The sequence below is a fragment of the Sphingomonas sp. 28-62-20 genome (assembly GCF_002281505.1).
Genome location: NZ_NCGH01000001.1, coordinates 1 through 114,205 on the forward strand (window position 1 = coordinate 1; position 114,205 = coordinate 114,205).

General features: G+C 68.2%; 98 protein-coding genes, 3 tRNA genes and 1 other annotated feature (1 of these 102 cut by a window edge). Of the genes, 57 read left to right on the forward strand and 44 right to left on the reverse strand.

The window, feature by feature from the left end; genetic code table 11:
- On the reverse strand, positions 1–924 hold a 924-nt coding region (locus B7Y43_RS00005), incomplete at its 3' end, for a SulP family inorganic anion transporter (protein ID WP_374129559.1).
- Between the two features lie 37 nt (positions 925–961).
- Positions 962–1,014, reverse strand: a sequence feature (sul1 is cis-regulatory element that is thought to sense ions involved in sulfur or methionine metabolism; They are found in Alphaproteobacteria).
- 137 nt (positions 1,015–1,151) lie between these two features.
- Here B7Y43_RS00005 and B7Y43_RS00010 point away from each other — a divergent pair.
- A complete protein-coding gene (locus B7Y43_RS00010; protein WP_374129560.1) occupies positions 1,152–2,396 on the forward strand; it encodes a dipeptidase in 1,245 nt (414 codons plus the stop codon).
- A gap of 50 nt (positions 2,397–2,446) precedes the next feature.
- Here the strand turns inward: B7Y43_RS00010 and B7Y43_RS00015 are convergent, their stop codons facing one another.
- The 3 genes from B7Y43_RS00015 to B7Y43_RS00025 all read right to left on the reverse strand — a co-directional run bounded on the left by B7Y43_RS00015 (position 2,447) and on the right by B7Y43_RS00025 (position 6,455).
- The gene (locus tag B7Y43_RS00015) at positions 2,447–3,457 is read right to left on the reverse strand and encodes a histone deacetylase family protein (RefSeq protein WP_374129561.1); all 1,011 of its coding nucleotides are present in this window, start codon (positions 3,455–3,457) and stop codon (positions 2,447–2,449) included.
- A complete protein-coding gene (gene nhaA, locus B7Y43_RS00020) occupies positions 3,458–4,714 on the reverse strand; it encodes a Na+/H+ antiporter NhaA (protein WP_374129562.1) in 1,257 nt (418 codons plus the stop codon). It abuts the gene before it with no gap.
- A gap of 166 nt (positions 4,715–4,880) precedes the next feature.
- The gene (locus B7Y43_RS00025; RefSeq protein WP_374129563.1) at positions 4,881–6,455 is read right to left on the reverse strand and encodes a lysine--tRNA ligase; all 1,575 of its coding nucleotides are present in this window, start codon (positions 6,453–6,455) and stop codon (positions 4,881–4,883) included.
- Positions 6,456–6,493: 38 nt separating this feature from the next.
- Between B7Y43_RS00025 and B7Y43_RS00030 the strand changes: the two genes are divergently transcribed.
- Both B7Y43_RS00030 and B7Y43_RS00035 read left to right on the forward strand, forming a co-directional pair.
- Positions 6,494–9,202, forward strand: coding sequence for an ATP-dependent DNA helicase (locus B7Y43_RS00030; protein WP_374129564.1), 2,709 nt, complete (start codon positions 6,494–6,496; stop codon positions 9,200–9,202).
- A 12-nt stretch (positions 9,203–9,214) separates the two neighbouring features.
- A complete protein-coding gene (locus B7Y43_RS00035) occupies positions 9,215–9,754 on the forward strand; it encodes a histidine phosphatase family protein (protein WP_374129565.1) in 540 nt (179 codons plus the stop codon).
- 6 nt (positions 9,755–9,760) lie between these two features.
- On the opposite strand, the gene B7Y43_RS00040 is transcribed toward B7Y43_RS00035, so the two are convergent.
- Complete coding sequence (locus B7Y43_RS00040; protein ID WP_374129566.1) at positions 9,761–10,288, reverse strand: DUF177 domain-containing protein; 528 nt, start codon at positions 10,286–10,288, stop codon at positions 9,761–9,763.
- Positions 10,285–10,797, reverse strand: coding sequence for a ubiquinol-cytochrome C chaperone family protein (locus B7Y43_RS00045; protein WP_374129567.1), 513 nt, complete (start codon positions 10,795–10,797; stop codon positions 10,285–10,287). The genes B7Y43_RS00040 and B7Y43_RS00045 overlap by 4 nt, the downstream gene beginning before the upstream one ends.
- A gap of 121 nt (positions 10,798–10,918) precedes the next feature.
- Here B7Y43_RS00045 and B7Y43_RS00050 point away from each other — a divergent pair, with 121 nt between their 5' ends.
- Positions 10,919–11,407: an outer membrane protein assembly factor BamE gene (locus B7Y43_RS00050; RefSeq protein WP_374129568.1), complete on the forward strand. Its 489-nt coding sequence runs from the start codon at positions 10,919–10,921 to the stop codon at positions 11,405–11,407.
- 138 nt (positions 11,408–11,545) lie between these two features.
- Positions 11,546–12,052 (forward strand): RcnB family protein, encoded by a 507-nt coding sequence (locus tag B7Y43_RS00055; protein ID WP_374129569.1) that lies wholly within the window; start codon positions 11,546–11,548, stop codon positions 12,050–12,052.
- A 74-nt stretch (positions 12,053–12,126) separates the two neighbouring features.
- Here B7Y43_RS00055 and pbpC read toward each other — a convergent pair whose 3' ends face one another.
- Complete coding sequence (gene pbpC / locus B7Y43_RS00060; protein ID WP_374129570.1) at positions 12,127–14,328, reverse strand: penicillin-binding protein 1C; 2,202 nt, start codon at positions 14,326–14,328, stop codon at positions 12,127–12,129.
- Positions 14,329–14,343: 15 nt separating this feature from the next.
- On the reverse strand, positions 14,344–20,106 hold the full coding sequence (locus B7Y43_RS00065; RefSeq protein WP_374129571.1) for an alpha-2-macroglobulin: 5,763 nt from the start codon (positions 20,104–20,106) through the stop codon (positions 14,344–14,346).
- Between the two features lie 138 nt (positions 20,107–20,244).
- On the opposite strand from B7Y43_RS00065, the gene B7Y43_RS00070 reads away from it, so the two are divergent.
- The 5 genes from B7Y43_RS00070 to B7Y43_RS00090 all read left to right on the forward strand — a co-directional run bounded on the left by B7Y43_RS00070 (position 20,245) and on the right by B7Y43_RS00090 (position 26,192).
- Positions 20,245–21,693 carry a glycosyl transferase family protein gene (locus B7Y43_RS00070; protein ID WP_374129572.1) on the forward strand — a complete coding sequence of 483 codons (1,449 nt, stop codon included), beginning with the start codon at positions 20,245–20,247 and terminating at the stop codon, positions 21,691–21,693.
- Positions 21,690–22,709 carry a hypothetical protein gene (locus tag B7Y43_RS00075; RefSeq protein ID WP_374129573.1) on the forward strand — a complete coding sequence of 340 codons (1,020 nt, stop codon included), beginning with the start codon at positions 21,690–21,692 and terminating at the stop codon, positions 22,707–22,709. Before B7Y43_RS00070 ends, B7Y43_RS00075 begins: the two co-directional genes overlap by 4 nt.
- A gap of 58 nt (positions 22,710–22,767) precedes the next feature.
- On the forward strand, positions 22,768–23,682 hold the full coding sequence (locus tag B7Y43_RS00080; RefSeq protein ID WP_374129574.1) for a sulfite exporter TauE/SafE family protein: 915 nt from the start codon (positions 22,768–22,770) through the stop codon (positions 23,680–23,682).
- Positions 23,679–24,440: a TIGR02186 family protein gene (locus tag B7Y43_RS00085; RefSeq protein ID WP_374129575.1), complete on the forward strand. Its 762-nt coding sequence runs from the start codon at positions 23,679–23,681 to the stop codon at positions 24,438–24,440. The genes B7Y43_RS00080 and B7Y43_RS00085 overlap by 4 nt, the downstream gene beginning before the upstream one ends.
- Positions 24,441–24,509: 69 nt before the next feature.
- The gene (locus B7Y43_RS00090) at positions 24,510–26,192 is read left to right on the forward strand and encodes an ATP-binding protein (protein WP_374129576.1); all 1,683 of its coding nucleotides are present in this window, start codon (positions 24,510–24,512) and stop codon (positions 26,190–26,192) included.
- Between the two features lie 48 nt (positions 26,193–26,240).
- Here B7Y43_RS00090 and B7Y43_RS00095 read toward each other — a convergent pair whose 3' ends face one another.
- Complete coding sequence (locus B7Y43_RS00095; RefSeq protein WP_374129577.1) at positions 26,241–27,719, reverse strand: M23 family metallopeptidase; 1,479 nt, start codon at positions 27,717–27,719, stop codon at positions 26,241–26,243.
- A 51-nt stretch (positions 27,720–27,770) separates the two neighbouring features.
- Positions 27,771–27,962: a hypothetical protein gene (locus B7Y43_RS00100; RefSeq protein WP_374129578.1), complete on the reverse strand. Its 192-nt coding sequence runs from the start codon at positions 27,960–27,962 to the stop codon at positions 27,771–27,773.
- Here B7Y43_RS00100 and B7Y43_RS00105 point away from each other — a divergent pair.
- The 6 genes from B7Y43_RS00105 (at position 27,961) to B7Y43_RS00130 (ending at position 33,530) form a co-directional block, all read left to right on the forward strand.
- Entirely contained in the window at positions 27,961–30,471 is a 2,511-nt protein-coding gene (locus B7Y43_RS00105; RefSeq protein WP_374129579.1) for a helicase-related protein, read from the forward strand. The genes B7Y43_RS00100 and B7Y43_RS00105 overlap by 2 nt on opposite strands.
- A gap of 13 nt (positions 30,472–30,484) precedes the next feature.
- Positions 30,485–30,745: a S4 domain-containing protein gene (locus B7Y43_RS00110; protein ID WP_374129580.1), complete on the forward strand. Its 261-nt coding sequence runs from the start codon at positions 30,485–30,487 to the stop codon at positions 30,743–30,745.
- A gap of 57 nt (positions 30,746–30,802) precedes the next feature.
- The gene (gene fdxA / locus B7Y43_RS00115; protein WP_374129581.1) at positions 30,803–31,141 is read left to right on the forward strand and encodes a ferredoxin family protein; all 339 of its coding nucleotides are present in this window, start codon (positions 30,803–30,805) and stop codon (positions 31,139–31,141) included.
- A gap of 258 nt (positions 31,142–31,399) precedes the next feature.
- Positions 31,400–31,933, forward strand: coding sequence for a CarD family transcriptional regulator (locus B7Y43_RS00120; protein WP_374127233.1), 534 nt, complete (start codon positions 31,400–31,402; stop codon positions 31,931–31,933).
- A 111-nt stretch (positions 31,934–32,044) separates the two neighbouring features.
- A complete protein-coding gene (locus B7Y43_RS00125) occupies positions 32,045–32,764 on the forward strand; it encodes a head GIN domain-containing protein (protein ID WP_374129582.1) in 720 nt (239 codons plus the stop codon).
- 40 nt (positions 32,765–32,804) lie between these two features.
- Positions 32,805–33,530 (forward strand): GIN domain-containing protein, encoded by a 726-nt coding sequence (locus tag B7Y43_RS00130; protein WP_374129583.1) that lies wholly within the window; start codon positions 32,805–32,807, stop codon positions 33,528–33,530.
- Between the two features lie 28 nt (positions 33,531–33,558).
- Here the strand turns inward: B7Y43_RS00130 and B7Y43_RS00135 are convergent, their stop codons facing one another.
- Both B7Y43_RS00135 and mgtE read right to left on the reverse strand, forming a co-directional pair.
- Positions 33,559–33,960 carry a DUF1489 family protein gene (locus B7Y43_RS00135; RefSeq protein WP_374129584.1) on the reverse strand — a complete coding sequence of 134 codons (402 nt, stop codon included), beginning with the start codon at positions 33,958–33,960 and terminating at the stop codon, positions 33,559–33,561.
- Positions 33,961–33,999: 39 nt separating this feature from the next.
- Complete coding sequence (gene mgtE, locus B7Y43_RS00140; protein ID WP_374129585.1) at positions 34,000–35,400, reverse strand: magnesium transporter; 1,401 nt, start codon at positions 35,398–35,400, stop codon at positions 34,000–34,002.
- A gap of 152 nt (positions 35,401–35,552) precedes the next feature.
- Between mgtE and B7Y43_RS00145 the strand changes: the two genes are divergently transcribed.
- Positions 35,553–36,008, forward strand: coding sequence for a peptidylprolyl isomerase (locus tag B7Y43_RS00145; RefSeq protein WP_374129586.1), 456 nt, complete (start codon positions 35,553–35,555; stop codon positions 36,006–36,008).
- A gap of 20 nt (positions 36,009–36,028) precedes the next feature.
- On the opposite strand, the gene B7Y43_RS00150 is transcribed toward B7Y43_RS00145, so the two are convergent.
- Positions 36,029–36,919, reverse strand: a complete 891-nt coding sequence (locus tag B7Y43_RS00150) for a LysR substrate-binding domain-containing protein (RefSeq protein ID WP_374129587.1) — start codon at positions 36,917–36,919, stop codon at positions 36,029–36,031.
- 305 nt (positions 36,920–37,224) lie between these two features.
- On the opposite strand from B7Y43_RS00150, the gene B7Y43_RS00155 reads away from it, so the two are divergent.
- Complete coding sequence (locus B7Y43_RS00155) at positions 37,225–39,516, forward strand: CDC48 family AAA ATPase (protein ID WP_374129588.1); 2,292 nt, start codon at positions 37,225–37,227, stop codon at positions 39,514–39,516.
- Here B7Y43_RS00155 and B7Y43_RS00160 read toward each other — a convergent pair.
- The 4 genes from B7Y43_RS00160 to B7Y43_RS00175 form a co-directional block, all read right to left on the reverse strand.
- On the reverse strand, positions 39,470–40,795 hold the full coding sequence (locus B7Y43_RS00160; protein ID WP_374129589.1) for an MFS transporter: 1,326 nt from the start codon (positions 40,793–40,795) through the stop codon (positions 39,470–39,472). The genes B7Y43_RS00155 and B7Y43_RS00160 overlap by 47 nt on opposite strands.
- The gene (locus B7Y43_RS00165; RefSeq protein WP_374129590.1) at positions 40,792–41,112 is read right to left on the reverse strand and encodes an antibiotic biosynthesis monooxygenase; all 321 of its coding nucleotides are present in this window, start codon (positions 41,110–41,112) and stop codon (positions 40,792–40,794) included. The genes B7Y43_RS00160 and B7Y43_RS00165 overlap by 4 nt, the downstream gene beginning before the upstream one ends.
- A gap of 48 nt (positions 41,113–41,160) precedes the next feature.
- Positions 41,161–41,562, reverse strand: coding sequence for a limonene-1,2-epoxide hydrolase family protein (locus tag B7Y43_RS00170; RefSeq protein ID WP_374129591.1), 402 nt, complete (start codon positions 41,560–41,562; stop codon positions 41,161–41,163).
- A 68-nt stretch (positions 41,563–41,630) separates the two neighbouring features.
- Entirely contained in the window at positions 41,631–42,800 is a 1,170-nt protein-coding gene (locus B7Y43_RS00175) for a phosphatidylserine/phosphatidylglycerophosphate/cardiolipin synthase family protein (protein ID WP_374129592.1), read from the reverse strand.
- 115 nt (positions 42,801–42,915) lie between these two features.
- Here B7Y43_RS00175 and rpoZ point away from each other — a divergent pair, with 115 nt between their 5' ends.
- The gene (rpoZ, locus tag B7Y43_RS00180; RefSeq protein WP_374129593.1) at positions 42,916–43,260 is read left to right on the forward strand and encodes a DNA-directed RNA polymerase subunit omega; all 345 of its coding nucleotides are present in this window, start codon (positions 42,916–42,918) and stop codon (positions 43,258–43,260) included.
- A gap of 73 nt (positions 43,261–43,333) precedes the next feature.
- Here rpoZ and B7Y43_RS00185 read toward each other — a convergent pair whose 3' ends face one another.
- The 5 genes from B7Y43_RS00185 to B7Y43_RS00205 form a co-directional block, all read right to left on the reverse strand.
- Positions 43,334–44,854: a lipopolysaccharide biosynthesis protein gene (locus tag B7Y43_RS00185; RefSeq protein ID WP_374129594.1), complete on the reverse strand. Its 1,521-nt coding sequence runs from the start codon at positions 44,852–44,854 to the stop codon at positions 43,334–43,336.
- A complete protein-coding gene (polA, locus tag B7Y43_RS00190; RefSeq protein ID WP_374129788.1) occupies positions 44,851–47,604 on the reverse strand; it encodes a DNA polymerase I in 2,754 nt (917 codons plus the stop codon). The genes B7Y43_RS00185 and polA overlap by 4 nt, the downstream gene beginning before the upstream one ends.
- Positions 47,605–47,683: 79 nt before the next feature.
- A complete protein-coding gene (locus B7Y43_RS00195) occupies positions 47,684–48,535 on the reverse strand; it encodes a putative PEP-binding protein (RefSeq protein WP_374129595.1) in 852 nt (283 codons plus the stop codon).
- 39 nt (positions 48,536–48,574) lie between these two features.
- Positions 48,575–49,408, reverse strand: a complete 834-nt coding sequence (locus B7Y43_RS00200) for a hypothetical protein (RefSeq protein WP_374129596.1) — start codon at positions 49,406–49,408, stop codon at positions 48,575–48,577.
- Positions 49,409–49,413: 5 nt separating this feature from the next.
- The gene (locus tag B7Y43_RS00205; RefSeq protein WP_374129597.1) at positions 49,414–50,199 is read right to left on the reverse strand and encodes a hypothetical protein; all 786 of its coding nucleotides are present in this window, start codon (positions 50,197–50,199) and stop codon (positions 49,414–49,416) included.
- Between the two features lie 197 nt (positions 50,200–50,396).
- On the opposite strand from B7Y43_RS00205, the gene B7Y43_RS00210 reads away from it, so the two are divergent.
- The 10 genes from B7Y43_RS00210 (at position 50,397) to B7Y43_RS00255 (ending at position 59,773) form a co-directional block, all read left to right on the forward strand.
- Positions 50,397–51,281, forward strand: a complete 885-nt coding sequence (locus tag B7Y43_RS00210; protein ID WP_374129598.1) for a hypothetical protein — start codon at positions 50,397–50,399, stop codon at positions 51,279–51,281.
- A 16-nt stretch (positions 51,282–51,297) separates the two neighbouring features.
- On the forward strand, positions 51,298–52,185 hold the full coding sequence (locus tag B7Y43_RS00215) for a putative PEP-binding protein (protein WP_374129599.1): 888 nt from the start codon (positions 51,298–51,300) through the stop codon (positions 52,183–52,185).
- On the forward strand, positions 52,182–53,552 hold the full coding sequence (locus B7Y43_RS00220; RefSeq protein WP_374129600.1) for a PLP-dependent transferase: 1,371 nt from the start codon (positions 52,182–52,184) through the stop codon (positions 53,550–53,552). The genes B7Y43_RS00215 and B7Y43_RS00220 overlap by 4 nt, the downstream gene beginning before the upstream one ends.
- Entirely contained in the window at positions 53,549–54,787 is a 1,239-nt protein-coding gene (locus B7Y43_RS00225) for a hypothetical protein (protein ID WP_374129601.1), read from the forward strand. Before B7Y43_RS00220 ends, B7Y43_RS00225 begins: the two co-directional genes overlap by 4 nt.
- Positions 54,784–55,758 (forward strand): PLP-dependent cysteine synthase family protein, encoded by a 975-nt coding sequence (locus B7Y43_RS00230; RefSeq protein WP_374129602.1) that lies wholly within the window; start codon positions 54,784–54,786, stop codon positions 55,756–55,758. Before B7Y43_RS00225 ends, B7Y43_RS00230 begins: the two co-directional genes overlap by 4 nt.
- 16 nt (positions 55,759–55,774) lie before the next feature.
- On the forward strand, positions 55,775–56,614 hold the full coding sequence (locus B7Y43_RS00235; RefSeq protein ID WP_374129603.1) for a hypothetical protein: 840 nt from the start codon (positions 55,775–55,777) through the stop codon (positions 56,612–56,614).
- 1 nt (position 56,615) lies between these two features.
- Positions 56,616–57,323, forward strand: coding sequence for a GNAT family N-acetyltransferase (locus B7Y43_RS00240; RefSeq protein WP_374129604.1), 708 nt, complete (start codon positions 56,616–56,618; stop codon positions 57,321–57,323).
- A complete protein-coding gene (locus B7Y43_RS00245) occupies positions 57,320–58,105 on the forward strand; it encodes a bifunctional 2-polyprenyl-6-hydroxyphenol methylase/3-demethylubiquinol 3-O-methyltransferase UbiG (RefSeq protein WP_374129605.1) in 786 nt (261 codons plus the stop codon). The genes B7Y43_RS00240 and B7Y43_RS00245 overlap by 4 nt, the downstream gene beginning before the upstream one ends.
- Positions 58,102–59,496, forward strand: coding sequence for an MBL fold metallo-hydrolase (locus B7Y43_RS00250; RefSeq protein WP_374129606.1), 1,395 nt, complete (start codon positions 58,102–58,104; stop codon positions 59,494–59,496). Before B7Y43_RS00245 ends, B7Y43_RS00250 begins: the two co-directional genes overlap by 4 nt.
- Positions 59,497–59,557: 61 nt before the next feature.
- Complete coding sequence (locus B7Y43_RS00255) at positions 59,558–59,773, forward strand: hypothetical protein (RefSeq protein WP_374129607.1); 216 nt, start codon at positions 59,558–59,560, stop codon at positions 59,771–59,773.
- A 266-nt stretch (positions 59,774–60,039) separates the two neighbouring features.
- Here the strand turns inward: B7Y43_RS00255 and B7Y43_RS00260 are convergent.
- Positions 60,040–60,126 (reverse strand) — tRNA-Leu (locus B7Y43_RS00260).
- Between the two features lie 159 nt (positions 60,127–60,285).
- Between B7Y43_RS00260 and B7Y43_RS00265 the strand changes: the two genes are divergently transcribed.
- The 7 genes from B7Y43_RS00265 (at position 60,286) to B7Y43_RS00295 (ending at position 69,949) form a co-directional block, all read left to right on the forward strand.
- Entirely contained in the window at positions 60,286–61,218 is a 933-nt protein-coding gene (locus tag B7Y43_RS00265; protein WP_374129608.1) for a complex I NDUFA9 subunit family protein, read from the forward strand.
- 62 nt (positions 61,219–61,280) lie between these two features.
- Positions 61,281–62,090, forward strand: coding sequence for an undecaprenyl-diphosphate phosphatase (locus B7Y43_RS00270; protein ID WP_374129609.1), 810 nt, complete (start codon positions 61,281–61,283; stop codon positions 62,088–62,090).
- Between the two features lie 154 nt (positions 62,091–62,244).
- Positions 62,245–63,693 (forward strand): NAD(P)-dependent oxidoreductase, encoded by a 1,449-nt coding sequence (locus tag B7Y43_RS00275; protein WP_374129610.1) that lies wholly within the window; start codon positions 62,245–62,247, stop codon positions 63,691–63,693.
- Positions 63,694–63,800: 107 nt separating this feature from the next.
- The gene (locus tag B7Y43_RS00280) at positions 63,801–64,256 is read left to right on the forward strand and encodes a DUF2059 domain-containing protein (RefSeq protein ID WP_374129611.1); all 456 of its coding nucleotides are present in this window, start codon (positions 63,801–63,803) and stop codon (positions 64,254–64,256) included.
- Positions 64,253–68,782 carry a glutamate synthase large subunit gene (gltB, locus tag B7Y43_RS00285; protein WP_374129612.1) on the forward strand — a complete coding sequence of 1,510 codons (4,530 nt, stop codon included), beginning with the start codon at positions 64,253–64,255 and terminating at the stop codon, positions 68,780–68,782. Before B7Y43_RS00280 ends, gltB begins: the two co-directional genes overlap by 4 nt.
- Before the next feature lie 118 nt (positions 68,783–68,900).
- Positions 68,901–69,578 (forward strand): glutathione S-transferase family protein, encoded by a 678-nt coding sequence (locus B7Y43_RS00290; protein WP_374129613.1) that lies wholly within the window; start codon positions 68,901–68,903, stop codon positions 69,576–69,578.
- A complete protein-coding gene (locus B7Y43_RS00295; protein ID WP_374129614.1) occupies positions 69,578–69,949 on the forward strand; it encodes a tRNA-binding protein in 372 nt (123 codons plus the stop codon). The genes B7Y43_RS00290 and B7Y43_RS00295 overlap by 1 nt, the downstream gene beginning before the upstream one ends.
- Here B7Y43_RS00295 and pepN read toward each other — a convergent pair whose 3' ends face one another.
- Positions 69,950–72,550 (reverse strand): M1 family metallopeptidase, encoded by a 2,601-nt coding sequence (gene pepN, locus B7Y43_RS00300; RefSeq protein ID WP_374129789.1) that lies wholly within the window; start codon positions 72,548–72,550, stop codon positions 69,950–69,952.
- A 105-nt stretch (positions 72,551–72,655) separates the two neighbouring features.
- Between pepN and B7Y43_RS00305 the strand changes: the two genes are divergently transcribed.
- Positions 72,656–73,501, forward strand: coding sequence for an NAD(P)-dependent oxidoreductase (locus B7Y43_RS00305; protein ID WP_374129615.1), 846 nt, complete (start codon positions 72,656–72,658; stop codon positions 73,499–73,501).
- Here B7Y43_RS00305 and B7Y43_RS00310 read toward each other — a convergent pair.
- Genes B7Y43_RS00310 through B7Y43_RS00320 form a run of 3 tightly spaced genes read right to left on the reverse strand, consistent with a single transcriptional unit; the run spans position 73,411 to position 77,640 of the window.
- Entirely contained in the window at positions 73,411–74,328 is a 918-nt protein-coding gene (locus B7Y43_RS00310) for a DMT family transporter (RefSeq protein ID WP_374129616.1), read from the reverse strand. The two genes, B7Y43_RS00305 and B7Y43_RS00310, sit on opposite strands and share 91 nt — an antisense overlap.
- Before the next feature lie 24 nt (positions 74,329–74,352).
- Positions 74,353–75,363 carry a low specificity L-threonine aldolase gene (locus tag B7Y43_RS00315; protein ID WP_374129617.1) on the reverse strand — a complete coding sequence of 337 codons (1,011 nt, stop codon included), beginning with the start codon at positions 75,361–75,363 and terminating at the stop codon, positions 74,353–74,355.
- Positions 75,364–75,414: 51 nt separating this feature from the next.
- Complete coding sequence (locus tag B7Y43_RS00320) at positions 75,415–77,640, reverse strand: transglycosylase domain-containing protein (RefSeq protein ID WP_374129618.1); 2,226 nt, start codon at positions 77,638–77,640, stop codon at positions 75,415–75,417.
- Positions 77,641–77,792: 152 nt separating this feature from the next.
- Here B7Y43_RS00320 and B7Y43_RS00325 point away from each other — a divergent pair, with 152 nt between their 5' ends.
- On the forward strand, positions 77,793–78,797 hold the full coding sequence (locus B7Y43_RS00325) for a LacI family DNA-binding transcriptional regulator (RefSeq protein WP_374129619.1): 1,005 nt from the start codon (positions 77,793–77,795) through the stop codon (positions 78,795–78,797).
- A 133-nt stretch (positions 78,798–78,930) separates the two neighbouring features.
- On the opposite strand, the gene B7Y43_RS00330 is transcribed toward B7Y43_RS00325, so the two are convergent.
- Together B7Y43_RS00330 and B7Y43_RS00335 are read right to left on the reverse strand one after the other, a co-directional pair.
- Entirely contained in the window at positions 78,931–80,499 is a 1,569-nt protein-coding gene (locus tag B7Y43_RS00330) for a cryptochrome/photolyase family protein (protein ID WP_374129620.1), read from the reverse strand.
- 109 nt (positions 80,500–80,608) lie between these two features.
- Positions 80,609–81,667, reverse strand: coding sequence for a YeiH family protein (locus B7Y43_RS00335; RefSeq protein WP_374129621.1), 1,059 nt, complete (start codon positions 81,665–81,667; stop codon positions 80,609–80,611).
- A 91-nt stretch (positions 81,668–81,758) separates the two neighbouring features.
- Between B7Y43_RS00335 and B7Y43_RS00340 the strand changes: the two genes are divergently transcribed.
- Positions 81,759–83,012, forward strand: a complete 1,254-nt coding sequence (locus B7Y43_RS00340; RefSeq protein ID WP_374129790.1) for an MFS transporter — start codon at positions 81,759–81,761, stop codon at positions 83,010–83,012.
- A 70-nt stretch (positions 83,013–83,082) separates the two neighbouring features.
- Here the strand turns inward: B7Y43_RS00340 and B7Y43_RS00345 are convergent, their stop codons facing one another.
- Positions 83,083–85,482: a TonB-dependent receptor gene (locus tag B7Y43_RS00345; protein WP_374129622.1), complete on the reverse strand. Its 2,400-nt coding sequence runs from the start codon at positions 85,480–85,482 to the stop codon at positions 83,083–83,085.
- Positions 85,483–85,579: 97 nt separating this feature from the next.
- Complete coding sequence (locus B7Y43_RS00350) at positions 85,580–86,668, reverse strand: Gfo/Idh/MocA family protein (protein ID WP_374129623.1); 1,089 nt, start codon at positions 86,666–86,668, stop codon at positions 85,580–85,582.
- Positions 86,669–86,694: 26 nt separating this feature from the next.
- On the opposite strand from B7Y43_RS00350, the gene B7Y43_RS00355 reads away from it, so the two are divergent.
- From B7Y43_RS00355 to B7Y43_RS00375, 5 genes are read left to right on the forward strand one after another with little or no spacing between them, the layout of a single operon-like run.
- Positions 86,695–87,603 carry an aldo/keto reductase family oxidoreductase gene (locus tag B7Y43_RS00355; protein WP_374129624.1) on the forward strand — a complete coding sequence of 303 codons (909 nt, stop codon included), beginning with the start codon at positions 86,695–86,697 and terminating at the stop codon, positions 87,601–87,603.
- Positions 87,600–88,685 (forward strand): LLM class flavin-dependent oxidoreductase, encoded by a 1,086-nt coding sequence (locus B7Y43_RS00360; RefSeq protein ID WP_374129625.1) that lies wholly within the window; start codon positions 87,600–87,602, stop codon positions 88,683–88,685. Before B7Y43_RS00355 ends, B7Y43_RS00360 begins: the two co-directional genes overlap by 4 nt.
- Before the next feature lie 8 nt (positions 88,686–88,693).
- Positions 88,694–89,302, forward strand: coding sequence for an NADPH-dependent FMN reductase (locus tag B7Y43_RS00365; RefSeq protein WP_374129626.1), 609 nt, complete (start codon positions 88,694–88,696; stop codon positions 89,300–89,302).
- Positions 89,295–90,509: a molybdopterin-dependent oxidoreductase gene (locus B7Y43_RS00370; protein ID WP_374129627.1), complete on the forward strand. Its 1,215-nt coding sequence runs from the start codon at positions 89,295–89,297 to the stop codon at positions 90,507–90,509. The genes B7Y43_RS00365 and B7Y43_RS00370 overlap by 8 nt, the downstream gene beginning before the upstream one ends.
- Positions 90,506–90,907, forward strand: coding sequence for a cytochrome C nitrite reductase (locus B7Y43_RS00375; RefSeq protein ID WP_374129628.1), 402 nt, complete (start codon positions 90,506–90,508; stop codon positions 90,905–90,907). The genes B7Y43_RS00370 and B7Y43_RS00375 overlap by 4 nt, the downstream gene beginning before the upstream one ends.
- Here the strand turns inward: B7Y43_RS00375 and B7Y43_RS00380 are convergent.
- Together B7Y43_RS00380 and B7Y43_RS00385 are read right to left on the reverse strand one after the other, a co-directional pair.
- Entirely contained in the window at positions 90,842–91,477 is a 636-nt protein-coding gene (locus B7Y43_RS00380; RefSeq protein ID WP_374129629.1) for a YoaK family protein, read from the reverse strand. The two genes, B7Y43_RS00375 and B7Y43_RS00380, sit on opposite strands and share 66 nt — an antisense overlap.
- A 33-nt stretch (positions 91,478–91,510) precedes the next feature.
- Positions 91,511–91,584: transfer RNA gene (locus tag B7Y43_RS00385), tRNA-Gln, on the reverse strand.
- Between the two features lie 140 nt (positions 91,585–91,724).
- On the opposite strand from B7Y43_RS00385, the gene B7Y43_RS00390 reads away from it, so the two are divergent.
- Both B7Y43_RS00390 and B7Y43_RS00395 read left to right on the forward strand, forming a co-directional pair.
- Positions 91,725–92,783, forward strand: coding sequence for a Ppx/GppA phosphatase family protein (locus tag B7Y43_RS00390; protein ID WP_374129630.1), 1,059 nt, complete (start codon positions 91,725–91,727; stop codon positions 92,781–92,783).
- Positions 92,780–93,466, forward strand: coding sequence for an RlmE family RNA methyltransferase (locus B7Y43_RS00395; RefSeq protein WP_374129631.1), 687 nt, complete (start codon positions 92,780–92,782; stop codon positions 93,464–93,466). Before B7Y43_RS00390 ends, B7Y43_RS00395 begins: the two co-directional genes overlap by 4 nt.
- A 6-nt stretch (positions 93,467–93,472) precedes the next feature.
- On the opposite strand, the gene purH is transcribed toward B7Y43_RS00395, so the two are convergent.
- The 4 genes from purH to B7Y43_RS00415 all read right to left on the reverse strand — a co-directional run bounded on the left by purH (position 93,473) and on the right by B7Y43_RS00415 (position 98,865).
- Complete coding sequence (purH, locus tag B7Y43_RS00400) at positions 93,473–95,044, reverse strand: bifunctional phosphoribosylaminoimidazolecarboxamide formyltransferase/inosine monophosphate cyclohydrolase (RefSeq protein WP_374129632.1); 1,572 nt, start codon at positions 95,042–95,044, stop codon at positions 93,473–93,475.
- A gap of 39 nt (positions 95,045–95,083) precedes the next feature.
- Positions 95,084–96,820 carry a heparinase II/III family protein gene (locus B7Y43_RS00405; protein ID WP_374129633.1) on the reverse strand — a complete coding sequence of 579 codons (1,737 nt, stop codon included), beginning with the start codon at positions 96,818–96,820 and terminating at the stop codon, positions 95,084–95,086.
- Positions 96,817–97,479, reverse strand: a complete 663-nt coding sequence (rpe, locus tag B7Y43_RS00410) for a ribulose-phosphate 3-epimerase (RefSeq protein ID WP_374129634.1) — start codon at positions 97,477–97,479, stop codon at positions 96,817–96,819. The genes B7Y43_RS00405 and rpe overlap by 4 nt, the downstream gene beginning before the upstream one ends.
- A 72-nt stretch (positions 97,480–97,551) precedes the next feature.
- Complete coding sequence (locus B7Y43_RS00415) at positions 97,552–98,865, reverse strand: RsmB/NOP family class I SAM-dependent RNA methyltransferase (RefSeq protein ID WP_374129635.1); 1,314 nt, start codon at positions 98,863–98,865, stop codon at positions 97,552–97,554.
- 48 nt (positions 98,866–98,913) lie between these two features.
- Here B7Y43_RS00415 and B7Y43_RS00420 point away from each other — a divergent pair, with 48 nt between their 5' ends.
- Positions 98,914–99,081, forward strand: a complete 168-nt coding sequence (locus tag B7Y43_RS00420) for a DUF1674 domain-containing protein (protein ID WP_374129636.1) — start codon at positions 98,914–98,916, stop codon at positions 99,079–99,081.
- A 50-nt stretch (positions 99,082–99,131) separates the two neighbouring features.
- Here the strand turns inward: B7Y43_RS00420 and B7Y43_RS00425 are convergent, their stop codons facing one another.
- Together B7Y43_RS00425 and tsaD are read right to left on the reverse strand one after the other, a co-directional pair.
- Complete coding sequence (locus tag B7Y43_RS00425) at positions 99,132–100,112, reverse strand: NAD(P)H-dependent glycerol-3-phosphate dehydrogenase (RefSeq protein WP_374129637.1); 981 nt, start codon at positions 100,110–100,112, stop codon at positions 99,132–99,134.
- 10 nt (positions 100,113–100,122) lie between these two features.
- On the reverse strand, positions 100,123–101,157 hold the full coding sequence (tsaD, locus tag B7Y43_RS00430) for a tRNA (adenosine(37)-N6)-threonylcarbamoyltransferase complex transferase subunit TsaD (protein ID WP_374129638.1): 1,035 nt from the start codon (positions 101,155–101,157) through the stop codon (positions 100,123–100,125).
- A gap of 40 nt (positions 101,158–101,197) precedes the next feature.
- On the opposite strand from tsaD, the gene hemC reads away from it, so the two are divergent.
- The 3 genes from hemC to B7Y43_RS00445 are packed head-to-tail and all read left to right on the forward strand — an operon-like array spanning position 101,198 to position 103,671.
- A complete protein-coding gene (hemC, locus tag B7Y43_RS00435; RefSeq protein ID WP_374129639.1) occupies positions 101,198–102,112 on the forward strand; it encodes a hydroxymethylbilane synthase in 915 nt (304 codons plus the stop codon).
- On the forward strand, positions 102,109–102,783 hold the full coding sequence (locus B7Y43_RS00440) for a uroporphyrinogen-III synthase (protein WP_374129640.1): 675 nt from the start codon (positions 102,109–102,111) through the stop codon (positions 102,781–102,783). Before hemC ends, B7Y43_RS00440 begins: the two co-directional genes overlap by 4 nt.
- Positions 102,784–102,813: 30 nt before the next feature.
- The gene (locus B7Y43_RS00445; protein ID WP_374129641.1) at positions 102,814–103,671 is read left to right on the forward strand and encodes a hypothetical protein; all 858 of its coding nucleotides are present in this window, start codon (positions 102,814–102,816) and stop codon (positions 103,669–103,671) included.
- Positions 103,672–103,678: 7 nt separating this feature from the next.
- On the opposite strand, the gene B7Y43_RS00450 is transcribed toward B7Y43_RS00445, so the two are convergent.
- Positions 103,679–104,479, reverse strand: coding sequence for a DUF72 domain-containing protein (locus tag B7Y43_RS00450; protein ID WP_374129642.1), 801 nt, complete (start codon positions 104,477–104,479; stop codon positions 103,679–103,681).
- Between the two features lie 187 nt (positions 104,480–104,666).
- A tRNA-Gly gene (locus tag B7Y43_RS00455) sits at positions 104,667–104,741 on the reverse strand.
- A gap of 197 nt (positions 104,742–104,938) precedes the next feature.
- Between B7Y43_RS00455 and B7Y43_RS00460 the strand changes: the two genes are divergently transcribed.
- Genes B7Y43_RS00460 through B7Y43_RS00470 form a run of 3 tightly spaced genes read left to right on the forward strand, consistent with a single transcriptional unit; the run spans position 104,939 to position 106,673 of the window.
- Positions 104,939–105,841 (forward strand): tetratricopeptide repeat protein, encoded by a 903-nt coding sequence (locus tag B7Y43_RS00460; protein WP_374129791.1) that lies wholly within the window; start codon positions 104,939–104,941, stop codon positions 105,839–105,841.
- Complete coding sequence (locus B7Y43_RS00465) at positions 105,838–106,461, forward strand: LON peptidase substrate-binding domain-containing protein (protein WP_374129643.1); 624 nt, start codon at positions 105,838–105,840, stop codon at positions 106,459–106,461. The genes B7Y43_RS00460 and B7Y43_RS00465 overlap by 4 nt, the downstream gene beginning before the upstream one ends.
- The gene (locus B7Y43_RS00470) at positions 106,458–106,673 is read left to right on the forward strand and encodes a Trm112 family protein (RefSeq protein ID WP_374129644.1); all 216 of its coding nucleotides are present in this window, start codon (positions 106,458–106,460) and stop codon (positions 106,671–106,673) included. The genes B7Y43_RS00465 and B7Y43_RS00470 overlap by 4 nt, the downstream gene beginning before the upstream one ends.
- Here the strand turns inward: B7Y43_RS00470 and B7Y43_RS00475 are convergent.
- Positions 106,670–107,902 carry a UbiH/UbiF/VisC/COQ6 family ubiquinone biosynthesis hydroxylase gene (locus B7Y43_RS00475; protein WP_374129645.1) on the reverse strand — a complete coding sequence of 411 codons (1,233 nt, stop codon included), beginning with the start codon at positions 107,900–107,902 and terminating at the stop codon, positions 106,670–106,672. The two genes, B7Y43_RS00470 and B7Y43_RS00475, sit on opposite strands and share 4 nt — an antisense overlap.
- A 114-nt stretch (positions 107,903–108,016) precedes the next feature.
- Between B7Y43_RS00475 and B7Y43_RS00480 the strand changes: the two genes are divergently transcribed.
- The 4 genes from B7Y43_RS00480 to ribA all read left to right on the forward strand — a co-directional run bounded on the left by B7Y43_RS00480 (position 108,017) and on the right by ribA (position 113,094).
- Positions 108,017–110,311: a DNA translocase FtsK gene (locus tag B7Y43_RS00480; protein WP_374129646.1), complete on the forward strand. Its 2,295-nt coding sequence runs from the start codon at positions 108,017–108,019 to the stop codon at positions 110,309–110,311.
- 98 nt (positions 110,312–110,409) lie between these two features.
- Entirely contained in the window at positions 110,410–111,024 is a 615-nt protein-coding gene (locus B7Y43_RS00485) for an outer membrane lipoprotein carrier protein LolA (protein WP_374129647.1), read from the forward strand.
- 206 nt (positions 111,025–111,230) lie between these two features.
- A complete protein-coding gene (locus B7Y43_RS00490) occupies positions 111,231–112,025 on the forward strand; it encodes an exodeoxyribonuclease III (protein WP_374129648.1) in 795 nt (264 codons plus the stop codon).
- Positions 112,026–112,035: 10 nt separating this feature from the next.
- Positions 112,036–113,094, forward strand: coding sequence for a GTP cyclohydrolase II (gene ribA / locus B7Y43_RS00495; protein WP_374129649.1), 1,059 nt, complete (start codon positions 112,036–112,038; stop codon positions 113,092–113,094).
- 7 nt (positions 113,095–113,101) lie between these two features.
- On the opposite strand, the gene B7Y43_RS00500 is transcribed toward ribA, so the two are convergent.
- Together B7Y43_RS00500 and B7Y43_RS00505 are read right to left on the reverse strand one after the other, a co-directional pair.
- Positions 113,102–113,764 (reverse strand): HAD family phosphatase, encoded by a 663-nt coding sequence (locus B7Y43_RS00500; RefSeq protein ID WP_374129650.1) that lies wholly within the window; start codon positions 113,762–113,764, stop codon positions 113,102–113,104.
- Positions 113,761–114,205 carry the 3' portion of a YggS family pyridoxal phosphate enzyme gene (locus B7Y43_RS00505; RefSeq protein WP_374129651.1) on the reverse strand. 224 nt of this gene lie beyond the right edge of the window, so only the last 445 of its 669 coding nucleotides appear in the window; its start codon lies beyond the right edge, outside the window — the gene reads right to left on this strand; the stop codon is at positions 113,761–113,763. Before B7Y43_RS00505 ends, B7Y43_RS00500 begins: the two co-directional genes overlap by 4 nt.

Sequence of the window (114,205 nt, forward strand, 5' to 3'; positions counted from 1 at the left end):
GGTCAGCAGGAACAGCAGGAATGCGCCAGCGGTGAAGGTCGACAAGCGCCCGCGCCCGCCCGAGCTGATGTTGATCACCGACTGGCCGATCATCGCGCAACCGCCCATCCCGCCAAACAGCGCCGCGACGATGTTGGCGCTACCCTGCCCCGCGCATTCGCGGCGCTTGTCGCTGTCGGTGTGGGTCATGTCGTCGACGATCTGCGCGGTCAGCAGCGATTCGAGCAGCCCGACCGCAGCCATCGTCAGCGCATAAGGCAGGATGATCCGCAGCGTTTCCAGCGTCAGCGGCACATTGGGGAGCGCGAAATCGGGCAGGCCGTCCGGCAGCTTGCCCATGTCGCCGACGGTGTTGACGTGGATGCCGAAGCCGATGCTGATCGCCGTAAGCACCAGGATCGCGACGAGCGGCGACGGCACCGTCCTGGTCAGGCGCGGCAGGAGATAGATCATCGCCAGCCCGCCCGCGACCATCGTATAGGTCGGCCAGCCAACCCCGGTCAGCTGCGGGAGCTGGGCCATGAAGATCAGGATCGCGAGCGCGTTGACGAACCCGGTGATCACCGAGCGCGACACGAACTGCATCAGCAGATCGAGCCTCAGCAGCCCGGCAACCGCCTGGATCGCGCCCATCAGGATCGTCGCGGCGAACAGATAGTCGACGCCGTGATCGCGCACCAGCGGCACCACCAGCACCGCGACCGCGGCGGTCGCCGCCGAAATCATCCCGGTCCGCCCGCCGGTGACCGATATCACGATCGCGATCGCGACCGAGGCATAGAGCCCGACACGCGGATCGACCCCGGCGATGATCGAAAAGCCGATCGCCTCGGGAATCAGCGCCAGCGCGACGACGATCCCGGCAAGGATATCGGCGCGCGGATTGCCCAGCCAGTCGCGGCGCAGCGTCGCGGAAATCTGCATGAATAAACCTGATCGTCGGCGCCACCAGCGGCGGTCGCAGTATCCCGGGGATAGGCGCCGGGCCGAGCCACCCGGCGCGCCGGGTCCATCGAGGCGCCTGTCTGGCAAATGCTGCACTGCAATGCAAGCTTGGGCGCTGGTGCCTGACCGGCGAGGTCATGCGCAGCCGCTTGCCGCCGTGCGCTGCCCGGCCTAGCCTTTCGGCCTGATCGTTAGGGGACGATGCCATGCTGACAACGCTGCTCATATTCTTGGCGCAAGCCGCCACGCTACCGCCCCCCACCGATCCGGCGACCGCCCGGCGGATCGACGCCTTGCTCAAAGCCAACCCGGTGATCGACGGCCACAATGACCTGCCCTGGGAAATCCGGAAGAATCACGAGGCCAGGGTGGAGGCGCTCGACCTGACCAAGGATACGTCGAAGCTCCCGCTGCCGCTGCAGACCGATATTCCCCGCCTGAAAAAGGGCCATGTCGGTGCGCAATTCTGGTCGGTGTGGATTCCGGGGGACACGCTCGGCCCGCGCGCGGTGGAAATGACGCTCGAGGAGATCGACATCGTCAAGCGCTTCGTCGCCGCCAATCCGGGCGCGTTTGAGATGGCCGGGAGCGCCGCCGATATCCGCCGCATCGACAAGAGCGGCAAGATCGCGTCGCTAATCGGGGTCGAGGGCGGGCATCAGATCGACGGACGGCTGTCGGTGCTCAGGCGCTATTACGATCTCGGCGCGCGCTACATGACGCTGACGCATGGCAGCAGCCTGGCCTGGGCCGATTCCTCGACCGACGCGCCGCGCGCCAACGGGCTGACCCCGTTCGGCAGGCAGGTGGTGGCCGAAATGAACCGGATCGGCATGATCGTCGACATCAGCCACGTCTCCGACGCGACGATGGCGGCGGTGCTAGGCGTCACCAAGGCGCCGGTGATGGCCTCGCACTCCTCGGCGCGCGCGCTCGACGATGCGCCGCGCGACATCCCCGACGATCTGCTGGCGAAGATCGGCGCCAATGGCGGCGTGGTGATGATCAATTTCTATCCCAGCTTCGTCTCGCAGGCCTGGCGCGACTGGGACAAGGCGCGGACCGAGTATGCCAAGTCGGTCGGCGCCTCGGCGGAGGTCTATGGCGCCAGCGGTGCCGCGCCAGTGATGGCATGGGAAGCGAGCCATCCCCAACCGCTGGTGACATCGGCGACGGTCGCCGACCATGTCGAGCATGTCGCCAGGGTCGCGGGCAAGGACCATGTCGGCATCGGCAGCGATTTCGACGGCATCGGCGGCACCGCGCCCAGCGACATGACCGGGGTGGACGGCTATCCCGCTTTGTTCGCCGAGCTGGCCCGGCGCGGGTGGAGCGATGCCGATCTGGCCGGGCTCGCGCGGGGCAATATCCTGCGCGTGATGGAGAAAGTGGAGGCGGCGGCGCAGGCGATGGCGGGCATGCCGCCGGTCGATGCGACCGACCGGCCATAGCCTCGCCCATGCCATCCATCGCTCCCGCCCGTTCGTGTCTAGCTTGGGCATCAGGCCCGAAAGCCCGATAAAAAGCCGGCGACATTGTTCCCCAGCGCATCCACCGCATAGCCGCCCTCCATCAGGATGACCGTCGGCCAGCCGCGCGCGGCGATGTCGGCGGCGAGAAGAGGATAGTCGGCGGTGGCGAGGTTCAGCTGGCTGATCGGGTCGCCTTCCCACGTGTCCGCGCCGAAGGAGACGACGAGCAGCTCGGGCCTGAACGCGGCGATGGCATCGAGCGCGGTGGCCTGGGCGGGGCGAAACCCGGCAATCGCCGTCCCCTGCGGCAGCGGCAGGTTGAGATTGGCCCCCAGCCCCGCCCCCGCGCCGCGTTCATCGGCATGGCCCCAATAAAAGGGATAGTCGGTCGCCGGATCGGCGTGGAGCGAGGCGTAGAAGACATCGCCGCGATCGTAGAAGATGTCCTGCGTGCCGTTGCCGTGGTGATAATCCACGTCGAGGATCGCCACGCGGCCGACGCCCGCGTCGATCGCCGTTTGGGCGGTGATCGCGGCGGTGTTGAGATAGCAATAGCCGCCGAGATAATCCGCGCCGGCATGGTGCCCGGGCGGTCGGCACAGCGCGAACGCGGCCCGGTCACCGCCCTGCACCGCTGCCAGCGCGGACAGCGCGCTTTGCGCGCTCCAATAAGCGGCGTCATAGGTGTCTGCGGTCAGCGGCGTCGAGGCGTCGAAGCTGTGCTGCCCGACCAGCGCATCGATCCGGCGGAGCGTGAGCGGCCGCCTGCCCACGATCGGCCAGACATAGCCCATCACGTCGCCGGGCCGCCCCGCCTCGGCCCAATTCGCGGGCGCGGTCTTCAGGAAGTCGAGATAGGCCGGCGTATGGACGGCCCGGATCGCCGCATCGCCATGATCGGTCGGCGCTTCGAGCTCGCCGAGCGCCGCCGCCATCGCCTGCGCACGCGACGGGCGCTCGGCATAGTCAGCGAAGCCGCCATTGTGCAGTTCCTTCAGCGGGGCGTGCGCCAATTGCCTGGCATCGAAAAAGCGCCGCATTTACGCGCTGGCCAGCTTCCGGCGCGGGGCGAAGCGAAGCACCAGGAACCCCGCCGCGCCGGACAGGATCGACCCCGCCAGCACGCCCAGCTTCACCTCGTCGACCAGCAGTTCGTTGCCCGGAAAGGCAAGGCCGCCGATGAACAGGCTCATCGTGAAGCCGATCCCTGCCAGCAGCGCGACACCATAGAGCTGGAGCCAGCTTGCCCCGCCCGGTCGCGTCGCAATGCCGAGCCGTTCGGCGATCGCGATGCTGCCGAGAATGCCGATCTGCTTGCCGAGGAACAGCCCGAGCGTAATGCCCAGCACCAGCGGCTCGAGCAGCGAGGCCAGGCTCATGCCCTTGAGCGACACCCCGGCATTGGCGAAACCGAACAACGGCACGATCGCATAGGCGACATAGGGGTGGAGCCCGTGTTCGAGCCGATGGAGCGGCGATTCGGCACTGTCGGGCGCGCCTGGCGAGCGGGTGACGGGGATCAGCATCGCCGTCACGACGCCCGCAATCGTGGCGTGTACGCCCGACAGCAGCACCAGCAGCCAGAGCAGCACGAAGCCAAGGAGATAGGGCCACAGCCTGCGGACATTGCTGCGGTTGAGCGCATACAGCCCGCCGCCCACCAATGCCGCCCCGGCCAGCGCGAGCGAGTTGAGATGGTCGGTATAGGCGACCGCGATGATCGCGACCGCGCCCATGTCATCGACGATCGCGACCGTCGTCAGGAACAGCTTCAGCGCGGGCGGTGCGCGCGAGCCGAGCAGCGCGAGCACCCCGATCGCAAAGGCGATATCGGTCGCCGCCGGGATCGCCCAGCCGCGCTGGACGCTCAAATCGCCGCCCGTGACCACCAGATAGACCAGCGCGGGGACAATCATCCCGGCTGCGGCCGCGATGAAGGGCAGCCGTCGACGCTCCCAGGTCGCCAGCCGCCCATCGACGAACTCGCGCTTGATCTCCAGCCCGACCAACAGGAAGAAGATCGCCATCAACCCGTCGTTGATCCACAGATGCACCGTCATCGGCCCTAGCTTGTCGGTCAGCACCGGCCCGGTTTCGAGATGGAGCAGATGGAAATACCCCTCGGCCAGTGGCGAATTGGCCGCAACCATCGCCAGCACCGCCGCCGCGATCAGCACGATCCCGCCCGCCGCCTCGCCCACCAGAAACGCGCGAAGCGCCGACCGCGTCTTGCGGGCGATCTGTTGCGGTACGTCGATCAGCGTGTCGAGCGGGGTTGGGGGAGGTGTTTCTGCCATTATGTCCTGGTCATCTGGAGATGAAGGTCGTCACTTTTCGCACCGTCATGCTGCACTTGTTTCAGCATCCACCGAACCACATGCGCGACATGATTTGCGGCACGAGGGATCCTGAAACAAGTTCAGGGTGACGGCATTTGATGCAGGCCATGGCGATTTCTCCAGACTAACGCTCCAGCGCTTCGGCGATCAGCGTGCGGGTGTTCCCGATACCATAAAGCGCGATGAAGCTTCCCATCCGCGGCCCCTGCGACGAGCCGAGCAAGGTTTCGTACAGCGCCCCGAACCAGTCGCGCAGATTGTCGAACCCGCCTTCGTTGCCGATCGCATAGACGATGTTCTGCAAATCGACCGCCGATGTGTCGGCGGGGAGCGGTGCCAATTCGCGGTCGAGCCGTTCGAGCGCGGCGACCTCGACGCCTTGGGGCTTGCGGCGGACCAGCGTCGGCGCCACGAAATCGCGGTTATAGGCGAGCGCATGGCCGATCAGCGCATCGAGCTCGGGCGTGATTTCCCCCTCTACATAGTTGCTCAGATACCCGCGCACCTGCTCCACCGTCGCGCTCGCGCCCAGCACGCCGACGAGATTGAGCAGCAAGCCGAAGGTCACCGGCGGATTGGTGTCGGGCACGTCCCCGTCATGGATATGATGCGCCGGATTGCCGAGCTTCTGCTCGACGGGCTGGCTCGCATAATTGCCGCGAAACTGGAAATACTCGTCGACCGCGCGCGGGATGACGCCGATGTGGAGCTGCTTGGCCTTTTTTGGCTCGCGATAGGCGAAAAAGGCCAGGCTCTCCTGCGTGCCGTAATCGAGCCATTGCTCGAGCGTCAGGCCATTGCCCTTCGACTTGGAGATCTTCTCCCCCTTTTCGTCGAGGAACATCTCGTAGATCAGCCCTTCGGGCGGGCGACCGCCGAGCACACGGGCGATCTTGCCCGACTGGATGCCGCTGTCGATCAGGTCCTTGCCGTACATCTCGTAATCGACGCCGAGCGCGACCCAGCGCATCGCCCAATCGACCTTCCATTGCAGCTTGGCCTGGCCGCCGAGCACGCTTTGCGTCAGCACTTCGCCGTCGGCATCGGTGAAGCGGATCGTGCCCGCTTCGGCATCGACCACCTCGACCGGCACCTGCAACACCACGCCCGTCTTCGGGCTGATCGGCAGCACCGGCGAATAGGTCGCCGCGCGCTCCTTGCGCAGCGTCGGCAGCATCACCCCCATGATCGCGTCGTACTGGCGCAGCACGCCCTTCAGGGCGTCGTCAAACACGCCCGCTTCATATTGCGAGGCCGACGAGATGAACTCATACTCAAAGCCGAAGCGGTCGAGGAATTCGCGCAGCATCGCATTGTTATGCGCGGCGAAGCTCTCGAACTTGTCGAACGGATCGGGGATACGGCTCAGCGGCTTGCCAAGGTTGGCGGTCAGCATCGCGGGGTTGGGAACGTTGTCCGGCACCTTGCGCAAACCGTCCATGTCGTCCGAAAAAGCGATCAGGCGCGTCGGCGCGTCCGACATCGCCTGGAACGCATGGCGGACCATCGTCGTGCGCAGTACTTCGTTGAAGGTGCCGATATGCGGCAGGCCCGAGGGGCCATAGCCGGTTTCGAAGATGATCGGGGCGGGCTGGCCGTTCCTGGCTGGCTTCCCGTCGGGATAGCGTTTCAGCAGCTTGCGCGCCTCTTCATAAGGCCAGGCCTTTGAAGCCAGTGCAGCGACGCGCAATTCAGTCACAAGTTGCCCTTTCGTTCCCATATCGGCAAAGTATCGGGATGCCTGTCTCTTTGCCTTATCCTGCCCTTCACGCAAGCCATGGCGGCATCTGGATCGCGGATGAAGGCGAAACGCGGCAGGTTGGGCGCGGGGAGGCGATCAGGCGCGCCGCCGATACGCCGATGATCATGCTCAATGCCGCGCTGGTCGGGCAGCGGCTGGGCTATGCCGACCTGTCGGGGCTCGATCTGCTCGAATTGTTCGCGTTTCTGCGCCCGGCTCAGTTCATGGTGCCGACCCCGCGCGGGCTCGCGCGCGCGACGGGGCTCGAGCAACCCATCCGCGATGACCGGATCGCCCCCTTCCTGCGCGCCGCCGCCGCTGCATTGCTCGCGCAGACCCAAGGCGACTGGCCCGAGCGCGAAGGGGCTTGGACGTCGCTGCAGGCGCTGGCCCGGCTGCGCTGGCCATGGGTGCCCGCCTTGGTCGATCGCATCGCCAAGCCCGAGACGGCCGAGCGCTGGCTGTTTTCCAAGCTGCCCGAATGGAGCGAGGGGGCGCCGCGCCCTGCGCCGCGCACCGTGACGCTCGATCCGGGCGAGACCCAGGCACGGCTCGCCACGCTGACCGGGAGTGCTGCCGAACAGCGCCCCGGCCAGCGCGCCTTCGCCGAAGCCGCCAGCGCCGCCTTCGCGCCGCGGATGATGCGCGATTCGCCCAATCTGGTGTTGGCCGAAGCGGGGACGGGGATCGGCAAGACGCTCGGCTATCTCGCCCCCGCGTCGCTCTGGGCCGAACAGGCGGGCGGTGCGGTATGGGTGTCGACCTTCACCAAGACGCTGCAGCGCCAATTGGGCCATGAAAGCGCGCGGCTCTACCCCGATGCAGGCGTGCGCAAGGCCAAGGTGGTGACCCGCAAGGGGCGCGAGAATTATGCCTGCCTGCTCAATCTGGAGGATGCGCTGCAGGGCGGGTTTCAGGGGCGGGCGGCGGTGCTGGCGCAGCTGGTCGCGCGCTGGGCGGCGTATAGCGCCGATGGCGACATGGTCGGCGGCGATCTGCCCGGCTGGCTGCCGACTTTGTTCCGCCGCAACGGCCCGACCGCGTTGACCGACCGGCGCGGCGAGTGCGTCTATGCCGGCTGCCCGCATTACCGCAAATGCTTCATCGAACGCGCCGCGCGGGCGAGCGCCGACGCCGATATCGTCATCGCCAACCATGCGCTGGTGATGGTCAACGCCGCGCGCGGACGCGAAACCGCGACGCGGCCGAGCCGCTATGTCTTCGACGAAGGCCATCACCTGTTCGACGCCGCCGATTCGATGTTCGCGACCGCGCTGACCGGGCAGGAGACGATCGAACTGCGCCGCTGGGTGACCGGACCCGAATCGGGCGGACGCGGGCGGCGACGCGGGCTGGCGGCAAGGCTCTCCGATGTCGCGAGCTATGATGAGGCCGGCGCGCGCGCGATCGCCGAGGCGGCCGACGCGGTGCGGGCGCTGCCGTCGGACGGCTGGTTGGCAAGGCTTGGCGAAGGGCAGCCGTTCGGCGCGATCGAGGCGCTGCTCGCAGCGGTGCGCGGGCTCGTCTATGCGCGCGACGACACCAAGGAGGATGCCGGTTACGGATTGGAAACCGAACTCGCCGAACCCGACGCCGCACTGATCGAGGCGGCGGGGCAAGCCGGGCAGGCGCTCGATTCGCTCTATCGCCCGCTGGTCGCGCTCGGACGACGGCTCGAGGCGGTGATGACCGAAGGCCCCGACTGGCTGGACGGCCCCGCCCGCGCGCGGATCGAAGGCGCGATCGCCTCGCTCGCCTGGCGCGCCGACACCGTTGCGGCGTGGCTGGCGCTGCTCGCGCGCGTGGGCGGCCCGGCCGATCCCGATTTCGTCGACTGGCTGGCGGTCGAGCGCGTCGAGGGGCGCGAATATGATATCGGCATCCACCGCCGCTGGCTCGACCCCACCCGCCCCTTTGCCGAGGTCGTGCTCAAGCCCGCGCAGGGCGCGCTGATCACCTCGGCGACGCTCAAAGGCGGCGGCGACTGGTCGGTGGCGGAGGCCCGCACCGGCGCGCAGCATCTGGCGCATGCGGCTGCCCATTTCGATGCGCCGAGCCCGTTCGATTATGCCAACGCCGCCGAGGTCTTGATCGTGACGGACGTCAAGCGCGGCGACACCGGCGCGCTCGCCAATGCCTATGCGCGGCTGATCGTCGCCGCCGGCGGCGGGACGCTGGGGCTGTTCACCGCGATCCGGCGATTGCGCGCGGTTCATGCCCGGATCGCCGACCGCCTCGCGCGCGAGGGGCTTGCCCTGCACGCCCAGCATGTCGACCCGATCGACACCGGCACCCTCGTCGATATCTTTCGCGACGACATGCGCGCCTCGCTGCTCGGCACCGATGCGCTCCGCGATGGGGTCGATGTCCCCGGTCGGTCGCTCAGGCTGGTGGTGATGGAGGGCGTGCCCTGGGCCAAGCCGACCGTGCTCCACGCCGCGCGGCGGCTGGCGGGCGGGGGGGCTGCCTATGACGATCGCTTCGTCCGGGCGCGGCTCGCGCAGGCGTTCGGGCGGCTGATCCGGCGCGCCGACGATCGTGGTGCCTTCGTCTTGCTCTCGGCCGCGATGCCCTCGCGCCTGCTCAGCGCCTTTCCGCCCGGGGTGCCGATCATTCGCGTCACGCTCGACGAAGCGGTGAATCGTGTCACCCGGCGTCTTTCATCCGTCACGCCGCTGATGCATGAGACGATCGACAACGCCTGAGACGGAGAAGGCATGAAGACGCTGACCTTGCTCAGGCATGCCAAATCGGGCTGGGACGACCCCGTCGCGCGCGATTTCGATCGCGTGCTCAATGAACGCGGTCAGCGGGCCGCCGCGCTGATCGGGCGGCATATGCGCGCGCTCGGGCTGCGCTACGACAGCGTCCTTGCGTCCCCCGCCATCCGCGTGGTCCAGACGCTCGACCATCTCGTGCCGGCCTACGGTTCGATGGCCGAGCCGATCTGGGAGCGCCGAATCTATCTCGCCTCCTCGGCCACCTTGCTCGATCTCGTCCACGCGCTGGCCGCCGATGAGGACAGGGTCTTGCTCGTCGGTCACAATCCCGGCCTCGAGGACCTGGTATTGACGCTCGCCGCCGACGACGGCAGCGTCGCGCGCAGCGCGGTCGAGATCAAGTTTCCGACCGCGAGCCTCGCCGAGATCGCGTTCGATGTTGCAGACTGGCGCGACATCGACGCCGGGAGCGGCACCTTGACCCGCTTCGTGCGGCCTCGCGACCTCGATCCGACGCTTGGCCCCGACATCGACTAGCGACGCTCAGCCCTGATCGGCGAGCTTCTGCCTGAGCCCCGCCAGCGCCCCGAATGGCCCCGCCTCTTCCTCGCGCAGCACCCCCGCCTCGCGCAGCGCGGCCTCGGCGCGCGGACCGCGCGGGAAAGGATCGAGCGCCAGCGCCATCGTTTCGGCGGCGGCCTCGCCCAGATCGATCGTCTTGCCCGAATACAGGACGCTGTCGCAGGCGTCGGCCGACAGTTCGATCTCGTCGCCATCGACCACCTCCGCCTCGATGAAGCGCAGGGCGACGGGTTCGTCGATCGTCACCGACAGCGGATCGCCGGTGACGCTGCACGCTTGGACCAGCGACGCATTCACCCGGCCGGTCGCGACGATGCCGGCCGCGTCGCGGCGAATCGCGAAGGTCGCCGTGAGCGAGTCGATCGCGACGAGGCCGAAACGCTGCGCGAGCGCGGCGCGCTCGCCGCCATCGGCGGCAATCGACAGCGTTCGCGGCAGCTCGCCGATCGTCTCGATCTGTTGGGGCCGGGCAAACTCGGGCGCCGTCACGGCAGATCGCCGGCCAGCAGCGCGGCGACCGGGGTCGCGGCCAGCGCGCGGCGAAAATCCATCAGCCGGCCCGCGACATGATCGAGCTGTGCCGGATCGGGGCTGCCGCCACGATACAGGTTGCGGCGCAGCGCAGTGGACAGATCGCCTTCGGCGAGCCCCGCCCGATAGGCGCCCAGCCTGCCGCCCAGCATGCTGACCATATGGCCGACGCGCTTGCCGATGCCGACATCGCCGACGCCTTCCTCGCGAAGCTGCGAATCCATGTCCTCGATGAAGCGTTCGGTGAGTTCGACGCTCGGCATCGCGGCGGCGGGCTCTTCCTCCATCCGGAGCAGCACGAACGAAAGGATGGCGGCGATCATGTCGAAACGCCCGTCGATCGTATCGGCGACGCCGCCCGCCAGATACCAGTCCGGCGCGCGCCCGCGCGCGACGATCGCGGTATAGAGCGGGGCGCTCGCCGCGCCGGCGCCGCTGCGGCCAAACAGCCTGTCGATCAGTCCCATGTCACTCCCCGAACGGTAGATGCCCGCGCCACCTTGTTTGCACGCGCCGCTCGGCATATTGAGGCTCGATCGGCGGGATGCAATGCGTGCACCGTCGGCGATGCCCGTTTGGGAGAGTTGAATGCGCTTTTTGTCCACCCGTACCGGCATCTTGTTTGCGATCGCGCTGGCGACGGCCAGCGCCGGGTGCGCGCCGCTGCGCGGTCATCAGGGCTATGTGATCGACGCCGATCTGGTCAATTCGGTCCAGCCGGGCGTCGATACGCGGACGTCGGTGGTGAAGGTGCTCGGCAAGCCGAGCTTTACCGGCCAGTTCGACGATGGCGAATGGTATTATGTGTCCCGCGACACGCGCTATTACGCCTATAACAAGCCCAAACCCAAAGATCAGACGGTGCTGCGCATCGCTTTCGACGACAAGGGTGTGGTGACCAAGGTGACGCGGACCGGGCTCGAGCAGGTCGCGTCGATCCGCCCCGTCCGCGATACGACGCCGACCCTCGGACGGCATCGCAGCTTCTTCCAGGATCTGTTCGGTAATATCGGCCAGGTCGGCGCGGGGGCTGCCGGGCCGAGCGGGGGCAATGGCGGCGGTCGCGACCAGCCCTGATTTCGCGTGCGTGCGCGGCTGAAGCTTTCGGTTCGCTGACCAACGGGTTCGCGGCGCGTTCAGGCCGACTCGGCAATACCGGTTTTCAGGCAATGCCCCGCAACGGGATGGCCACCAAAATGGAAACGGAGATTGACCATGCGCAAACTGATCATCATCGGACTGATGGCAGCGACGATGCTGCCGGTTACCGCCCAGGCCCAGTCGCAGCGCGAGGTGCGCCGCGACCGCCAGGAGTTGCGCCAGGAACGGCACGAGCTGAACCGGGCCTATCGGCGCGGCGATCCGCGCGACATCCGCGAGGAGCGCCGCGACGTCCGCGAGGCGCGGCAGGAACTGCGCGAGGATCGCTACGATCGCAACCGCCGCTGGGGCCGCAACGACTGGCGCGGCTATCGCAACAGCAACCGGGCGCTCTATGCTCGCGGCAGCTGGCGCGCGCCGTTCCGCTATACCAGCTTCCGCACCGGCGTGCGGATCGCCCCGGCCTATTGGGGGCCGCGCTACGTGATCGCCGATCCGTGGCGCTATCGGCTGCCGCCCGCCCGCGCCTGGCAGCGCTGGGTGCGGCATTATGACGATGTGCTGCTGGTCGATACCCGGCGCGGGACCGTCGTCGACGTCTATCGCGGCTTCTTTTTCTAATCCTTTTTCAGCAACGTCGTCGGCCGGCCCGGGCAACGCCCCGGGCCGGCCTCTGGCGGTTCGGGCGGTGCCGATTATCGGATCGTGAAAACCACCTGATCGACGACGCGACCGCCCAGATCGACGAGGCGGAGCTGGTGGCGGCCCGGCCCGGCGAGCACCAGCGGATGACTGTCCGCCGCGCCGATATCGCGCCGGTCGATCACGATCCGGTGCGCGGTCACCGCCCCCGAAACGCCGATCGCCAGCCGCTGGCGATCGATCGGGATATCGGGATCGAGCGCATAGACGCTGCCCGAAACCGGATTGGTGATGCGCGGGCGCCGTGCCGTCTCGGGCGCGGCGGCGATCCGGGTCTGGGCGGTGCCATGGACGAAATATTCGCGACGCGGCTGCTCGATCCCGGCGGCAAACCGGATCGTCCGCATATCGACGCCCGCCGGGCGCGGTGGGGCACCGCCGCTGCCCCGACCATTGCCGTTGATCGCCAGCATCACGTCGCGCCACACGGGGGCCGCGCCGCTCGTCCCCGATACCGCGCGCATCGGATCGCCCTCGAGATTGCCGACCCAGACGCCGACGGTGAAGCGATCCGAAAAGCCGATGCACCAATTGTCGCGCATCGCCTTCGACGTGCCCGTCTTGACCGCCGCCCAGAAGGGCAGCCGCAGCGCGCTATCGAGCCCGAAGGTCGCCGCGCGCGCATTGGGATCGGCGAGCATATCGGCGACGATCCAGGCAGCGGCGGGCGTCGTCACCGCGCGGGGCGCTATCGACGGCGCGGCTGGCGTCAGCCGAAGCGGTGACCAGCGCCCGCCCTGTTCGAGCGCGCGATAGGCGGCGACCTGTTCGAGCAAGGTGACCTCGGCCGAGCCGAGCGCGAGCGAGAAGCCGTAATATTGGCCGTCCTCGGTCAGCCCGCGATAGCCGCTGTCCCACAGCCGGTCGCGAAAGGGCTCGACACCGACCAGCAGCAGCGTGCGCACCGCCGGCACGTTGAGCGATCCCGCCAGCGCGGTCCGCGCCGACACCGGCCCCTTGAAGTCGCGATCGTAATTCTGCGGCACGTAAAGCCCCGAGGCGGTGTCGAGCTGAACCGGCGAATCATCGAGGATCGAGGCGGGGGTCAGATAGCCCTTCTCGATCGCCTGCGCGTAGAGGAACGGCTTGAGCGTCGATCCCGCCTGGCGATAGCTGTCGGCACCATCGACCGCCGCCGCCGTCGAGGCGCCGCCGACCCCGCCGACATAGGCAAGCACGTCGCCGCTAGCATTGTCGACGACGATCACCGCACCGTCGCGCGCGCGCGCGCCGCCGAGCCCCTTGAGCTGGCGGCTAAGCGCGGAGATCGCGATCCGCTGGAACCGGGCATCGAGCGTCGTCGTCACCTTGAGCCCCGGCCTCGTGAGCAGGCGCGCGGCGAGATGCGGCGCCAGCCCGGGATCGAGCGCGAGGCTGCGCGCCGGGCCGAGCATCGACCAGGCGCCGCTCTCGAAGCGGGTGCAATCGCGGTCATGCGCGAGCGCACAGGCGCGCCGGGCGACCCGACCCGCGCTCGCCTGCGGTTCGGGGAGCAACGCCGCGAGCAGGATCGCATCGTCGCGCGAGAGCGCATCGGGGGTCTTGCCGAACAGCCCGAGCGCGGCCGCGCCGATCCCCTGCGCCTCGCCGCGAAACCCCGCGAGATTGAGATAGGCCTCGAAAATCTGGTCCTTGCGCCAATCGCGCTCGAGCGCCCATGCCGCGCGCATCTGGCGCAGCTTGTCGCGAATCCCGCGCGCGCCGGGCGCGGCGAGATCGGGGGCGAGGAAACCCGCGACCTGCATCGAAAGCGTGCTGGCGCCGCGCCCGCGCTTGCCTTCGATCCGGTCGCGCAGCGCGCCGGCCAGCGCCAGCCAGTCGACCCCGCCATGCGCGTAGAAACGCCGGTCTTCGGCCCCCAACAACGTCTTGCGGATGGCGTCCGCGACATTGTCCAGCGGCGTCCAGGCGAGCCGCCGCGCGGCGAAATTGACGCGGGCGCTGTCGATCAGCGTCCCGTCACGCGCATAGAGCCACGCCTCGGAAGGCTGCCAGCGTGCGCGCACCTGCGCATAGCCCGGCAGCGGCGGCGGCAGCGTCGCATAATCGAGTCCGCCCAGCCCGAGCGCGACGAGCAGGATCAGCGCCAGCCAGCCATGCACCGCGCGCCTGCCCCGCCACGCCAGCAGCGCGCGGCGCCCGAGCCGCCCGGCCGTATCATACGGCCAGTCGATCAGGCGCTGCGTCCAGCTCATGGCGCGCCGCTCACGTCATTTCGGCTGCACCGTCACCGGCGCGTTGGGCAGCGCGGCGTGGATCGCCGGCGAATACATCGCCTCGACCCGCGTCGGCGGCAGATTGAAGCGACCCGTGCCGTTGAGCCGCGCGGTATAGCTGACGGTGAAGCTGCCGCGTGGCACCCAGGCGAAATAGCCGCGCCACGTCGCGCCGCCGCGCTCGACATAGCTCGGCTGGACCCCCGATCCGCCACCGACCTGATCGAGCAGGCTCGACTGCCCGCCGAGATCGCCGATGATCGTCGCCCCCGCCGGGACCGGATCGCTGACGACGACCCAGTTGCGCTCGGCCGATCCCTCGACGGTGATCGTCACCTTGATGACGTCGCCGCGCGTATAGACGCCCTTGTTGCGCGCCTGAACGACCGACACCGCGCGCGTCATCCGGTAGCCGGCGAACAGCGGCGCCTTTAGCGGGACGGCCGCCGAGACCGACACCATCGCCCAGGGGCCCGCGCCGCCGCTCTGCGCGAGCTTCAGCGGGGCTGCGCCCGTCGGCAACGGCAGGCTGAGCAACCGCGACGGCTCGGCGACCGGCCAGCCGCGCGCGATCGCCGTGTTGGCCAGCAAGACCGTCGTCGTCCCGGCGATCGCCTCGGCAGGATAGAGCCCGGCGAACCGGCGCGCGGCGATGCTGCCCCAGGCATTGGCGGTGGTGGTATCCCAATGCCCGCGCGACTGGCGCAACGCCACGCCGACCATCATCTTCGGCGCGTCGTCCTGCCAGCCCGGGCGGCCGAGCACCGCGATCAGCGCCTTGATCGCGGCCTCGTCGCCCGACGACATCAGCCACCAGGCGGCATTGGCCTGATCGCTGAGATCGAGCCGGGTGCCTTCATAGATGAGCCGGGTCCGCAGCACCGCCTCTGCCGCCGTCCGCAGCGCGGGGGCGTTGGCGAGCCCGGGGACCTTGTCGATCGCGACGATATAGTCGGCAAGCTGGGCGGTCGGCATGTCGCTTGGCGCGAGGCCGATCTGGCCGAGCATCGCCGGGGTCGCGGCGCCGGCGCGGGCGAGGGCGGCGAAGGCGGCGAGCCGCTGAAGCCGGACATCGCCATAATCCTCGTGCCGCAGCCGCCCGTCGACCACCGCCTTCAGCCCCTCGATCATCCGGCTGCGCGGCGCATCGGGGATCGGCAGCCCCGCCGCCGAGGTCAGCGACAGGACATAGGCGGTGAGCGCCTCCGAACCGGTCAGGCTGTCCGACGGCCAATAGCGCAGCAGCCCGTCGGGCGCCTGATAGGTCGGGATTTCGCCCGCCAGCGCCGCCCAGCCCGCCGTATCGCCGAGCGCGACGATCCGCGACAGCCGCTGCTCGAAGCAATTATAGGGGTAGGCCGTCATATAGCTGCGCACCCCCGCAAGCGGCGGCGCGAGCGTATCGGCGAGCCGGACATCGACGCTGCCGCGACCGGGCAGCGCGCCCGCCGGCGGTTCGATCGGAATCACCGTCGCCGCCCCGATCCGCGCGAGCGTCGCCGCCCACACCTCGACCGGCACCGCCGGCACGATCTGCTGATCGACCGTCACCTGATCGGCGGCCTTGCCATCGGCGCTCCTGGCGCTGACATGCCAGCGCAGCGCCGAAAGCCCCTCGCGCGCGGTGAGATTCCACACCACCGGCACCGCGCCACCCGCCGGGATCGTCACCGTCAGCGGCTTGCCGGTCGCGACCCTCGGGTTCAGATCGACCGACGCCGTCACCGTCATCGGCTTGTCCGAGCCGTTGCGCAGCGTGAAGATCGCGCCGAAATTGTCGCCGGTGCGCGCCAGCGGCGGCAGGCCGGCAAAGATGCTGAGATCCTGCGCCGATCGGATGCTCGCCTCGCCCGTCCCGAACAATTGCGCGCCGTCGGTCGCGATCGCGACCAGCTTGAACGCGGTCAGCGCGTCCGACAGCGGCACGGGCACGCGCGCATGGCCTTGCGCATCGAGCGCGACGTGGCCCTTCCACAGCAGCACCGGCTGGAAATTCTCGCGGTTGAGCCCCGAGGCATCCCCCATACCACCGCCGCCGCCCGCCGCGACCGCCTTCTTGCCATAATGTCGCTTGCCGACGACCTGGGTCTGCGCGGTCGCGGTGAGCACCGACAACGGCCGATCGCCCATCATCGCGCCGAGCACGTCCCAGCTGTCGTTCGGCGCGAGTTGCAACAACGCCTGGTCGACCGCGACGAACGCGACGTCGGCCGAGGCCGCCGGCTTGCCCTCAGGCGTCGTCACCGCGACGTCGACCTGCGCGACGTCGCGCGCGGCATAGCGTTCGCGATCGGCCTTGACGGTGACGCCGAGCCGGTGCGCCTCCCAGCCGACCTTGACCTTGGCGATGCCGAGCCGATAGGCGGGCTTGGCGAGATCGACCAGCGCGGTCGCCGGCGGGGTCGGATCGGGCGCTGCGACGAGCCCCAGATAATGGCCGATACCGGTCAGCCAGTCCCAGAAGCTCGGCTCGACGCGCCCGCGCACCGCGAGCACCGAGACATAGACATCGGGGGCATAGCTGCCCGGCAGCTTGACCTCGACGATGGGATCCTTGCCTTCGAGTTCGGTGACGAAGCTCGACAGCACGCCCTCGCGCTCGACCGTCACGAGCGCGGTCGCCTTGCGGAACGGCATCCGCACCTGGAATCGCGCGGTATCGCCCGCCTTGTACTCGGTCTGCTCGGCGATCAAGTCCATCCGGTCGCCATTGTCGCCGCCGAACCACCAATCGTCGTCGCCGACCAGCCACACCGACTGGGTGGCGCGGGCGAGATTGCCGCTGGCATCGGCGGTCGTCGCGACCGCATAGACTTCGCCCGAGACGCCCGGGTTGATCTTGCATTGCGCCAGCCCGAGCTTGTCTGTCGTCGCGGTGCAATCGGCGGCGATCCGCGTCGTCTTCATCTGGTTGTCATAGGCATAGAAGCCGCCGATGAGCCGCCGCCGTGCGGTCAGGATCTGGCGGCTGAAGAGCGCGACGCTGATCTTCTGGTTGGCGATCGGCTTGCCCTCGGTATCGAGCGCGACGAAGCGCAGCCGCAGATCGTCCTGCTTCATCAACCAGCCATCGGTCCTGATCCCGAGCCGCACCGCCGACGCATAGATCGGGATGCCGCGCGACGCCGTCAGCGTTTCCCCATTGGCGTCCTGATAATCCATCTCGACGAGCATGTTGGTCGGCCCGTCAAGCGTCTGCGGGATCTCGATCGAGGTCCGCGCGGTGCCATCGGCGCCGAGCGTCACCGGCAAGGTCTGGGTCGGCGGCAGCGGTGTCTGCTCTTCCTCGCCGTCGCCGTTCATCGGCTTGACGCCCTCGGCGATCGGCTTGCCGCCGAAGCTGTAGCCCTCATAGCCCTTGGGATCGGCGACAGTGGCGAACCAGCCGATCCGGACATCGACCGGCAGCCGCGCCGCGCCGCCCCCCGAGAGATAGCCGACGAACAGATCGAGCGGCAGCGTCTTGGGGCGCACCGCGGCTTCCTTCGGCCCGCTCACGCTCGCGCGCATCGTCGGGAGGCGGTATTCGTCGATCTTGAACGACTGGCTGGTGTAGATCGTCTTGTCGGCGCCATCGGGGCCCTTGCGCAGGACCTGGATGTCGTAATCGCCCATCGGCGCGCCCTGGGGCGCGACCCAGCTCGTTTCGCCGGTGCCGTTGGCGTCGATCGCCAGCGGCAGATCGAACTGGGTGTCCGAACCGCGATGCGACAGCCGCAGCGTCCCGGTGAACGCCGGTGACTTGGCAAAGCCCTCGCCGATGGGCGTCCGCACGATGTGCTTCATGTTGATCGTCTCGCCCTGGCGGACGAGCGCGCGATCGAACACGGTGTGGAAGATGTCGTCGCGCGCGCTGTAGCCATAGGGCAGATCGAAATCATAGGGACGAATGCCCTCGCCCCAATCGGTGAGCGTGAAGCTGAAATCGCCATTGGCACGCGCCGAGACCATCAGCGGGTGCGGGCTGCTGCTGTCGGCGTCGCAATTGCCATAGGTCTGCGGCTCGGGAATGCCGGTGCCGAGCAGCAGCACGCCGTGCGCATCGGTGGTTCCCGCGCCGAGCGTCGCGCCGGTGCAGCTGTCGGTCACCCGCACCGCGGCATTGCCGACCGGCTTGCCGCTGTCGAGCGCGGTCACCCAGGCGAGGCTCTTCTCGCGGCCCCATTTGAAATGCACCGCCATGTTGGTGACCAGCGCGGCGCTGGCGACATAGCGCGGCGCCCGCCGGCCGAGCAGCGCCTGGCCGAGCGCCGGGCTGGCGAGTTCGACGACATAGAAGCCCGGCTTGGCGAGCGGGATGCCGACGACCTCGAAATCCTTGCCCTTGCCCGGCAGCGCGAGCCGCATCCCCGCGCCCTGGCCGGGGCGCAGGATCGGCGTCGACCCGGTATCGTTGATCGTCACGCTCTCGGTGCCGCGCTTTTCTTCGTGGCTGGCATAATCATCGGCCTTGTCGACCGTGCGCAGCCAGCGGGCGATATCGCCGTCGGCGGCGTCGATCCGCAGGCTCTGGCCGGCAATTGCGAGGTTGCGCCCCTCGATCGAGGCCTCGACATTGCGCACGGTGACCGGCAGCACGCCGCCTTCCTTGACCTCGAGAATGCCGAACGGGGCGGCGAATTTGACGAGCGGGGGGGCTTCGTCGAAGCGCACGTCGAGCGGGAAGCGCTCGGCATTGGCGAGCGGCCGGCCGCTTTCGTCCTTGATCCCGGCGGGCAGGATCAGCTTGGCGATCGTCGCCGCCGGCAGCGGGGCGGCAAAGCTGATCTCGGTGACGGTGGCATGACCCTTGTCGTCGTCGCCGATCGCCGGGACCAGCGCGCGCCCGTCGCTCGTCTGGATGCGGATCGCGCTGGCGAGACTGGCGGCGATCGGCGCGGTGAAGCGCACCCACGCCTTTTCGACCGGCGAACATCCCGCCTGCGAGTTGACCCGGCTGCATTCGAAGCGCGCGGTGAACGGCTTGCGGACGGTGAAATCGAAACGCTGGTCGGCGCCGGCGAGCTTCCCGCCGGCGCCCGCGATCTGGCCCGACCACACGAGCGCCATGTCGCGGCCCGGCGGCAGCGGGCGGCGGCATTTGAGCGCGGTGACGCCCGCGAGCATCGCCTTGCGATCGGCCGCGGCGGCGGGGATCGTCGCCGGCAGCCCGGCATTTTCGAGGAAAGCGCTGACTTCGTAGCGATCGGTTCCCATCTCGCCGAGCAGCTTGGGCGCGACGTCGGCCGGGAGCACGTCGACCGGGACCTTTTCACCGAGCCCGTCGATCGCACAATAGGCGTTGGCGGCAACCGATGCGGGCGTCGCCGGCATGTTGGCGGCAACGAGGAAGACCTGATCCTCTTCGATATCGCCGCCATATTGGCCGGGCAGCACTGCGCGCGCGACCGGGCCGCCGGCATCGACCTTGAAGCTGCGCTGTCCCCCGACCGCGAAGCCCGACACGGTTTTCAGATTGTCGACCAGATCGAAGCTGCAGCTGGTGCCGCCGGGGAGCGGCGTCTTGAATTCATAGACGAAGGTCTGCTGATCGACCCAGCGGCCATCGCCGGCGATCGGACAGCTGACCTTGAACGGGCTCGCCGCGCGCGGATCGCCGAGCGCGACCATCGGCTGGCTGAACCGCGCGGTGAAGCGCTCGATCGCGCCATTGCCGATTCCCGGCGTTGCCAGCACGACCTGGGGCGAATTGTCCCCCGAAGCGGCGACAGGCGCGATGATCAGCGCCAGAAACGCCAAGCGAACAGCCAGCTTCATCGAACCCTCCCCAAAGGTGACGCCATGCTACTGGTCCGCAATGGTTCAAGTCCAGCGCCGAATCTGCTGTGGAGCAAAGATATCCGCTTGACCCGTCGCTAAAAAAGAATGGCTGAGACGAGTCGGGGGGCGACGCGATTGGATGTAGGGCTGGCTTTGGTGCCGGTTGATTTCGTGGCGCGCGAAGCGCTGCTTTTTGCCGCCTTCGGCTTTCTGATCAGCGGCATCGACGATCTCGCCATCGATGGCCTGTATTTTCTGTACTGGCTGCGGCGCCGTATCGCTGGCCGACGCGCCCCGCGCCCGACGCTCGCCGACCTTGCCGCATCCCCCGCGCGTGGCCGGATCGCGATTTTCGTGCCCGCCTGGGACGAGGCAGCGGTGATCGAGCCGATGCTCCGGACTGCGCTCGCCCGGCTCGATCATCCCGACTATCATCTCTATGTCGGCACCTATCCCAATGATCGCGCGACGATCGACGCCGTTGCGCGCGTCGCCGCCGCCGACGACCGCGTGCGGCTGGTGATCGGACCGCAGCCGGGGCCGACGACCAAGGCGGCGTGCCTCAATATCTTGTGGCACGCGCTGCGCCGCGCCGAGGCGGCAGCAGGCGCCGGGGGTGATGGCGACGGGGGTGATAGCGACGGGCGCCACGCGGGCCGCGCCCGTGCGATCGTGCTCCACGACGCCGAGGATGTCGTTCACCCCGGCGAACTGCGGCTGTTCGATGCGCTGATCGGGGCGCATTGGGCGGTGCAATTGCCCGTGCTCCCGCTCGTCGATCGCGGCTCACAGCTGGTATCGGGGCATTATTGCGACGAATTTGCCGAGGCGCACGCCAAGCAGATGGTGGTGCGCCAGGCGCTTGGCGCGGGGATGCCGCTTGCGGGCGTCGGCTGCGCGATCGCGCGCGAGGCGCTCGACGCGATCGCCGCGCGGCGGCAGGGCGATCCGTTCGACACGGCAAGCCTGACCGAGGATTATGAGCTCGGCCTCACCATCTCGGCGCTTGGCGGGCGTGGGACGCTCGCGCGTCTGCGCGAATTCCCGGGCGGCCCGCTGGTTGCGGTGCGCGCCTATTTTCCGGCGAGCCTCGATGCCGCGGTCAGGCAAAAGGCGCGCTGGATGATCGGGATCGCGCTCGCCGGCTGGGACCGAATCGGCTGGGGGCGTCCGCTCGATCTGGGCGATCACTGGATGCGGATGCGCGATCGTCGCGCGCCGATCGCCGTTGTCGTGCTGGCGGCGGCCTATCTCGCGCTGGTCGCGTCGGCGCTGTCGCTGCTGCTGCACGGCCTGACCGGCACGGTACCGCAGGGCCCGCTGGCGCCGCCGCTGCTCCTGGGCGTCAACGCCGCGCTGCTCGGCTGGCGGCTGGCGATGCGGGCGCTGTTCACTGGCGCCGCCTATGGCGCGCGCGAGGCCTTGTGGTCGCTCCCGCGCGCGATTGCCGGCAATCTGATCGCGATGCTCGCCGCGCGCCGCGCGCTCAGCCGCTACCTCGCGATGCTCGGCGGGGCGGCGCCGGTGTGGGACAAGACCGCCCATATGTTTCCGGCGGGATTGGGAAGATCGGGCGAGGGATGAGCGCATCGGGCCGCCCGCTGCGGTTCCTCGGCGCGGTGATCGGCGGGTGGATCGGATTTCGGATCATGATGCTCTGGCCCGCGCCATCGGCGCATTCGATCGTGACTGTAGCCAAGCCGCCGGTCCTGCACCCGCTGGTCGCGCCGAGCAGGTTAGCGGGTGCGAGACCGGCAACGGCATTCATTGCTGACCCGCCTCGGCGGGCCCCGCGCCCACGCCCGCGGCTCTTGCGAGCGAGCAGGGCGAGCGCGATCGAAGGCGGCACCGGCGCGCCATTTCCGGATCGGGTCGTGCCGTCGCCCGGCCCGATCGACGACCCGCCCCGGCCAGCGCCGGCGCTGATCCCCGCCATGCCGATCCTGCCCGATCGATCAGCCGAGACGGCAAAACGCTGGTCGGTCAGCGCCTGGCTGCTCGCGCGCGCCGGCACCGGGCTCGGCGCGAGCCCGCTCGGCGGCCAACTCGGCGGTGCGCAGGCCGGTGTCCGCCTCGCCTACGCGCTGGACCGCCGTCAGCGACTTGCCGCCTTCGCCCGACTCGCCACGCCGCTGGCGACCCGCGGGCGCGAAGCCGCGATCGGGCTCGACTGGCGGCCCACCCGCCTGCCGATCCGGCTGATCGCCGAACAGCGGATCGCGCTCGAGGGCAGCGGCGGGGGCCCCTCGATCGGTCTGGTCGCGGGCGCAGGACCGGCGGCGATCGGGCAGGGGCTGAGGCTTGAGGCCTATGGCCAGGCGGGGTTGATCGCGCGCGCCGGCCTGATCGGTTTTGCCGACGGGGCGATCCGCCTCGATCGCCCCATCGCGCGGATCGGCGCCACGTCGGTCGCGATCGGCGGCGGTGCGTGGGGCGGCCTTCAGCCCGGTGCGGCGCGGCTCGATCTCGGTCCCTCGGTGGCGCTCGCGATCCCGATCGAGCGGCGGTCGATCAGGCTGGTGGTCGACTGGCGCGAGCGGGTCGCAGGGGCCGCGCAGCCCGGCTCGGGAATAGCACTGACGCTGGGCACCGATTTTTGAACCGCCGCCGCGCGGCGCTTTGCGTGCGGCGATCGAACAGGATATCGCGGGCAGCGTCATGGACGTCTATCTGCCTATCGCCAATCTGAGCGTGAACGCGTTCGTCATCATCCTGCTCGGCGGCGGGGTGGGGCTGTTGTCGGGCATGTTCGGCGTCGGCGGGGGGTTTCTGACCACGCCGCTGCTGATCGTGTACGGCATTCCGCCAACCGTGGCCGCTGCCTCGGCCGCGAGCCAGGTCACCGGCGCCAGCGTGTCGGGCGTGTTCGCGCATCTCCGGCGGCGCGGGGTCGACTTCAAGATGGGTGGCGTGCTCGTCGCCGGCGGCATCGTCGGCTCCTTCGCTGGCGCGTGGCTGTTCCGGCTGCTCCAGGCGAGCGGCCAGATCGATACCGTCATCGCGATCATCTATGTGCTGCTGCTCGGGTCGATCGGCGGGCTGATGGCGCGCGAATCGCTGCAGGCGATCAAGGCGCTCAAAACCGGCATTCCGGTCAAGGCGCGCACCCGCCGGCATCACCCGCTCGTCGCCGCGCTGCCGCTGCGGACGCGTTTCTATCGCTCGGGGCTCTATATCTCGCCGCTCGCGCCCTTGCTGCTCGGCTTTTTCGTCGGCATCCTGACGATCCTGCTCGGCATCGGCGGTGGCTTCATCCTCGTGCCGGCGATGCTCTACCTGCTCGGCATGGGAACCCAGGTGGTCGTCGGCACCTCGCTTTTCCAGACGCTGTTCGTGACGGCGGTGGCGACGATGGTCCACGCCACCACCACCAAGGCCGTCGACATCATCCTGGCGGCGCTGTTGCTGCTCGGCTCGGTGGTCGGCGCGCAGGTCGGCGCACGCTTCGCAACCAGCGTGAAACCCGAATATCTGCGGCTGGCGCTGGCGATCATCGTGCTGCTCGTCGCGTTCCGCGTCGCGCTCGGGCTCGGCTGGCGCCCCGACGAGATTTATTCGGTCGAGCTGACGTGAGGCGGCGGCTCGCTGCCCTGCTGCTCGCCGCGCCGCTGGTGCTGGGGGACACCAAGCCCGTGCTGGTGCCCGACGTGTCCCAGCGCGACATCGAGATCGCGTATAGTTTCACCGGCGCCGAATTGCTGCTGTTCGGCGCGATCCTCTATCCCGGCGGGCGCGTGCCGAGCGAGCGCGATGCACAGATCGTGGTCGTGGTCAAAGGTCCGGTCCAGCCGATCCTGGTGCGCGAAAAGCAGCAGATCGCCGGGATCTGGGTCAACGCCGCCCGGATGCGCTATCTGTCGGCGCCCTCCTTCTACGGGCTCGCCTCGTCGAAGCCGATCGCCAGCCTGGTCGACGATCGCACCCGGGCGATCTACGAACTCGGTCTCGACAGCCTCCAGCTCTCGCCGGCCAGCAGCACGCCGACCGCCGAGCAGGCCCGGTTTGCGCGCGGCCTCGTCGATCTGAAACGACGCAACGGGCTATATTACGAGGCGCCCGGCGCGGTCGAGATCACCGACGGCGTGCTGTATCGCGCCCGGATCACGATTCCGGCCCGCGTCCCGATCGGTCGCTTCACCGCCGAGACCTTCCTGATTCGCGACGGGCGCGTACTGGCGGCGGCGGTGCGCGACATCGACATCCGCAAATCGGGCTTCGAGCGTTTCGTCGCGCGCGCCGCCGATCATCAATCGGTCGCCTATGGCCTCGTCGCGGTCGCGCTTTCGGTGCTGTTCGGCTGGGCCGCCGGAGCGATCGCGCGGCGGATTTGAGCCGCCCGCAAACGCAATCTTTACCAGTTGAGGTCAAGCTCGCGCGACTGTTCCAGAGGCCCTGACCACATGACTGATCGCGCCGACGCGCATGGCTTTGACGGCACCCGGCGAGCAGAAGGCGGCCGGGCCGGCTTTGCCGTGGGCGATGATTCGCGGCTCGGCATCGGGATGGTTTTCGAAATCGCCGGCTCGAGCAGCCAGATCCTGCTCGACGCCGCCGCGCTCGACCGCTTCGCCGACAGCAGCGATCCGGTGATCGCGGCGGCCGGCCAGGTCGGCAGCCAGGTCAAGATGCGGGTCGGCAGTTCGTGGCTGATCGCCAATGTCCGCTCGCTGCGGCTCGCCGAAGGGCATGGCGACCGGATCGTCGCGGCGATCGACTTCCTCGGCGAGGGCGACGAGGAAAAGCTGACCGGCAAGCTTTACCGCTTCCGGCGCGGGGTGACTCGCTATCCGAGCCCCGGCACGGCGGTATTCGCCGTGTCGACCGCCGACATGAAGCAGATCTATGCCGCCGACGATCGCGCCCATATCGAGATCGGCACGGTCTACCCGACCCGCGACATTCGCGCCGCGCTCTATATCGACGCGCTGCTCGGCAAGCATTTCGCGCTGCTGGGGAGCACCGGCACCGGCAAGTCGACGGCGACCGCGCTGATCCTCCACCGCATCTGCGCGCTGGCGCCGCAGGGCCATGTCGTGATGGTCGATCCCCACGGCGAATATGCCGCCGCGTTTCAAGGGATCGGCGCGATCTACGACGTGTCGAACCTGCAAATGCCCTATTGGCTGATGAACTTCGAGGAGCATTGCGAGGTCTTCGTCACCACCAGCGGCTCCGAACGCCAGATCGATGCCGACATTCTTGCCAAATGCCTGTTGATGGCGCGCGGCAAGGGCCGGCTCGGGCAGGAGATCAGCAAGCTGACGGTCGATGCGCCGATCCCCTATCTGCTGAGCGACCTGACCAATTTGATCAGTCTCGAAATGGGCAAGATGGACCGTGCCGGCGATACCGCCCCTTATCTGCGACTGAAGACCAAGATCGACGAGATCAAGGCCGATCCGCGCTATGGTTTCATGTTTTCGGGCATGCTCGTCGCCGATACGATGGCGAGCTTCATCGAACGCGTGTTTCGCCTGCCGGGTGACGGCAAGCCGATCTCGATCATCGATGTCTCGGGCGTGCCGTCCGAGATCACCTCGGTGGTGGTCGCGGTGCTCAGCCGGATGGTGTTCGATTTCGCGATCTGGTCACGCAACGAGCCGCAGCGGCCGATCCTGCTCGTCTGCGAGGAGGCGCATCGCTATATTCCGAACGAAGCCAACGCCAACGGCTCGTCGGTCGGGCGGATTCTCAGCCGGATCGCCAAGGAAGGCCGCAAATATGGCGTGTCGCTGGGGCTGATCACCCAGCGCCCCTCCGACCTCGCCGAAGGCGTGCTGTCGCAATGCGGCACGATCATCGCGATGCGGCTCAACAATGATCGAGACCAGGCGTTCGTCCGGGCGGCGATGCCCGAAGGCGCACGCGGCTTTCTCGATTCGATTCCGGCGCTGCGGAACCGCGAAGGCATCGTCTGCGGCGAGGGCGTAGCCGTTCCGATCAGGGTTGCTTTCGATACGCTCGAGGAGTCCAAGCGCCCCGCCTCCGACGATCCCGTCTTTTCGCAGCTGTGGCGCGAACAGGGTCAGGAAGAGCAGATCATCAGCCGCACGATCAAACGCTGGCGGTCGCAGGGTCACTGATCGCGCGAGCCTGCCGCAATCGGCGGCTGGCGCCGGCGCCCGAGGGGATCAGCGCTGCCCGGGCTTGACGGCGAGCAGCGCGGCCACGCGTGCCTTGAACGCCTGCAGCGCCCGGCCGGACAATTGCGCGACCTCGGTGAACGAGATCGAGCGCGGGTTGACCGAGACGCCGTTGCGCCACAATTCATAATGGAGATGCGGGCCGGTCGACAGACCGGTCGAGCCGACATAACCGATGATCTGCCCTTGGCTCACCCGCGTCCCCGGCCGCACCGCGATCCGGCTCATATGGCCATAGCCGGTGGCGAGCCCACCGCTATGCGCGAGCTTGACGAAATTGCCATAGCCGGCGTTGCGCCCGGCGAAGGCGACGACGCCGTCGATCGCGGCATGGATCGGCGCGCCATAGGGGGCGCCGATATCGATGCCCTTGTGCATCCGCATCATCCGCAGGATCGGATGGAAGCGTACGCCGTAGCCCGAGGTGGTGTGGCCAGCGACCGGCATCTGCATGACGCCGCGACGCTCGCCGACGCCCGATGCCTCGAACCAGTCGGACCGGCCGCCCGATTCCCAGCGGACCAGCTGAACCTTCTTCTTGCCCTGATCGAGCCCGGCGAAGAGGAGCTGGCCGAGTTGAACCTCGCCGGTCGCCGCGCGCGCCTGTTCGACGATGATATCGAAGACATTGTCGGCCCGGACATCGCGCCCGATCGACATGCGGCTCGCCAGCGCGCGCAGATAGGTCTCGACCGCCTTGGCCGGCGCGCCGGCGGCGCGCGCCGACCGATAGAGGCTCTGGCCGACCAGCCCGCGGATCCGCAACGGGGCGTGGTCGATCGCGATCGGCTCGGGCGTCGCCACCAGCCGGTCGCCGGTCCGCGCGACCGCGAGATTGAGATCGAAGCGCGCCCGAAAGCGCAGCTGCTCGAGCGGGCGTGGCACCGAACGGCTGGTCCGCCGCCCGAGCGTGAGATCGATCTGGGTACCGGGCTTGATCGCATCGAGCGCGATATGCCGGGCCACCAGCGCTGCGACGGTCGAGGCTTCGTCGCGGCCCACCCCGGCGCGTTCGAGCACACGGCCGAAACTATCGCCGCTGCCCAGCGTCGCGGCGAGTTCGATGATCGGGCGTTCGGGGGTTTCGGCGAGCGGCCGGACGAGATCGTTGGCGGCCATGTGGCGACCCGTGGTGGCGCCCCAGGCCAGCGGCGCGATCGACTGGCTGCGCGCCTCGTCCCAATCCGCGCCGGCGAGCGGCGACGGGGCTTCGCCGAGCAACGGGCGATCGAAACCGGGAGACAACCAGCAGGTCGCCGCGATCAGCGCGGTGCACGTCGCCGCCCCGCGCCACCATTCGGCCGAGCCGATCCGCGCGCCGAGATCGGGTGCCCAGTCGACCTGGGCGAACCTGCCGCGCCACCGAACGAAGCGGCTTTGGCTGCGGACAGGGACCAGCGCCCGACCGAAGGACAGCGCCGCCGCACCCCCTCCCTGCTCCAGAACGTGATCACTCCGCAGAAACACTGCAGCCCCCAGGACAGCGCCGATGCCACCCGCCACGCATCGGCTAATCAATTAATTGTAGGCCGAATTCGCTAAAGTCAAATTAACCGGCTGTCCCGTTTGTCCCGATTGCGACCAAGCGTTGCCGATCGCCGATGAAGAACGGAACAATTGCGGTACGGCGCGCGCATCGCCGATACGCGCCTGTTTTTTCGGCCGGCGGAGGTTGCGCTTGCGCCGGCGGACAGCGATCTTGGTTGCCATGACCGCGCGTGCCATCAGCCAGATCACCGCCGTTCTGGGGCCGACCAACACCGGCAAGACCCATCTCGCGATCGAGCGGATGTGTGGCCATTCGAGCGGGATGATCGGTTTCCCGCTGCGTTTGCTGGCGCGCGAAGTCTATGACCGGGTCGTCAAGATCAAGGGCGCCAGCCAGGTCGCGTTGATCACCGGCGAGGAAAAGATCCTTCCCCGCGACGCGCGCTGGTTCCTGTGCACCGCCGAGAGCATGCCGCTCGACCGCGAGCTGGCGTTTGTCGGCGTCGACGAAGCCCAGCTGGGCGCCGATCGCGAGCGCGGCCACGTCTTCACCGATCGGCTGCTGCGCGCGCGCGGGCGCGAGGAGACGATGATCCTGGGATCGGAAGCGCTGCGCCCGATGGTCCGGTCGCTGGTGCCCGACGCCGAGATCGTCAACCGGCCGCGCTTCTCGACGCTGAGCTATGCCGGCGCGGCGAAGCTTTCGCGGCTGCCCAAAAGATCGGTCATCGTCGCCTTCTCGGCCGAGGAAGTCTATGCCGTCGCCGAGATGCTGCGCCGGCTGCGCGGCGGCGCGGCGGTGGTGATGGGCGCGCTCTCCCCCCGCACGCGCAACGCCCAGGTCGCGATGTTCCAGGCTGGCGAGGTCGATTATCTGGTCGCCACCGACGCGATCGGCATGGGCCTCAACATGGACGTCGCGCACGTCGCCTTTGCGAGTCTGCGCAAGTTCGACGGGCATCGCCAGCGCCGGCTGAACGTCGCCGAAATGGCCCAGATCGCCGGCCGCGCCGGGCGGCACCAGCGCGACGGCAGCTTCGGCGCGCTGACCGACGACGGGGCGGGTGCCTTCACGCCCGAGGAAATCGCCGCGATCGAGGAACATCGCTTTCCCCGGCTCGACCATCTCTATTGGCGCGACGGCGCGCCGCGCACCGCCTCGATCGACACGCTGATCGCCGATCTCGAGCAGCGTCCCGAGGCGGAAGCCTTGCGCACGGCGCCCGAGGCGCTCGACCTTGGCGTGCTCAAGCGGCTCGCCGAGCAGGACTGGGTGCGTGATCGCGGCCGCACCCCGACGATGGTCGCGCGGCTCTGGGCGGCTTGTGGCGTCCCCGATTTCCGCAAGGTGGGAATCGATCCGCATGCCCGCTTCGTCAGCCGCCTGTTCGGCCATCTTTCCGAGGGCAACTGCCACCTCCCCCATGATTGGTTCGCCGCCGAAATCGCGCGGCTCGACGCCGTCACCGGCGATGTCGAGACGATCGCCGGGCGGATCGCCGCGGCGCGCAGCTGGGCCTATATCGCGCATCGCAGCGACTGGCTCGCCGATCCGGCGCATTGGGCCGATCGCACCCGGGCGATCGAGGAGCGGCTTTCGGACGCGCTGCACGATCGCCTGACGCAGCGCTTCGTTGATCGGCGCACGACATTGCTGATGCGCCAGATCGGCGCCGACCCGCGCGCCCTGCCGGTCACCATCGCCGCCGACGGCGCGGTGATGGTCGAGGATCATCCGATCGGCCGCCTCGAGGGGTTCGCCTTCGTCGTGGCGGCCGATACCAATGCCACCGACAAGCGACTGCTGCTCGCCGCCGCCGAGCGCCGGCTCGTCGGCGAGCGCGCACGACGCGGCGAGGCGCTGGCGACGGCGCCCGATTGCGACCTCACGCCGATCGCCACCGCCGGCGCGCCACCCGCGATCGGCTGGCAAGGACGCGCCGTCGCGGCGCTGCGCCCGGGGCCGACGATGGCCCGGCCGCAGATCGTGCTCGACCGCTCGCTCGACTGCCTCGACAAGCCATTGCGTGATCGCATCCACGGGCGGCTGACGGTGTGGCTCGGCGATCAGCTCGCGCGCCACGTCGCGGCGATCGCCGCCGCCGAGGCGCTGGCGCGCGCGCCGGCCGCACCGCCGGCGCTGCGGGTGGTGGCAGCGGCGCTTGGCACCGGCGGCGGGATGGCCGCGCGGCTGCCGCTGACGACGGCGGTCGAGGCGCTGACGAGCGACGATCGCAAGACGCTGCGCCGGACCGGCTATGTCATCGGCGCGCTCGACATCTACGACGCGCGGCTGCTCAAGCCGACGCCCGCGCTTTGGCGCCAATTGCTGCTCGCGGCCGGCAGCGGGCAACCGGTGGCGGTGCCGCTGCCTGCGGGCACTACGGTGGTGCCGCGCGGGACGCCGGGGGCGAGCCCGCTCGCCGGCTACCGCGAGATCGGCGCGCAATCGGTGCGGATCGATCTGGTCGAGCGGATCGCCCGGGCCGCGCACGACGCCCGCGCAGGCCGCGCCGCCTTTGCGCCCGATCCCAAGCTTGCAGTGTCGATCGGCATGTCGGCGGAGACGCTCGCGCGGCTGATGGCGCAACTCGGCTTCCGGTCCGCGCCGTCGGCCGATGGCGTCGCTCGCTGGACGTGGCGGGGACGACCGCCGCGCGTCACCGCCGCCGTCCCGCCGCGCGCCAACGCCTTTGCCGGGCTCGCCGATCTCGTTGCCCGCCATGGCTGAGCCGGCGGGGTCGATGCGGCTCGACCGGTTTCTCTGGTATGCGCGGCTCGCCCCCGATCGCGCCCGCGCGCAGGCGCTGGCGAGCGCCGGGACGCTCAGGATCGACGGCCGGGTCGTGTCGCGCCCGGCGGCGGCGGTCCGTGTGGGCAACGTGCTCGGCTATGTGACCCACGGTGGCACGGTCCGCATCCTGCGGGTCGTTGCGCTGCCGCTGCGACGCGGGCCGGCAGAGGAGGCAGCGCAGCTTTATATCGAGCTTACAAACCCCGGTTGACGCGTGGCAGCGCGCCGCATAGCAGGTGCCGATTGGTTCCTGGGGAGTAATTCGAGCATGACCTACGTCGTCACCGACGCGTGCATCCGTTGCAAATATATGGACTGTGTCGAGGTCTGCCCGGTCGATTGCTTCTACGAGGGCGAGAACATGCTCGTCATCAACCCGAGCGAATGCATCGATTGCGGGGTGTGCGAACCCGAATGCCCGGCCGAGGCGATCCTGCCCGATACCGAGAACGGGCTCGAAAAATGGCTCGAACTCAACACGACCTTCTCGGCGCAATGGCCCAACATCACCCGCAAGCGCGAGAGCCCGGCGGACGCCGACGCGTTCAAGGGCGTCGAGGGCAAGTTCGATACGTTGTTCTCGCCCGAACCCGGCCAGGGCGACTGAGCGGCCCGCTTCGGCGACGTCACCGACCCGTTTCGGGGCATCGGCGCCGCGCCGCACGCATCTGGCGTTGCGGGGCGACCGGTTATTGTGCGCTTTTGCTGGTAATTTTATTACGGCTCTGTTAAACAGGTCGGGACGGAGGCGCCGGTGCGCGCTTTCCGCACGGAGACTTACAGGCACACCACCCCGATCGCGCCAGCCGCCAAAGCGGCGAGCGCGCGTTCCCATCGGGCTCTGATCACAGAAAGGCTCAACAGAATGGCTGCCAAGGCGCTGTCCTTCGACGTCGGTGACTATGTTGTTTACCCCAAGCACGGCGTCGGCCGTGTCATCGAACTGCAGCGGCAGGAGATCGCCGGCATGCAGCTCGAACTCTATGTCCTGCGGTTCGAGAAAGAACGCATGACGCTGCGTGTTCCCACCAACAAGGCCGAGAGCGTCGGCATGCGCAAATTGTCGTCCGACAAGACGCTGCGCGAGGCGCTCGACACGCTGACCGGCAAGCCGCGCGTCAAGCGGACGATGTGGTCGCGGCGCGCGCAGGAATATGAAGCCAAGATCAATTCGGGCGACCTCGTGTCGATCGCCGAAGTGGTACGCGACCTGTTCCGAGCCGACGACCAGCCCGAGCAGAGCTATTCGGAACGCCAGATATTCGAAGCCGCGACCAGCCGCCTCGCCCGCGAACTCGCGGCGATGGAGCAGGTCGACGAGCCGACTGCTCAGGAAAAGATTCTCGAAATCCTGCGCAAGGCGGCGGCGATCCACAACAAGGACAAGGAACCCGCCTGAGCCGGCGCGGTGAATTGATCTGAATCAGGGGCGGTCGGCAACGACCGCCCCTTTTCGCTTGCACGTCCAGCCTCGGTGTATTATTACAACAATACACACCAGGAGGATGGCATGATCAAGGCTGTAGTGATCGCAATGATGCCGTTGGCTGGCTGCTCGGTGGCGGTTGGCGACGGCGGGATCAAAGGCACGGGCAGCGGCAACAGCCGCAGCTTTGCCGTCGCCGATTTCACGGGTGTCGAGCTCGCCGGATCGGACGACGTCGAGATCAAGGTCGGCGGCGCCTTCTCGGTGCGTGCCCAGGGGCCGTCGGCAGTGCTCGACCGGCTCAAGATCGAGCGGGACGGCGACACGCTGGAAATCGGCCGCAAATCGATGACCGGGTGGCACTGGGGCGACCGCAAGGGCGCCACCATCTACGTCACCATGCCGCGGATCGCCGCTGCGCGCATCGCCGGATCGGGTGATCTCTCGATCGATCGCGCCGATGGCGACGCCTTCAAGGGCGACACGGCGGGATCGGGCGGCCTGACGATCGGCGCGCTCAACGTCCGCTCGGCAACGCTGTCGATCGCCGGATCAGGCGACATCTCCGCCAAGGGGATGGCCACGAAGCTCGACCTGTCGATCGCCGGATCGGGTGATATCGATGCGCGCAGCGTCAAGGCGACCGAGGCACGCGTCTCGATCGCCGGATCGGGCAGCGTCGCCGCCGACGTCACCGGCCCGGCCAAGGTGTCGATCGTCGGCTCGGGCGACGCCGATCTGGGGCCGAACGCCACATGCTCGACGAGCCGGATCGGCTCGGGGACCGTTCGCTGCGGCAAATAGCGCGATCGGCCAGGGCTTGTCTGATCGGACAAATCGGCCGATGTCGAACGCCATGATCCGCCTGTCTCCTCGCGCGGCCCTCGGGGTCGTTCTGCTCGCGCTGACGCCGCCCGCCGCTGCCAACGCCGCCGAACGCAATTATTCGGTCAGCAGCTTCGACCGGATCCGCGTTGAGGGGCCGTTCGACGTCCGGCTCGGCACGAACCAGCCGCCGGGCGGCCACGCCGAGGCCGATGCGCGCACGCTCGATCTGCTGACGCTGCAGGTCGAAGGGACGACGCTGATCGTTCGTCTGAGCAGCAATGGCTGGGGCGAGAGCCCGCAGGCCGCACGCACCGCCCCGGTGATCACCCTGCGCACCCCCTCGCTACGCTCGGCGCTCGTCAACGCCGGCGGCAAGCTGGCGATCACACCGATGAAGGGGCAGCGACTCGATCTCGCTGTCAACGGCAGCGGCGCGATCAGCGCAGCGGGGATCGATGCCGACGAACTCTACGCGACCGTAATCGGGACGGGGACCATCAAACTCGCCGGTCGCACCGCGCGCGCGCAGTTGCTCAGCAACGGCTCGGGCGCGATCGCCGCCGAGGCGCTGACGGTCAACGATCTGATCGTCCGGCTCGACGGCACCGGCGAGACCCATGCGGCGGCGCGGTTCACCGCCAAGATCACCACCAACGGGCTCGGCAAGGTCACCGTCGACGGCAATCCGGCGTGCACGGTCACGGCGCTCGCGGGCGGGCCGATCATCTGCGGGCGGCCGTAGCCGGACGCCGGGCGATCGGGCGGCTCGGTCAGATCAGCCCGAGCCCGGCAAGCTTGCCCATCAGCGCTGCCGGCATGACGTCGCCCTGCAGCATCCCTTCGCCCAGATCGGCGGGCGCGTCGGCGGCTTCGAGATAGCGCCAACCTTGGTGCGCGCGCTTGGCGCGGGCCTCGACGAGGATCGTGCGCGGCTCGATATGGATCGCCACCTTGCCGCCCTCGGCTTCGCCGAACGCGATGATCGGCGAGCGCGCGATCAGTTGATGCTTGATGATCCAGTATAACGAGCCCCCGGCGATTTCGGCATGCCGCTTGGGCAGATAGCGCGTCGTCAGGAAAACCGGCCCGCCCGCGGCGCGCGCGGCGAGGCGGGTGGCGAGGTGGTCGAGGCTCGTCGCGCCAAAGGCGACCTTGGTCAGGTGAAGCGGCATGATCACCCCCGACGTGGGGGATAAAGCGTCGGCGTCAAGTCAGCTGCCGAGGCCCCACAGGGTCGCCAGCCCCAGAAACGAGAAAAAGCCCATCACATCGGTCATCATCGTCACGAACACCGCCGAGGATACGGCGGGATCGACCTCGGCGCGTTCGAGCATCACCGGCACGAGCACCCCGGCCAGCCCGGCGACGAGATTGTTGATGATCATCGACAGCGCAATCACGATCGCCAGGCTCGCGCTGCCGAAGATCACGAAGGTCCCCGTTCCGATCAGCGCGCCGAGCATCGCGCCGTTGGCGGCCGCGATCGTGAACTCGCGCACGATCATCCGCTGGGTGTTCGAACTCGTGAGCTGGTTGGTGGCGAGCGCGCGGACGACGACCGCGAGCGTCTGGGTGCCGGCATTGCCGCCCATCCCCGAAACGATCGGCATCAGCACCGCGAGCAGCGCGTAGCGGGCGATTTCGCCCTGAAACGCGCCCACCACCGATGCCGCGAGCATCGCCGTGCCGAGATTGACGACCAGCCAGATGATTCGCGTCCGCACCGTCAGCGCGATCGGCTCGTTGATGTCGCCCTCGCCCGCGCCCGATAGCCGCAGGATATCCTCGCCCGCCTCCTGGCTGATGATGTGGACGATGTCGTCGACGGTGATCATCCCGACCAGCCGACCGCCGGGATCGACGACGGCGGCCGAGATCAGCGCATATTTCTGGAAGCGCAGCGCCACTTCCTCCTGATCCATATCGACCGGGATCAGCGTCTGCTCGCGGCGCATGACGTCGCCGATCGCTACGCTGCGCGGCGTCCGCATGATCCAGGAAAGCTGGCAGGTGCCGACCGGCTTGTGCGCGGGATCGACGACGAAGACTTCCCAGAAATCGGTGGTCAGATCGTCGTTGCCGCGCAGATAATCGAGCACGTCGCCGACCGTCCAGTGTTCGGGCACCGCGATCAGCTCGCGCTGCATCAGGCGGCCAGCGGACTCCTCGGGATAGGAAAGCGCTTCCTCGATCGCCGCGCGATCGTCGGGATCGAGCGCGCGCAGCACGGCGCGCTGATCGCTTTCCTCCATGTCCTCGATGATCGCGACGGCATCGTCGGTATCGAGTTCGGAGGCGATGTCGGCGACTTCGCTCGGATCGAGCGCGTCGATCAGCGTTTCGCGGACATAATCGTTCATTTCGGCGAACACATCGCCGTCGAGCAGATCGGTGATCGCCTTGGCGAGCCCGCGCCGCTGGTCGGCCGGGGTGAGCTCGAACAGATCGGCGATGTCGGCCGGGTGGAGCGGCTCGACCAGCGCGCGCGCTTCCTCGGGCTGGCCGGCCTCGACCGCATCGAGCACGGCGCGCACGAATTCGGGCTTGAGCCGATCGTCCTCGTCGAGCTGGGTGGTCTCGGCGTCGACGCCGTCGAGTTCGGTCTCGCTCATCGTCCGACCTCCCGTCGCTCGTGCTGCCCTCGCCGCTCTAGCCGCGTGCGACGGTTATGCCAATCGCCGAGATTTGCCAGCGCGCCAATCGCTCGCTAGGGCCGCCGCAATCCACTTCATCCCCCTCCAATTGATCCAAGGAAGGTACCGCCATGGCCGATCCATTCGAAACGCTGGTGTTGACGCTCGATTCGGGCGACGTGACGATCCGGTTCCGCCCCGATCTCGCCCCCCAGCATGTCGCGCGCATCGCCGAGCTCGCCAATGACGGCTTTTACGACGGCGTGGTGTTTCACCGCGTCATCGACGGCTTCATGGCGCAGGGCGGCGATCCGACCGGCACCGGCACCAGCGGCTCCGACAAGCCCAACCTGCCCGCCGAGTTCAGCCGCGAGAAGCATGTCCGCGGGGTCTGCTCGATGGCGCGCACCTCGAACCCCAACAGCGCCAACAGCCAGTTCTTCATCTGCCTCGACGACGCGACCTTCCTCGACGGCCAATATACCGTGTGGGGCGAAGTGACGTCGGGCATGGAGCATGTCGACGCGCTGCCCAAGGGCGAGCCGCCGCGTTCGCCGGGCAAGATCGTCAAGGCGCGGGCCGCCTGATTCCAGGCGGGGCCCGACGATCAGCTGGCGGGGGCCTCGAGCGCCCCCACCAGCCAGTCGTGGAACAGCTTGACCGGGCGCAGCTGGAGTGCCCGGGGCCGGCAGACGAACCAGTAGCTGTACGGGCTCTCGACGACGACGTCGAACAGCTGGACGAGCCGGGGATCGTGCGCGTCCTCGAAATGGTTGGCGTGCATGAACGCGACGCCGAACCCCTGCGCGACCGCCTCGAGCATCAGCACGCCTGAGTCGAAATGGTCGATCGCGAGCGGCTCGAGATCGTCGAGCCCGGCCGCCTTGCGCCAGGTGGTGAAGGTATCGGGGATATCGCGGTGCACCAGGGCGGTCAGCCCGGCGAGCTGGGCAGGATCGGTGATCGGATGATCGCCCTCGAGCAGCTTTCGCGAGCCGATCACATAGATGCGGTTGCGATCGAGCCGCCGCGCATAGAGCGCCGGGTCGATCTCGCGCGCCAGCACGATCGCGGCGTCGAGCCCCTCGCCGAGTCGCGTCATGCCGTGGCCAGCGGTGTCGATATCGAGATGCAGCTCGGGATGCAGGGCGCGCAGCCCGGCGAGCTTCGGAAACAATCGCTGCGACGCGAACAGCGGCAGCACGCCAAGCCGCAGCCGCAGCATCTCGGCGCCGCTGATCAGCGATTCGACCGCATCGGCCATCAGGTCGAGCGCCGGTGCGATCTGGGCGATCAGCGTCTCGCCATCGCCGTTGAGATGCATTGCCTGGTGGCGCCGATCGAACAGCGGCCGGCCGATGAAGCGCTCAAGCGCCTGGATCCTGCGGCTGAGCGCCGGCGCCGACAGCGACAGCTCGACGGCTGCCGCCTTCACCGAGCCGAGACGCGCGACCTGAACAAAGGCTTCGATCGCGGTCAGCGGTGGCAATCGGCGCATGCGACAGTCTCCGTTGTGCAACGCATCATCGACGATTCATTGGTAGCAGCGCCCGTGCGTCTCGCGCCACAGCAAAGTGCATTTCCTGCAATCGCCATTTTTCATTTCGCACTTGCACAATTTTACGCTGCACTGCACATAGAACAGGCCTTTCAGGCATCCTCTCCTAAAACTTTCAAGGCCGATCCCCGAGGGGGTCGGCCCTTTTTTTGGCGATCGCACGGCCGAAGCGGGCGTCGACTCGCATTCTCGCCAGTGCCCCCCTATCTCCGCCGTTCCTGATTTTCGATGCGATGGGGTGCCCGATGGCCGACAGCGAAACACCGATGCGCAAGCTGCAAGTCGCCAATGCGCGGCCCGAGGATAGCGGCCGCGGGCTCGCCCATGTGCCGCGCACGCTGATGGCGGCGCTTGGCCTTGCCGAGGGCGACGTGATTGAGATCGTCGGGAAGCGCACCACCCCGGCACGCGCGGTGCTGCCTTACGCCGACGACGAGGGTCTGGAGATCATCCGCATCGACGGGCTTCAGCGCGCCAATGCCGGCGCCGGCTCGGGCGAATTCGTCGAGGTGCGCCGGGCCGAATCGAAGCCCGCGACTCGCGTCGTCTTTGCGCCCGCCCAGCAGAATCTGCGGCTCCAGGGATCGGCAAACGCCCTCAAGCGCACCTTTTTCGGGCGGCCGCTCTATCAGGGCGATATCGTCGCGACCGCCGGGCAGCAGCGCGTCGAGGACATTCCCCCCAACGTCCAGCAATTCCTGCGCGCGCCGGCCTATGCGCTGCAGGAGATCCGCCTCGCGGTGATCGCCACGACCCCCAAGGGCGTCGTGCATATCGACGAATCGACCGAGATCGAACTGCGCCCCGAATATGAGGAGCCGACCGACGCGCGTCGCGCCGACGTGACCTATGACGATATCGGCGGGATGGCAGCGACGATCGACCAGCTGCGCGAGATGGTCGAGCTGCCGCTGCGCTATCCCGAACTGTTCCAGCGACTCGGCGTCGATCCGCCCAAGGGGGTGCTGCTGCACGGGCCGCCGGGTACCGGCAAGACCCGGCTCGCGCGCGCGGTGGCGAACGAATCGGCGGCCGAGTTCTTCCTGATCAACGGGCCCGAGATCATGGGCTCGGCCTATGGCGAATCCGAAAAGCGGCTGCGCGACGTGTTCGAGCAGGCGACCAAGAACGCGCCCTCGATCGTGTTCATCGACGAGATCGATTCGATCGCCCCCAAGCGCGGCCAGGTCTCGGGCGAGGCCGAAAAGCGCCTCGTCGCGCAACTGCTCACGCTGATGGACGGGCTCGAAGCGCGCGCCAATCTGGTGGTGATCGCCGCCACCAACCGGCCCGAGGCGGTCGACGAGGCGCTCAGGCGGCCCGGCCGGTTCGATCGCGAGATCGTCGTCGGCGTTCCCGACGAGCGTGGCCGGCGCGAGATTCTCGGCATCCACACGCGCGGCATGCCGCTGGGCGACAAGGTCGATCTCGATGAGCTCGCCCGCACCACCTATGGCTTCGTCGGCGCCGATCTCGCCGCGCTCGCGCGCGAGGCGGCGATCGAGGCGGTGCGGCGGATCATGCCGCGGCTGAACCTCGAAGAAGGCACGATCCCGCCCGAAGTGCTCGACGATCTCTCGGTGACGCGCGAAGACTTCTTCGGGGCGATCAAGCGCGTCCAGCCTTCGGCGATGCGCGAGGTGATGGTGCAGGCGCCGACGGTGCGCTGGGAGGATGTCGGCGGGCTCGACGATGCCCAGATGCGCTTGAAGGAGGGCGTCGAGCTGCCGCTCAAAAACCCCGATGCGTTCCGCAGGCTGGGCATCCGGCCGGCCAAGGGTTTCCTGCTCTATGGCCCCCCCGGCACCGGCAAGACCTTGCTCGCAAAGGCGGTCGCGCGCGAGGCGCAGGCCAATTTCATCGCCACCAAGTCATCCGACCTGCTGAGCAAATGGTATGGCGAGAGCGAGCAGCAGATCGCCAAGTTGTTCGCCCGCGCGCGACAGGTGGCGCCATGCGTGATCTTCATCGACGAGCTCGATTCGCTGGTGCCGGCGCGCGGCGGCGGTCTGGGCGAACCGCAGGTCACCGAGCGCGTCGTCAACACGATCCTCGCCGAAATGGACGGGCTCGAGGAATTGCAGTCGGTGGTCGTGATCGGCGCGACCAACCGCCCCAATCTGATCGACCCCGCCCTGCTCCGGCCGGGCCGGTTCGACGAGCTGATCTATGTCGCGGTGCCCGATCGGCCGGGGCGCGAGCGCATCCTGGCGATCCAGACCGCGAAGATGCCGATCGCCGGCGATGTCGATCTGGCCGCGCTGGCGGCCCGCACCGAGCGTTTCTCGGGCGCCGACCTCGAGGATCTGGTGCGCCGCGCGGGTCTGGTCGCGTTGCGCCAGTCGATCGATGTCGGGGCGGTGACGATGGCGCATTTCGAAGCAGCGCTCGAGGAATCACGCGCGTCGGTCACGCCCGAAATGGAGGCCGAATACGCCCAGATGGCCGCACGGCTGAAGCAACAGGCATCGTCCCTCCAGCCGCTCGGGTTCATATCACCGGGTCAGCTGCGGCCCCGCCCGGCGCCGCTGGAGTAACCTCGCGCAGCCGCACCCAGGCATAGCCGAGCATCGCCACCAGCGCGGCGCTGGCGATCAGATAGGGCAGCGGCTTGAACAGTTCGTACAGCCCGACCCCGATCGAGGGGCCGAGCACGAACGACGCCCCGTTGATCGAGGTGACCTTGCCTGCGACCGACCCCTGCGCCTCGGGGCCGACCGCGAGCGAGGCGCCGGCGGTGAAGCCCGGTCGGGTGAAGCCGAAGCCGAGCGAGGCGAGGCCATAAGCGAGCGCAATCCCGTAGAGCGAGGTGGCGAGTCCGGTGAGCGCGGTGCCGACCGCAGCGATCACCAGCCCGACGAGCACCAGCCGGCGCGGATCGAGATTGAGGTTGGGGATCAGCCCCCATTGCGCGAGCAGCGCCGCGCCGGCGCCGATGATCAGCACCAGCCCGGTCGGCTGCAGCGCGTCGGCCGGCGCCAGCTGGAGCCGGTCGATCACCAGAAAACCGATCGCCTGGCCGGTCATCGCCTGGGCGTGGCCCATCACCAGCCCCGCGACCATCCAGGCACGGATCCGCGGGTCGCGGTAGCCGATCTGCTCGCTGCTCGGCGCGGTCGCGGCGGTGATGCTGGCACCGCTCGATTGCCCGCCGATCGAGGGATAGGCGTTGGCCGCAGCGTGCCCGATCGGCATGCCCGCGTCGTACGGCAGCATCCGATAAATGGTGACGACCATCGCCACGCCGAACGCCGAAAAAATGAATGCCGGGCCGGCCAGTCCGATATGGACGCCGCCGATCCAGCCGAGAATCAGATAGGGGGCGATCGCGGGCCCCAATATCGTGCCGAGGCCGAACGCCGAGGCGAGCAGGGTCAGCGCCTTGGTGCGTTCCTCGCGCGTCGTTCGCCCCGCCACCAGCGCCTGGACGGCCGGCGGCGCGGCGGCGCCGAAGCTGCCATAGACCAGCCGGCCGCCGATGAAGAGCAGGAAGGCGAGCGGGCCGCTGATCCAGCCGTTGATACCCGCCAGCAGAAACACCCCGCACAGCCCCAGCGACACGGCAAAGCCGCCCATCCCGAGCAGGATCATCGCGCGGCGGCCGTGATGATCGGACCGCTTCGCCCAGTAAGGCGCGGCAATCACCCAAAGCAGCGCCGAGACCGAAAAGGCCGCCGCTACCCCGCTATCGGCGACATGAAGCGAGCGGCCGAGCGCAGGGAGCACCGATTGCAGCGCGGTGTTGCCCGCCGCGATCGTCAGCATCACCAGGAACATCAGCGCGAAATCGCGGTCCGCGGCACCCCTGCGGCTCATGACCGGTGCCAGTCATAGTCGCGCGTCACTTCGGCGACGACGATCTCGTAGCGTTGATACCAGCGCGCGCGGCCGAGATCGCGAATCGCCTTGTGCTCGGGGTGGTCGCGCCACGCCTTCGCGCTGGCATCATCGGCCCAATAGCTGACGGTGATGCCGAGCCGATCGGGCCCGCGCACCGATTCGAAGCCGCGATAGCCCGGCTGCTCGGCGGCGGTGCGCGCCATGGCATCGGCAGCCGCGGCATAGCCCGCGTCATCCGTTGCGGTGCGGACCGACAGGAAGATGACGGCAATCTGGCCCAGGCGCGCGTGCATCCTGCCCGATTAAGGCGTTCGGGCGCGCGCGCAAGCCTTGCGCCGGGGTCAGCCGAACAGCGCGGCGAGTTCGGGCCAGGCGTCGACCAGCGTCGCGGCATCGAAATAGTCCCGCCACAGCGTGATCTGACCGTCATGGACTTCGAGCACGCCGCACACCGGCAGCTCGACCCACCCCTTGGCGATCCGGTGACGGTCGAGCCGCTCGACGAACACGATCGGGCCGTCGGCGACGGCATGGCGAATGACGAATTCATTCTCGAGCGTCGGCGCGAAGAACGGTTCGAGCACCGCGCGTACCCCGGCGGGGCCATACACCGGCGCCATCGGCATGTTATGATATTCGCACTTTTCGGCAATGTATCGCAGGCCGTTGTCATAATCCTTGATCGCCATCGCGGCGAGGAACTGACGGACGATATCGAGGGGTGAGGGGGACGTGCCAACCATCGCGACTCTCCTTGTTGTAGCGATTGCTACAACAGCTATCCGAAGCGATCGCTACGATCAAGCCCCTGCTAGTCGCGGCGCGGCTCCTTGCCGAAGTTGAGGCCCTTGGTGACATTGTAGTCGAGCACCGTCATCGCGAAGAAGGCGACCGCCTGCTTGATCCGCGACCACCAGCTCGATCGCGCCTGGTAGAGCGCTGCCGTGATCCGCTCCGAATTGGCGACCTCGCCGTCGATATAGCCGCGGACGTGCGCAGCGAAGGCGGCATCTTCGATCCGCAACATGATCTCGAGATTGAGGAACAGGCTGCGAACGTCGTAATTGGAGGAGCCGACATAGACGGTATCGTCGACGAGGAAGAGCTTGGTGTGCAACTTGGTCGGCTGATACTCATAGATTTCGACGCGTTTGCGGAGCAGCCCGGCATAGGTGAAGCGCGATGCCCAGATCGCCGCGCCGTGATCGTTTTTCGAGGCAAGCACGATCCGCACCTGGCCGCGAATGCCCGCCGCATCCAAACGTCGCAGCATCCCCGGGCTCGGCGCGAAATAGGCGGCGATCAGGTCGAGCCGGGCGGCCCGCTCGATGTCGTTCTTGATCGCTCGCGCCCAGGGCGACAGTCGGCGCGCCGGCCCGCCGAACAGCCAGCGCACCGGTCCGTCGGGCTCGCTCCACGTCGACAGCGCGCGTCGGAGCACGCGCAGCGGCGCGCGTGGTCGCCGCGTCCACCGCGCCAGCGCGTCGAAATAGCCGGCGATCCGCGTCGCCGCGGGGCCCTCGACGAGCAGGCCGAGGTCGCGCCACGCCTGATTCGCCGGAGTGCCGAAATAGGAATCCTCGACGTTGAAGCCGCCGATGATCGCGCGCCTTTCGTCGGCAAGCGCGAGCTTCTGGTGATTGCGCAGCAGATAGCGTCGCCCCCAGCGCGGCTCGAAGCGGATCACGTCGATCCCGGCGGCGCGCATCGGATCGAAGAAGCGATGTTGTTCGGCCGCCTCGCTGCCGAGCCCGTCGACGATCAGCGATACCGCCACGCCGCGCCGCGCTGCGCGGATCAGCGCCTCGCGCACCCGTGCGCCGGCGGTGTCGTCGACATAGATATAATAGATGATGCGCAGGCTGGTCCGCGCGTCGTCGATCAGCGCGGTCAACGCGTCGAGCCTGACCGGTCCGGTATCGAGCAACGTCAGTCGATTGCCGTTGACCGTGAAGCTGGGTTGCGCATCGGGCTGGTCCATCGGCGGACTCCATGTCGTGCGTTCGGGGTCGCGGCAAGCCGGATTCCTTGACTCGTCACGTCATGCCCCCTAAGTCGCGACGCTCCCAGGACATCGTTTGCAAGGATGCGTTCGTATGGCGCGCGTTACCGTCGAAGATTGCGTCGACAAAATTCCCAATCGTTTCGATCTCGTGCTGTTCGCTGCACAACGGGCGCGCCAGATTTCGGGCGGTGCCGACCTGACGATCGATCGCGACCGCGACAAGAACCCCGTCGTCGCGCTGCGCGAGATCGCCGAGGAAACCGTCAAGCCCAAGCATCTTCAGGAAGCCGTAGTGCAGAGCCTTCAGCGCATCCAGGCCGATGACGAGGATGCGCCCGACGAAATCGGCTCGCTCGCGGCCTCGGCCGAGGCGCTCCGTCTCACGGCAGCGGCGCCGCCGCGCAATCAGAATCTCGGCGCCGATTACGAGGGCTGAACCTGAAAGACGGGCGGTCGCGGCGATTGCCGCGGCGACCGCCCGCAGGACGATCACGTCGCGCTGTCAGTGATCAGCCGGCGGCAGCGGCCTGATCGACTGGTGCGCGCTTGAACAGCGCCCGGTCCTCGGGCGCGAACGCCCAGCGCCATAGCACCAGCGCATAGCTTGCCCCGATCGCGGGCAGCCCGAAGACGAGCTCGACCCATTCGAAGCGGTGCGGCAGCGAGGTGAAGATCGTTCCTACCACGATGGCGACCAGCGCCGCCCACAACATCGGCCAGCGCCAACCCGAGACACGCGCCTCCAGCAGATGCGCGAGCAGCCGCGACTTCAAGATCGACGTCGTCCCGAGCGACAGCATCAGCGCGATGGCGGGCCCCGCCGCCTGATAATTGGGCGGCCAGCCCAGCGCGCGCATGGCAAAGATCAGCGCGAAACTGAGCGCGATCTGAAAGCTGAGCATGGCCGCCGAAATCATCAGATTGCGATGGCGCGCAACATAGACGAGCGCGCTTTCCGAGACTGCGGCCATCGAGGCGACCACTTCGGCGGTGAGGAGAAAGGCGAGCGCCGCCGTTCCGCCGACGAATTGCGGGCCGATCGTGCCCATCACGGCCTCGCCCGGGATCGAACCCATCAGCGCCAGCCCGGCCTGGCCAGCCATGATCCAGAAGCCGACCTGCCTGATCTGCTTGGCCACCGCCTGCCGGTCGCCGCGCGCGAGGCTGGTGGTGATCACCGGCCCCAGGATCGGATCGAAGCTGGTTTTCAAGCGGCCCGGGAGCGAGGCGATCTGCTGCGCCATATAATAGATGCCGACCACCGAGGGCGCGAACAGCTGGCCGAGGATGAACCGATCGACATTGCGCGTCGCCCATTCGATCGCATCGGCGCCGGCGAGCGGCATGTTGTGGCGGGCGAGCGTCGCGATCGTCGCGAGGCGGGGGTTCCATCCGTGCGGCAGGCCATAGCTGCGAACGAACGGCACGACCGAGGCGATCAACGCCGCAACCATCGACAGCATATAGGCGATCTCGAGCCCGTCGCGCGGGGCGATGAAATAGAGCAGGGTCGCCGCGATGCTGATCGTCCACGGTTCGATCACCGCTCGCGCGGTGACCGTCGCGCGGACATTGTGGCGATAGGCGAGCGCGGCGAGCGAGAGATCGGACCACGCGATTGCAAAGACGATCCCGGGCAGCAATCGGGCAAGCCCGTGCGGCGGGCTGATTCGGTACATCAGCCCGGGAAAGGCGAACAGCAAGGCGCTCGCCCCGATCGAGGCGAGCAGCGCGACCGCGAGCGCATCCCAAGCGACGTGTGCGTGCGGCCGGTCGCTCTCCGAGAGCGCCTGCGCCAGCCCGCGCTTCATCCCCAAAGTCGCCAGCAGCGCGGCGAGTTCGACCACCACCACGGCGAGCGCAAAGCGCCCGACCAGTTCGGCACCGTAGAGCCGCCCCGCGACGAACAGGAACGGAATGCGCGCCGCCAGCCGCAGCGCGAAACCGATGATGTTGGTCCGCCCGCCCTTGGCGATCGCGGCGATATCGGCAGCGGGTCCGGCGTCGCCCGGGGTGGCGGCAATGCTCAATGCGCGGCACCCCAGCTCTTCCCCGTCCCGATCTCGACGCCGAGTGGCACCGAGAGCGTGACGGCGGGTTCGGCAGCGCGCGCCATCACCCGTTCGATCACCGGCTTGGCGGCGCCGACATCGCCCTCGGGCAGCTCGAACACCAGTTCGTCGTGAACCTGAAGGAGCATCCGGACATCGCCCAGCCCCGCCTCGGCGAGCGCCGGACCCATCCGCACCATCGCGCGCTTGATGATGTCGGCGCTCGTCCCCTGGATCGGCGCGTTGATCGCGGCGCGTTCTGCCCCTTGTCGTTCGTGCTGCACCGACGATTTCAGCCGCGGGAACCAGCATTTCCGACCGAAGAGCGTCTCGGTATAGCCGCGATCGCGCGTGGTCTGGATGGTCTCGGCAATATAGCGGTTGATGCCCGGAAAACGCTCGAAATAGCGGTCGATCATCGCCTGCGCCTCGTCGGGCGTCACGTCGAGCCGGCCGGCCAGGCCCCAGCGGCTGATGCCGTAGAGGATCGCGAAGTTGATCGTCTTGGCGCGGCCGCGCGTGTCGCGATTGACCTCGCCGAACAATTCTTGCGCGGTCAAGCTGTGAATGTCCGCGCCCTCGGCAAAGGCCTGTTTGAGCGCGGGCACATCGGCCATGTGCGCCGCGAGTCTGAGCTCGATCTGCGAATAATCGGCGGCGAGCAGCACGTTGCCCGGCTCGGCGACAAAGGCATCGCGGATCTGGCGGCCGATTTCGGTGCGGATCGGGATGTTCTGCAGATTGGGGTCGGTCGACGACAATCGTCCGGTCTGCGCGCCGGTCAGCGAGTAGCTGGTGTGGACGCGCCCCGTTGCGGGGTTGATCTGCGCCTGAAGCGCATCGGTATAGGTCGATTTGAGCTTGGACAGCTGCCGCCAGTCGAGCACCCGCGCCGCGATCACCTTGCCGGGCGAATCCTTGTCGGCAGCGATCCGCTCGAGCTCGTTGACGTCGGTCGAATAGACGCCCGACTTGCCCTTGCGCCCGCCCTTGATCCCCATCCGCTCGAACAGCACGTCGCCCAATTGCTTGGGGCTGCCGATCGTGAAGGGCTCGCCCGCCAGCCCGTGAATCTCGGTCTCCAGCGTCGCCATTTGCCCGGCGAATTCGCCCGACAATTGCGCCAGCCGCTCGCGATCGACCTTGATCCCGTGGCGCTCCATCTGCGCGATGACGGGCGCAAGCGGGCGATCGACCATCTCATAGACGCGGGTCGCGCCCTCGGCCGCCAATCGCGGCTTGAATCGCCGCCACAGCCTGAGCGTCACATCGGCATCCTCGGCGGCGTATCGCGTGGCAGTCTTGAGGTCGATTTCGCCGAAGCCGCGCTGGTTCTTGCCGGTGCCGACCACCTCCTTATAGGCGATGCAGCTGTGCGACAGATGCGTCGCGGCGAGCTCGTCCATGCCGTGCCCGTGCAGGCCGGCATCGAGATCGAAGCTCATCAGGATCGTGTCGTCATAGGGCGCGACATCGATGCCAAGCCGCCCTAGGATGATCATGTCGTATTTCAGGTTATGCCCGATCTTGAGCACGCCCGGGTCTTCGAGCAGCGGCTTCAGTTTCGCGATCACGACCGCCTTGTCGAGCTGATCGGGTTTTTCGGCGAACATGTCTGTGCCGCCATGCGCGACGGGGATATAGCAGGCGAGGTTGGCATGGAGCGCGAGGCTGATCCCGACCAGATCGGCCTGGGTGGCATCGAGCCCGGTCGTCTCGGTGTCGACCGCGACCCAGCCCTGGTGCCGCGCGACGGTGATCCAGCGATCGAGCGCGCTTTCGTCGACGACGGTTTCATACTCGTCATGCCTGCACGGCGGGTCTTCCTCCTGCTCGACCGTGCGCGCGGCGGCGACCGGGGCATCGGCGACGGCGGACAATTTGGCGAGCAGCGACTTGAAGCCGTGATGCTCGAGGAACACGCGGAGCGGCGCGTCGGGAATGCCCTGTAACGCAAGCGAATCGAGCGGATCGGGCAGCGGGACATCGTCCTTCAGCGTCACCAGCACACGGCTCAGCCGCGCCATCTCTGCCTGCTCGATCAGATTGTCGCGCATCTTGCCCGGCTTCATCGTCGGCGCCGCCGCGAGCACGCCTTCGAGATCGCCATGTTCGAGGATCAGCTTCGCCGCCGTCTTGGGGCCGATTCCGGTGACGCCCGGGATGTTATCGGCCGTGTCGCCCATCAGCGCGAGCACGTCGCCGAGCCGATCAGGACCGACCCCGAACTTCTCGACGACATGATCGGCGTCGAGCCGCCGGTTGTTCATCGTGTCGTACAGATCGAGCCCGGGCTCGATCAATTGCATCAGATCCTTGTCGGACGAGACGATCGTCACCGCCCACCCCTGGGCGAGCGCGGCCTTGGCATAGCTCGCGATGATGTCGTCGGCCTCGAGCCCCGCCTCCTCGATGCACGGCAGCGAAAAGGCGCGCGTCGCATCGCGAATCATCGGAAATTGCGGGACCAGATCTTCGGGCGGGGGCGGCCGGTGCGCCTTGTACTGATCGTAAAGCTCGTTGCGGAAGGTATGGCTACCCTTGTCGAGAATCACCGCCATGTGGGTCGGGCCATCGGCCTTGTGGAGCTCGTCGGCGAGCTTCCACAGCATCGTCGTATAGCCATAGACCGCGCCGACCGGCTCGCCATGCTGGTTGGTGAGCGGCGGCAACCGGTGATAGGCGCGGAAGATGTAGCCGGAGCCGTCGACGAGATAGAGATGAGGCATCGCGAAGCGATAGCCCAAGCAATCGGCGGGACAAAGCCTTGATGCACCGATCGCGCCGCCGCCGGCTTGCGTCGGGCCCTCAGCCCGAAAACGCCGCCCGGGCGGCGCGGTTTCGAGCCTTGATCGCGCCGACATGGCCGGCATCGGGCAGCAATGCCGGATCGATCCCGGCGAGCAGGGCGGCATCGGCATAATGAACGGAGACATAGTCGGCGCCCGCCGCCTCGGCGGCCACGATCGTCGCTGCCGAAAGCGCGCCGGCGACTCCCCATTCGCAGCGCCCGCGCGCCGCCGCGGCGACGCGATCGAGGCACCAGCCGACCGCGCGATGTTCCTTCATCTCGGGCGGCCCGCGCTCGCGCCCGAGCAGCAGGCACGACAGATCGTTGAGACCGACCATCAGGTTGCTCGCCCCGGCATCGATGAATCGCGCGGCATCGAGCACCGCCGCCGGCGTCTCGATCATCGTGCCCAGCCGATTGGGCCAGTGCAGCGCCGCCGCCACGCCCGCCAGCGCGACAAATTCATCCGCATCGGACAAGAATGGCGCCAGCAGATGGAGATCGGCGTGGCGCGCGGCGATCTCGCCGATCAGCCCGATCTCGCGCCGCAGCAGCGCGGGATCGGCGAGCCCCGGGCGGATGCCGCGCGCGCCGAGCATCGGATTGTGCTCGGGCTCGGCACGGCCCCCGGCGAGCGCACGCGTCTCGTCGCTCCACAGATCGGTCAGCCGATACCAGACCGGCCGGCCGGCATTGGCACAGCAGACCGACTCGACATAATCGCCGAGCGCCCGACGCGCGGGCGCAGCGTCGATCGTCTGCCCCAGATCGCGCAGAATGAATTCGGGGCGAAGCAATCCGACGCCAGCAAAGCAGGCGGCGAGGTCGCGGCTCAGCCGCTCTCCGCTCAGCGACAATCGGCTTTCCATCGGCAACCTTTCCAGGGGCAGACCGCCCGAACGACCATGCTATCGGGCGATTCGCGCAGGCGGGCAATTGCCGGCGCGCGGCATCGGCGCGCGATCGAGGTCGATCGTGATCAGCGCATGCGACAGCGGAATCCCGGGAATGTCGTCGCGGCAGTCGATCAGCCGGGCGTCGCCCCAGGCCGCACCGAGCCGGCACCAGCCATCGGCGGCGCGGTGCTGGCTGCCGGCGGGCAGCCCGGTGCGGTTGAGGCAGAAATTGAAGAACAGATCGACGAACTCCTGATAGTCGCGCGGATGATCGGCATCGATGCAGTTTTCGACAATCACGATCCGTCGCCGCGCGAGCGACGCGGCGCGGGCGAGCAGCGCGACCGGATCGGCTTCGTGGTGGAGCACGGTGCAGAGCAGCACGCTGTCGGCCATTGCCGGGCGCGCGCTCTTCAGGAATTGCTCGAACGGGGTGCGGGGAAACGCCGCAAACGCGCCCATATGCTGGCGCCGCTCGACGGCAAGCACCGGCGCGCAGCCCCGCCGCGCCAGCGCTGCGGCGATCGCGCCGCTGCCGCCGAGCAGATCGAGCACGCCGCCGGCGAGCTGCGGCGCGATCCAGTCGGCGAGCGCCTCGGCGCGGGCGTGATCGAGGCGGGCGTTCCATTGCTGGCGGATGCCGGTCTGCGCGAGCCGGGTGCCGAGCGCGTCAAACCCCGCCGCGCCGCGGTCGCGGCAGATGCCCGCCAGCCAGTCGGCCAGCGCCGCCGCGTCCGCCGGGTCCTGCCCGCACGCGATGAACTCGCGCGCAAAGCGCTGGCGCGCGAGCGCGAGCGATTCCGCGCTGAACGGATCGATGCGCCCGGTCGGAATCGCGGCGAGCACCGGCCTTATCCTGTCAGCGCCGGTGCCGGCGCGTCGAGGCGGGCGGCGACGAACGCGGCGGTGGCGTCGATTGCCTCGTCAAGGCCTTGCGACCGCAGCGACCGCAGCCCGGTATCGAGAAACTCACCGACATAGTCGACCGAATCGTCGCGGTCGTCGAGCCCGAACTTGGCGACGCCGGCGCGGAAAGCGAACGCACGCACATCGCGCGCGCGCGCGACGCGGGCGCGATAGGCGGCGACGCGGGCGGGCAGCGCGCCGGCATCATGGACGACCCCCAGCGCCGCCAGCATCGCCGAGATCGCCGGGACGGCGAACCCCGCCGCGGCGCGCTGGACCTCGCCCACGCTCAGCGACAGATCGCGCTGCCCGGCAAGGTGGGTGTCGATCGCATATTCGACCATCGTATGGGCAAAGCCGCGCGGTGAATCGGGCAAAGGCCCGGCGCGCCGCAGCCCGAGCCGCGTCGCCGTTTCGAAAAAGTCGGCATAGCGCGCGGCGAAGGGCAGCATCCGGCGATAGGCCCAGCCCTGCCGGCGGCGCGCGCTGCCCGTCCCGAAATGGATGAACCAGTCCGCCAGGATGTGCGACTGGAACAGCCGGTGATCGGGCGTCGCGCCAGCCCCCTGCGCGCGCGCGTCCGGCGCAGGAGCGATCCGCGCATAGCCATGCTCGTGGCAGCGCGCGATATCGGGCAGCAGCAACGCCGCCAGCCCCCGCTGCATCGCCGCGCGATCGACGCAGCCGCTGCGCTCGGTGATCACCCAATGGCCGACTATGTACAAGCCCACGCACCCCGCCAGCTCGGGCGGGCCGCAAACGGACACCGCCCTTATCGCGCACGAGACTAGGCGACTCGCCGGCGCGCCAGAAAGTTTCACTGTGTCCGAAACGGATGAGGATCGACGTGCCCGCCGGCCCGCCTTCGCCCTAGCCTTGTCGCGATCGGCCAGACGCTTGGCCAGCGATGGAGGGGAGGCGCGCGATCGTGCCAGACGAGTCCGAACGGTTGCGACTGATCGACGGCTTCGCCCGCGCGCGGCGGATCCGGATCGACGACCTGATCGCCGCGCTCGATCCCGATCCGAACGACGTCATCTATGCGAGCGGCTCGATCACCGACGGGCTCGGCGGCCCCGAGTCGGACCTCGACATTTTCTGGCTGACCTCCGAGCGCCGCTTTGCCGGCCTCGCCGACCGCTTCGATCCCGAGCGCGAAACCCAGCAGCGGCTGCAGGGCTTCGGCATTCTCTATGTCCGGATCGGCGCGATCGAATTCGATGTCGAGGTGAGGCCGCTCGCGACGGTGACCGCGCTGACCGCCTCAATGACCGCGCTCGATCCCGCCTCGGCCGAGTCGCTCCACCGCAATTTCCGTTATATCGGCCGCTGGGACCGCGCCGATGCGCTCGACATCCTTCACCGGTTGCGGATCGGCGCGCCGCTCCATAATCCGGCGGGGTTCGCCGCCGTCGCGGGCAGCTTCTCGCATCGCCATTTCTGCCACTGGTACGCCCAGCTCAACCTCGAATTCGCGCGCGAGGCGCAGAAGGGGATTCGCCGCAGCCTCGACGACGGCGACCCCGAAAACGCATTCCTCAAGCTCTGCCATCTCCAAGATCTGCTGATCGATGCCGCGCTGTTCCTCGCGGGTGACTCGCTCGATCGCTGGAAATGGCGGCTCGCCAAGGCCCGCCGGACGCTCGCGCCCGACTGGTATGCCGATTATCTCGCGGTTCGCCTGTGCCGGGCGGGCGACATCCCGCTTACGGCTTTCGTGGCGCACTGGGCCGAGGCCGGCGCGGCGCGCCAGGCGGCGCTCGAGCAAGCGCTCGACGCCCTTGCCGCCGCCTCGTTCGCGCGCCGGGCCTGATCGCGGCGTGACGGCGATGGCCGACCCCTCTCTTCCGCCGGCACGGCCGTTCGCGCTGATGATCGCCAGTTCGGGCGAGCGGCTCGATGCCCGCCACCGCGCCCATTTCGACGGGGTCGGCCTCGTGCGCGGCGAATATCTGTGCCGCGCGGCCAAAGCCTATGTGACCCAGCCGCACTGGCACGCGCTGGCATCGGCCTATCTCGCCGCGCTATGCACGCTCTTCGCGCCGCACCCGGTCCGCTACCGGCTGGTCGATATCGAGACCAGCGAGCTCAATGGCCTCCCCGGGGTCGATCATCGCGTCCAGGAAAAGACGACGATGCTCGGCTTGCGCGGTGCCCGGCGCGCGCTGCGCTACCCCGCGGGCGCCGAGGCAGAAGCGGCGATGCTCGCGTCGGTCCACGCCGATCACGCCAATCTCGCGTTGGTGATCCCGTTTGTCGGCGACAGCGACGAAGCCGTCCGGGTGCGGGCGATCGTGCGCGCGGCGGGATTTGCAGGCCCGGTCGGCGTGATGCTCGAAACCCCCGCGGCGACGCTGGGCGCCGGCGATTTCGTCGCCGCAGGCTTTGCGAGCCTGACGATCGGCTTCAACGACCTGACCAGCCTGACGCTCGGCGAACAGCGCGAAACCGCGGGCGCGAAGATGCGGCATCCGGCGGTCACCCGGCTCGTGGCGACCGCGCGCGACGCCGCGCCTGACGCCGAGATCCTCGCGGCAGGCTATTTCGACGCGGCGATGATCGATCACGCCCGCGCGCTCGGGCTCGACGGCATCGTCGCCAATGCCAGCCAACTCGCGCTGTTCGGCTGGGACGCGCTCGTCCCCGATCAGCCGGTCGACATCGGCGCGATGATGAGCCGAATTCGCGCGCGTGTCGGCGATCCGCAGATCGCATGATCGCCGCAGCCCGCCTCGCCGCGACCGGCGCCGAAGCGACGCTCGACCGTGCCTTTCTGTCCGGCGCCGCCGAAGGGCTGGCCGAAGAGATCGAACGCTGGACGAACACCAACACCAACGCCGCCGCGCGGCCGCTGGCGCGCGCGGCGCGGCGGCTCGCGGACGAGATCGCGGGCGCCGCGCCGCAGGATTTCGCGGCAGGCTGGGAGCGCCACTGGGCGGCGATCGATCGGCTCGGCGAGGCGTTTGGCAGCGCGCGCAACGCCGGTGCGCGCTATGCCCATGCCTATCCCTCGATGACGGCGTTTTTCGCCGATGCCGAGGCGCAGCGGCTGGGCGCGAGCGACGCGACCTTCTGGGACACTTATGAGCATGGCCGCCGCCGCCAGATCGAGCATGCCATCGCCGGGCAGCGCGGGCATGGCGCCGCCCTGCTCGTCAATTCGGGGATGTCGGCGATCGCGGTCGCGCTCGGCAGCGCCGGGCTGGGCCCGGGCGATACGCTGCTGACCGGGACGAACGGCTATTTCGAGACGAGCGCGCTGCTCGCCGAGGTCGTTGGGCACGGGGTCACGGTGGTTCGGGTCGATCTCGACGACGCATGCGCGTGGCAGCGGGCGGTGGCGGAAGTCCCGAAGGTCATCCTGCTCGAAACCGTCGAAAATGGCCCCGCCGGTCGCTCCTGCCCCCCGCCCGGGCAGTGGCTGGGCGCCGCCCGGTCCACGCTGATCCTGATCGACAACAGCCTCGTCTCGGCAGGGTGCGACTGGGCCGCGCTCGCGCGCCGCCATGGCGTCGCCGAACGACTGGTGGCCGCCGAAAGCGCCGCCAAATATCTCAGCCAGACGATCGTCGCGGGAATGCTGCTCGGCGCGCCCGAGGCGATCGAGCGATGTCGCGCGCAAGCGCGCAACCACGGCCAACAGCTTCAGGAACGGCTGTTCAACTATCTGCGGCAGTGGGAGATCGAGGGACTGGCGACCCGATGGGCGCTGCACGATCGCAACGCTCGCCGCTTTCACGCGCGGGTCACGGCGGGACTCGCTCGCCCGCTCGCGCTGTTCCGGCGGGTCGACGGCGCGCTGGTCTATGTCCAGCTGCCCGAAGCGGGCGATGGCGCATCGCGCGCGATTCGCCACCGCCGGCTGCTCGAGGGCTGGGTCGCCCGCTGCGGCGAGGTGGGCACGCCAGTCGCGATCCGGGCGGGCTTCGGCTGGCGCCAGACCACCGCGCGCTGCTACGAGGGCAATTATCTCAACCAGCGCCACGCGCCCGATTATCTGCGGCTGTCGATCGGCATCGAGCCCGAAGCCCGGATCGATGCAATCGCCGACGGCTTTCTTGCGGCGTTGGAGGAGGCGCAATGAGGTCGCGCGACCCTGCTTCCTCAGGCTTTGGCATCGACGAGGCGATCGATCGGCTGACGCGGCTGCGCGATCTGGTCCACACGGCGGGGCTGGCGATCGCGGGGCGACTGATCGCGGTGGCCGATTTCGACGCCAAGCTCGACCTCGCCCATCATCTCTATGAGCTGATGGCGGCAGCGCGCGCGCTCGGCGATCGGCTCGGCGAGCTGGCGGTCGCGCAGCATCGCGCCGTGCCCGAGCGCCGCGCCGATCGGCGCCTGATCGCCTGGCTGTTCGCCCCCGCCGATACGCCGGGCTTCGTTGCCCGCAGCCATGGCCTGCTGCTCCCCGCGCTGCGCGACCGCGCCGCCGGCTATGCGCACGAGACCGATGCGCTGCTCGATGCGCCTTCGCTCCGCGTGCTGCGGCGACTGCGCGCCGATCTCGACGCGATGATCGACGCAATGGACGACTGGGGCGCAGTCGCGAGCGCCGGGGCGCCCCCGACCGACCGCGCCACCTGCGCCGCCTTGGACGCGCTGCTCGACGCCCCAGAAGGCGGCCATGGCCCGCGACCACCCCGCGCGACCCGCTGCGCACGCGATCCGCGCCTGACGAATTTCGGCGGCACCCGGCGCTATGCGGTCGACGACCTGCCTCTTCCGCTACGGCCCACCACGCCCCATGCGATCGACCAGCTCGTCATGCTGCGCATCCAGCGCGACGAGATCGACGCCGTCGAGACTTTCGCCAACATCATCTACGATTCGGAAGGGCTCGCCGATGCCGATCTCGAATTGCTCGCGCGGATGGCGTCGGACGAGGCGCGCCACGCCGCGATCGGCCAGCGCGAACTCGCGCGGCTCGGGCTCGATCCGTTTGCGGTGCCGTGCGGGACGATCGGGATCGACGTCCGCGCCGCGCTCGCACCCGAATTGGCGCTGATGCAGATCAATCTGTTCGGCGAAATCCATCAGGTCCGCGCGATCGGCGCGTTCGCCGAATCGGCGGCGGCACGCGGGGATAGCATGACCGCGCGCGCCTTCGCATTCATCTATAGCGACGAGATGCGTCATGTCCGCGAAGGGCGCCAATTGCTCCGCTGGATCGCCGACCAGGCGGGCACGACGCTACGGGCGCTCGAAGCGCGCACCCGTGACGCCGCCGCCGCGCGGCTCCACGCGCTCGGGGTGCTCGGCGAAGAGTATCGGCGGTCGATCGGCGATGCCGAGCTTGCCCGGATCGTCGGCGAATGAGCGGCGTGTTCGCCTCGGCACTCGACGCGATCGGTGAGACGCCGATGATCGAACTGGCACGCTATTTCGCCGGATCGCCGCACCGCGTGTTCGCCAAATGCGAGTTTCTCAACCCCGGCGGCTCGATCAAGGACCGAATCGGGCGGGCGATGGTCGCCGAGGCGCGCGCCAGCGGGGCGTTGGCGCCGGGCGGCACGATCGTCGAGGCGACCGCGGGCAATACCGGAATCGGCCTTGCGCTGGCGGCGATCGCCCTTGGCCATCCGCTGATCGCGGTGATGACGACCAAGGCGAGCGCCGAGAAGGTCCAGCTGATGGCCGCGTTCGGCGCCGAGGTGGTCCGCTGCCCCTATGCGGTACCGCCTGATCACCGCGATCATTTCATCGCCACCGCACGACGCATCGCCGCCGCGACGCCCGGCGCGTGGTTCGCCGATCAATTCGCCAATCCGGCCAACCGCACCGCGCACGAAACGACCACCGGCCCCGAAATCTGGCGCCAGACCGGGGGCCGCGTCAACCTGCTCGTCGCCGGGATCGGCACCGGGGGTACCTTGTGCGGCGCGGGCGCCTATCTCAAGGCGCGGTCCCCTGCGACCCGGCTGGTCGCGGCCGATCCCGAGGGCAGCATCCTCGCCTCGTGCCATCGGGGTGCGCCGGCGGCGGGCGCGCCCTATCTGATCGAGGGGATCGGTGGCGATTTCGTGCCGCCGCTCGCCGATCTGGCGATCATCGACCAGGTCGAGACCGTCCCCGATGCCGCCGCGATCGCCGCCGCCCACCGGCTGATCCGCACCGAGGGGCTGTTCGCGGGCGGATCGGCGGGGACGATCCTCGCGGCCACCGAGCGCGTGCTCGCGGCGATGCCGGCGCCGCAGCGCGTCGTCGTGATCCTCCCCGATGGCGGGCGCAGCTATCTCAGCACGATCTATCACCCCGGCTGGCGCGCCGCTCAGGGGCTGCCGGCATGAGCCGCGCCGGTGCGCCATGGAGATAATCGGCCATCTCTATGCCGCCGAGATGAGCGGCATCCATGCCGCGCACGAGCTCTACGGCGAGGAGCTGATCGAAACGATGATGCCCAACATCCTCCACTGCCATGACTGGGCGTATCGCGCGTGCTGGCAGCCCGAACGCGCGCCGCCCCGGCTGCGCGCCACCGTCCGGCGGCTGCGCAGCCACATCGTCGCCGACTGGCTGATCCACTATGGCGACCGCACCACCACCGAGAAACGCAAATGCGGCTGGGCCTATCGGCGGATGCGTACCGCCAGCGCGCTGGCACCGCGTTTCTTCGCCGATGCCGCCGCGCGCGATCTGTTGCGGAGCGATGCGCTGCTGCCCGCGCGATGGGACAAGAAACAGCGGCTCGATTTCAACCACAGCATCCTCGAATATGCGCTCGATCTCCTCTGGGGAGACGCCTTGCTCGACCGCGCCCGCACCCGCGATCTTTGCCGCGCGCTCGCCCGGCTCGCCGATCGCGACGTGCGACGCGGCTATTTGGCGCTTTACGCTGGCCTCGGCGCCTGGTCCGAACGCCCGATCGCCTATCGCGAGCGCAGCATCGATTCGATCGTCGACGATGCGTACCGCGCCCGCCACGCCAGCGATTTCGCGGTGCGCACGACCGCGCGCAAATATGGGCTGAAGACCGATCCCGCCGCCCTCACGCATGTTCGGGGGCTGCTCGAAGCGGTTGCGGCGGCGATCGACCGCGCCGATGCCGACGCCTTGCTGGCGCGAACGGCAGCGGCCATCGCCGATCCCGACAGCCTCTATACCGCGCCCTTGGCGCCGTCACCGCCCCAGAGTCCGGCGCCCTGACATGGCCGCCACCGCGCTTTGCCGCACCGAACAGTGCCTGTTCGAGGATCGCGACCGCTGGGCGCGCCAGCCCGACGCCTATTCGCAGGGCCGGACGCTTGGGCTGCTGCAGGTCCGCGCGGCGCAGTTGCCCGCGCGGCTCGGGGCGGTGTCGAGGGTGCTGCTCCACGGCACGGGGATCGGCGACCGCGACGCCGTGCTCGACCGGCTGGCGCAGATCGGCGCGCGCGGCATCAAGCGGTTGACGCTGGTCGCGCGCCGGATCGAGGCGCCTATGCCGGGGGACCGTTGTGTTCGGCTCGGCAGCGGCTGGGCGGTGACGGCGCAAGCGCTGCAGCGGGCAGCCGGGATCGTGCCCGTTCCGGCCTGGATATTGCGCGGCGAGGATGGGCGGACCGTCACGATCGGCGTGATCGCCGACGGACAGCTCGGCGCAGTCGCCTGCGTCCAGCCGGTACCTGCGCTGCTGACCGACGCCGGCGTCGCGATGCTGTTCGGTGTCGCCGTCGCCCCCGGACATCGCCGGCAGGGGATCGGCAGGAGGCTGATCGCCACCGCGAGCGACATTGGTGCCGAGATGGGGGCGGCGATGCTCTGCGAGATCGTCGAGCCCTGGAACCCCGCCGCACTGGCCCTCGCCGCAAGCGCGGGCTTCATCTCGCGCGAAGCCGACTGGGTGGTTTTCGCCGCGCTGCGCGACGCACGATGATCGGCCCCGGCCCGCATGACCGGCTGTTCCGCGATGCCGTCGCCAGTTACGACGCCCACCGCGCCGGCTATCCGCCCGCGCTGATCGACGCGATCGTCGCGCGTTGCGGGCTGACGCCGAAATCGGCGTTACTCGATCTCGGTTGCGGCCCGGGCACGCTTGCCCGCGCCTTTGCCGGGTGCGTCGGCCACGTCACCGGGCTCGATCCCGAACCCGCGATGATCGCCGAAGCCCGCCGGCTCGATCCCGGCCATGCCGATGATTATGCGGTAGGGAGCGACGTAGATCTGGTGCACCTCGACCGCCGCTTCGATGCGGTGACGATCGGGCGCGCGCTGCACTGGATGGACGCCGAAACGATTGCCGCGCGGCTCGGCGCCGTGCTTCGGCTCGGCGGCTGGGTCGCGATCGTCTCCAGCCCCCACCGCGACGCGCCGGGCAATCTCTGGTGGCGCGCGGTGCGACAGGTCGTGCTCGCTTTTGATCCCAGCGACGGCGCGCGCGCGACGCTGCCCGATGTCGGCCCGCCCGAGGCGCTGTTTGCCGGGCATGGCTTTGCACCGCCGATCCTGGTCGAAACCCGCGCCGAGCGCGCGCTGACCGTCGCCGACGTCCTCGGGCTGCTGCATTCGATCCCGGGCACCACGCCCCAAGCGCTCGGCGCGCGCCGCACCGCCTTTGAACGCGCCATCGCCGCCACGATCGAGCCGTTCCTCCACGACGGCAAAGTCACCGAATATATGGCACCACGCGCCCTGCTGTTCGAGCGCCGAGCGCCATGAACGTCGGGACGACCAACCTCTCGGTGACGATGATCGGCCATGCCGGACTGCTGATCGAAGCGCCGGGGATCGGCCTGTTGACGGATCCGTGGCTCGGCGGGCGCATCTTCGACAATTCCTGGGAACTCGCGCTGCCCGCGCTGCCGCTCGCCGATTTCGTCGATCGGGTGACGCATGTCTGGATATCGCACGAGCATCCCGATCACCTCCACTGGCCGAGCCTGCGCGCGATCGTCGCGGCGCGCGGGCCAGCGATCGCCTTGCTTTTCCAGGAGCATCCGTCGCGCGCGGTGATCGACCAGCTCGGCAGGCTGGGCTTCGGCGCGGCGATCGAGCTGCGCCCGGGGTGCTGGCACCGCTTCGGCCCGGCGGCGTTGCGCTCGCTGCCGGCGGGGCGGATCGATTGCGGGCTGGCGGTGCGGATCGGCGATGACGTCATCGTCAATCTCAATGACGCCAAGCTGTCGCCGTCCCGGCTGCGGGGGTTGCGACGAGCAATCGGCCGACCGCGCCTGATCGCGGCACAATTCTCGATCGCCGGCTGGCAGCCGCCCGAGGCCGATCGCCCGGCCACAAAAGTGCTTGATCGCACGATCGCCGCGTGGCGGGCGCTGGCGCCGGCCGAGGTGCTGCTGTTCGCGAGCCACGCCCGCTTCTGCCACCCCGACAATGCGTGGCTCAACCGGCATGCGCTCCCCGCCGATCGCGCGGTCGACCGGTTCGCCGCTGCGACCGGGGTGACGCCCTTCTGCCTGTCGCCCGGCGAGCGCTGGAGCGCTGCGATAGGCGCGATCACCCCCCATGCCGCGACCCGCTATGCCGCCGCCGCGACGCCGCCCGCGCTGTCGCCGCCCGATCCCCTCTGCGATGCCGAAGCATTGTGCGCCGCCGCCGACGCGCACGCTGCAACGATCGCACGCGTGCCCTGGTGGCACCGCCGGCGCGTGCCCAAGCTGGTAGTTGCGCTGCGCGACTTGGCCTGCGTGATCGCCATCGATCTGCGCGCTGGCCGGGCAGGGTTCGATCCGGCGCCCGCGTGCGTCCATCTCGAGATGACCGGCGCGATGCTGTTGTTCGCCTGTACCCGGCGCTGGGGGTTCGACACGCTCGATGTCGCCGGGCGGTACCGCGTGCTGGCAGGTACCAAGGATCATCCTGCGCTGCGCCTGCTGAGCGACCATGGTGCCGGGCGGTTTTCGGATCGGCTAGGGAAAGGCCTGGTGTCGCCACGGCTTTGGCGGCGCCTCTGGGCGCGTCGCGCCGATCTGCTCGCGGTCGCACGCAAAATTCGCCGCGATCGTGCCGCTTTCGACCGGGCAATCGCGGCGCCGCCGGTCGGTCACCAAGCATCGACCGGCGATGAGGCGTTGCAAAGGATCGATCGCGAATAGGGCAAAATGAGCCGCCACCCCCGCAAGTACGGGGGTGCGAAGCGACCGGGCGGCGAGCGGCTTGTATCTCGTGCTCGATTTCAAACAGCAGCGCGTATCCCTCATCGGCCTTGCCATTCGTATCCTGTTGATCGGCGGCAAACAGCGCCTTTGCGCGCGCCGCCAAGTCCAACAATCGCCCATAGCGTTCCTCGCCCAACTTCTTGCGAACGAGGCCGAATCCTTGCGTGAGCTTGTTGAATTCGCTGTCGATGTTGCGGTCGGGAAAGTCACCTAAATCATCAATGAAGGTCGGCGCGCCGAGGATCATCGATCCCAACGTATCATAAATCTCGCTGAGCGTTGAGGGGATGTACGGCTCCGGGTTGAAAAAGCGCGTCGCCGCTCGTCATCGGAAGCCTGAATCATGCCGCCCCTCGCTGCTTGCTACGGCGAGAACTTATGAGCAACATTCTCCAGCAAATCAATAATGCGTTCGGCTACTGACCGTCTTACGCAAGCGCAGGCGGAAGCATTGTCTCGATGGGTTGAATTTCACGAATGTGGTGCCCGGAAGAGGACTCGAACCTCCACGCCCTTGCGAGCGCCAGCACCTGAAGCTGGTGCGTCTACCAATTCCGCCATCCGGGCCCCAGAGACTTCCTCATCAGGTAGGCCGCGCGCTCTAGGGGACCCGGCTAGGGCTTGTCAATAATGCTCGCCGCCCGGTGGCAGCGTGCTTGCTGTTTCAGACGCGCGGCGGCATGGAGCGGGCATAATGCAGGCGCGGTGACGCGGATGAGGCGGATCATGAAGGACAGGCTGGTCACGCTGTTTGGCGGCGGCGGTTTTCTCGGGCGGTATATCGCGCAGGCGCTGCTCGGCGCGGGTGCGCGGGTGCGGATCGCCCAGCGCGACCCACAGGCGGCGCTCTATCTCAAGCCGCTCGGCGGGCTTGGCCAGACGCAATTCGTCGCTGCCGATATCCGCAAGCCCGACAGCGTCGCGCGCGCCGTCGATGGCGCCGACGCGGTGATCAATCTGGTCGGTATATTGACCGGCGACTTCGCCGCGTTCCACGTCGACGGCGCACGCCATGTCGCGACGGCGGCCGCATCGGCGGCGGTCGGCGCGCTGGTGCATCTGTCGGCGATCGGCGCCGATCCGCACTCGCCATCGGCCTATGGCCGTTCGAAGGGCGAAGGCGAGGCGGCGGTGCTTGAGGCTTATCCCGGCGCGATCCTCCTGCGCCCCTCGATCGTGTTCGGGCGCGAGGATCAGTTCGTCAACCGGTTCGCGTCGATGATCGCGGCGACGCCCGTGGTGCCGGTGCTGCGCGCCGGGACGCGGTTCCAGCCGGTCTATGTCGGCGACGTCGCTGCAGCGACGGCGGCGGCGCTGGCCGCGCCGGCGCGCTACGCGGGCAAGCGCCACGATCTGGGCGGCCCCGACGTCATCACGATGGGCGCGCTGGTCCGCTGGATCGCCGAGGCGACCGATCGATCGCCGCGAATCATCGATCTGCCCGATTCGATCGGGGCGATGATCGCGCGGATGGGATTCCTGCCGGGCGCGCCGATCACCTGGGACCAGTGGCTGATGCTGCAGAGCGACAACGTACTCGCGCCGGGCGAAGCCGGCCTCGCCGGCTTCGGGGTGGAACCGACGCCGCTGGCCGTCGTCGCGCCGGAATGGCTGGTGCGCTATCGGCCCCATGGGCGCTTCTCGACCGACGCGGCCTGATCGCCCGTTCAACCTTTCCGATCTGAATCATAGGGCGGCCGCGGCCGCGATGGGGGTACTTCGTGACCGATCTTCTCAGCATCATCCTGCTCGGCATCGTCGAGGGCGTGACCGAATTCCTGCCCGTCTCCTCGACCGGACATCTGATTCTCGCCGGGGCGCTGCTCGGCTATGACGATGCCCGCTGGCAATTGTTCAACATCGTCATCCAGCTCGGCGCGATTCTGGCGGTGGTGGTGCTCTATTGGCGGACCTTCTGGGCGGTGATGCTCGGGCTGCTCAAGCGCGACACCAATTCGGTGCGCTTCGTCCGTAACCTGCTGATCGCCTTCATGCCGGCCGTCGTGATCGGGCTCGCGCTTCGCAAGCAGATCGAAGCGCTGTTGCTCCAGCCGATCGTCGTGGCGATCGCCCTCGTCGTCGGCGGGGTAGCGATCCTCGTGATCGAGCGGCTCGCCAAGCCCGGCGAAACGGTCGGGGTCAGCGCGATTTCGGTGAAGACCTCGGCCGGAATCGGGCTGCTCCAGTGCCTTGCGATGATTCCGGGGGTGAGCCGCTCGGGCGCGACGATCCTCGGCGCGCTGTCGCTCGGGGTCGAGCGGCGGACGGCGGCCGAGTTCAGCTTCTTCCTCGCCATCCCGACCATGCTCGGAGCCAGCGTGCTCGAACTCATCAAGCATGGCGATACGCTCAAATCGGCCAACAGCATCGGCGTGACCGGCATCGCGATCGGCTTCGTTGTCGCGTTCATCGTCGCTCTGCTCGTGGTGCGCTGGTTCGTGGGCATCGTCGGCAAGCACGGCTTTGCCCCTTTTGCGTGGTACCGGATCGTCGTCGGCAGCGCCGCGCTTGTCTGGTTGCTGGCAAGATAGGGCCGTTACGGCCTCATGTAGTCGCTAGCCGGCGTGTCGATGACGCCCCTTAGCGTCTGTTCGATCTATATAGGGCATTATAGCTTCCCTAACGCAGCAAAACTGCGTGACTCCGCTCCCGGGCTGCACTAATGATGCGCGCGGAGGGACCATCATGGCGACCGAAGTGATGCTGCAATTTGTCGATACCGCGCAGGCCTATCCGGCCAAGCGCGCCGCCGAACTGCGCGCCGAGGATTTTCACGAGATCGCCCATCGCTATGCGCTCCCCGATGGCGAGGAACAGGCCGGGCGCTGCTCGCAATGCGGCGTGCCCTATTGCTCGGTGCATTGCCCGCTGCAAAACCATATCCCCGATTGGCTGCGGCTGACCGCCGAGGGGCGGCTGCGCGAGGCCTATGAAATCAGCAACGCGACCTCAACGATGCCCGAGATCTGCGGGCGGATCTGCCCGCAGGACCGGCTGTGCGAGGGCAATTGCGTGATCGAGGCGGCCGGGCACGGCGCGGTGACGATCGGCGCCGTCGAAAAATTCATCACCGACACCGCCTGGGACAATGGCTGGGTCGAGCCGCTGGTGCCGGGCCGCGCGCGCGGCCAATCGGTGGGGATCATCGGCGCCGGCCCGGCGGGGCTGTCGGCGGCAGAATATATGCGGCTGCTCGGCTATGAAGTCCATGTCTATGACCGGCATGATCGCGCGGGCGGGCTGCTCACCTATGGCATTCCGGGCTTCAAGCTCGAAAAGCCGGTGGTGATGCGCCGGATCGAGCGGCTCGCGGCCGGCGGGATCGTGTTCCACCAGGATTTCGAAGTCGGGCGCGATGCCAGCCTCGACGAGTTGCGCCGCCGCCACGACGCGGTGCTGATCGCGACCGGGGTGTACAAGCCGCGCGCGATCGACGTGGCCGGCACCGATCGGACCGGCGTGGTCGCCGCGCTCGACTATCTCACCGCCTCGAACCGCAAGGGCTTTGGCGATAGCGTCCCTGATTATGACGACGGCCGTCTCGATGCCGCCGGCAAGAACGTCGTCGTCATCGGCGGCGGCGATACCGCGATGGATTGCGTGCGCACCGCCATCCGGCAGGGGGCTGCCTCGGTCAAATGCCTCTATCGACGCGATCGCGCCAACATGCCCGGCAGCCAGCGCGAAGTCGCCAATGCCGAGGAGGAGGGGGTCGAGTTCGTATGGCTCGCCGCCCCGGCCAGCCTCGACGGATCGGGCGAGGGCGCGGTCGATACCGTCCGCGCGACACGGATGCGGCTCGGCGCGGCCGATTCGAGCGGGCGACGCGCCCCCGAACGCGATCCCGGCGGCGATTTCACGCTCGCCGCCGATCTGGTGATCAAGGCGCTCGGGTTCGATCCCGAAGATCTGCCGGTGCTGTTCGGCGCGACCGGCCTCGGCATCACCCGCTGGGGCACGGTGCGCACCGATGTGAAGACGATGATGACCAATCTCGACGGCGTGTTCGCGGCCGGCGACATCGTCCGCGGCGCGAGCCTCGTCGTCTGGGCGATCCGCGACGCCCGCGACGTCAGCGAACGGATGCACGCCTGGCTCAAGGTGAAGGCAGCGAGCGGGAGGCAGGCAGCGTGAGGCGGCTCTTGTTGATCTCGGCAGCGTGCCTGCTGCTCCCGACGGCAAGTCAGGCACAACAGCCCGCCCAGACGGCGCCCCAATCGCCATCGGCAGAGCGCCTTGCCATGGCCGCGAAACTGATCGAGGCGCTCCACATCGAGGCGCAATATGATCGGATCTTTCTGCAATTGATCCCGCTCCTGACGACGCAGCTGTTCGATTCGCTCAAAGACAATGTCAGAGTGTCGGGATCGCTTCGCGACAAGCTTGCCGACGCCGAGCAACTGGGTGCGGCCAAGCGCTACTTTGCGTCGGCGGCACTCACGGGCTTCAAGGATCGCTATCCTGCCCTGATTTCAGCCACCGCCAAGGAATATGCGGCCAGCTTCTCGCTCGACGAACTGAAAGGCCTCGTCGATTTTTATGCGACGCCGCTCGGGCAAAAAGCGTTGACGGCGCTCCCGGGAATCCAGCAGCGGCTCTATCCGATCGGCGTCAATGCAGGGCGCGAAGTTGGCATTGAGGCCATGCAGAAGACGATCGACCACATCGACCCCGCTGCCGATGAGGCCAAGTCATGAACCAAGCCATGAATCTGTCGGACCAACGCGAGCGCCTCGCGCGCGAGGGCATGTATCGCCCCGACTTCGAATCCGACGCGTGCGGTGTCGGCCTTGTCGCGGCGACCGATGGCAAGCCCAGCCGCCGCGTCGTCCAGTCGGCGATCGATGCCTTGAAGGCGGTGTGGCACCGTGGCGCGGTGGATGCGGATGGCAAGACCGGCGACGGCGCCGGGCTCCATGTCGATCTGCCGATCGCGTTCTTCGATGATGCCATCGCGATGTCGGGCCATCGGCCGATGCCCAATCGGCTCGCGGTCGGGATGATCTTCCTCCCGCGGACCGATCTCGGTGCGCAGGAGGCGTGCCGGACGATCGTCGAGAGCGCGATCATCGAGGAGGGCTATACCATTTACGGCTGGCGCCAGGTGCCGGTCGACGTCTCGGTGATCGGGCAAAAGGCGCAGGCGACGCGCCCCGAGATCGAGCAGATCATGATCGCCGGGCCAATGCCCGACGAACAGACGGCGGCGGAATTCGAAAAAAACCTCTATCTCGTCCGCCGCCGGATCGAAAAGCGCGTGATCGCGGCGCAGATCCAGGGCTTTTACGTCTGCTCGCTCAGCTGCCGCTCGATCATCTACAAGGGGCTTTTCCTCGCCGAATCACTGTCGGTCTTCTATCCCGATCTGCGTGACCCGCGCTTCGAGAGCCGCGTTGCGATCTTCCACCAGCGCTATTCGACCAACACCTTTCCGCAATGGTGGCTCGCGCAGCCGTTCCGCTGTCTTGCGCATAATGGCGAGATCAACACGATTCGCGGCAACAAGAACTGGATGCTCAGCCACGAGATCAAGATGGCGAGCCTTGCCTTCGGCGAGCATTCGGAGGACATCAAGCCGGTGATTCCGGCCGGCGCGAGCGACACCGCCGCGCTCGACGCGACCTTCGAGGCGATTTGCCGGTCGGGCCGCGACGCGCCGACCGCCAAGCTGATGCTGGTGCCCGAGGCCTGGCAGGAAAATGCCGAGATGCCGGCGGCGCATCTGGCGATGTACGAATATCTCGCGAGCGTGATGGAACCGTGGGACGGCCCCGCCGCGCTGGCAATGACCGATGGCCGCTGGGCGGTTGCGGGGATGGACCGCAATGCGCTGCGCCCCTTGCGCTACACCCGCACCAATGACGGGCTGCTGATCGTCGGTTCCGAAAGCGGCATGGTCGTCGTTCCCGAGACGACGATCATCGAAAAGGGACGGCTGGGCCCCGGCCAGATGATCGCGGTCGACCTCGACGAGGGACGGGTGCTCAACGACCGCGAGGTCAAGGACCGGATCGCCGGCGAGGTCGACTATGCCGCGATGGTCGGCGATTTCCTCACGATCGACGATCTCCCGGTGCCGCCCGGCGAGCCGGTGCGCCGCTATGAGCGCACCGAACTGATCCGGCGCCAGATCGCGGCCGGCCAGACGCTCGAGGACATGGAGTTGATCCTCGCGCCGCTGGTCGATCTCGGCAAGGAAGCGGTCGGCTCGATGGGGGACGATACCCCGCTCGCGGTGATTTCGGACAAGGCCCGGCTGATCAGCCAGTTTTTCCGCCAGAATTTCAGCCAGGTCACCAATCCGCCGATCGATCCGCTGCGCGAACGCCAGGTGATGACGCTCAAGACGCGGTTCGGCAATCTCGCCAACATCCTCGATCCGGCGGGGACGCCGGGCCGCGTGCTCGTACTCGATTCGCCGGTACTCACCTGTGCGGCCTGGGACCGGCTCAAGGCGCATTTCGGGCCCCACGCCGCCGAGATCGATTGCACCTTCGAAACGGGCGGTGGCGCCGAAACGCTGCGCGCGGCGATTCAGCGGATCCGCGCCCAGGCCGAACAGGCGGTGCGCGAGGGGCGGACCGATCTGTTCCTGTCCGACGAGGCGGTCGGCCCCGATCGGGTGGGCATCGCCGGTGTGCTCGCAGCCGCGGCGGTCCATACCCATCTCGTCCGCAAGGGGCTGCGCTCCTATGCCAGCGTCAACATCCGCACCGCCGAATGCCTCGATACGCATTATTATGCGGTGTTGATCGGCGTCGGCGCGACGACGGTGAACGCCTATCTCGCCGAAGCCGCGATCGCCGATCGCCATGCGCGCGGGCTGTTCGGCGATCTCGCGCTCGATAAGTGCCTCGTGCGCCACCGCACCGCGATCGAGGACGGTATCCTCAAGATCATGTCGAAAATGGGCATCGCGGTGATCTCGAGCTATCGCGGCGGCTATAATTTCGAGGCGGTCGGGCTCAGCCGCAGCCTCGTCAACGATCTTTTCCCCGGGATGCCCGCCAAGATATCGGGCGAGGGCTATGCCTCGCTCCATCTGAGCGCGATGCTGCGCCACGAAGCTGCCTACGACGGCCCGGTGACGACGCTACCGATCGGCGGCTTCTATCGGCAGCGGCTGGGCAGCGAGACCCACGCCTATTCGGCGCCGCTGATGCATCTGCTGCAGAACGCCGTCGCGACCGACAGCTATTCGACCTATCTGCAGTTTTCGCGCGGTGTGGCCGATCTGCCGCCGGTCTATCTGCGCGATCTGCTCCAGTTCAATTTCCCGGCGGAGGGCGTCGCGATCGATCAGGTCGAGGCGATCACCGAGATCAGGAAGCGCTTCATCACGCCGGGCATGTCGCTCGGTGCGCTGAGCCCCGAGGCGCACGAGACGCTGGCGATCGCGATGAACCGGATCGGCGCCAAGGCCGTCTCGGGCGAGGGCGGCGAGGATTCGTCGCGCTACACGCCCTATGAGAATGGCGACAATGCCAATTCGGTGATCAAGCAGATCGCCAGCGGGCGCTTCGGCGTGACGGCGGAATATCTCAACGCCTGCGACGAGATCGAGATCAAGGTCGCGCAAGGCGCAAAGCCCGGCGAGGGCGGCCAGTTGCCGGGGTTCAAGGTCACCGAATTCATCGCCAAGTTGCGCCACGCGACTCCGGGCGTCTCGCTGATCAGCCCGCCGCCGCACCACGACATCTATTCGATCGAGGATCTCGCCCAGCTGATCTACGATCTCAAGCAGATCAATCCGGTCGCGCGCGTCTGCGTCAAGCTCGTCTCGTCGGCGGGAATCGGCACCGTCGCGGCGGGCGTCGCCAAGGCGCATGCCGATGTCATCCTGATCTCGGGCAATGTCGGCGGCACCGGCGCGAGCCCGCAGACGAGCATCAAATATGCCGGCACCCCCTGGGAGATGGGGCTCTCCGAAGTCAATCAGGTGCTCACCCTCAACGGCCTGCGGCACCGCATCAAGCTGCGGACCGACGGGGGCTTGCGCACCGGACGCGACATCGTCATCGCCGCGATCCTCGGCGCCGAGGAATTCGGCATCGGCACGCTCTCGCTCGTCGCGATGGGCTGCATCATGGTCCGCCAGTGCCATTCGAACACCTGCCCGGTCGGCGTCTGCACCCAGGACGAGCGGCTGCGCGCGAAATTCGGCGGGTCGCCCGAAAAGGTGATCAACCTGATGACCTTCATTGCCGAGGAGGTGCGCGACATCCTTGCACGGCTCGGCGTGCGCAGCCTCGACGAAATCATCGGCCGCACCGAACTGCTCCGCCAGGTCAGCCGCGGCGCCGAGCACCTCGACGACCTCGATCTCAACCCGATCCTCGCCAAGGTCGATGCCGATGACGATCAGCGCCGGTCGAGCTTGAAGGGCGGGCGCAACGAAGTCCCCGACAGCCTCGACGCGCAGATGATCCGCGATGCGGCGGCGGTTTTTTCGCGCGGCGAGAAGATGCAGCTCACCTATTCGGTCCGCAACACCCACCGCGCGGTCGGCACCCGGCTGTCGAGCGAGGTGACGCGCACCTTCGGCATGTCGAAGCTCGCCGACGATCATGTCCACGTCCGGCTGCGCGGCTCCGCGGGGCAATCGCTCGGCGCATTCCTGTGCAAGGGGATCACGCTCGAAGTGTTCGGCGACGCCAACGACTATGTCGGCAAGGGGCTGTCGGGCGGCATTATCGCGGTCCGCCCCGTGGTGAGCTCGACGCTCGCGAGCCAGGCCAACACGATCATCGGCAACACGGTGCTCTACGGCGCGACCTCGGGCCAGCTCTATGCCGCAGGCCAGGCGGGCGAGCGCTTCGCAGTCCGCAATTCGGGCGCGCACGTCGTCGTCGAGGGCTGCGGCGCCAATGGCTGCGAATATATGACCGGCGGCATCGCCGTCGTGCTCGGCGAGGTCGGCGCCAATTTCGGTGCCGGGATGAGCGGCGGCATGGCCTTCGTCTATGATCCCGGCGGCAGCTTCGAGCGTCGCGCCAATCCCGACAGCATCGTCTGGCAACGGCTCGCCTCGGCGCATTGGGAAGCGGTGCTGTTCAACCTGATTCGCGCGCAGCACGAGGCGACCGACAGCAAATGGTCGGCGATGCTGATCGAGGAATGGCCGCGCGTCGCCGGGCAATTCTGGCAGGTGGTCCCCAAGGAGATGCTCACCCGGCTGCCGCACGCGCTCGACGACCGGGTCGAACTGGTCGCCGCCGAATAGCCGCCCCGAACGACCTCCCGGGGCGCGGGGCGGATTCGATCGCGTCGATTTGGCGATCCGCCGGATTTCACGACCGATCGGCTTTACGCGCGGGGCCCGCGCGCTAAGAGTCGCCGGCATGTGGCATCTTCATCAGTTCGCGCTCTGCCCCTTTTCGCGCAAGGTCCGCCTGTTGCTCGGCGAAAAGGGCGTCGGCTATGATCTCAAGCCCGAATCGCCATGGCTTCGGCGCGACGAATTTCTCGACATGAATCCTGCCGGGCAGACCCCGGTGATGACCGAGGCCGAGCGCGGGCTGTTGCTGATCGATTCGATGGCGATCTGCGAATATTTCGAGGAAACGGTCGACAAGGCGGCGATGATCAACGGTACCGCCGCCAACCGCGCCGAAACGCGCCGGCTGGTCGCGTGGTTCGACACCCAATTCTACCGCGACATCACCGCCCCCCTGCTGCTCGAACGCATGGAGAAACGCATCGTCAGCCGCGCCGCGCCCGATGCGAGGGCGCTGCGCGAGGCGATGAAGGCCGCCGTCGGCCATCTCGACTACACCGATTTCCTGCTCGATCACCGCACCTGGCTCGGCGGATCGACGATGGGGCTCGCCGATCTTGCTGCGGCGGCGCAGATCTCGGTCGCCGATTATCTCGGCGGGATCGACTGGAAGGGGCATGAGCAGACCGCACGCTGGTATCGCGGCTTCAAGAGCCGTCCGAGCTTCCGCCCCTTGCTCTCCGAACGGATGGCGGGGATCGTGCCACCCAAACATTATGACGATGTGGACTTCGACTTCTGATGCATCTGGTGCCCGATCCCGAGGCGGCGGCCAGCGCGACGGTCGCCTTCGATGATTGGCTGCGCGTCGATATCCGGGTCGGCACGATCGTCGAGGCGCTGCCTTTTCCGCAGGCGCGCAAGCCCGCCTACAAGCTGCTGATCGATTTCGGGCCGGTGATCGGGATCAAGCGCTCGTCGGCGCAGATCACCGACCGACATGCGCTGGCGGATCTGCCGGGCACGCAGGTCGCCGCCGTCGTCAATTTCCCGCCGCGCCAGATCGGCCCGTTCGTGTCCGAGGTGCTGACGCTGGGCTTTCCCGATGGCGACGGCAAGGTCGTCCTGATCGGCCCGAGCGCGCCGGTGCCGAACGGCGGCCGGCTGTTCTGATCAGCCTTCGAGGCTGCGCGACGCCTGCTCGAACATGTCCTTCGACACGCCCGGCGCTGCCAATATCCGTTCGAGTTCGGCGCGCATCTGCGCGGCGCGATCGGGGGTGAAGCGCTTCCAGCGGCCGAGCGGCGGCAGCAGCTTGGCAGCGGTCTGCGGGTTGAGCTTGTCGAGCGCGATCAGCTGATCGGCAAGGAAGCGATAGCCGATGCCGTCGCCGAGATGGAAGGCGCGCTGGTTGACGCTGAACGCCCCCACCAGCGCGCGCGCGCGATTGGGGTTGGCGAGCGTGAAATCCCGGTGGCGGGCGAGCTCCATCACGATCTCGGGGGTATCCTCGCGGCTCGACAGCGCCTGGGTCGAGAACCATTTGTCGAGCACGAGCGCATTGTCCGAATAGCGATTGTAGAAGATGTCGAGCGCCGCCACCCGGGTGTTCGAATTGCCGTTGACGAGCGTCGTCAGCGCGCCCTGGCGATCGGTCATGTTGTCGGCGGCTTCGAATTGCTGAAAGGCAAGCTCGTGCGCATCGCCCGCGCCGCTGGCGGCGATATAGCCGAGCGCAACCGATTTGAGCCGGCGCAGGCCCTTGGCGACCGGCGAATATTCGAACGGCCCGGCGGCGCGCGCCTGGGCATAGGCATCGCGCCACTGCTGCTCGAGCGCCTTGCCGAGATCGCGCCGCAGCGAATCGCGCGCACGAAAGATCGCCTCGGGATCGACGACGGCCAACTGATCGCCGATGAAACTGTCCGACGGCAGCAGCACCGCTTCGGCGACGAAGGCGCGGTCGAGCGCCTGATTGTCGAGCGTCGTCGCGACCGCCGCGATCACCGCGGCGTGATCGGCCTGGCCCCGGGTGACGCTCTCGACCAACGTGTCGAGCATCAGCTGCTGCATCGCCTCGTAGCGCGCGAACGGATCATCGTCATGCGCCGAGAGCAGCGCGAGATCGGCGGCGGTACGGTTGGTGTCGATGATCACCGGCGCCGAGAACTGGCGATTGATCGAGAGCAAAGCCGGTTCGGGCAGCCCCTCGAAAGCAATTTCCGCACTGGCGTCGGTGAGCATCACCAGCCGCTCGTCGCCCATCGGCTGGCCGGTGCGCGCGCCGAACAGCTTGATCCGGATCGGCAGCACCATCGGCGCCTTGGTCGGCTGGCCCGGGGTCGCGGGGATTTGCTGGGCTAGCTGGAGCAAGGCGCGGTCGCTGCCCGGGGTCTGGCTGAGCGTTGCGGTGACCCGCGGGGTGCCGGCCTGGCTGTACCACAGCCGGAACTGGGTAAAATCGACGCCGCCGCCCTCTTCCATGCAGGCTACGAAATCCTCGCAGGTCGCTGCCGTGCCGTCGAACCGATCGAAATACAGGTCGCTCCCGGCCCGGAACCGCGTCGGCCTGAGGATCGTCGCCATCATCCGGATGACTTCGGCGCCCTTGTTGTAGATCGTCGCGGTATAGAAATTCGAAATCTCGATATAGCTTTCGGGGCGCACCGGATGGGCCAGCGGACCGGCGTCCTCGGGAAACTGCGCCGCGCGCAGGCCCCGGACATCCTCGATCCGCTTGACCGCCGCCGATCCCTGGTCGGCCGAAAAGCTCTGGTCGCGAAAAACCGTGAAGCCTTCCTTGAGGCTCAGCTGGAACCAGTCGCGGCAGGTGACGCGATTGCCCGACCAGTTATGAAAATATTCGTGCGCGACGACCGCCGAGATGGCGTCGAAATCATAATCGGTCGCAGTATCGGGATCGGCGAGGATGTAGCGCGAGTTGAAGATGTTGAGGCCCTTGTTCTCCATCGCCCCGAAATTGAAATCATCGACCGCGACGATGTTGAACACATCGAGATCATATTCACGGCCATAGACCTGTTCGTCCCACGCCATTGCGGTCTTGAGCGCCTCGAGCGCATGGCCAGTCTTGGCGAGATCGCGCGCGCGGACCCAAATGCCGAGCGACACCTCGCGCCCCGACATCGTCGTGAAAGTCGCGCGATTGGCGACGAGATCGCCGGCGACCATCGCGAAAAGATAGCAGGGCTTGGGGAACGGATCATGCCATTCGGCCCAGTGCCGCCCGCCCTCGAGATCGCCCGAGCCGACCGGATCGCCATTGGCGAGCAGCACCGGATAGCGCGCCTTGTCGGCGGCCATCCGTACCCGGTACCGCGATAGCACGTCGGGGCGATCGGGGAAGAAAGTGATCCGACGAAAGCCCTCGGCTTCGCACTGGGTGCACAGCAGGCCGCCCGAGGCATAGAGCCCCATCAGCTGGGTATTGCGATCGGGCGCAAGGACGACCTCGGTCTCGACGACATGGCAGGCACCGGCGAGCGGCACGACCAGCGTGTTGCCGTCCATCGACCAGCGATCGGTCGGCGTCCCGTCGATGCGCACCGTCACCGGGCGCTGGCCGCCGCCATCGAGCCGCAGCGGCCCGGCGTCGGGCGCGTTGCGCTCGACCGTCAGCCGCGCATGTACGCGAGTCGCTGCGGCATCGAGATCGACATCGAGCGCGATCGCGGGCACCCGCCAGTCGGGCGCGCGATAGGCGTCGCGACGCGTGACGACGGGCTGGGCGAGGGCGGCATTTACATCAAGCATCTGGGCCAGATAGGGTTGGGCGGTCTGGTGTGCCACTGAATTCGTACACCCGGCACGCGGTCTAGACGATGCTACGCCGATCGCGTCGATCCGAAAAGGGCAAGCATGAGCGACCTGTTGATCTTCGGCCTCGGCTATTCGGCGCAGCGGATCGCCGTGCGTCTCAAAGCGCGGGGCTGGCGCGTCACCGGCACCAGCCGCAGCGGCGACAACGGCACGCTCCGGTTCGAGGCGACCGATGACGTGCTCGCCGCGATCGCGCGCGCGACCCACATTCTGTCGTCGGTGCCGCCGGGCGACGCTGGCAGCGATCCGGTGCTGCTGCGTTACGGAGCGGCGCTGCGCGATCGCGGCCTGTGGCTCGGCTATCTCTCGTCGACCGGCGTCTACGGCGACGTCGCCGGCGCCTGGGTCGACGAACAGAGCCCGCTTGCCGGGCGGCGCGGCGAGCGCGTCGCCGCCGATCAGGCCTGGCTTGCGTTGGGGGCGCGGGTGTTTCGGCTGCCGGGGATCTATGGCCCGGGCCGCTCGGCGCTCGACCGCGTCGCCGGGGGGCGGGGCCACCGGATCGACCTGCCGGGTCAGGTGTTCAGCCGCGTCCATGTCGACGATATCGCGCGCGGGGTGATCGCCGGGTTCGCCGGACCGCCGGGCGCGTATAATCTCGGCGACGATGCGCCCTGCAGCCAGAATGACGTGATCGATTTCGCCTGCCGGCTGCTCGGACAATCCCCGCCGCCGCTGATGACGATGGACGAGGCCGGGCTATCGCCAATGGCGCGCGGCTTTTATGCCGAGAACCGCCGCGTTGCGAACGGCAAGGCCAGGCGCCTGCTCGGCTGGCAGCCGCGCTACCGCGATTATCGCGCCGGTCTGCGCGCCCTCAGGGCGATCACCAGCCCCAGCATCGTCAGCGCCGCCCCCGCCGCCGCGAGCAACGACCAGCGATAGCCTTCGAACACCGTCGACAGCAGCATCGCGATGATCGGGATGATCACGCTCGAATAGGCGGCCTTGGCCGCGCCGATCACCCGCAGGATGCCGAAATAGAGCGTGAAGGCGATCGCCGACGCCATCACCCCCAGATAGAGAAGACCGAGCAGATAGGCGGGACGCAGCTCGATCACCGGCGGCCCGCTCAGCCGCCAGGCGAGGAGCGCGTCGAGCCCCGCGCCGATCAGCATCGCGATGCCGAGCGTCGGGATCATCGGGTAGCGCTTCGCGGTCTCGGTGCCCTGAAGGATATTGGCGACCGATGCCGACAGCACCGCCAGCATCGTGATGCCGATCCCCAGCAGCGTCTCGCCGGGGCCGTTGGGATCGGCGCGCGCCTCATGGACGAACAACAGCCCGACCCCGGCCATCGCCACCGCCGAGCCGACCAGCAACTGGCGCCCGAGCCGTTGCCCCAGAAAGAGCCGCGCGAACACGGCATTGGGGATCAGCAACAGCGCAAACACCACCGCCACCAGCCCCGAGGTGATATGCGCCTCGGCGCGGTAGACCAGATTGAAATTGCCGAAGAACTGAAACAGCGCGATCGCGCCGGCAAAGCCCCAGCCGCGCGCGTCGAGCCGCACCCGTTCGCCCCGGACGACCGCATAGCAAAGCATCACCACCCCACCGATCGCGAACCGATAAGCGACCGACCAGCTCGGCGGCACGATCCCCAGTTGGTCGCGGATCACGAGCCAGGTCGATCCCCAGATCAGCGTGACGATCCCGAACGGAATCAGGATCGCCAGCCGCGCCGATTGCGGGGCGGCAGCGTCGCTCACCGGGAAGAGCTCACGAGGCGTGGCTCATTGGGCGCACAGGGCGGCGATCGCGTCGGCGAGCGGCGCGATTTCGGCCTCGCCCTGGCTCCACGAGATCACCAGCCGCGCCTCGCCCGGCCCCCAATCGTAGAAATCGAAACCGGCGGCGCGCAACCGCGCGGCCTCGTCGGGGGTGACGCGCAAAAACACCTCGTTCGCCTCGACCGGATGGATCAGCCGATCGCCGGCGGCCCGGGCGAGCATCGCCGCGCCCGCATTGGCGATCCGCGCGTTGCGCCGCCAGACGTCGTCGTCGAGCATCGCGTGGATTTGCGCGGCGAGATAGCGCCCTTTCGACAGGAGCATGCCTGCGCGCTTGCGACGCTGGCGTGTCCCTTCGGCGAGCGCTGTATCGAAGAACACGAGCAGCTCGGCGGTCATCCCGCCATTCTTGATGAAGCCGAAGCTCAGCGCATCGACCCCGGCGCGCCAGGTGAGCTCGGCGGGGGTGCAGCCGAGATGGACGACGGCATTGGCGAAGCGCGCGCCGTCCATATGCAGATGCAGTCCGCGCGCCCGGGCGAGGGCGCCGATCGCCGCGACGTCGCCGGGGGTATAGACGCGGCCATATTCGGTCGCATTGGTGATCGAGATCGCGTGCGGCTGGACCCGGTGCACGTCGTTGACGATGCCATCGAGCAGCGCGGTGACGCTGCCGGGGGTCAGCTTGGCGCCGTCGCCCTCGGCGAGCAGCAATTTGGCGCCATGGGTGAAGAATTCGGGCGCGCCACCCTCGTCATTCTGGATATGCGCGTCCCGGTGGCAGACGATACCACCATAAGGCGGGCACATCGCCGCGAGCGCAAGGCAATTGGCCGCAGTTCCCGAAGGCAGCCAGAAGGCGCGCACCTCGGTTTCGAATAGCGCCGAAACGCGTTCGTCGAGCGCCGTGCTCCAGCCATCGCCATCATAGGCGGTGTCGAGGCCATTGGCGGCAGCCAGCGACGCGAGTACCTCTGGGCAGGCGGGGGCGGCATTATCGGAAAAGAAGCGCATGTTCGCCCCTTGCGGGCGCGGCGCCGCGACGTCAACCAGCCGCGCGCACGGTCATTGTGGTGGGCGCGGCGGGCGGTCGCGCGGCTCGGGCGGCGGCGGCCCCGGCTCGCGCGGGACGCGATTGACCGAAAGCGTGCCGTCGCGCCCGAGCTTGAGATCGAGGCCGAAACCGCTGAGTGACCCTTCGATGCCGATCCCGCCATTGTCGCCCCTGCCGGTATCGCCCGGATCACCCGAATCGCCGACATCGCCGGGATCGTCAGGCGCGACGCCCTCCGGCTGATCGATCGCGTCGGGATCGACCGCCGGCGCGCGCACCGCCGCCCCGACGCCGAGCGCGCTGCCCATGAAATCGCGCCAGATTCGCGCCGGGATGCCGCCCCCCGACAACCCCGGATTGGGCGAATTATCGTCATTGCCCACCCACACCCCCACGACCAGATCCTCGGCAAATCCCATGAACAGCGCATCGCGATTGTCCTGGCTGGTGCCCGTCTTGCCATAGCTGTCGATCGACAGCGCCGCCTGCCGCCCGGTCCCCGTCTCGACCGACGCGGCGAGCAGGTCGAGCATTTCGTCATGGATGCGCTCGCCGAACGGATGATCGCGATCGCCGAGCGCCTCGATCCAGCCGCGCTCGCGCTCGGCGGTCAGGCCATGCGGGCGGACCGGATAGCGATCGGCGGCGATCGCGGCATAAGCGGCGGTCAGCTCGAGCAGCGAACTGCTCGCGGTACCGAGCGCGATCGTCGCTTCATTGGGCAGATCGGTCGAGATCCCGAGATCGCGCGCCGCGCGAATGACGTTCCTGACGCCGACCTTCTGGGTCAACCGCGCCGCGGCGACATTGCTCGATCGCGCGAACGCCTCACGCAGCGTGATCGCGCCCCGATAACGCCCGTCGCTGTTGCGGGGCGACCAGTTACCGACCGTCACCGGCGAATCGTCGACGATCGAGTCGGGCGTCAGTCCGCTGCGCAGCGCGGCGAGATAGACGAACAGCTTGAACGCCGATCCGGGCTGGCGGCGCGCCTGGGTCGCCCGGTTGAACGGGCTGTCGGCATAGGATTTACCGCCGACCATCGCGACGATCCGACCATCGGGGCGCATCGCGACCAGCGCGACCTGTGCTTTCTTCAGGCCGGCGCGGCGCACCGCGCGTTCGGCGGCGCGCTGGAGCCGGGCGTCGAGCGTCGTCGTCACCCGTGTCTCGGTGCTGATCGCGCCGGCCTGGTCGCGCGCGGCGGGCAGCACCCAATCGGCGAAATAGGTGCCATCGGGCAGCTGCCTTACGCGATCGGGGCGCAGCCGCGCGGGCGAGACATCGGCGGCCTCGGCCTTGGAGAGGAATCCGCCGCGCACCATCGCCCCGACCACCACCGCCTGGCGCGCCCGCGCGCCGGAAAGATTGCCGGTCGGCGCCAGCCGCGACGGCGCCTTGACGAGCCCTGCGAGCATCGCCGCCTGGCCGATGCTCAGCCGATCGGGGGTGGTGCTGAAATAATGTTTCGCAGCGGCGCTCAGGCCATAAACATTGTCGCCGAAATAGACGTTCGACAGATAGCGCGACAAGATCTCGTTCTTGGTCAGCCAGGCTTCGAGCCAGAAGGCGATCAGCGCCTCGCGCAATTTGCGTCCGGCGGTGCGATCCGAATCGAGAAAGGCGTTCTTGGCGAGTTGCTGGGTGATCGTGCTGCCGCCCTCGCGCAGCCCGCCGGCGGCCAGATTGTGAAGCATCGCCCGGGTGATTCCCCACGGATCGACCCCCCAATGGCTGAAGAAGCGCCGGTCCTCGATCGCCAGAAACGCCTGAGTCACGTGCGGCGGCAGCGTCGCTGCATCGACCGGCTTGCCGATCGTCGCGCCGCGCCGGGCGATCGGCGTGCCATCGGCGGCGAGCAGGGTGATACTCGGCGGGGTCAGCGGTTCGAGCGATTTCGACAGCGGCGCGGTGAAGATCAGCCAGCCGATCGCGATCATCACGAGCATCACCACCGCCGCAAGTCCGCGCACCACCCAGCGCCAGCGGCTCGGGCGCCACGCGACCGGCAAATTGCTCGAATATGGGCCGGGCGCGGGCGGGTCTTCGTCGTCCCAGGCGTCATCGTCACGATCACGGGCCCCGTGGTACCAGCCACGCTGGTCGGCGTCCGCTTCATCGGGGTACCGCCGCCGATGGCCATCGGGGGGTGGCAAGCCCCCGGTCAGTTCGAGCGGATCGTCGGCCTCGCGCGGCGCAAATCCGCCGGGGCGCCGATCAAACGGTCCTGAACGCATAGCTTCGATCCGCCCGACAGGAATCCAGCCACTGTATTATCTCAACAATACAGCAAAGGCAATGCCGGACGATTTGGGCAGTGGACGCGCGCGCGCTGGTCATGCACATCGACGTAGCAGTTCCGGCGGGCGCACGAAACAGGGGCATCGGCTTGCGGGTTACCATCAAGGACGTCTCGCGCGAGGCCGGCGTGTCGATCAAGACCGTCTCGCGCGTGCTCAACAACGAGAAATATGTCGGGGCCGCTACCCGTGCGAAAGTCGCCGAGGTGGTCGCGCGGCTCAATTTTCGCCCCAATGTCGCCGCGCGCTCGCTCGCCGGTCGGCGGTCGTTCCAGATCGCGCTGATCTGCGACAATCCCTCGCCCTATTATGTCTATGAGATGCAATCGGGCATCCGCGATCGCTGCGAGGCGGCGGGCGTGCGGATGATCGCCCAGCCCTATGATCGCGGCTCGGATCGGCTGCTCGACGAGATCGAGAGCCTCGTTGAGGCGACCCAAATCGACGGGCTGATCCTGACCCCGCCGGTCACCGATCACCCTGCCGTGCTCGAGCTGCTCGCGCGGCGCGGGGTGCCCTTCGTGCGCGTGTCGCCGGGAATGCAGGTTGATCTGTCGCCGTCGACCTTCATCGACAATCGCGCGGCTGCAGCGACGATGACGCGCCATTTGCTCGGGCTCGGCCACCGGCGGATCGGCTTCATCGCCGGCGATCCTGGCTTTGCGACCAGCGCGCAGCGGACCGAGGGGTATCTCGATGCATTGCGCGCCGCCGGCATCGCGATCGACACGCATCTCATTCGCAGCGGCAATTATGATTTCGCGTCGGGCGCGCGCGAGGCCGAGGTACTGCTGGCACTGCCCGCCCCGCCAACCGCGATCTTCGCCGCGAGCGATGATATGGCCGCCGGTGTGCTCACCGTGGCGCACCGGCTGGGGCGCAGCGTGCCGAGCGATCTCTCGGTCGCCGGCTTCGACGACACCGCGCTCGCGCGCTACGTCTGGCCTCCGCTTACCACGATCCGCCAACCCACGCGCGAAATGGCGCATGCCGCAGCCGATCTGTTGCTGAGCGAGGCGGGGGGCGCGCCCGAGCGGCGCGAGATCGCGCACGAACTGGTCGTCAGGGAGTCGACGGGGGTGGCGCGACGCTAAAGCAGGATGACTTTTGGCTGGATCAACCCCCATCCGTTCGTGTCGAGCGAAGTCGAGACACGCTGCACGACGATTATGGCATGTTCCCGAACTTCGAACCGATCGGATCAAGGTAAGCTCATCGACTTCTGGGTTAGGGTTGGGCGAAACCTTGTCGCGCCCAACCGGGTGCGGCAGGGACAAGCGTGGCAAGAAACGCGGCCGCGCTTGCCCGGTATCCGTCACGCTGGGCGGGCGTCATCCGGTCCCAGCTGCCGTACATATTGGCCATCCGCCGGTTCTTGCGAAATGCGGCTTCGTGGCGCGCCAGAAAATCCCAATAGAGCGCGTTGAACGGACAGGCATCGGCGCCGGTCTTCTGGCGCACGTCATAGCGGCACGTGCGGCAATGATCGGACATTCGGTTGATGTACGCCCCGCCGCCGGCATAGGGCTTGGTCGCCAGCCGACCGCCATCGGCGTGCTGGCTCATGCCGATCACATTGGGCAGTTCGACCCATTCATAGGCATCGACATAGACGGCGAGGAACCAGTCCGCGACGTCCTGGGGGCGGACCCCCGCCAGCATGGCGAAATTGCCCAGCACCATCAGCCGCTGGATATGGTGGGCATAGCCGTGGTCGCGCGTGTTCCGCACGGCTTCCGCCAGACAGCGCATCTCGGTCGCGCCGGTCCAGTAGAAATCGGGCAGCGGCCGATCGGCGCCGAGCGCGTTGGCGGCCGCGACTTCGGGCATTTCCAGCCAATAATAGCCCCGAACATATTCGCGCCAGCCGATGATCTGGCGAATGAACCCCTCTACCGCATTGAGCGGCGCGTCACCTCGCGCATAGGCTTGCGCGGCCGCAGTGGCGACGTCGAGCGGCGTCAACAGGCCAAGATTGAGCGCCGGGCTCAGCCAGCTGTGGAACAGCCAGTCCTGGCCGGTCACCATGGCATCCTGGTAGGTGCCGAAATCGGGCAGCGCGCTGCGCACGAAGTGATCGAGTGCCAGCTGCGCCGCTGCCGCGGTGACCGGCAGTCCAAATCCTTCGAGCCGACCGAAATGGTCGGCAAAACGCTCAGCCACCAGCGCCATCACCGACGCGGTGATGGCATCGGGATCGACGTGCAGCGGCGCGGGATAGTTGAGGCCTTGCTTCGGCGGGGCGCGGTTTTGCTTGTCGAGATTCCAGGCGCCCCCCTCGGGCTTGCCATCGGCGGTCATCAGCAGGCCGGTCTTGCGCCGCATCTCGCGGTAGAAATATTCCATGACCAGCGTCTCGCGCGCCTGCGCCCAGGTCTGGAATTCGAGGATACCGCAGAGGAACCGGTCGTCGGCAAGGATTTCGACCTGCAGGCCGAACTGCTCGGCCCATGAATCGACCATCATTTTCACCCGCCATTCGCCGGGCTCGACGATGCGGATGGCCGTCGGGCGGTGGCGCGCGACGGCGCTTGCGATCTCGCCGGTGAAGCTGCCGCTATTGGCGGGATCGTCGAGCGCGACATAGTCCACCGACCAACCCGCAGCGCGCAGCTCCTCGGCGAAATGCCGCATGGCCGACAGGACGAGGGTGATCTTGCGCTTGTGATGACGGACATAGACCGTCTCTTCGGCTACCTCCATCATCAGGACGACCGCGTCGGTGGGCGCGATATCGCGGAGGGAGGCGAGGCCGTGCGAAAGCTGGTCGCCAAGGATCGGGATGAGAATCGTCATGTCATCGGTCGCCCGGCATTGCTGTGCGGCAGCGCTGGCGAGCGCGCGATGACGCGTACATCATTTGCCAGCGACGCTCGCCGCGCCGATCCTTCGCCAGACCACCGGGCTAGCCGATCAGCACCACCGCCGCCAGCCCCGCCAGCCCCAGCGCCGCCAGCGTCGCCACCCCGATCACCAGCAGCGGCTTCGGCCCCGCCTCGAGCAATTGCCGCATCGGGGACCGGATCGCGGTCGCCGTGACGGCGGCGGCGAGCGCGGCGGTGGCGAGCTTTTCGGAGGCACTCGCGACGATCGCCGGAATCCCGCCGAGCGAATGCACCCCCGCGACGACGAAAAAGCCGATCACGAACCACGGCACGCCCGGCCCCTTCGAGCGTCCGCCATCGAGCGGGAAGAACAGCGCCACCACCGCGAGCGCGGGCGCGAGCAACGCGACCCGGGTGAGCTTGACGATCGCGGCGATATCGCCCGCGCCCGGCGAAAAGGCGTAGCCCGCGCCGAGGGTCTGCGCGACATCGTGAATCGAGGCGCCGAGCATGAAGCCCGCCTTGAGATCGGTCAGCCGCATCGCATGCGCGAGAATCGGATAGGTGACCATCGCGCCGGCGCTCATCGCCGAAATGCCGACGAGGACGATCGTCAGCTGGGCCTGGCTCGCACGCTTCTCTCCCAGTGTGGTGGCGAGCGCGAGCGCCGCCGAGGCGCCGCAGATCGCGACCGCGCCGCCGGCGAGCACGCCGAACGCACTATCGAAGCCGAAGCGCCGCGCCGCGAGAACGCCGACGCCGATCACCAGCGCGACGATCGCCACCACGCAGAGCAGCGCGACCGGTCCCAGCGCCATGATCTGCCCGAAGGTGACGCGCACCCCGACGAGCACGATCCCCCAGCGCAGCAGCGAGCGTGAGGCAAAGGCTAGCCCGTCGTGCAGCCGCGCGTCGGCGCTCAGGAAATTGAGCGCGAGCCCGATCAGCAGCGCCATCAGCGTCAGCGGCGCGCCATAGTGATCCGAAATGAACCCCGCCGAGGCCGTTCCCGCCGCGACCACCGCGAGCCCCGGCAAAAGGCCGCGCCAACTCGATGGGGGCGAGGGTTCGATATCGCCGTAGAGGTCTGCCGCCATCGGCAAAGGCCGCTTTTCCGGTTTTGCTTGCGTCGTCGCCATGCCCCGCCTTGTATCGCGTTTGCCGCAAAGGACTAGCCGAACGATCGGCTATATGACAACGTTATCTGAAACGGGTCGGGGAGAGCGAATGATGACGGGCAATGGCGGCGCGGGAAAAGGTGCGACGCGCTGGGTGATCGTTGCGATGGTGTTTTTCGCGATCATGCTCAACTATGTCGATCGCCAGATCCTCGCGCTGCTCAAACCCACGCTCGAGGCCGAATATCACTGGTCGGACCAGGACTATGCCAACATGGTCTCGGCGTTCCAGTTCTCGGCCGCGCTCGCCTTTCTGGGTACCGGCTGGTTCATCGACCGGGTCGGCCTCCGGCTTGGCTTTGCGATCGGCGTCGCGGTGTGGAGCCTCGCCGGCATGGCCCATGCCATTGCCACCGGCGTGGTCGGCTTCGTCGCGGCGCGAGTCGTGCTCGGCGCCGCCGAATCGATCGGCACCCCGGCGGCGGTCAAATCGGCATCGACCTATTTCACCCAGCAGGAGCGCTCGATCGCGCTCGGCGTGGGCAACACCGCCCCCAATATCGGCGCGATCGTCACGCCGTTGGCGATCCCCGCGCTGGCCGTCGCGTTCGGCTGGCGCGCTGCATTTCTCGTCGCGGGCGGGCTGGGGCTCGTCTGGGTGGCGATGTGGTTCGCGATCCGCGTCAAACCCGTCGCGGTCACTGGCGAGCAGCCCGCACCGATTGCCTGGACGACGCTGCTGCGCGACCGCAAGACGCTGGCGCTCGCACTCGCCAAAGTGCTGTCGGACCAGGTCTGGTTCTTCATGCTCAGCTGGCTGCCCGATCTCTTTCACCGGCTGTTCGGGCTGCCGCAGGGGACCGTCGGCCTGCCGGTCGCGCTCGTCTATGTCTTCGCGGCATTGGGCGCGCTCACCGGCGGCTGGCTGCCGACGCGGCTGATGGCGATGGGGTGGAGCGTCAACCGCGCGCGCAAGACGACCCTGCTGCTCTATGCGGTACTCATCCTGCCGGTCAGCCTGGTGTTGCTGGTGTCGAGCCCGTGGAGCGCGGCGTTGCTGCTCGGGCTCGGGCTGTTCGCGCATCAGGGCTTTTCGACCAATTTGTTCGGCTTTGCGACCGATGTGTTTCCGGCGCGGGTGGTCGGCTCGGCAGTCGGGATGGCCGCTTTCTGCGGCAATATGTGGTCGATCCTGCTGATCCAGCTCGCGGCCTATTCGCTGTCGCAGGGCTGGGGCTATGGCCCGTTGCTGGCGATCTGCTCGGGCAGCTATCTGCTCGCGTTGCTGTGCATCCAGCTGCTCGTGCCAGTGATCGTGCCGGTCGACGAAGACGAGCGCGGCGCCGGGCTGGCGATGGCGCACTGATCGCACCGGCCACAAAAAAGGCCCGGCGGGATCGCTCCCGCCGGGCCACTGATCGCCATGGGGGCAACGATCAGAAGTTGATGCGCCCGGTGATCCCGTAATAGCGATCGGCGTCGCGCGGGATCTGGTAGCGATAGGCGCCGCCGGGACCACCATTGGCGATCGCTGCGGCAAAGCTCTGGTTGCCGAGATTGCGGACCTGGAAGGTCAGCCGGTACCGATCCTTGGGATCGGCGATGCCGATGTTGAGATTGACGAGGCCGTAGGCCGGGATCGTACCGAGCCGGCGCTGGACCGCATCCGGGGTGAACAGCGACAGCTGCGAGCTCTGATACGACGCCTGCAGCCCGCCGAAGACGTCGATCGGCCCGCCCGAGCGGTAGCGATAGTCGATGTTGACATTGCCCTTCCACAGCGGCGCAAAGCCGAGCGGCGTGTTGGGCGGCACGATCGCCGTCGCCGGCGCGCCGGGGGCGACGTTGAACTGGTCGACATGCGCGTCGGTATAGGCGATCCCGCCCCCGATATTGAGATCGGCGACCGGGCGGTAGCTCGCGTCGATCTCGACCCCACGCGTCGAGACCCGACCGGCATTGGTGAAGCGCGTCACGACGACTCCGGCGACGAGATCGGGATTGTTCGCCTGGAAATTGTCATATTGCGCATAATAGCCGGCGATGTTGAGCGTCATCCGACCGTCGAGCAGCGTGTTCTTGAGGCCGATCTCGTACGCGTTCGAGGTTTCGGGCGCGATCACGTTGGTGCCGTTTTTCGACAGGTTGTAGAACACGTTGTACGCCGGGCCCTTGTAGCCGCGCGAATAGGTGCCGTAGACCGTGGTGTTGCGGGTGACGTCGAACTGCAGCCCCGCCTTGCCCGAGATGTTGTCGCTGCTGGTCCGCGCGCGCCACGGCACCCCGTTCGACGCGGTAACGACGCCGTTGAGACCGGGCGAATCGAAGACGCCCTGATCGAAATTGGGGTTCACCCCCGCCGTGCCGACCGGCACCCCGCCGACGGTGTCGAGATTGCGCGACACGCGCGAATGAAACACGCTGAGATTGTCGTGCGTGTAGCGGATGCCGCCGATGAAGCGGAAATGATCGGTGAAGTTGATCGCCCCCTGCCCGAAAAAGGCGAGGTTTTCGAAGACCGAGCCGAAATCGGCGGTACCGGTCGGGAAGGTGCGGGGCGCCGCGAGCGGACTGGTGCACGGCGTCAGGACGGTCGGCGCCGGGGTCACCGCCGAGGCGCAGCGTTCGATGTTGCGCGTGAAGATGCGCTCGGACGCGGCCCGCGAATAATAAGCGCCGACGACATAGGTGATCAATTGTTTGGTGGGCGAGGCGAGCCGGAATTCCTGGCTGAAGGTGTCGCCCGTCTGCGGCCCGAAATCATGGAGCTGGTTGAAGCCGATATAGGATTGCGGCAGCCAGTCGCCGTCGCGGATCTCGGTGTTCTTCCAGTTGCGATAGGCGGTGATCGAGGTCAGCGTATGGCCGCCGAGCGTGACATCGGCCTGGAGCGAAAAGCCATAGCCGGTCTCGTCGGTGGCGGTGACGAGGTTTTGCACGACCTGGCGGGTGGCGGCGCCGAGCGGGGTCGGCAGCACGCTGGTCGACAAATTGGTCGTCGGCAGCCCGGTCGCGCCGTTGATCGGCGGCGTCGCGATGATCTCGGCGCAGCAACTGTCCTTGTTGCGGTGATAATCGGCGATGAACGACAATGCGAGATCGGGCGTGGGATCGGCCTCGACCTGGAGCCGTGCGCCATAATGTTCCCAGCCATTGACCTGGCGGTTGAGCGTGACGTTGCGGATGTTGCCGTCGTAGCTCGAATAGAATCCCGTGACGCGCGAACGCACATTCTCCCCGAGCGGCACGTTGATCGCGGCGCGCGCGCGATATTCGTTGTCGGTGAAATAGCCGAGTTCGGCATAGCCGCCGAAGTCGCGCGTCGGGCGTTTCGAGGTGATGTTGATCACGCCCGCCGACGCGTTCTTGCCGAACAAGGTGCCCTGCGGCCCGCGCAGCACCTCGAGCTGGTCGATGTCGACGAGTTCGCTGAACGCCTCGCCGGCGCGGCTGTAGACGACGCCGTCGACCACAGTCGAGACCGAGGGCTCGCCGGCGATCGAGAAGGTCGCGGTGCCGACCCCGCGCAGGAACAGCGACTGGTTGAGCGTGGTCCCCGATTTGAGGAAATTGAGCGTCGGCACCAGATATTGCGCGCCCTCGAGGCTGGCCTTGCCCTGGCTGCCGAGCAGATCGCCCGACACGACGGTGACCGCGACCGGCACGTCCTGCAGCCGCTCGCTGCGCTTCTGCGCGGTGACGATGATGTCGCCGGGCTCCTTCGCCTCGGGCTCGGCCGCCGGGGCGGCGGGGGTCGGCGCGTTCTGGGCGATCGCCGGGGCGGCCATCATCAGCGCCAGCGTTGCCGCGCCCGTCATCAAGATATGCTTCGTCATGATCCCTCCTCCTAATCCTATCAATCTGGTAGACATTCGAGCCGACGGTGGCACGCTCAAGCGTGCTTCTGCGGTCGATAGTTTTTATGCGCGGGGGTCAGATGCCGAGTTCGGCCATCGTCACCACCCGCTTCTCGCGCGCGCTCAGTTCGGCCGCCGCGCCGATCGCCACCGCCATCAAGCCGTCGTGCGCGGTCACCTCGACCGGGCCCGCGCCGCGAACGGCGGCGTTGAAGCGCTGATGCTCGTAAAAGGTCGATCCGTGATGGCTGCCCGCCTCGAGCGCGGCCGCATCGACCTCGATCACGCGGCGGCTCGGCCGTTTGGGGTTTCTGAAACCGACCCGGGGCGAATGGACGATCGCGCCCTCTGGAATGAACACGTCGAGCCGCGCGGCATCGCCGACCGCGGTGATCTCCTCCTGGTTCTCGGCGCCATCGGCGAACATCGACAGATCGAGCATCGCCCGGACGCCGTTGGCGAAATCGACCGTGGTATAGCTGTTGTCGATGATGTCGGGACGCGCACCGCCATAGTCTTTGTCGAGATGATTGACGTCCATCGCGCCCGAGCAATAGACGCGCACCGCTTCGCTCCGGGTGATCAGCCGCATCAGATCGAAGAAATGGCAGCATTTCTCGACCATCGTCCCGCCGGTATTGCGGCTGAAACGGTTCCAGTCGCCGACCTTGACGAGGAACGGGAAGCGATGCTCGCGGATCGACAGCATCTGCAACCGCCCGATCGTGCCGGCATGGATGTCGGCGATGAATTCGGCGGCAGGGGGCATGTAGCGATATTCCATCGCGGTCCAGAACACCTTGTCGCTTTGGCGCGCGCGGTCGGCGATCCAGCGGGCATCGTCGATCGTCGTCGCCAGCGGCTTTTCGCACAGAATGTGCAGCCCGGCGTCGAACAGCGGGACGAGCACCTCGCGGTGCGTGTAATTGGGGCTCGCGACAATCACCGCGTCGCACAGGCCGGATGCCGCCAGCGCCGCTGCGTCGTCGAACGCGGTGACCCCTTCGGTGCAATCCTTGAGCGCCGTTTTGGCCCAGCCGAGCGAGCTTTGCGTCGGATCGGCGATCGCGGTCACCACCGCACCGGGGGTGATCGCGAGATTGTTGATATGCTCGACACCCATCATCCCGGTGCCAACCAGACCATATCGTACTTGCTCTCCCACGCGTCCCGCCTCTATATATGACAGCGATGTCTGAAATCACTTATACACCCGAATCGCGGCCCTTGGGCAAGAGCGGAATTTTGGTCTCCCCGATTGCCTGGGGCATGTGGCGCTTTGGTCACGCCGGAGTCGCGGGGGGGCGCGCGCTGATCGAGGCAGTGTTCGATGCCGGCGTGACGCTGTTCGATACCGCCGATATCTACGGGTTCGACGGGTTCGGCGGGTTCGGCGATGCCGAGAGTCTGTTGGGCCAGATCCTGGCCGAGGCACCGCAGCTGCGCGGCCGGATGGTGCTGGCGACCAAGGGCGGGATCACCCCGCCGGTACCCTATGATTCGAGCGCTGGCTACCTGACCGCAGCGCTCGAAGCGTCGCTGCGGCGGATGGCGGTCGAGACGGTCGATCTCTACCAGATCCACCGCCCCGACATCCTCGCCCACCCCCACGAAGTGGCGCGCGCGCTCGAGGACATGGTCGCCTCGGGCAAGGTTCGCGCGGTCGGTGTCTCGAACTATACGCTGGCGCAGCACCGCGCGCTGGCGGCGTTCCTGTCAGTCCCGCTCGCCTCGACCCAGCCCGAATTCTCCCCGCTCGAACTCGGGCCCATCGAGAACGGCCTGCTCGATCTGGCGATGGAAACCGATCTCGCGGTGCTCGCCTGGTCGCCGCTCGGCGGCGGCAGGATCGGCGCGCCGGCCGACGATCGCGCCCGTGCCGTCGGTGACGCGCTCGACGTCGTCGCGACCGAGGCCGGGGTGTCGCGCGCGGCAGCGGCCTATGGCTGGATCATGGCGCATCCGGCGCGCGTCATCCCGATCGTCGGCACCCAGAATATCGCGCGGATCGCCGAAATCCCCGATGCCTATAAATGCCGCTGGACGCGGCAGCTTTGGTATGACGTGCTGGTCGCCTCGCGCGGGGAGAAATTGCCGTGACGACGCTGCCCCCGTGCGAAATCAGCTGGTTCTCGGCACTGTGCGACGATGACTATGAATTTCTCGGCGCCCCCGATCCGATGCTCCGATCGAGCTGGGAACATTGCCGCGACATCGTGATGCAGGCCGAAACCGGCGGGTTCGACAATATCCTGCTCCCGTCGGGCTATGCGCTCGGCATCGACACCACCGCCTTTGCCGCCGCGATCGCGCCGATGCTCCGCCGGCTGGCGCTGCTGATGGCAGTGCGCGTCGGCGAAAGCTGGCCGCCTCAGCTCGCGCGCCAGATCGCGACGATCGATCGGATGCTCGGCCAAGATAACTCCGGCAATGGCCGGCTGAAGATCAACATCATCTCGTCCGAAATGCCCGGCGAGACGCTCGCCTCGGCGCCGCGCTATGCCCGGACGACCGAGGCGATGCAGATCCTGAAGACGCTGCTCAACGGCGAGCCGCTCGATCATCAGGGCGAATTCTGGCAGCTCAAGCTCGATCCGCCGCGGATCGGCACGCTCTCGGGCAAGGCGCCGCAGCTCTATTTCGGCGGCCTCTCCCCCGATGCGCGCGAGGCTGCGGCCAAGGGCTGCGACGTCTATCTGATGTGGCCCGACAAGCGCGAGGCGGTCGCCGCGATCATCGCCGACATGAAGGCGCGTGCCGCCGCGCATGGCCGCGCGCTGCGGTTCGGCTACCGCGCACATGTCGTCGTCCGCGATACCGAGGCCGAGGCGCGCGCCGCCGCCGACCGGCTGCTGTCGAAGCTCGACGCTGCGCAGGGCGCCGCGATCCGTGCCAAATCGCTCGATTCGCACTCGGCCGGGGTCGCCGCGCAGGCAGCCTTGCGCGACGGCGCGGGCGATGACGGCTATGCCGAGGCCAATCTGTGGACGGGCGTCGGCCGCGCGCGGTCGGGCTGTGGCGCCGCGATCGTCGGCGATCCCGATCAGGTCCGCGCCAAGCTGGACGATTATCGGTCGATGGGCATTGAGGCGTTCATCCTCTCGGGCTATCCCCATGCCGCCGAGGCGGATCTGTTCGCACGGCACGTGCTGCCGACGATCGACCACGCCCTCCTGACCTGAGGATGATCATGCCCGCTGCCCCCGCCGACCCGACCCCAGCGCTCGCCGTCGGGCCGCTCGTCGTCGGCATCGGCGGTACGATCGGCGGCGTCGCCTCGACCGAGCGCGCATTGCGGATCGCGCTCGACAGCGCCGCGCGGGAGGGCTTTCGCACCCGGCTGTTCGGCGGCGAGGACATGGCCCGGCTGCCGCTCTACAATCCCAAGGCGACCGAGCGGACACCCTATGAGCGCGATTTCGTCGAAACGATGCGCGATGCATCGGCGCTGATCATCGCCAGCCCGGGTTATCACGGCAGCATTTCGGGGGTCGTCAAGAACGCGCTCGATCTGCTCGAGGAAACGGCAGGCGATTCGCGGCCCTATCTCGCCGACATGCCGGTCGGGCTGATCGCCACGGCCTATGGTTGGCAGGCGACTGGCAGCACCATCGCGGCCCTGCGCTCGATCGTCCACGCCCTGCGCGGCTGGCCGACGCCCTTTGCAGCGGCGATCAACACCCAGATCACCAAGTTCGACGACGAGGGCGGCGCAAGCGACCCGGTGGTGGTCGATCAGCTCGCGCTGGTCGGGCGTCAGGTCGCGCGCTTCGCGCCGCTGGTGGCCGCCAATGGCTGACATCGGCCGCCGCGCCGCGCTTGGCGCACTTGGCGGGGCCGCATTGTCGTCGCCGCTCTGGGCACAGCAACTGGTCGATCTGGGGTTCAAGGGCGGCGGCGGTCGGCTTCCCCTCGTCGACAATTTTCCCGAAAAGGCCGCGATGCTGCGCCAGCGCAGCCGGGGGCCGTTGCTCGAAACCCCATTCGAGGTGTTCGATGTCGGCGATCGCGGTGTCTTCACCCCCAATGACCGCTTCTTCGTCCGCTGGCATTATGCCGATATCCCGCTTTCTGTCGATGTCGCCGCGTTCCGGCTCAAGATCAGCGGCGCCGTCCGCCAGCCGCTCGCGCTGACGCTTGGCGAGCTGCTCAAGCTGCCGCGCGTCGAGATCGCCGCGGTCAACCAGTGCTCGGGCAACTCGCGCGGCCATTTTTCGCCGCGCGTTCCCGGCGGCCAATGGGGCCACGGCGCGATGGGCAACGCCCGCTGGACCGGCGTGCGCCTCAAGGACGTGCTCGACCGCGCCGGGATCGCCCCGGGCGCGAGCGCGGTGCGCTTTGCCGGGCTCGATCGCCCGCCGATCGAGGGCGCACCGTGGTTCGCCAAGTCGCTGGCGGTCGATCATGCCCGCGACGGCGAGGTGATGATCGCCTTTGCGATGAACGGCGAGGCGCTGCCGATGCTCAACGGCTTTCCGATCCGGCTCGTCGTGCCGGGCTGGTATTCGACCTATTGGGTCAAGGCGCTCGACCGGATCGAGGTGCTGAGTGCCCCCGACGACAATTTCTGGATGGCCAAGGCCTATCAAATTCCGGCGACCCCGCGCGCGAGCGTGGCGCCCGGCGACAAGGACTTCCCCACCGTGCCGATCAGCACGATGGTGCCGCGCTCGTTCATCACGAACCGCCGCGACGGGTCGACGCTCGCCGCCGGCGCGCCCCTCGCGCTGCGCGGAATCGCGCTAGGCGGTGCGAGCGGCGTCGCCCGGGTCGAGCTGACCAGGGACAGCGGTCGCAGCTGGCAGACGGCGCGACTCGATCGCGACGAGGGCAAGTACAGCTTTCGCGCCTGGCGGCTCGACCTGGGGCCGCTGCCACGCGGCGAGCATGTCATCGGCGTGCGCTGCACCGCCAGCGACGGCCAGACCCAGCTGCCCGGTCCGATCTGGAACGGCGGCGGCTATATGTACAGCCCGATCGAGACGATCCGGGTGCGCGCGGCATGACCCGGACAGCGCTGCTCCTGCCCTTCGCCGTGCTGATCGGCAGCTGCGGGCAATCCGCACCGACCGAGCGCAAGCTTTCGGTGCCCGCCGATTTCGCCTTCCGCTCGGCATCGATCACCCTGCCCGACGACGCGACCTCGCTGCCCGCCGGCGCCGCGATCGTCACCCAGAACTGCACCGGCTGTCACTCGGCCGAGATGATCACCGTCCAGCCGCCACTCGACGCCGCCAAATGGCAGGCCGAGATCGACAAGATGCGCGGCGTGTTCAAGGCGCCGATCGATCCCGCCGACGATCCCCGCCTGATCGCAGCGCTCACCGCGCTGGCGCCGTCAGTCGGCGCTGATCCGGGTGCTGATCGCGGCGAGGCAGGCACAGACGAACGCGGCCGGCCATAGGGCGGCGAGCCCGAGCAGCGGATAGGAAAGCGCTCCCAGCGCCGCGCCGGCGGCGAGCGCGGACCACTGGGCCAGATAGGGAAGCCAGCCGAACCGGTCGCCGCCCATCAGCGCCATTGCCAGCCGCTGGCCGAGCTTGACGAGGGTGCCGGTCATGTAGGTGAGGCCGATCCGGATTTCGCCGTCGCGCTCGAACACGGCATTTTCGGCGCCCATCGCCAGCGCCATCGCGACGAAGCCCGGCCGGTGCCAGCCCGCGCCGTGGAGCAACGCCGCCGCGGCGAGCAGCAGCGCAACGAGCAGCAGCACCGCCGGCTGGCGACGCGCCCCCGCGCGGTGCCCGACCAGCGACCCCAGCACGACCCCGATCACGAAGATCGCGATCAGCGCAATCGCGATCGCCCCATCATGCCCCCGATAGGCAAGCCCGACGCCGAGCCGGGTGGTGTTGCCGCTCATGAACGAAACGAAGAAGCCGCCCAGCGCGACGAAGCCGACGGCGTCGACGAAGCCCGCCACCGACGAGGCGGCCGCCGCAAACAGGCGAATCCGGGGGCCGTAACGATGCACGACTTTTCCCCTTTGGTGGCGCCGATGTGGCGATGGATGCCCCGTGAGGATTCGAACCTCAATTAACGGAGTCAGAGTCCGTAGTCTTACCTTTAGACGACGGGGCAATATCGGCGGCGGGATAGGCGGGGGGGGCGCCGCTGTCAACGTAGGGCGATCACGGAAGGCCACCTTGCCGCCCGCGCCCCGCTCGGCTATCACCGGAGCAAGCACCGGACGGGGTATAAGCCCCGGGCCGGAAAACATAATGGTGAATGACGGCATGGGGGATCAGTCTGCCCGAATGCCGGACCGGCCCGGTACCCGCCCGGCCCGAACGGCACCTAACCAGCCCGCGCGGGCGCGCTTTCCCGAGGCGCGCCATTACGCCGCGCTCGATCTTGGCACCAACAATTGTCGTCTGCTGATCGCCCGCCCGGCGGCGAGCGGATTCACCGTGGTCGATGCCTTTTCGCGAATCGTTCGGCTCGGCGAGGGGCTCGCCGCGACCGGGCGGCTGAGCGACGCCGCGATCGATCGCACGCTCGCCGCGCTCGCGATCTGCGCCGATAAATTGCGCCGCCGCAACGTGTTGCTGTCACGCTCGGTCGCGACCGAGGCGTGCCGGCGCGCGTCGAACGGTGCCGAATTCATCGAGCGCGCCTATCGCGAAACCGGCATCGCGCTCGACATCATCACCGCCGAGGAGGAGGCGCGGCTGGCGGTGCTCGGCTGCCATATCCTGATCGAGCCCGGCGACGATCCCGCGCTGATCTTCGATATCGGCGGCGGCTCGACCGAGCTGGTGCTGGTCGACACCCGCACCCCGGTGCCGACCGTGCTCGACTGGCACAGCGCGCCCTGGGGGGTCGTCTCGCTCACCGAAAGCGTCGGCCATGCCGGCGATGCGATCGATCGCGCCGCCAGCTATGCGCGGATGCGCGCGCTGGTGGCGGAGAGCTTTGCCGGCTTTGCCGCACGGCTGCCAAGGAACGTCGCCCGCCCGCGGCTGCTCGGCACCAGCGGCACCGTGACGACGCTCGCGAGCGTCCATCTCGGGCTTGAACGCTATGATCGCGCGGCGGTCGACGGGCTGATCGTCCCGGCGACGGCGATGCGGCGAATCAGCGCCGATCTGTCGGGCATGTCGATCGACGAACGTGCGCAACTGCGCTGCATCGGCCATGAGCGCGCCGATCTGGTGGTGGCTGGCTGCGCGATTCTCGAGACGATCCTCGATCTGTGGCCCGCCGAGCGGCTCGGCGTCGCCGATCGCGGCATCCGCGAGGGCATCCTGCGGCGGCTGATGCGCGAGGACGGCCGATGAGTCGCGGCGGATCGGGCGGGCGGGTGCGGGTGCGGACCTCGCGCGGGCGGACCCCGCAATCGAATCGCTGGCTCGAACGCCAGCTCAACGATCCCTATGTCCGCAAGGCCAAGGCCGAGGGCTATCGCAGCCGCGCCGCCTACAAACTGCTCGAACTCGACGAGCGCTTCGCCCTGCTGAAGCGCGCGCGGCGCGTCGTCGATCTCGGCATCGCGCCCGGCGGCTGGAGCCAGGTGGTACGTCGGCTGACCCCCGCCGCCGCGATCGTCGGGATCGATCTGCTGCCGGTCGATCCGATCGACGGCGTCACCATCTTCCAGCTTGATTTCACCGATCCGCGCGCTGCCGGCTTGCTCACCGACGCGCTCGACGGGCCGCCCGATCTGGTCCTGTCGGACATGGCCGCCAACACCGTCGGCCACCCGCAGACCGATCATCTGCGGACGATGGGCCTTGTCGAGGAAGCCGCCGCCTTTGCCTGCGACGTACTCCAGCCCGGCGGCGCCTTCGTCGCCAAGGTGCTCGCCGGCGGCGCCGACAGCGATCTCGTCGCCGAACTGAAGCGCAATTTCACCGCCGTAAAACACGCCAAGCCGCCCGCGAGCCGCAAGGATTCGTCCGAATGGTATGTCATCGCGCAGGGCTTCAAGGGCCGCGCTGCGGACGCCGACCCCAATCGCTGATGCGGCTCAGTGCCGGAAGTGGCGCATCCCGGTAAACACCATCGCCACCCCGGCGGCATCCGCCGCCGCGATCACCTCTTCGTCGCGGATCGATCCGCCGGGCTGGATCACCGCCGTCGCGCCGGCCTCGATCGCTGCCAGAAGACCGTCGGCAAAGGGAAAGAAGGCATCCGACGCGACCGCCGATCCGGTCGTGCGCGGGATCGGCCAACCCGCCTTGTCGGCGGCGTCGCGCGCCTTCCACGCCGCGATTCGCGCCGATTCGAGCCGGCTCATCTGCCCCGCACCAACCCCCGCCGTCGCGCCGTCCTTGGCATAGACGATCGCGTTGGACTTGACGTGCTTGGCGACCGTCCAGGCGAACAGGCAGTCGTGCAATTCCTGCGCGGTCGGCTGGCGGCGGGTCACGACGGTAAGAGCGTCGGCGGTGATCCGGCCGTCGTCGCGCCTCTGCACCAGCCAGCCGCCGGTGATCGATTTGGCGTTGAGCCCGCCGCGCGCCGGATCGGGGAGCGCGCCGGTGAGCAACAACCGCAGATTCTTCTTGGCGGCGAACAGCGCGATCGCCGCTGCATCGGCATCGGGGGCGATCACGACTTCGGTGAAGATGCCGGTGATCGCGCGCGCGGTGGCTTCGTCGAGCGGGCGGTTGACGGCGATAATCCCGCCGAACGCCGACACCGTGTCGCACGCGAACGCTTCGGCATAGGCCGCCGCGAGCGTCGGCGCAGTGGCGACGCCGCAGGGATTGGCATGCTTGACGATCACGCAGGTCGGCGCGGCGTCGCGGAACTCGCTGATCAGCTCGAGCGCGGCATCGGCGTCGTTGTAATTATTGTAGCTCAGCTCCTTGCCCTGAAGCTGGCGCGCCTGGCCGATGCCGCGAACGCCGGGGCCGGCATGGTGATAAAATGCCGCCTGCTGGTGCGGGTTCTCGCCATAGCGAAGCGCCACCGGGCGCTCGAGCACGAACGGCAGCGTGGCCGGGAATTGCTGCCCCTGATCGGCGAAGCCGAACCAGCTCGCGATCATCGCATCATAGGTCGCGGTCGCCGCGAACGCCTTGGCGGCGAGCCGCTGACGATCCTCGAGCGTCGTCGCGCCGCCGGCGACGAGGGGATAATCGGCCGGATCGGTGACGATCGCGACGAAGGCGTGGTTCTTTGCTGCCGATCGCACCATCGAAGGGCCGCCGATATCGATGTTCTCGATGATCTCGGGGCGTTCCGCCCCCTTCATCACCGTTTCGAGAAACGGATAGAGATTGACGACGACCAGATCGATCGCGCCGATATCATGTTCGGCCATCGCCGCGACATGCGCCGGATCGTCGCGGACCGCGAGCAGGCCGCCATGCACCTTGGGATGGAGCGTCTTGACGCGGCCGTCCATCATCTCGGGAAAGCCGGTGAGGTCGCTGATATCGCGGACCGCGAGCCCCGCATCGCGCAGCGCCCTGGCGGTGCCGCCGGTCGACACCAGCTCGACGCCCTGCGCCGCGAGCCCGCGGCCGAGGTCGACGATGCCGGTCTTGTCGGACACCGACAGCAGCGCGCGCGTGATCTTGACGGTCGTCATCTCGGTCTCCGAAGCGGGAAAGGCCGCTCCTGTGCCGCCTCAGCGCGCGCGCTTCAAGGCCCAGCTGACATTGGCGCCCCCCGCCGGCGCCTCGCCGACGATCACCAGCTGCTGGGTCGGTTGCGGCCGGCCATCGGCGTCGACCCAAAGGCTGTCCTCGATCGCCAGCGTTCCGCCGCGGCACCGGAACTGCCACATACCGCCACCCGGCAACCGCAGCAGTGCGGCGAGCCCGTCGGCGGTTGGCGATGCCTCCACCCCCGGGCCTAGATGGAAGCGGACGGCGAAGGCGGTCGTTGCAAGCTTGCGCTTCTTGCCGGTCGGCAACAGCATGTCGTCACCACGCAAGTCGCGCCCGTCGCTCGACATCACCAGCTGGCGGCGATGCACGAAGCCGAATCGGCGGGCATAACCGTCGTGGCTCGCCTCGATACGGCTCGACGTCTCGCTCTCCTGACGGCTCAGCTCGACTTCGCCGACGCCGCGCCCGAGCGTGCCGTCGGCATGGATCGCGGTCGAGTTGCTGTCCCCGACGATCAGCGTCGAATGCGCCGCCGTGGTGCGCAAGCCCTCGGCGAGCGCCGCCGGTACCTGGGCGACGATACGGCGCGCCCCGCCACAATTGACGATCAACCGGTGTGGGCCATCGGAAAGTTCGAACGCCAGGGTCGATCCACAGCCCCCCTCGACCAGCCGCGCGACCGGCGGCGGGGCGGCATCGAAGACCAGCACGCTGTCGCCGCCCGCAAGCCGCTGATAGCCCCATTCGCGCGCCTGGCGCAGCGGGCGGGCACGCACCTCGGTCGCCTCGATCACCTGATCGATCACGCTCGCCGGCACCGGCCCACCGCCCTGCCAGCTCGACAGCCCGCGATCGCCGAGGCAGACCCCGAGCAACGCCGGCACCAGCCGGGCGAGCGTCTCGGCGATCAGCTCGGGGGGATCGATCCGCCGCGCGGCATAGGTTTCGCGCAGCATCGTCAACAACATGATGATGTCGAGCTGGGCGATCGGGGTGCGCTGTACCGTGCCGCCATCGCCGAACACCGTGATGCCGATCGCCCGCGCCAGCCCCGCCTCGCCCGCGCGCCGGCGCAGATCGCCCGCCGGGATCATCAGCCCGGCCGCGATCACCCCGCACCAGCCGGCGACACGCGGCGCGCCGGGGCTAAGCTTGTCGACGCTGCGCTCGAGATGACGCGCGCCACGCGCCATCGTGTTGAGCACACGCGAGCGATAGACCAGATCGGTGCTCGACAGGATCAGCGGCGCGTGCGCGGTCCAGAACAGGATCCGCCGGCCCCAAAGGTCGGCCGACCACGCCGGTTCGGCGACGACATCGGCATGGACCTCGAGCCAGGCGCGCATGATCGCCTCGGCGATCGGCGCCGCCTGTGCGCGCGTCGCCACGGTCGATAGGTCGCGCAGCCAGGCAAAGCTGTGGAGATGCTCGGCAAAGCCGCGCGAGAAATCGGGCTTGGCGAGCCCGAGCGCGTTGATCGGCCGGGTCTCCCCGCGCAGGCTGAGATTGCCCTCGAGCAGCGCGGCACCACGCCGGGCATCCCCGAAAAAGGGATCGTCGGGCACCGCCAGCAGCTTGAGCGGATGGCGCCCCTTCAGCCGAAAGCCATGCAGCGGCATCCGCCACGCGAGCCGATCGAGCCGCTCAGACACACGTTCGGACAGCGACAGGCCCTTGTCGCCTCCCTGCCGGATCAGCCGCTTGCCCTCTGCAATCCCGTCGGTGGCGGGATCGCGGTCGATCTCGTCGATCATCCCGCCCGCAGCGCCGCGATGTTGGCGGCATAACGATCGCGCCCGCCCCGGAATGCCGCCGTCCCCGCCACCAGCGCATCGGCGCCCGCGGCGATGCATTGGCGCGCGATCGCCGCATCGACTCCGCCATCGACCTCGAGATCGATGGCTTTTCCGAACTTGTCGATCATCTTGCGGATCGCCTCGATCTTGCGGAGCTGCGAGGCGATGAAACTTTGTCCGCCGAAACCGGGATTGACGCTCATGACGAGCACCAGATCGACCTCCTCGAGCACATAATCGAGCATCTTGGCGGGGGTGGCCGGATTGAGCACGACACCCGCGCGCTTGCCGAGGGCCTTGATCCGCTGGAGGGTGCGATGGAGATGCGGGCCGGCTTCGGGATGGACGGTGATGGTGTCGGCGCCGGCCTCGGCAAAGGCATCGAGGAAGTCGTCGACCGGCGAAATCATCAGATGGACGTCGAACGGCTTGGCGGTGTGCGGGCGCAGCGCCTTCACCACCGCCGGACCGATCGTGATATTGGGGACGAAATGCCCGTCCATGACGTCGATATGAATCCAGTCCGCGCCGGCGTCGTCGATCGCGCGGACTTCCTCCCCAAGGCAGGCGAAATCAGCGGAAAGGATCGAGGGCGCGATGCGAACGGCGTGCGGCATGCCGGCGGATGTAGCAGAGTGCGCCGGACCCGCAAGATTGTCGCCATCCGGAATTCTGCCTATCCGGGACGCCTAGCCGGTTCGCATCATCCGAACGATGAAGAACCCGTCGCAACCGCCCCGATCGCTCCCCCGGGCGGCGAGCATCCCCGGCAGCGTCCGCAGCCAGCCATGCGGGTGGGCGAGCATCCCCTCCGGCAATTCGTCGGGCAGCACCGAATCGATCGCGAAATCGGGGCGGGCGGCAAGGAATGCCTCGAGCTGCCCCTCGCCCTCGGCGGGCTCGAGCGAGCAGACCGCATAGATCAGCAACCCGCCCGGCCGCACCCAATCGGCTGCGCGCGCCAGCAACTGCGCCTGGAGCGTTGCCATCTCGGCGATTTGCGAGGGCAACACCCGGTGGAGCACATCGGGGTGACGCCGGAAAATCCCGGTCGCGCTGCACGGCGCGTCGAGCAGCACCGCATCGGCGGGGGCTTGCGGCGCCCATTTGAGCACATCGGCGGTGATGATATTGGCCTGAAGCTGCGTCCGCTGGAGATTGTCGCGAAGTCGCGCCAGACGACTTTCATTATTGTCGACCGCCGTCACCTTCCAGCCGCTGGCCGCGAGTTGCAGCGTCTTGCCCCCCGGCGCGGCGCACAGATCGATTACATGCCCCTCGCCCCGCCCGATCAGCCGCGCGGGCAGCGAGGCGGCGAGGTCCTGCACCCACCAGCTGCCCTCGCCGAACCCCTCCATATCGGGGATCGCGGCGTGCTCGGCCAGGCGGAGATGGCCCGGCATGAGGCTGACGCCGTTCATGCGCGCGGCGAGATCGTCGGTCTGCGCGGGATCGGCGAGCGTGATATCGAGCGCCGGCGGCACTGCCAGCGCGCGCGCGGCGGCGGCGACCATGGCGTCGCCCCAGGCCGCCTGCCAGCGCAGCGCGACCGGCACCGGGAGCGAGGGATGTTCCGGGAGCACGGCATTGCCGCGCATCAGCGTCCCGAACACGCCGTGCACCAGCTTGCGCGGGCCACCATCGACCAGCGGCAGCACCGTCGAGATCGCCGCATGCGCGGGCGTGCCCAGCGCGAGCGCCTGAACGAGCGCGATCCTGAGCGCCATCCGCGCCTTGGCATCATCGGGCAGCGCGCGCTGCGTCGCGGAGTCGATCAGCGCATCGAGGTCGCCCATCCGTCGCAGCGTCTCCGCCGCGATCGCGTGGACGAGCGCGCGGTCGTCGCCGCGCGAAATCTCGCGCGAGGCCGGCCCCAAGGCCTGTTCGAGTGGTGTCCCCCGCCGGATCACCGCATCGAGCACGCGCAGCGCGGCCCGGCGGACCGGCACCCCAGGCGCGCTTTCGGCGGGTTGGGCGGACGATTTCGGCGGACGCACTTGCAAAGGCTCCTGTCAGGCCCGATTTCAGGCAAAGCTAATGGGAGACCCGCCATGGGCCAGCGCCCGCCGCATGTGAAGCCACCCGAGTATCTTTCCAGGAACCCGCCGGTCCCCGAGCCCGAAGCCGTGCCGGTCGAAAAGGAAGGTGACGACCCGCTGGGCCTCAATCCGGTGCGCTACGGCGACTGGGAGTTGAAGGGTATCGCGATCGATTTTTGAACGGGGCGCAAACTGTCCTGCCCGGACCTAGCCCGCCCTCGAGGAGAGGGCTAGACCCCGTTCTCCGCCCGCAGCGGCCTTGCCAGCAGCGCGCCGACCACCTCGCCCACTGGCGCACCCTCGAGCAGCGCGCAGACCGCATCGACCACCGGCATGTCGACCCCCGCCGCCCGCGCGGCGGCCTGCAGCACCGGCGCGGTGAACGCCCCTTCCGCGACGCTCAACTTATTGGCGAGCAGATCGCCCGCCGCCATGCCCTGCCCGAGCCCCACCCCAAGCGAAAAATTGCGCGAACTGGTCGACGAACAGGTCAGCACCAGATCTCCGAGCCCCGATAGCCCGGTCAGCGTCTCGGCCCGGCCCCCGCGCGCCAGACCAAACCGCGTCATCTCGGCAAAGCCGCGCGCGATCAGCGCGGCGCGAGCGTTCTGCCCCAGGCCAGCGCCCTCGACCACGCCGCACGCGATCGCGAGGACGTTTTTCACCGCCCCGCCAATCTCGGCGCCGACGACGTCGCTCGACAAATAGGGCCTGAGCGCGGGCCCGGCGAGCCGCTCGGCGAGCCGCGCGCCAAGCGCCGCATCGGCGCAGGCGAGCGTCACCGCGGTCGGCAGTCCTGCCGCCACCTCGTGCGCGAAGGTCGGCCCCGAAAGCACCGCGATCGGCGCGCGCGGATGCACCTGCGACGCGACCTCGCCGATCAGCATCTGCGTGCCCGCCTCGATCCCTTTGGCGCACAGCACCAAGGGCGTGTCGCCAACCGCCGTCTCGGCCAGCACGCCGCGGACATGCTGGGTGGGCACCACCACGAGCAATGCCGTGCATCCTGCGAGCGCCCCCAGGCTGCCGGTCGCGGTGACGTCATGGCTGAGCGGCACGCCGGGTAGGAATAGCGGATTTTCATGGGTTGCATTGATCGCCGCGACGACCTCACCCTCGCGCGCCCAGAGCAGCACCGGTTCGCCGCGATGCGCCGCGACCTGCGCCAGCGCGGTCCCCCAGGCGCCACCACCGATGACCCCTATGCGCATTGGCCGGTCCTCACGCCTTCACCCCCGCGCCGCGCACCGTCTCCGCCGCCGGGTCGAGCGGCCAGCGCGGCCGCGCCGCGACGTCGAGCGGGTCGGTCAGCCCGGCGGCAAAGCGTTCCGCCCCCGCCCAGCCGATCATCGCGGCATTATCGGTACACAGCCACAAGGGCGGCGCGACGAAGCGCAGATCATGGGCCGCCGCGAGCGTCACCAGCGACCCGCGCACCGCCTGATTGGCCGCGACACCGCCCGCGACGACGAGCGCGCTGATCCCCGACAGGCCCGCCAATTGTCGCCTGGTGCGATCGACCAGACAATCGACCACCGCCTGCTGAAAAGAGGCGGCGATGTCATCGACATGGTATTTGCCGCTCTCATGCGCGCGCACCACCGCGCTTTTGAGGCCAGCAAAGGAGAAATGCGGCTCGCTGGTCCCCAGCAATGGTCGCGGCAGCGGCACAGCGCGCGCATCGCCGAGCATCGCTGCGCGCTCGACCGCCGGGCCGCCGGGAAAACCCAGCCCCAAAATCTTGGCGGTCTTGTCGAACGCCTCGCCCGCCGCATCGTCGATCGTGGTGGCCAACCGGCGATAGGCGTTCACCCCCTCGACCAACAGCAGCTGGCAATGCCCGCCCGACACCAGCAGCAGCAGATAGGGGAAATCGAGATCGGGATCGCTCAGCCGCGGCGACAGTGCATGGCCCTCGAGATGATTGACCGCGATCAGCGGCTTGCCCGCCGCATGCGCGAGCGCCTTGCCGGTGACCAGCCCCACCATGACGCCACCGATCAGCCCGGGCCCCGCCGTCGCCGCCACCGCATCGACGTGCGACAATGTCACGCCGGCATCGGTCAGCGCCGCCTCGATCAGCGGCACCAATATCTCGACATGCGCGCGCGCGGCGATTTCGGGCACGACCCCGCCATAAGGCCGGTGCGCCGCCTCCTGCCCCGCCAGCCGGTGCGCCCGGACGACACGGTCGCTCGTCACCAGCGCGGCGGCGGTTTCGTCGCAGCTCGATTCAATGCCCAGGATCAGCGCCATGGCTTCCCTCTAGCGCCAACCGGCGCTAGCACCAACGGCGATGACCAGACTCCGTTTAGGCACGCGCGGATCGCCGCTTGCGCTCACCCAGGCCCGCATGGTGCGCGACGCGCTCGTGATCACGCATGGCCTTGTCGAAGCCGATATCGAGATCGTCACGATCAAGACCACCGGCGATCAGGTCCAAGACCGCGCGCTCGCGGAGATCGGCGGCAAGGCACTTTGGACCAAGGAACTCGATCGCGCGATCCTCGCCGGCGACATCGATCTCGCGGTCCATTCGATGAAGGATGTCGAGACGATCCGGCCCCCGGAAATCGTCATCAGCGCGATGCTGCCGCGCGCCGACGTCCGCGATCGGATCATCGGGCCCGACAGCATCGCTTCGCTTCGGCAGGGCGCGATCGTCGGGACCAGCTCGCCACGGCGCCAGGCGCAGCTGTTGCGTCTTCGCCCTGATCTCAAGATCGTGCTGCTGCGCGGCAACGTCGACACCCGCCTCGCCAAGGTCGCCTCGGGCGAGATCGACGCGACCTTGCTCGCTGCGGCGGGGCTCGATCGGCTCGGGCGACGCGATGTCGGGCGCGGGATCGAGATCGACGTCATGCTGCCAGCCCCGGCGCAGGGCGCGGTCGGGATCGAGACGCGCGCGGCGGACGCCGAGACGACGGCACTGGTCGCTGCGATCAGCCACCGTCCGACGATCGCCTGTGTCATGGCCGAACGCGCGCTGCTCGCGGCGCTGGGGGCAGATTGCCACTCGCCGATGGCGGCGCTCGCCCGCATCGACGGGCAGACGCTGCATCTGCGTGCAGAGTTGTTCGCTGGCGACGGCAGTGCGCATGTCACTGGCGAGGCGCACGGCACCGTCGACGACGGCGCGTTCGCCGCCGATCTCGCCCGCGATCTGCTCGCGCACGCGCCGGCCCCGGTGCGGGCGTTGTTCGCGGCGTGAGCCGCCGGGTCGCCGTGCTGCGGCCCGAACCCGGCAACGCGACAACCTGCGCACGCGCGCGGGCGATCGGGTTCGACGTCGTGGCGCTCCCCCTGTTCGCGATCGAGGCGCTACCCTGGACGCCCCCCGACGCAACCGACCATGACGCCCTGCTGCTGACCAGCGCCAATACGCTGCGCATGGGCGGATCCGGTCTGCGCGCGTTCCGCTCGCTGCCCGTGTTCGCCGTAGGGGCCGCGACCGGCGATGCCGCGCGAACGGCGGGTTTTGACGTCATGGCGACCGGCACGCGCGATGCCGCCGCGCTGCTCGATCACGCCGCTGGCCTCGGCATCGCCCGCGCGCTCCATCTGGGCGGGGCCGAAACGACGATCCGTGTGGGCGGCCCGGTCGGGCGGTCGATTGCCGTCTATCGCAGCGTGCCCCGCGTGCTCGCGCCCGATGCGCTGGCGGTGCTCGGCGGCAGCGTCGCGCTGCTCCATTCGCCGCGCGCGGCGCACCAACTCGGCACGCTGCTCGATGCGTCGGGCATTGCCCGCGCCACGATCGCCATCGCCACGCTCAGCGACGCGGTGGCGGCGGTCGCCGGTGCGGGCTGGGCCAGCGTCGCGATTGCAGCCACCCCGACCGACGCGGCGCTGCTCGCTGCGGCGCAGCGGCTCGCCAATTGACCGGCTGCCCGCGCGCGGGGATAAGGACGCATGAGCAGTGACCACACCCCCTTCACCGCGACCGGCGCGCCACGATCGGGCTGGCGCGTCGCCGTGCTGCTCGCAGTGGTCGCCTTTGCCGCCGGCATCGCCGTGACCGCGCTGTTCATCCAGCAATATCGGCATTGGTTGCCGCCATCGGCGCAGGCGATGTTCGATCCACCCGCGCCATCGGCTTCTGCGCCGCCTTCGGCAGCGTTCGAGCCCCCGCCCGAAGCGGGTACGGCCGGGGCCGCGCTCGACAGCGATACGCTCAGCGCGCGCCAGGTCGCGCTCGCAGCCGAGCTGGGCGCGCTCGAAGCACGGACCGCAGCGATCAACCAGCAGGCGCGCAGCGCGGCGGGCGACGCCGGCCGCGCCGAAAATCTGCTGATAGCCTTTGCCGCGCGACGCGCGATCGATCGCGGGCTCGGGCTCGGCTATCTCGACGGGCAGCTTCGGCGCCGATTCGGGGCGACCCAGCCCGACGCCGTCAGGGCGATCTTGCGCGCGGCGCGCCAACCCGTGACGATCGAGGATCTGCGGCTCGGCATCGATACGATCGCGCCCGATCTCACCACCGGCGCGACCCAGGACGGCTGGTGGGCGAGCCTGCAGCGCGAGGTGGCCGGGCTGATCGTCGTGCACCGCGAGGGGACGCCTTCGCCGCGCCCCGCCGAGCGCATGACGCGGATCAGGCGCTTGCTCGACGCGCGTCAGGTCGAAGCCGCGCTCGCCGAGGTCGCACGCCTGCCCGGCGCGCCCCAGGCCGAGCGCTGGATGGCGGCCGCGAGCCGCTATGTCGAGGCGCACCACGCGCTCGATGCGATCGAGACCGCCTCGATCATGGGCAATGGCGCTGGCGGCTGACCCGCGATCAGCCGTCCAGCCGCGCGATCAGCGCCATCGCCCCCGCGGGCGCACGCACCTTGGCGCCATTGATGAAGAAGACGAACGTCTCACGCGGCGTCACCGGCGCGGGGTCCGGCGCGGCATAGGGCAGCCCGTCGGGCGTGCGTCCCGCCGACCAATCGCGCGCGACGATTGCCCAGCGATCGAGCGCGGTGTCGTCATAGCCGGTGGCGATTGCTTCCTCGGCATTTTCGAGCCGCGCATAGACGAAATCGCCCGAGACATCGGCGATTGCCGGATATCGCGCCGAATCGGCAAAGACGATCGCCACCCCGGCCGCACGGGCCATTGCCACGAATTCGGGCACCGCGAAACTTTCGTGGCGGACATGCACCGCGTGACGCAGCCGCACGCCATCCTTGGTCGCCGGCAACAGCTTCAGGAACGTGCCAAAATCATCGGGCTCGAAGCGCTTGGTCGCCATGAACTGCCACAGGATCGGCCCGAGCTTGTCGCCCAGCGCGACGATCCCCTGCCCGACGAACCGCTCGATCGACTCGCCGGCCTCGGCGAGCCGCTTGCGATTGGTACAGAAGCGCGAGGCCTTGAGGCTGAAGACGAAACCTTCGGGCGCCGCTGCCGCCCACGCAGCAAAGCTCGCCGGCTTGAAGCTGCTGTAATAGGTACCGTTGATCTCGATGCCGGTCAGCTTCGACGCGGCATATTCCAGCTCGCGCTTCTGCGGCCATTTGTCGGGATAGAAGGTCCCGCGCCACGGTTCATAGGTCCAGCCGCCGATGCCGACGCGAATCAGGTAGTTTGTCATGCCGGCAAGGCTAGCAAGCCAAAAGCGATCGGGCTTCCCGTTTCTGGCGATGACGGCAGGAGGGGTGGGCAGCGGGCGGCGCTGCGAGGCCGCGACGTCGATCCTCGGCGGGGCGAGGCCGGCAGGGCCGCCGTCACGTCGCCGCCGTCACTTTGCGCTTTAGCTTCGCTAAATCTTGGACGGCGGCTGGAGCGGGCGAAGGGATTCGAACCCTCGACCCCGACCTTGGCAAGGTCGTGCTCTACCCCTGAGCTACGCCCGCTCTGGCGCCGAGGCCCACAAACGCTGCGGGCCGGGTGAGGGCGGGCTGCTAGCATCGGTCCTTGAGGAACGCAAGCCCTGCCGGCGGCAATCGCTGCCAATGTCGAAAAGGGTTGGCTTCGTCGGCCCAGCGCCCACATAAGGCGGGCAACATCAGGGCCCCGCAAGGCACAGGAGCAGAATTTGGCTAGTTTGGGCATGAGCGCCGCCGAGCGCGAAGCGATCGAGGCCTTCCGGCGCGACGTCGTCGAGCCGTCGATGACAAGTCTCGTCATCATCGATTTCTGGGCCGAATGGTGCGGCCCCTGCAAGGCGCTGACTCCGGTGCTCGAAAAGGTCGCGGCGGCCTATGCCGACAAGGGCGTGGTGCTCGCCAAGATCGATACCGACAAGAACCAGTTCATCGCGTCGCAATTCCAGATCCGCTCGATCCCGACGGTCTATGCGATGTTCCAGGGCCAGCTCGTCGCCGATCTCACCAGCGCGCGCACCGAATCGCAGCTGAAGACGATGCTCGATCAGATCCTGCGCCAGCTCCCCGTCGCGCCCGAGGGCGCCGACGCCGAAGCCGACGCCGATATCGAGCCGTTGATCGCGATGGCCGAGCAGGTGCTGGGCGATGGCGACGGCGCTCGCGCGCTGACGATCTTCGATCAGCTCGTCGAGATGGCGCCGGACAATCCGGCGGTGCTCTCCGGCCGGATACGCGCGCTGATCGCGGCGGGCCAGCCCGATGAGGCCGATGCCGCGATCGCCGCCTTGCCCGAAGACGTCACCAAGCTGCCCGAAATCGCCCGCGCCCGGGCGGCATTGGCGCTCGCGCGCGAGGCCAAGCCGGTCGACGATCTCGCCGGGCTCGCCGCCACCGTCGCCGCGCACCCCGAAAACATGGCCGCGCGCTACGAACTCGCCGGCGGCCAGATGGCAGCGGGCGACCGCGATGCGGCTGCCGATACATTGCTCGCGATGATCGCCGACGATCGCGGCTGGGACGAGGGCGCCGCCAGGACGCGGCTGCTCAAATTGTTCGAAGTCGTCGGGCTGGAAGATCCCTGGGTGTCGGCGCAGCGCCGGCGCCTGTCGGCGATCCTGTTCGGATGATGGCGACCCGCACCACCCGGCTGTCGGTGTTCCCGCTCCCCGGCGCGCTGCTGTTTCCGCGGATGCATTTGCCGCTGCATATCTTCGAGGAGCGCTACAAGGCATTGATGAGCGACGCGATGGCGCGCGACCGGCGGATCGGCATGGTCCAGCCGCGTGCCGACGGATCGCCGCCGCCGCTCTTTTCGATCGGCTGCGTCGGCAAGATCGCGCAGTTCGAAATGCTCGACGATGGCCGCTACAATCTGGTGCTCGAAGGCCTGTCGCTGTTCCGGATCGTTCGCGAACTCGAAGTGGCGACGCCGTTCCGCCAGGTCGAGGCCGAATTGCTTCCCGCCGCGACCGAGCAGGAGGTGCTGTCGCTCAGCGGGCGCGCCGCGCTCGAAATGGAATCGCGGCGCTTCGCCGACATGCAGGGCTATGCGGTCGATTGGGAAGCGGTCGCGCGGCTCGACGACGAATCGCTCGTCAACGGTGTCGCGCAGATCGCACCGTTCGACGTCGCGGCGAAACAGGCGCTGCTCGAATCGGCAACGCTCGAGGACCGTGCCGAGTTGATCGTCCAGCTGATGCAGTTTTTCGGCCGGCACGACGGCGAGGATTCGGTCACGCTGCAATGAGCGCCGCGGCACCCGAATCGGGCATCGAGTTGGGGCTCGACCCGTGGCTGCTGTCGATCCTCGTCTGCCCGCTGACCCGCACGCCACTGCGTTATGATGCAGGGGCTCAGGCGCTGATATCCGACGCTGCCGGGCTCGCCTATCCGATTCGCGACGGCGTGCCGGTGATGCTGATCGAGGAAGCGCGCCCGATCGACGGCAGCCGGCCCTAAACCATTTCGCCCTGCAGCAGCTTCGGCAGGTCGCCGCTTTCGCCGCGCGCTTCGGCCATGAAGCGCGCCTTGAGCGGCGGGATCGCCTGCACCGCCGACAGCCCGAAGCGACGCACCGCGCTCGCGCTCTTGCCGGGGATGCCGAACAGCCGGTTAAGCCCGTCGGTCGCGACCGCGACCATCAGCGTATCGAGCCCGCGCCAGCGCTCGTAGCGGGCGAGCAATTGCGGATCGCCGAGATCCATCCCCAGCCTTTTGCCCTCGACGAGAATCTCGGCGAGCGTCGCGACGTCGCGGAACCCCAGGTTGAGCCCCTGGCCGGCGATCGGATGGATGCCGTGCGCCGCATCGCCCACCAAAGCGAGCCGTTCGGCGGTGATCGTCGCGGCGTGATGAAAGCCGAGCGGATAGGTCGATCGCGGCGCGAGATTGCTCAGCGTTCCGAGAAACCCGCCCATCCTTTTCTCGGCCTCGCCGAGGAAGCCCCGGTCGGACAATTTGAGCATGCCCGGCGCCTCGCGTTCGCTCACCGTCCACACCAGCGCCGACCGGTTACGTCCCTCGATCGGCAGCAACGGCAGGATCGCGAACGGCCCGGCCGGATAGAAGATTTCGAACGCGCAATTCTCGTGCGGGCGTTCGTGCTCGAACGCGGTGATGATCGCGTTGTGGTGATAGGACCAGCGGGCGATCCTCAGCCCAGCGGCCGTGCGCATCGGCGAATTGCGCCCCTCGGCCGCGATCAGCAGCGGCGCGGCGATCGTCGCGCCATCGTCGAGCATCGCACGGACGCCGGTCGAATCGCGTTCGATCGAGCCCGCGCGGCGCTGCATCCTGAGGTCGATCCCGTCGGCCGCGCTCGCGGCACGGTGCAGCGTCTGGCGCAGCAGCCGGTTCTCGTACATCGTGCCGAGCGCGCCATCCTCGGCACCGGGTGCGAAATCGAGCGCACCGGGAGCGAGCCCGTCGCTCACCCGAATCGATTCGATCGGGCAGCCCTTGCCGGCCAGCGCGCCGCCGACCCCGATCGCGTCGAGCATACGGTGGCTCGCGCTTGCCACTGCAGATGCCCGGCCATCGAAGCCGGGGGCGAGCATCACCGCCGGATCGGCGGGATCGACGACGATCGACGTGAGGCCGTGCGCGTCGAGCGCGAGCGCAAGGCTGCAGCCGACGAGGCCGCCGCCCAGGATGATGACGTCGGCGCGTTGTTGTAAGGACTGTTCCATGCGCGCTTCCTAGCGCCGTCGAGCGCCGCTGCCAACGCTCCCGGCTTGACGCCGGACTCGCGAGGCGCGATGGTGCAACCGGAACATCCAGCGTACATTGCAAGGGACTTGGACATGGCGAGCCAGGCACAATCGCCCCTTTGGCGCGAGACCGTTCGGCACGGCGCGCGGCGCAGCGGCGCGCTAATCGGCGCCGCCGCTCTGGTCGCGGTCACCGTGGCGGTCGCGCTGGCGATCGCCAGCTATTATCCGGGTGATCCGTCGCTCAGCACGGCGGCGGGCGGCCCGGCGCGCAACCTGCTCGGCCCCGCGGGGGCAGCGATCGCCGACGGCCTGCTCGCGCTGCTCGGCTGGCCGGTCGTGCTGCTGCTCCCGTTCGGGCCGTTTCTCGCGCGTCGGCTGTGGCGCGACGTGCCGCTCGGAGATTGGCGGCGGATGCTGCTCAAGGCGATCATCGCCGCGAGCCTGATCGGCACCGCGCTCGCGTTCGTACTGGCGGGGGCGGTCAACAGCCTGCCTGCCGGCTACGGCGGGGTCGTCGGCCTGACGGTTGCCGATCTGCTGCGCTGGGGGATCCGCCAGATCGGCGATCCGGTCGCGATCCTGTGGACCCAGCGCGTCGTCGGTGCGCTGGCGGGGATCGGCGGTGTCGTGCTGTACGGGCTGAGTTACGAAATCGATCTTGGCGAGCGCCAGTGGCAGCTGCGGCGGCCGTCTCGGTCCTCCGACTCGACCGAGATCGACGATATCGTCGAGCGCGCCGAGCCGCCCGCGCGCAAGCCCGCGCCGCGCGCGATTGCCGCCCCCGATGCGCGCCCCGGCCCGGTGATCGCCGATCGCGCCGTGGCGCCGTCAACCGCCAAGCCCAAAGCCAAGCAGACCTCGCTCGATCTGCGCGACAGCTATCGGTTGCCGCCGCTCGACCTGCTCAAGCCGGCGCCCAAGAGCGGCAATCCCGTAATCGACAAGGCCGCGCTGGAGCGCAACGCCCGGCTGCTCGAATCGGTGCTCGACGATTTTCACGTCAAGGGGGTGATCACCGAGGTGCGGCCCGGCCCGGTGGTGACGATGTACGAACTCGAGCCGGCGAGTGGGATCAAGGCAAGCCGGGTGATCCAGCTCGCCGACGATATCGCCCGCAACATGTCCGCCATTTCGGCGCGGGTCGCGACGATTCCTGGGCGCAGCGTGATCGGCATCGAATTGCCCAACGCCAAGCGCGAGACGGTCAACCTGCACGAACTCGTCGGCAGCCAGAGCTTCGAGGATCAATCGTGCCAGCTGCCGATCATCCTCGGCAAGAACATCGCCGGCGATCCGGTGATCGCCGATCTCGCGCCGATGCCGCATCTGCTCGTCGCGGGCACCACCGGCTCGGGCAAATCGGTCGGGCTCAACTGCATGATCCTGTCTTTGCTCTATCGGCTCACCCCCGATCAGTGCCGGATGATCATGATCGATCCCAAGATGCTCGAACTGTCGATGTACGCCGATATTCCGCATTTGCTCGCCCCCGTCGTCACCGAACCGGGCAAAGCCGTGCGCGCGCTCAAATGGGCGGTCGAGCAGATGGAGGACCGCTACCGGATGCTCGCCTCGGTCAACGTCCGCAGCCTCGCCTCGTTCAACGACAAGGTCCGCGCCGCCAAGGCCAAGGGTCAGCCGCTCGGGCGCAAGGTCCAGACCGGCTATGATCCGGCCACCGGCCAGCCGATCTACGAAGAAGAGCAGCTCGATTTCCAGCCGCTGCCGCAGATCGTGATCATCGTCGACGAGCTCGCCGATCTGATGATGACGGCGGGCAAGGAAGTCGAATTCCTGATCCAGCGCCTCGCGCAAAAGGCGCGCGCGGCGGGCATCCATCTGATCATGGCGACCCAGCGCCCGTCGGTCGACGTCATTACCGGGGTGATCAAGGCCAATCTGCCGACGCGAATCAGCTTCCACGTCACCTCGAAGATCGATTCGCGCACCATCCTCGGCGAGCAGGGCGCCGAACAGCTGCTCGGGCGCGGTGACATGCTCTATATGCCCGGCGGCAAGCAGATCGCACGCGTGCATGGCCCCTTCGTCAGCGACGATGAGGTCCAGGCGGTCGCGAATCACTGGCGATCGCAGGGGTCGCCCGATTATATCCAGTCGGTCACCGAAGAGCCCGAAGACGGTTTCGCGCTCGACGGCGCGCCAGATGGCGAGGATTCGGCCGAGGACCAGCAATATCGCAACGCCCGCCAGCTCGTCGCCGAAAGCCAGAAGGCGTCGACCTCCTGGCTCCAGCGCCAGTTGCGGATCGGCTATAACAGCGCCGCGCGCCTTATCGAGCGGATGGAAAAGGACGGCCTCGTGTCGCGCCCCGATCATGTCGGCCGCCGCGAAGTGCTGATGGACCAGGAAGGGCGCCCGCTCTAGTCGCCGCCTCTGGCGACCGGACTGCCCCACGGTTCACGCCGTGTTCAATGCCCGTCGGCGAGAATGCTCAGCCCCCTGTTTTTTCTGGAGAATGCGCCGTGACGGCCCGGTCCCTGTTTCTGTTGCCCCTGCTGCTCGCGGCACCCGTCGCGCTGGCGGCACCCGCCAGCGGCGATCTCGCGCTCGTCCAGGCGCATCTGCGTGCGGTGGAAAGCATGACCGCGGACTTCAGCCAGACCGATCGCAACGGCAAGACACTGACCGGCGTCCTGACGCTCAAGAAGCCCGGCAAGATCCGCTTCCAATATCAAAAGGGGGTGCCGATCCTGATCGTCGGAGACGGCAAGTCTTTGTGGTTTCTGGATTACTCGGTCGGGCAGAAGCAACGCTGGCCGATCGGCAACTCGCCGCTCGGCGTGCTGCTCGATCCCGGCAAGGACGCGACCCGGTTCGCCAAGGTGGTCCCCAGCTTTGACCCCCGCATCCTCTCGGTCGAGGCAGCCGACTCCAAGCACCCGGAATATGGCCGAATCACCTTGGTTTTCGCGCGTAATGAAGGGGCGCCGGGCGGGCTGATGATGCAGGGCTGGGTCGCGCTCGATGCCCAGAACAACCGCACGACCGTGCGGTTGTCGAATCAGGTCTTCAACCGGCCGGTCGGCGAGCAAATGTTTCGATTCAACGAGCCGCGACCAAATTCGCATCGGAACTGATGTTCATTCATATTGGCGACAGGATTGGCTCGATAAAAGGATTAGGCGAATGCGGATCACGGGGATTTTCCCCCTGTTGCCCCGTCCAATCCGCATTCTGCCTGCGTGACGAACGCTAGGTCGGCCCTCGTTCCATGCCCCCGGGACGAGGGCCTTTCCATATCTGTCGGACTGGCGCGGGGCCTTCTGCGAGACTACATCGCCGCATGGCCGAAACGATCAAGATTGCCTCGTGGAACATCAACTCGGTACGATTCCGCATCGGCATCGTTGAGCGCTTCCTGCGCGATCATGCGCCCGATGTGCTTTGCCTTCAGGAAACCAAGGTGATCGACGGCGATTTCCCCACAGCGAACTTTCGCGCGCTCGGTTATCGGCACATCATCCTCCACGGCCAGCGCATGCATCACGGCGTCGCGATCGTCAGCCGCCTGCCGCTGCGCGAAGACGACCGGCTCGATTGGCAGGCGAACCGCGAGGCGCGGCATGTCGGCGTTCGCCTCGACAATGGCCTGCGGCTCGAAAACGTCTATGTCCCTGCCGGCGGCGACGTGCCCGATCGCGAGGTGAACCCCAAATTCGGCCAGAAGCTCGATTTCGTCGAGCGGATGACGCGCTGGTCCGAGGCGCTCGACGGACCGACGCTGCTGGTCGGCGACTTCAACATCGCGCCACTCGAATCGGACGTGTGGAGCCACAAGCAGTTGGTCGACGTCGTCAGCCACACCCCGGTCGAGATCGAGGCACTCGATGCGATGCGGTCGGCGGGCGCCTGGGTCGATCTCGGGCGCCGCTTCGTCCCCGCCCCCGAGCGGCTCTATACCTGGTGGAGCTACCGCGCGAAGGACTGGGCGGCGTCGGATCGCGGGCGGCGGCTCGACCATATGTGGGCCACCGCCGACGTCGCAGCCGCGGCGACCGCGCATTATGTCTTCGAATCGTGCCGAAGCTGGGAGAAGCCCTCCGATCACGTGCCGATCATGACCGAATTCGCGCTGTGAGGCGCGCGGCATGAGCGCCGGCGATGCCGAACGCGCGATCGATTCGCTGCGCCGGGGCTGGCCGCTCGCCATCGCCACCGGCCACTGCACGCTCGCGCTGCTCGCGATCGAGACCGCCGATCCAGTCCGGCTCGCCGGCTTCGATCCGGAGGGCACCGCGCCGGTGCTGCTCTCGTCGGGCCGCGCGGTAACGCTCCGGCTCGCCAACCAGCGCGCAGCAGCATCGCCCGAATGTCCTGTCCTCATCGAGCGCGCGCGCTGGCTCGATTTCGCGACCGCGACCGCGCTCGCCGATCCGCAGTTCGATCTGGCGATGCCGATGAAGGGTCCGTTCCGCGCGATCGATCTCGCCGATCCCGAAGCCGCGCGCGGCGCGCTGCGGCTCGCGACGCTGGCCGGAATCCTCCCGGCCTTTTTCGTGATCGAGGGCGGCAGCGCCGATCTGGTGATCGCGCTTGCCGATATCGACGCGCATGAGGACGCCACCCGGCTCACCATCGCCGCACGCGCGCACCTGCCGGTCGCCGGGGCGGAAGATGCCGAGATCGTCGCTTTCCGCACCCCGGAAATGCCCGGCGAGCATATCGCCCTCTTGATCGGCGCGCCCAATGGCGCCCCCCCGCTCGTCCGCCTTCATAGCGAGTGCCTCACAGGCGATGTCCTCGGCAGCCTCAAATGCGATTGCGGGCCGCAGCTCGATGCCGCCATCGCCGCAATCGCCGCGAATGGCTGGGGGATCCTGCTCTATCTGCGTCAGGAGGGACGCGGGATCGGGCTGATCAACAAATTGCGCGCCTACGCGCTCCAGGATCAGGGGTTCGACACCGTCGATGCGAACACCCGGCTCGGTTTCGCGGTCGATTCGCGCAATTTCGCGGTGGCGGCGCGGATGCTGGCGCTGCTTGGCGCGCGATCGGTGCGGTTGCTCACCAACAACCCGCAAAAGGTCACGCAACTCGAGGCGGCGGGGATCACGGTCGTCGAGCGCGTGCCGCACATCCTGCCCGCCAACCCGCACAACGAACGCTATCTTGCCACCAAACGCGACCGGACCGGCCACGAATTCTAGAGCGGACTCAAGCGAGCAGCCGCGCGACCTCGGCAAAATCATGCGCGATCGCATCGACGCCGATGGCCCGCAGCACCGCATCGTGTCCATCGGCGCAGTGGCTGCCCGCGCACAGCCCGATGACATAGGCGCCCGAGGCGACCGCCCCGGTCGCGCCCACCGCCGAATCCTCGATGATTGCGCAGCGCTCGATCGGCACGCCGATCGCCGCGGCGGCGTGGAGATAGAGATCGGGTGCGGGCTTGCCCCGGACGACATGTTCCTTGCCGCTATAGACATGCGCACCGAACGCGGCGCTCAACCCGATATGCCCGAGGTGGCGATTGATCCAGCGCGTCGAGCTCGACGAGGCGATCGCGCGCGGCAGCGCCGGCGGCAAATGGCGGACGAACTCGACCGCGCCCATCACCGGATCGATTCCCTCTGCCATGATGCGTGCATCTTCTGCGGCGCGAGCGACCGAAAAATCGGAGGGCAGCGGGCGTCCGATCCAGCGTTCGACCGCGGCGACGAAGTCGGCGCCCGACAGCCCCATGAACCGCGCCATCGATTGTTCGAGTGTGGTGGGGTAGCCAAGTCGGGTGAGCAACTCGGCGAGGTGCCGGTTGCCGGCGAACTCGCTCTCGATCAGCACCCCGTCGAAATCGAAGATCAGCCCGGCAACCTTCACGCGCGTGGCCCGAACAGCGCGCTGCCGACGCGGACGTGCGTCGCGCCGATCGCCACCGCGGTCTCGAAATCGCCCGACATCCCCATGCTCAGCCCGTCGAGCCCGTGATCGCGCGCGAGCTTGGCCAGCAGCGCGAAATAGGGGGCGGGCTCGAGATCGGCGGGGGGCAGGCACATTAGCCCGGCGAGCGGCAGCTCGGCCGCCCGCGCCGCCACGACCAGCGCGGCGAGCCCGGCAGTCGGCACGCCGCCCTTTTGCGGCTCGTCACCGATATTGACCTGGAGGAAGCACGCCGGGCGCTTGCCGATCTTCGCCATCGCCCGCGCGAGCGCGGCGATCAGCGAAGGCCGATCGACCGAATGGATCGCGTCGAAAAGCGCCACAGCGTCCTCGGCCTTGTTCGACTGAAGCTGGCCGATCAGGTGGAGCGCCAGCCCGGAC

Bases quoted from the DNA above. Each gene is read 5' to 3' on its own strand.
- B7Y43_RS00450 (WP_374129642.1), bottom strand. From the start codon at position 104,479: ATGACAAACTACCTGATTCGCGTCGGCATCGGCGGCTGGACCTATGAA.
- pbpC (WP_374129570.1), bottom strand. From the start codon at position 14,328: ATGAGCTGGACGCAGCGCCTGATCGACTGGCCGTATGATACGGCCGGG.
- B7Y43_RS00295 (WP_374129614.1), top strand. From the start codon at position 69,578: ATGCATCTGGTGCCCGATCCCGAGGCGGCGGCCAGCGCGACGGTCGCC.
- B7Y43_RS00120 (WP_374127233.1), top strand. From the start codon at position 31,400: ATGGCTGCCAAGGCGCTGTCCTTCGACGTCGGTGACTATGTTGTTTAC.
- B7Y43_RS00490 (WP_374129648.1), top strand. From the start codon at position 111,231: ATGGCCGAAACGATCAAGATTGCCTCGTGGAACATCAACTCGGTACGA.
- B7Y43_RS00235 (WP_374129603.1), top strand. From the start codon at position 55,775: ATGGAGATAATCGGCCATCTCTATGCCGCCGAGATGAGCGGCATCCAT.
- ribA (WP_374129649.1), top strand. From the start codon at position 112,036: ATGAGCGCCGGCGATGCCGAACGCGCGATCGATTCGCTGCGCCGGGGC.
- B7Y43_RS00475 (WP_374129645.1), bottom strand. From the start codon at position 107,902: ATGGAACAGTCCTTACAACAACGCGCCGACGTCATCATCCTGGGCGGC.
- B7Y43_RS00340 (WP_374129790.1), top strand. From the start codon at position 81,759: ATGACGGGCAATGGCGGCGCGGGAAAAGGTGCGACGCGCTGGGTGATC.
- B7Y43_RS00080 (WP_374129574.1), top strand. From the start codon at position 22,768: ATGGACGTCTATCTGCCTATCGCCAATCTGAGCGTGAACGCGTTCGTC.
- B7Y43_RS00330 (WP_374129620.1), bottom strand. From the start codon at position 80,499: ATGACGATTCTCATCCCGATCCTTGGCGACCAGCTTTCGCACGGCCTC.
- B7Y43_RS00445 (WP_374129641.1), top strand. From the start codon at position 102,814: ATGAGCAGTGACCACACCCCCTTCACCGCGACCGGCGCGCCACGATCG.
- B7Y43_RS00015 (WP_374129561.1), bottom strand. From the start codon at position 3,457: ATGCGGCGCTTTTTCGATGCCAGGCAATTGGCGCACGCCCCGCTGAAG.
- B7Y43_RS00135 (WP_374129584.1), bottom strand. From the start codon at position 33,960: ATGCCGCTTCACCTGACCAAGGTCGCCTTTGGCGCGACGAGCCTCGAC.
- B7Y43_RS00290 (WP_374129613.1), top strand. From the start codon at position 68,901: ATGTGGCATCTTCATCAGTTCGCGCTCTGCCCCTTTTCGCGCAAGGTC.
- B7Y43_RS00420 (WP_374129636.1), top strand. From the start codon at position 98,914: ATGGGCCAGCGCCCGCCGCATGTGAAGCCACCCGAGTATCTTTCCAGG.
- B7Y43_RS00010 (WP_374129560.1), top strand. From the start codon at position 1,152: ATGCTGACAACGCTGCTCATATTCTTGGCGCAAGCCGCCACGCTACCG.
- B7Y43_RS00335 (WP_374129621.1), bottom strand. From the start codon at position 81,667: ATGGCGACGACGCAAGCAAAACCGGAAAAGCGGCCTTTGCCGATGGCG.
- B7Y43_RS00075 (WP_374129573.1), top strand. From the start codon at position 21,690: ATGAGCGCATCGGGCCGCCCGCTGCGGTTCCTCGGCGCGGTGATCGGC.
- B7Y43_RS00425 (WP_374129637.1), bottom strand. From the start codon at position 100,112: ATGCGCATAGGGGTCATCGGTGGTGGCGCCTGGGGGACCGCGCTGGCG.
- tsaD (WP_374129638.1), bottom strand. From the start codon at position 101,157: ATGGCGCTGATCCTGGGCATTGAATCGAGCTGCGACGAAACCGCCGCC.
- B7Y43_RS00275 (WP_374129610.1), top strand. From the start codon at position 62,245: ATGGCGACCGAAGTGATGCTGCAATTTGTCGATACCGCGCAGGCCTAT.
- B7Y43_RS00345 (WP_374129622.1), bottom strand. From the start codon at position 85,482: ATGACGAAGCATATCTTGATGACGGGCGCGGCAACGCTGGCGCTGATG.
- B7Y43_RS00405 (WP_374129633.1), bottom strand. From the start codon at position 96,820: ATGATCGACGAGATCGACCGCGATCCCGCCACCGACGGGATTGCAGAG.
- B7Y43_RS00240 (WP_374129604.1), top strand. From the start codon at position 56,616: ATGGCCGCCACCGCGCTTTGCCGCACCGAACAGTGCCTGTTCGAGGAT.
- B7Y43_RS00050 (WP_374129568.1), top strand. From the start codon at position 10,919: ATGCGCTTTTTGTCCACCCGTACCGGCATCTTGTTTGCGATCGCGCTG.
- B7Y43_RS00065 (WP_374129571.1), bottom strand. From the start codon at position 20,106: ATGAAGCTGGCTGTTCGCTTGGCGTTTCTGGCGCTGATCATCGCGCCT.
- pepN (WP_374129789.1), bottom strand. From the start codon at position 72,550: ATGCTTGATGTAAATGCCGCCCTCGCCCAGCCCGTCGTCACGCGTCGC.
- B7Y43_RS00470 (WP_374129644.1), top strand. From the start codon at position 106,458: ATGAGCGCCGCGGCACCCGAATCGGGCATCGAGTTGGGGCTCGACCCG.
- B7Y43_RS00145 (WP_374129586.1), top strand. From the start codon at position 35,553: ATGGCCGATCCATTCGAAACGCTGGTGTTGACGCTCGATTCGGGCGAC.
- B7Y43_RS00460 (WP_374129791.1), top strand. From the start codon at position 104,939: ATGAGCGCCGCCGAGCGCGAAGCGATCGAGGCCTTCCGGCGCGACGTC.
- fdxA (WP_374129581.1), top strand. From the start codon at position 30,803: ATGACCTACGTCGTCACCGACGCGTGCATCCGTTGCAAATATATGGAC.
- B7Y43_RS00100 (WP_374129578.1), bottom strand. From the start codon at position 27,962: ATGGCAACCAAGATCGCTGTCCGCCGGCGCAAGCGCAACCTCCGCCGG.
- mgtE (WP_374129585.1), bottom strand. From the start codon at position 35,400: ATGAGCGAGACCGAACTCGACGGCGTCGACGCCGAGACCACCCAGCTC.
- B7Y43_RS00160 (WP_374129589.1), bottom strand. From the start codon at position 40,795: ATGAGCCGCAGGGGTGCCGCGGACCGCGATTTCGCGCTGATGTTCCTG.
- B7Y43_RS00375 (WP_374129628.1), top strand. From the start codon at position 90,506: ATGACCCGGACAGCGCTGCTCCTGCCCTTCGCCGTGCTGATCGGCAGC.
- B7Y43_RS00355 (WP_374129624.1), top strand. From the start codon at position 86,695: ATGTCTGAAATCACTTATACACCCGAATCGCGGCCCTTGGGCAAGAGC.
- B7Y43_RS00105 (WP_374129579.1), top strand. From the start codon at position 27,961: ATGACCGCGCGTGCCATCAGCCAGATCACCGCCGTTCTGGGGCCGACC.
- B7Y43_RS00245 (WP_374129605.1), top strand. From the start codon at position 57,320: ATGATCGGCCCCGGCCCGCATGACCGGCTGTTCCGCGATGCCGTCGCC.
- B7Y43_RS00045 (WP_374129567.1), bottom strand. From the start codon at position 10,797: ATGGGACTGATCGACAGGCTGTTTGGCCGCAGCGGCGCCGGCGCGGCG.
- B7Y43_RS00165 (WP_374129590.1), bottom strand. From the start codon at position 41,112: ATGCACGCGCGCCTGGGCCAGATTGCCGTCATCTTCCTGTCGGTCCGC.
- B7Y43_RS00315 (WP_374129617.1), bottom strand. From the start codon at position 75,363: ATGCGCTTCTTTTCCGATAATGCCGCCCCCGCCTGCCCAGAGGTACTC.
- purH (WP_374129632.1), bottom strand. From the start codon at position 95,044: ATGACGACCGTCAAGATCACGCGCGCGCTGCTGTCGGTGTCCGACAAG.
- B7Y43_RS00125 (WP_374129582.1), top strand. From the start codon at position 32,045: ATGATCAAGGCTGTAGTGATCGCAATGATGCCGTTGGCTGGCTGCTCG.
- B7Y43_RS00395 (WP_374129631.1), top strand. From the start codon at position 92,780: ATGAGTCGCGGCGGATCGGGCGGGCGGGTGCGGGTGCGGACCTCGCGC.
- B7Y43_RS00265 (WP_374129608.1), top strand. From the start codon at position 60,286: ATGAAGGACAGGCTGGTCACGCTGTTTGGCGGCGGCGGTTTTCTCGGG.
- B7Y43_RS00030 (WP_374129564.1), top strand. From the start codon at position 6,494: ATGCCTGTCTCTTTGCCTTATCCTGCCCTTCACGCAAGCCATGGCGGC.
- B7Y43_RS00150 (WP_374129587.1), bottom strand. From the start codon at position 36,919: ATGCGCCGATTGCCACCGCTGACCGCGATCGAAGCCTTTGTTCAGGTC.
- B7Y43_RS00480 (WP_374129646.1), top strand. From the start codon at position 108,017: ATGGCGAGCCAGGCACAATCGCCCCTTTGGCGCGAGACCGTTCGGCAC.
- B7Y43_RS00465 (WP_374129643.1), top strand. From the start codon at position 105,838: ATGATGGCGACCCGCACCACCCGGCTGTCGGTGTTCCCGCTCCCCGGC.
- B7Y43_RS00225 (WP_374129601.1), top strand. From the start codon at position 53,549: ATGAGGTCGCGCGACCCTGCTTCCTCAGGCTTTGGCATCGACGAGGCG.
- nhaA (WP_374129562.1), bottom strand. From the start codon at position 4,714: ATGGCAGAAACACCTCCCCCAACCCCGCTCGACACGCTGATCGACGTA.
- B7Y43_RS00155 (WP_374129588.1), top strand. From the start codon at position 37,225: ATGGCCGACAGCGAAACACCGATGCGCAAGCTGCAAGTCGCCAATGCG.
- B7Y43_RS00215 (WP_374129599.1), top strand. From the start codon at position 51,298: ATGGCCGACCCCTCTCTTCCGCCGGCACGGCCGTTCGCGCTGATGATC.
- B7Y43_RS00110 (WP_374129580.1), top strand. From the start codon at position 30,485: ATGCGGCTCGACCGGTTTCTCTGGTATGCGCGGCTCGCCCCCGATCGC.
- gltB (WP_374129612.1), top strand. From the start codon at position 64,253: ATGAACCAAGCCATGAATCTGTCGGACCAACGCGAGCGCCTCGCGCGC.
- B7Y43_RS00220 (WP_374129600.1), top strand. From the start codon at position 52,182: ATGATCGCCGCAGCCCGCCTCGCCGCGACCGGCGCCGAAGCGACGCTC.
- B7Y43_RS00055 (WP_374129569.1), top strand. From the start codon at position 11,546: ATGCGCAAACTGATCATCATCGGACTGATGGCAGCGACGATGCTGCCG.
- B7Y43_RS00365 (WP_374129626.1), top strand. From the start codon at position 88,694: ATGCCCGCTGCCCCCGCCGACCCGACCCCAGCGCTCGCCGTCGGGCCG.
- B7Y43_RS00090 (WP_374129576.1), top strand. From the start codon at position 24,510: ATGACTGATCGCGCCGACGCGCATGGCTTTGACGGCACCCGGCGAGCA.
- rpe (WP_374129634.1), bottom strand. From the start codon at position 97,479: ATGCCGCACGCCGTTCGCATCGCGCCCTCGATCCTTTCCGCTGATTTC.
- B7Y43_RS00390 (WP_374129630.1), top strand. From the start codon at position 91,725: ATGGTGAATGACGGCATGGGGGATCAGTCTGCCCGAATGCCGGACCGG.
- rpoZ (WP_374129593.1), top strand. From the start codon at position 42,916: ATGGCGCGCGTTACCGTCGAAGATTGCGTCGACAAAATTCCCAATCGT.
- B7Y43_RS00370 (WP_374129627.1), top strand. From the start codon at position 89,295: ATGGCTGACATCGGCCGCCGCGCCGCGCTTGGCGCACTTGGCGGGGCC.
- B7Y43_RS00035 (WP_374129565.1), top strand. From the start codon at position 9,215: ATGAAGACGCTGACCTTGCTCAGGCATGCCAAATCGGGCTGGGACGAC.
- B7Y43_RS00230 (WP_374129602.1), top strand. From the start codon at position 54,784: ATGAGCGGCGTGTTCGCCTCGGCACTCGACGCGATCGGTGAGACGCCG.
- B7Y43_RS00130 (WP_374129583.1), top strand. From the start codon at position 32,805: ATGTCGAACGCCATGATCCGCCTGTCTCCTCGCGCGGCCCTCGGGGTC.
- B7Y43_RS00170 (WP_374129591.1), bottom strand. From the start codon at position 41,562: ATGGTTGGCACGTCCCCCTCACCCCTCGATATCGTCCGTCAGTTCCTC.
- polA (WP_374129788.1), bottom strand. From the start codon at position 47,604: ATGCCTCATCTCTATCTCGTCGACGGCTCCGGCTACATCTTCCGCGCC.
- hemC (WP_374129639.1), top strand. From the start codon at position 101,198: ATGACCAGACTCCGTTTAGGCACGCGCGGATCGCCGCTTGCGCTCACC.
- B7Y43_RS00280 (WP_374129611.1), top strand. From the start codon at position 63,801: ATGGCCGCGAAACTGATCGAGGCGCTCCACATCGAGGCGCAATATGAT.
- B7Y43_RS00175 (WP_374129592.1), bottom strand. From the start codon at position 42,800: ATGGACCAGCCCGATGCGCAACCCAGCTTCACGGTCAACGGCAATCGA.
- B7Y43_RS00195 (WP_374129595.1), bottom strand. From the start codon at position 48,535: ATGGAAAGCCGATTGTCGCTGAGCGGAGAGCGGCTGAGCCGCGACCTC.
- B7Y43_RS00250 (WP_374129606.1), top strand. From the start codon at position 58,102: ATGAACGTCGGGACGACCAACCTCTCGGTGACGATGATCGGCCATGCC.
- B7Y43_RS00320 (WP_374129618.1), bottom strand. From the start codon at position 77,640: ATGCGTTCAGGACCGTTTGATCGGCGCCCCGGCGGATTTGCGCCGCGC.
- B7Y43_RS00305 (WP_374129615.1), top strand. From the start codon at position 72,656: ATGAGCGACCTGTTGATCTTCGGCCTCGGCTATTCGGCGCAGCGGATC.